The organism is Helicobacter fennelliae (assembly GCF_900451005.1).
Lineage (GTDB): Bacteria > Campylobacterota > Campylobacteria > Campylobacterales > Helicobacteraceae > Helicobacter_B > Helicobacter_B fennelliae.
In genome coordinates this window covers 57,672-140,065 of the sequence record NZ_UGIB01000002.1, presented here as the reverse complement: position 1 = coordinate 140,065, position 82,394 = coordinate 57,672, and the positions used below count along the sequence as shown (strand labels likewise).

Genomic DNA, 82,394 nt, shown 5'->3' with positions numbered 1-82,394 from the left:
AAATTACCATTATTCCAATATGTCAGAAAGCTTTATAGATTCTACCAACAAAAGCCATATAGCTATCCTAAGTGGCAACGATGATTTGAGCTATTGGAGTAAATCTCTACACGCATTACGAAAATCAGTAGTATGTGAGGAGTAATATATGAGCAATAAAGATACAAAACACATAGAGGAAATACGAGCTTATAATAACCAAACCATAGACTGTAAAGTCTTAGAATCTAAAGGCATAGATTCTATAAATTCCAAGCTATACTTTATGGGAGTAGAACTCACAGGCGGCACAGAATCTAATAAACCCTATAACGAATGCTTTTTTGGTGAGTTAGATTCTAAAGATAATAATCTAGGCTTAGATACTCTTAAGCCTATCTATCATTTACAAGCTAGCGATGAGATTATAGAATCTACAAGCAACAATAGAGATTCTAGCAATGCAGATTCTAACAATTCCCTAAGCACCTTAGATATTTTTTTAAATGGCTCTAGGCTTACTCTCCTAAACTACTCCCTTTTAGATTCTAGTCTTAACATCAAATTAGAATGCAATTCCTCCGAATCTAAGGCAATACAAGAGAGAGAAAAAGCACAGAGGGATAAAGATTCTTCACCTGTGGCTAGTAATGACAAAAGTCAATCCACCTCTATGCTTCACCCAATCCTAGAGGATACTGAAAAATTATGTTATGCTATCAATCTAGCAAGTTAAAAGGAATGCAATGTTGTTATATAAAAAATGTGAAGTGTGTGGGAATAATATTAATAAATTGCAGAGTATTTGGAATTTGTATGAAGTATCTGAAAAGAATAAATTCAGCATTGTATGCAAAAATTGTCAAACTCGACATAAACCCAAAGCAGTGTTTTATATGTTCTTAAGATTTTTACCAACGGATGTTATTCTTGGCAATGTATTTTGTGCATTGTTCGTATGGCTTGTTTTTCCGCCGATGCAATGGTGGCTCATTATTATAATCAGCATTGCTTTTTGGCATATCATAAATTTTGGCATTGTATGTATAATGCCATTTTATAAAGATAGTAAAAATTGAGAGGAGATAGAAAATGGCAGAAAACAATAAAGATTTTACAGACCATTTAAGTGATTTTGGCGAAGGGATTGCATCTTTTTGGGTTGCTGCCTATAATTTTGGAGATTTTCTAAGCAGAATCTCTGGATTGCGTGATTGGCAACATGGTAGTATCGTGATAAAAGATTATCATCAGCAAGAAGCCATTGAGGAAGTGAAATTATTTTGGAAAGGTATTAGAACTTTTTTGAATAACGAAGAAACTAGAATGGCAGCGAAAGAAATGTTAATACAAGATTTTAAAGAAAGACCATTGTATTACATTGGTTCTTTTGCGATTACATCTGGAATATCTTCCACAATAAAAGCAGGGAATAAGGTTACGGCAAAAATACAATCTCAACCATTAAGAATTATTGCGGAACAAAGTATAAATGCAGTTCCAAGAACATTATTTGCTTCGACAATTTTTTCCACCAAAGCCCTTAATACAATCCACGAATTTTACCCAAGCTTTAAAACCCTCCAAAACAATATCTGCTCACTATATAGCAATGATAAAAACTACACCAATCTTTTTAATCAAGATATGATAATGTGTAGTTTTTCACAAAATGAAAATCCAGAATCTAAAACACAATCTCTACAACAAGAAATGCAAAGGCTCTACCATAATATTCAAAAAACTAATACAGAATTTAATGCGTATAAGCCTATTCCTATTATTTCATTTACAAATCCAAAGGTAGCCTATATCCAAAAGCTTAATCCTAAAGATATACACTCCCTCACACCAAACTCTCCCTTACACCTCCTTAAAGCCCTCTTTTTCTGTGAGAATTATATACTTTTAGATTCTAATAAAGAGCCATTATTAAGAGAATCTAATTGGCGAGAGTTTTATAACTACAAATCTGACTTTTATACTATCTTTATTGCTGATAAACAAGCCCTAACCCAAGACTACATCAATGAGAGAATATCCCTCTATAACGCCATAATGCAAATAAGAAAGCAAATACAAGATAAAGAAATACAAGAGTTACAAAAACAGCAACAAGAGCTAGAGCAACAACTACAAGGATTAGATTCTAAAGAGAGAGAATCTAAACTCCAAGAATACCAAAGAGAGCAGGAAAGAAAACAAAGAGACAAAGAAAGACAAGCACAACGACAAGTAAGATTCTCTAAAGGTAATACTACAAGCACCACACAGAATCTAAACACAAACAACAATGCCTATATCACAAAAGACTCCTATCTCATCTTAGAATCTAATGATAGAGATACAAAAATTATATTCTTAGATTCTCTTAAAGACTCTCATATTCGCACTTTTAGTAATCCCCAAGCCAATGCTAATACTTCTACTAACTCCCTAGATTCTAACAACAGCTATCTTGCTAATACACCCCTTAGCTTTAACAATCTCATATTGCAATACAATAACAAAGTAAGCATCTTTGCTAGAGACAATAGTGTTATAGATTCTAAACAACAAGTTCCTTCTACTTGCACCAAAAACTTCGTTAATCGCTATGAATTAGTTCATCATATCCCAAATACTCTTAGCGGATTCTCTGCTACGATATTTTATGATATAAAAGAATCTAATACAACTACAAATACAAAAGAGTTTAAAAAACACTTTGAATATGTCATCGCCTTTAGGGACACAGAATCTACAAGGGAAATAGCGTGAGGATTAGTGCTATTTTAGGAATCTTTGGAATCTTAGCAATAATGTTTTTGTTGAGTGGTTGTTCGTTTAAATATTTTGACCCGCAGTGGTATAAGTTTTTATCATCAAAACAAGAAGCAAAACGCTATATTTACGATAAAAAATTGTATGAAGCATTTGTGCTTAATATTCATGATAATGAAGAATACTTAACTACAGACAAATTAATGCCAAATGGTTATAAGTTATTGTTAGATGGCGAGGTTGAAATTCTTGGCAAGAGATTAAAAAAAATAATGCGTAAATTTTATTACATAGATTCGCATAACAAAGAATGTCTAATTTCAAAATTAATTGCTTTTGAGTATATCTCTTATGGCTTATGGTTACAAGGTGATGAGGGTAGAGGATTTTGGATTGAGACAAAAGAAATATTAGATATACTTCCGCAAGAAAACATTTATGTATATGGAGAACGAAAATGACAAATAAAGAATTAATTGAACGAATGAAAGATATGGCAGATTGTGCCGACGCAGCGTATGCAAAGCTACATTGGGTATATGAAAATGAAACATTTTTTAATAAATGGGGCTTTGCTGATAATATTACAAAAGGCTATGATAACAATGGACAGCCAACAGCCTATGCTATGGCAATAGAAGCTAGATTCTGCCAAGATTTCATGATAGATAAGCCCATAATAAATGATGAAACTCTTAAAATTGAATATAAGTCAACAAAGATAAATAATGAGATTCAAAATTTTATTGCTAAAAATGAAAACAAGCAATATATTTTTCTTAACGATGAAAAATATATTGCTTATCCTAATCACTATACTATATCCCACCGCACTAAAAACTTCGTCAATCGCTATGAGTTAGTCTCTCATATCCCAAATACTCTTAGTGGATTCTCTGCTACGATATTTAGAGATTTAGGGGAACTAGATACAGCCACAAATGCAAGAAAGCTTGAAAATGACTTTTCATATATCATCGCCTTTAGAGGCACAGAATCTACAAAGGAAATAGTGTGAGAATGATTAATGCTATTTTAGCAATCTTTGGAATCTTGGTAGTAATATTTATGTTGAGTGGTTGCTCGTTTAAATATTTTGATCCGCAGTGGTATAAGTTTCTGGATTTAGTGGAGAAAGAAAGTGGGTTTTATATTTATGATAAAGATTTATTTCAAGAATATAATAAAAAAGGAGTCAAAAATATTTTATCAAATGGTTATGATGTAAAATATAACACCGATGAAACCATTAGGCAATTAGATAGTAGGCTTACTGAATATAAGAGATTTGAGGTTTATTATATAGATTCTAACGGAAAAGAACATATCATATCGTATATTAAAGGATTTACTTATACGCATTATGGTTTATGGTTAAAAGGCGATGAGGGCAGAGGATTTTATTGGGAAACAAAAGAGACGATAGACAGAGAAGCAACATCAAAAAATAAATTTTATATGGAGGAGAAAAATAATGACAAATAAAATAATGATTAATAGATTCAAAGATATGGCGGATTGTGCCGATGCGAGTTATGCTTTATTAGATGAAGTATATAAGATAGATGAATGGAATAAAATATTTGGCGACAATCTAACAAAAGGTCATATAGTATGTGATGATATAGAAATTATAAATTCAAAAAAAGAGCTTCTCACAATTATCAAAAAAGATTCCAACACCACCTACGCCCGAGCTATCGAAGCACGATTTTGCAATGAAATGATAATCAAAGATGATGATGGTAAAGACAAACAAATAAAATCTATCAAAGATATATCACTTCAGGCCACCCTCTCCCACCGCACTAAAAACTTTGTCAATCGTTATGAATTAATTCATCATATCCCAAATACACTTAGTGGATTCTCTGCTACAATATTTAGAGATTTAGGGGAACTAGATACAGCCACAAATGCAAGAAAGCTTGAAAATGACTTTTCATATATCATCGCCTTTAGAGGCACAGAGGCAGATAGCAAAGGTGTTTTGACTGACGTCTTAGGTGCTGATGTATTGCTTGCTACTACTGGTGTAGCTATCACCCAAGCAAAAGCACTAGAGCTACTCTCTAAAAGCATATTTAGAACTATCATAGCTCATCACAAACTATCTATTGAAAATGCAAATAGTTATGTTTATAATCACAATCTAGAATCTTTGCAAGATAACTATCAATCCTATCAAAGCATTAACAAATATTTCTCATCAAATAACATTAGAGTTACGACCACAGGACATTCATTAGGAGGGCACTTGGCACAAGTGTTTGTTATGGGCTATCCTGTTGTAGTAAAAGAGCTTTATACCTATAATGCTCCCGGACTTGGAGGCATTATCACTTCTGCTATGGTTATATTCTTACGAGTGCTTAGGGTGATATGGAAACTTCTTGTAAAGCTAGTAAGGAGTGTCGCCAAACTCTTTAACCCCAATGGCTTTACACGAAAAGTGCTTGATAAGTCTTTGCAAGCTTCGGGCTATGAGGGTGGTACCGATAATGCAATAAGACTTATGGAAACTCATAAAGATACAGAGATATTTGAGACATTGGGAGATAGTGCAAAAAAGGCGCAAAAAGGGAATAATCTTGGAGTAGCCATACATCATTTAGATTCTATTAGGGCAGCTATGAAAAACGATGATAGCCTAAGTTATGCTTGGCAGCAATTTTATGAGCCTACTACTTCTGTTATATCGGATTTAGGCATAAAGCTAGGATTAACACTAGGTGATAGGCTAGATTATAAAAATACAGAGGCGTTGCATTTAATCAATGTAGGAAAGCATTCACATTATCTCAAAGAATTTGTTGAATCTCTTTATCTTTATGCTTATATTCTCTCTTATGAGCCTAATGAAAATAGATGTAAGGATTTTAACATTGCCCAAACACTAGATTCTTTGAATGACTTTATCCAATGCCTCCTTTTTCAAAGCAAATTTTACAAACTCCATTTTAGTAAGCTTGAAAAAACTGCTTGGGGAAATGATAAAAAGAAAAAGTTTAATGCAGAGATAGGTCCTTTGGATTGTGTGCTGTATCCAATATGCTTACATACAAATGCCTTTGTCTCACATTTAGATACTCAATCATTTAAGAAAGACAATTTCATTGATTGCCTACTTGCATATCAAATCCAAGATACTTACCTACAAATCTTAGATACAAATGATATAGATACATTCACACTAGAATCTAGTATTGCCAAAATCTATGCGCTCTATCAGTGTCAGTTTTTTATTATGGTGCATAAAAATGGCGATGAATGTATAAAAGAGAAAGATATTTTAATAAAGACTCTAGGCTATAAGTCAAGCTTTGTTACTATGTTTTGTCTATCAAATGAGCATCTTACCCAAGATTATATAGATACGAGAAAAGAACTTTATAAGATTGCTCATAATCTAAGATATTATTATTGGCATTATCCATATGAGCTAGATAGCAATGGTAATATGATAGAAAATGACAAATTAGAGTATCTTATTTTTAGTAGGGCAGATTTACTACGCAACCTAGATGAAGCTATCATCGTGAAAAAACCAAAATATAATAGAAATGACACACAAGATATAATGAAAAATGTCAAAATAGAACTTGATGAAGTTTATGTAAAATCTAACAAAATAACCATTTTCGCCAAAGACAACAGCATTATAGATTCTAAAAGCTTGGAAAAAGATTTAGGTTTAGACTTTACTTTGCCCTGCGATGTGTATTTTTACTCTTTACTGCTTAGAGGTGGTAAAGAGGATATAGACAATCCTAGATTTTTCTATGGAGAAAAGGGAGAGGTATATATGAGTGATGAGAGTGATAATATAGAAATCTTTTATAATAATGCAAGAGTATCTATGACAAACTACTATTATCACGCATATAGCTAATGTATAAAAGAATCAAGGGAATACACAATGAATCTAAGAGAATGCAAGATAAGATTCTAATCATACATAAATACATAAAGGATTACTATGCCAACACATACAGATATACAAGAGATACAACCAATAGATACTCGTTTCGCTATCAATCTCTCTACCAAAACTCCCCCTACAAAACACACAGAGCAACAACACAGACAAGCCTTGCAACAAAAAGACCAAGATTCTAAAACCCAAGATTCTATTCAATCTACCGCTATGCTCCACCCAATACTAGAGGATACTGAAATCAAATGTCCTCATAATGGAGTAGTAAAACTAAAGAGTAATAAAGGTAAACCTTTTAAGTCTAAAGGCATACCTATGATTCTAGAATCTGATTTAATCAACTCTCACATTATAGGCTGCACTAATAATATCGCAGGTGTTCCTACTCCATGCACTCTTATTTCTGTAATACTCCCTAGTGCAAGAGGATTAAAAAAGTTTAATGATGATTATCCCATAATGCAAGATTTAGTCTCTAGTGGTGTAATAAGTGATAAAGGATTTCCTCTTATTTGCACACCTAAAGAAAATACTTTTAGGATAAACTCACCAAATCCTAGTAATGCTAATACACAAAGCAAAGAAGCATTACTTGCAACAATAAAACTTACTAAACCACTACTAAGATTGTATTATAAAATAAATACAAAGCAAAAAGACAATCTTCCCATATATAGAATAAAGTGTAATGGTGGGATTAGCAAGTATATTGTAGAATCTTATACAATCAAGATTAAAGAGATGGCGTGAATGACTAAAGAATCTATTATCTTAAAACTTAAGCAAACTTTTACAATCAAGAGAATCTTAATATCTCTAAATCTTTATTTTTTATATTATTTTTTATAGGTGGGTGTTCGACAATATTTATTGACCCTAGAAGCTATATTGCTTGGTTTTATTTATGCAAAAACGACAAACAAATACTTTATGATAAAAATTTATATGATAAATTAGAAATACAAGATTCTTACAAGGGAGTAGAACCTATACGGGAAATAACTGATTTGCAATCTCTTTTCGCCACAAAAATAAAAACAAAGGCTATTTCACAAAAAAAGATTTTAGGAGTTCGCAGGACTGAATACGAATGGTATATAGATAACACATTAGTTAGTAAAGGAATAGGTTATGACATGACTTTTTATCGTGTTAAGTTTCAAGGTGATGAAGCATCTGGTTGGAATTGGAATATACAAAAATCAAATGCGTGGTGCAAAACAAAAAGATATTTTATCGATATTAGCAAGGAAAATTAATGACAAGCAAAAAAAGAATCAACAAAATCAAGGATATGGCAGAGGTAGCTGATGCAGGTTATGCGATGTTGTATTATGTGTTTGAGGATGTACAATGAATGTCATTAAAAAATATCTCACACTGAAGAAAGTTCTTGTATTTTTTGCTGTGGCATTTTTAGTGTTGTTTTGTGCTGCTAACTTTTCGACAGCTTTTATGGATTGGCAGTATTATAAGGCAAAATATATAAATAATAAGTGTAGTGGAATTTATATTTATGATAAGGATTTATATGAAGAAGCCAAAGAATATGGCGATAAAATAGCAATTTTATCTAATGGCTTTCCCATTAAGAGAGAAACTCTTGAAGTAAATACGCAATATGGTAGGATTTGGATTCTAGGAAAGAATATTTTTTATATAGATGATAGCGGAAATAAACACACTATTTATCAAATAAGAGAATATATACAGAGGTATTTTAGAATTTATCTTAGTGGTGATGAGGCAGCAGGGTTGAGGCTTAATGCTCGGGATTTTCATTGGTTTCAAAGTAAAAACCATACTTTTTATATAGAAGAGTATAATAACACTCTTAAAGGAATTTGTGAATGAGTAACTCAAATAAAGAAATGATAAATAAATTCAAAGATTACGCAGATTGCGCAGATGCGAGTTATGCAAAGTTACATTATGTGTATGAGAATATAGATTCTATATTTGAATCTAGGAAGTGCGTATGAGAATGATATATGCAATCTTTGGAATCTTGGTAGTAATACCTATAGTAATACTTGTATTTAGCGGGGGTAATACACAATTTCTTGACCCACAATACTACAAGCTTAGAAAACTTGAAAACGATACAAGTGGATTATATGTGCTTGATGAAGAGTTGGATAGAGAGGCAAGGAGAATAGGAGTGGGCAAAATCCTACAAAATGGATATAAAGTAATTTATGAATATGAGGCTGATATAGATAAAATTGATAGCAGAATAAAAAGTGGGAAGCATTTAATATATTCTTATATTGATGGGAACGGACAAAAAAATACTATAAGTTATTATTTATGTTATAAGTATTATACCTATGGCTTATGGCTGATTGGTGATGAAGGCGCTGGATTTAGATTTAAAGGTGGCGATGAATCTGTATGGCTTTGTAATAGGGATAATGTATTTTACTACGATAAAGAAACAGATACTTTCATAAAAAAGGATAAAAATGACAAATAAAGAAATGATTACAAGATTCAAAGATATGGCGGATATAGCAGACGCTTCATATGCAATGCTTCATTATGTTTTTGAAAACATAGATTCTGTATTCAAATCTAAAAAATGGGAAGAAGCTGATAATATAACCAATAGGGATAAAACAATAGAAAACGATAAATATTTAAATGGTAATATTATACTACCAAATTCTAATACCGCCTATGCTCGTGCCATAGAATCTCGCTTTCAAAAAGATATAGTTATAGAAAAGGGAACATTTGTTGATGATAAATTAGGAGATAGTCCTAAAATGGCAGGATAATCAATGGATAAAAAAAAAGAGAATTAATAAACAGATTCAAAGATATGGCGGAATTTACCGATGCTTTATAAGAATATATTTACAATAATGAAGAGAATATTAATATCAATTAGCATAATAGTTGCAGGATTATTTTGCATTGCAGATTTTTCTACAGCATTGATGGATTGGCAGTTTTACAAGGCAGAATCTATGAGCGATAAGTGCAGTGGAAACTATATATTTGATGATAAATTATATGAAGAAGTAAAGGGTGAAGAGAGATACAAAAAAGATAAAGTATTGTCAAATGGTTTTTTGAGCCAAATAGAAAGCTTAAAAATACCAACAAAGTATAGTAGAATAGCTATTATTGGTGAAAATATTTTTTACATAGATAACAACAACATAAAACATACAATCTATCAAATAAGAGAATATAGACAAATATATTTTAAAATTGCATTAAAAGGTGATGAAGGTGGAGGTTTTGGAATTGATATATGGAGAATATATTATCTCCCAAATGCTAACAATAATTTCAATATAAAAGATTATAATAATTTATATAAAGGAATGTGTGAATGACAAATAGAGAAATGATTAATAAATTCAAAGACTATGTAGAGGTAGCTGATGCAAGCTATGCGATGCTAGACTTTGTGTATGAAAGTAGGAAATGATAATGCTAAAAGTTAAGCAAATATTTACACTAAAGAGAATCCTTATCTCCCTAATATCTTTGTGTGTGATGTTATTCTTTGTGGGCGGATGTTCATTTAGACTTATGGATTGGCAGTGGTATCAAGTTAAGAATTTGTGTAAAAATGAGAGTGGGATTTATATAGTCAATAAGGAATTATATGAAGATATGATTACACATAATCTACAAGATAACAAATACACACGCAAGATGGAGGAATTTAGTAAAACGGTGTATGAGCGTTATCAATCAATAAATAGTCGTATTTATAAACTTGATGACAGAAAATATTATTATTACGATATGACCAAAAATAAGAGTTATGTAGTTTCTTTTGAAAGAAACTTTGCATATAAGAATTATGGTATATTTTTGACAGGAGATGAAGGCAGAGGTTTTGAAATGAAAAGCTCTGAGATATTGGAATGCTTTAATAGAAACAATACATTCTTGGTGAAGGAGTAAAAATGGCAACAAATAGAGAACTAATAAAGAAATTTAGAGATATGGCTGATTGTGCTGATGCTTCATACGCGATGCTAGATTATGTGTTTGAGAATATAGATTCTATTTTTCCTTCTAAAGAATGGAAAGATTCTGATAAAGTTAGATTAGGTAACACAAGAAAAATAAAAATTGAGGGGCAAGAAAAAGAAATAAACACCACCTATGCTCGTGCCATAGAATCTCGCTTTCAAAAAGATATAGTTATAGAAAAGGGAACATTTGTTGATGATAAATTAGGGGATAGTCCTAAAATGGTATCAGTCGCAAGAGAACTTTCTCAAAGAACCAAAAACTTCGTCAATCGCTACGAACTCATAGAACACCAGCCCAATGCAGATTATGGATTTTCTGCCACTTTATTTAAAGACACAAAAGCTACTTCTAAAGATTCAGAATATATCTTAGCCATTCGTGGCACAGAGATAACCTTGAGGATTTATCCATTGATATAACCCTTGCTAGAAATGGTATCCCTATGCAGTGCTATGAGTTAGCAAGATTCTATGAGGAGCAAATTAAAAAGCATTTAGATTATAAACAAAAACTAATTATTGTAGGACATTCGCTAGGTGGGTATTTAGCTCAAAGCTTTTGCTTTATGTATCCTGATAGAGTAGCAGAACTCTACACATTTAACTCTCCCGGATTACTTGGAGCTTGGAATAAGGACTTTATCGATGATCTTTTGAGTGGTTTTGAGATTGCTACCTATGTTGTTGGTGGTGCAGGTATCGCAAGAAAAATAGGCTTTAAGCTTTTAACAAAATCGCCTACTACTTTAAAGGTTATGGCGGTTTTAGGGCTGCTATCTTTAACGATTAATATCAAGTATGCGACTTGGATACCAAAGGAACTACAAAAATATAGTGGCATTATTAAATACCTCATTAAAAATATAAAAGATTCAGAATCTAGAGAGGGCAAGTATATGCCCTATCCACTAGACAAAAACAACCACTATCACATAGAAGCCACAAATCTACTTGACTTTGAAAAACATATGAGTGATACAACCTTTTATGTGAATCTTATCCAGCATTTAGGCACAGATATAGCAGGGAATTATTATCCTATCTATCTTGGGAATGAGTTATCAAACTCACATTTCTTAGCCCCAATGCTAAATATCCTCTACTTCTACTCCTATCTTTTAGAATTAGATTCTAATTACGATAAAGTCAAAGATAAAAGCCTTAGTGAGTGTATAGAGTATTGCAATAAATTTATGAATGATATAAAGATTCATTTAGAAACTTTTGTAATAACAACAAACAAGAATAACAAAAGAAGTTTCGAGATAAAAAATGGACCATTTACACTATTTAGGGATTCTCCTAAAGAAATGGATTTTTTAGAAATATTTTTAAGCAGGGTTGCAGTGATTATTGGTAAAAGCAATCAGGAACTATCAATGCAAGGTAAATCGTATTATACAAGCTCTATGCAACCCACTATTCCCAAAGAATCTATAATAGACTTTGTCACTACACTTTCAAACGATGGATACTATATGAGTATCTTAGATAAAGAATACTTTGCTGAGATAAGAAAAAAATGTGATGATATCAATAATATAAATAATGTAGGATATAAAGCTTGTCTTGCAGAATATAGAAACTTTATCATCATAAATAAAAACAATCAAATAATAGAAAACAAAGACAATCTAGGTTCAATCTATGGATATAATTCAAGTGTATATAGAGCAGTGCATAATAAGTGGTGCGAAACCTCACTAGGAAGTCATTGCAAAATCATACAAGGCTTGTATTATGGTGGTAAAGCAACAATGATAGCAGTTAAGGGAGCATAAGGAAACAAGAATGTTAGAGAATAGTTTTTATATTTCAATACATAAAGAAAAACAAATAGTTCATATCAACCGCATAAACAATAATACAACCCTAGATTGCAAAACAATCCATAACATCATCTTTGAAAACCTACAAGAAAATGAAGCATACAGGGATATAAGCTTACAAGATGTATATAGCTATGAAGTATATGTGTTTTTAGAATCTATCCTTCTTGCAGGTGGTGATGAATCTAAGAGTTTAGGTTATGAATGCTTTTTTGGCACATTAGATTCTAAAGATAATAATCTAGGCTTAGATACTCTTAAGCCTATCTATCATTTACAAGCTAGCGATGAGATTATAGAATCTACAAGCAACAATAGAGATTCTAGCAATGCAGATTCTAACAATTCCCTAAGCACCTTAGATATTTTTTTAAATGGCTCTAGGCTTACTCTCCTAAACTACTCCCTTTTAGATTCTAGTCTTAACATCAAATTAGAATGCAATTCCTCCGAATCTAAGGCAATACAAGAGAGAGAAAAAGCACAGAGGGATAAAGATTCTTCACCTGTGGCTAGTAATGACAAAAGTCAATCCACCTCTATGCTCCACCCAATACTAGAGGATACTGAAATCAAATGTCCTCATAATGGAGTAGTAAAACTAAAGAGTAATATATGCTATACTATCAATCTAGCAAGTTAAAAGGAATGCAATGTCGTTATATAAAAAATGTGAAGTATGTGGGAATAATATTAATAAATTACAGAGTATTTGGAATTTGTATCTTATCGGCTATGGTCGTGTTATATCGTGTAAGAATTGCAACGCTAAATACAAAGCCAATGAGATTGTTTCTTTTCTTTATATGGTTTCTACGGATTTTATCCCTATACTTTTATTTTTTTTAATAATGCTAAATTTTTTTGAAAAACTTGGCTTTAGTAGCAATGTCGCACTGCTTTTTTCAATTATTATATATACTATTTTTAAATTGTGTGTTTTAGCTATTATGCCATTACATAGGATTAAGGAGTAAATTATGTCGGAAAAGAGTTCTATTGTAAAACATATTGATGATTTAGCCGATGGCGTTTGGGATTCTGTGGTGGTTACTGCGTATGGTTTTTCTGAATTTCTATACAAAGTTTCTGGTCTAAAAGATTTTATTTTTGATAGTGGTAATAAAGAGCAACAAGAGGCTATTGAGGAATTTAAGGTATTTGTCGATTCGCTAAAGCTTATAAAAGATAATTCTACCATTAGAGATATGGTTATCGACCAAATAATCCAAGACGCAAAGGATCGACCATTGTATTATGCTGGTTCTTTGATTGGACCTTCGGCAATCGCCTCTCTTATTAAGAATGCTGGAGCTAGAGTCGCATATTCTAGTGGAGTGTTCGTTCAAAAGGGCTTTAATGCTTCAAACAAATATATTTACCCTAATTACAAAACCCTCCAAAACAATATCTGCTCACTATATAGCAATGATAAAAACTACACCAATCTTTTTAATCAAGATATGATAATGTGTAGTTTTTCACAAAATGAAAATCCAGAATCTAAAACACAATCTCTACAACAAGAAATGCAAAGGCTCTACCATAATATTCAAAAAACTAATACAGAATTTAATGCGTATAAGCCTATTCCTATTATTTCATTTACAAATCCAAAGGTAGCCTATATCCAAAAGCTTAATCCTAAAGATATACACTCCCTCACACCAAACTCTCCCTTACACCTCCTTAAAGCCCTCTTTTTCTGTGAGAATTATATACTTTTAGATTCTAATAAAGAGCCATTATTAAGAGAATCTAATTGGCGAGAGTTTTATAACTACAAATCTGACTTTTATACTATCTTTATTGCTGATAAACAAGCCCTAACCCAAGACTACATCAATGAGAGAATATCCCTCTATAACGCCATAATGCAAATAAGAAAGCAAATACAAGATAAAGAAATACAAGAGTTACAAAAACAGCAACAAGAGCTAGAGCAACAACTACAAGGATTAGATTCTAAAGAGAGAGAATCTAAACTCCAAGAATACCAAAGAGAGCAGGAAAGAAAACAAAGAGACAAAGAAAGACAAGCACAACGACAAGTAAGATTCTCTAAAGGTAATACTACAAGCACCACACAGAATCTAAACACAAACAACAATGCCTATATCACAAAAGACTCCTATCTCATCTTAGAATCTAATGATAGAGATACAAAAATTATATTCTTAGATTCTCTTAAAGACTCTCATATTCGCACTTTTAGTAATCCCCAAGCCAATGCTAATACTTCTACTAACTCCCTAGATTCTAACAACAGCTATCTTGCTAATACCTCTCTTAGCTTTGCTAATCTTATATTCCAGCATAATAACAAAGTAAGCATCTTTGCTAGAGATAATAGCATTATAGATTCTAAACAAATAGAACAAGACTTTAGTATAGATGTGAGTAATATGCCTTGTGATGTATATTTTTATGCTTTATTGCTTAGAGGTGGTAAAGAGGATATAGACAATCCTAGATTTTTCTATGGAGAAAAGGGAGAGGTATATATGAGTGATGAGAGTGATAATATAGAAATCTTTTATAATAATGCAAGAGTATCTATGACAAACTACTATTATCACGCATATAGCTAATGTATAAAAGAATCAAGGGAATACACAATGAATCTAAGAGAATGCAAGATAAGATTCTAATCATACATAAATACATAAAGGATTACTATGCCAACACATACAGATATACAAGAGATACAACCAATAGACACTCGTTTCGCTATCAATCTCTCTACCAAAACTCCCCCTACAAAACACACAGAGCAACAACACAGACAAGCCTTGCAACAAAAAGACCAAGATTCTAAAACCCAAGATTCTATTCAATCTACCGCTATGCTCCACCCAATACTAGAGGATAATGAAATCAAATGTCCTCATAATGGAGTAGTAAAACTAAAAGCTAACAAAGGCAAACCCTTCACTTCTAAAGGTATTCCTTTAGTCTTAGAATCGGATTTGCTAAATGCTCAAATATTAGGTTATACTAATCCCATGCAATACAATAATACATCACTTAGGAATAACACATGCAAATCATACATCTCTTAATCCTTAGTCTTGTTTTGGTGCTTTGTGGTGGGTGTTATAATGGCGAACTGATACAAAAAGACTATAAAAAATATGATAAACTGCGAATGCAAATAGATGACGATACAAAAATCTATGATACTTCTGTGCCAAAACACTATTTTTATACATATTTTTTCGAAAAGGCTCTCAATACGACTGAAATAATAGAATATATTTTTAGCAAAGATACGCAACAATCAAATGTGTATCATAAAACTATTCTTGGTGATGAATTGATAAGATTTACTAAAGATTCTCACTATCAAGCATTTTTGAAACAAATAGTTATAGAATACACAGAAAAGAGGGTCGATAAAAAAACGATGATTACAAAACAAACTTTTACATTCAAGAATAAAAATACACAAAAGATTTTAGCTCAAGTGCATGATTACAGAAATTATGAGCAAAGATATAAAATTTATAAAGCAGGCTGGAGTGTTTTTCAGCGTTGGAGGACAATTGATGAGATGTGCGAAGATGGTAGTGCAATAGATGTAGTAGGCGAGGCATGCTCATGCAAAACAGGAGATTATCTTAAGGAAAGATTACGTCCAGAAACACGCCAACTCGTAGAAAAAAGTTGTGAAAATATGAGTATAAATGAAAGGCTTGAAAATTTTTGGTGTCTATGTTTAAAATCCTATAAAGACAATAGCCTTACGCCTGTATTGGGTGTGCCAATAGAGTGGTTAGAGAATATAGAGAATGGTAATTTCGTATGGTAAGGAGCATAAATGCCACATAATCAAATACCAAACAATCAAGATATAATGTTAGATTCAAATGCAAATCTCTTGCTATATGAAGCACATATAAGGCTTATGTATAGATATGCTATTTTGGCTTTGGCGGGGAATGTAAAACTCACATATTTTATGGAAGCAAGAAAAAGAAATGACTATACAGATGTCAAGAAAGATTTAGATATTCAAGGAAATAAAATACAATGCAAAATAGAAAAAATAGCAACTTGTCTATCATTACTAGATGAGTATAATAAAAGCATATTGCGAGGTTTGAGTGATTCTCAAAAAATGTTATTTTTAGCACTTGTTCGTTCAAACAAGGATATAGGCGATAAAATACCTGTTGGTGGTCTTAAGATATTTTACAAAATTCCTAAAACACAAGAAATTTATGTGGATAAAATAGCAATGACTATCGCCCTAAACTTTGCTAAAAATTATGAAGTGATAGACCACATCAATGAAAATGATAGAGAATCTAAAATGGGCTTTAGGGCTACGCTTTTTAGAGATATAAGAAATAATGAATATGTTTTGGGTATAGCAGGGACTGATGCCCCAAGCCCCAATCCTCTTACAGTTGATTGGAAAGATATAGGGACTGATGCTTCCTTGACATTGAGAAAACTCCCTAAAAAGCAGTATGATTCTATGATAAATTTTTACTTTAGGCTAAAGCAAAGCGGAAAGATAGCACATAACACACCAATAGTGGTAGTAGGACACTCACTAGGAGGGTATCTTGCACAGCTTTTTGCTCTCACATATCCGCATATCACACATGGGCTTTATACCTATCAGGCACCGGGCGCAAAGAGACTATGGAGAGGAATATTTAGCTTTTTGCAAAGCCTTAATATAAAAGCTAGAGATACACAAACAGATATGCGAGAGCATAGAAAACAAGCCTATAAGAATCTCTCAAGGGCTAATAGGCAAGAGGCAATGAATATCCTAAAAGACAAAACCTTTCATATCCATACCGATAAAGATTCTAATCTCAACAATAACCAATGGATATTATTAAATTTTGTCCAAGAGCTAGGCACAAAAACACCGGGCTATTTGTATTATATCAATGACAAAAACAATGACTTTCATCACCCAGCCCATTGTGTGCGTGCATTAGAAAGGCTAAATAGATTGCTAGATGTAATCCACCATAGCACAAAGACTCAAATGAACTTGCAAGATTTAAATCTTTTTCTACGCAATCTGTATCATTATTCTTTGTTGCATAAAAGGGGTGAGACTCTAAGCGAGGCGATAGATTGTGTATTAGATGATGTAGCGTATTATCAAAATCTCATAGAAATGAAAAGCATTGATTTTTTGCAAGATAGGGGCTTAGAGCCTTTTGCAGAAAATCAACAAATATACATTATGCCACTTAGAGCCAATGATTTCACAAATATCCCCTTAGATTCTCTCAATAAGCTTGATTTAGGCTACTTGCGTTCATTGGTAAAATCACAGGCTTATAGACTTATCGCACACGATACTATTAGCCTATTAAACTTCAAAAACATTTCTTATTTTTTAGGCTACAATGCAAGCACATACAAAATTTATCAAAATGGGCTAGATGATTTTAGTCTAAACGCCTATATTGATAGATTTCATCTCTGTATAGAGCAAGGTGAAACTCATAGGGTAGTATTTAAAGAAGAGCTACTCTCATAAGTCAAAGGAATCGCAATGAAACAAAATGTAAGCATACAATATTCTAGTAATGATTTTTTAATCTTAGAAGATAGAGCGATTTATTTTGCAAAAAATAATGATTGTATTGATTGTATGGAGATAGCAAAGATTGCTGATATAGAGAATATTTATATCTCTTGGTTTGGTATTTTACTCACAGGCTCATCTGAAGCTCCCAACAATCCTTTATTCTTTGGTGAGCTAGACAAAGAGGGCGTGTTTATAGAATCTAAGCCTGTGTATCACTTAATCGGTGAGATAGATTCTAGCTCTATAGAATCTACAAGCAACAATAGAGATTCTAACAATTCCCTAAGCACCCTCCACATATTCCTCAATGGCAATACCTTAACTCTCCTTAACTACTCCCTCTTAGACTCTAGCCTCAATATTAAACTCAAATGTAATTCCTCTGAATCTAAAGCAATACAAGAGAGAGAAAAAGCACAAAGAGAGCAAAAAGACCAAGATTCTAAAACCCAAGATTCTATTCAATCTACTTCTATGCTCCACCCAATACTAGAAGATGATGAAATAAAATGTCCTCATAATGGAGTAGTAAAGCTAAAGAGTAATAAGGGTAAGACCTTTACTTCTAAAGGCATTCCTATGGTATTAGAATCTGATTTATTAAATGCTCCAATCATAGGTTGCACTAATCCCATACTAAGTGGAGGACCTTGCACCTCTGTAGCTGTAATCTTACCTAGCTCTCGTGGATTAAAGAAGTTTAATGATGACTATCCTATCATGCAAGATTTAGTATCTAGTGGTTGTCTCACTGACAAAGGCTTCCCTCTAACTTGCACTCCTAAAGAAAATACCTTTAAAATAAACTCCCCTAAGCCAATAGATTCTAACACGCAAAATAAACAAAAGCTAGAGCCACAAATAAAGCTCTATAAACCAGCTCTAAGACTGCATTATAAAATCCACTCTTATCAAAAAGACAATCTCCCCATATATAGAATAAAGTGTAATGACACACTCATAGAATCTCACAATGACACTCCACTAGATTCTATCACTATTGATATAGCTAAAGATACTAAAGATTTACATGATATACATAACTTAGATAAAGCATTGCAAGATATACTCTCTATATTGCATTCCAATCTTAAACAATCTTTTATGAAAGAATATATGTATAAATATGTATCTTTACAGCTGGATTCTAATATGCTTTTACTTATACTCCTTATCCCACAAAAGATTCCAAAAATCTATAAAGAAGCCTATAAAGAATACCAAGATAAAGAGTATGGTGTTGGTAGATATACATATGTATATGAGTATTGCTATCATAAAGATTTGGACATAAAAGACTATGCAAAAATAGGATTAGATTCTAATCCTAGTAATGCTACTATCCTCACACTCCACACACCTTATAAGACACAAAAGCTAGAGATTGCATTAGCCAATGGATTAGATTCTCTCATAGAATCTAAGGATAGAGAACAAAACTTAGATTCTCTACTCACACTTAAGCTTATCAATGGAGGATATAAAGAGAAGTATTGGAGCTTTGGGGAGGGAGTGGAGGAAAAGGAAATAGAGGAAAAAATAGATATATCACAAGGCATTCTTATAGCGAGTAATGATGATAAGATAGCTTTTGAACTCTTGGCTACAAACCCCAAACATCAGTTTAATTGTCCTGATGTAGAAAGTGGCAGTTTTATTCAAAATCTAAGAGGTTTTAGTGGAATGTTAGATTTCTTAGAAAATGCTATATATAGCGCAAAGGCTACACTCGATTATGACAACCTCAAAGAGTATGAATCTTACAATACTGCCGAATATAAGAGTAACAATATCTATGCTAAAAATAAATGCTTAAGTGAGAGAATAAAGGCTATTTATGCAAAAGATTGGCTTTCTACTCTATCCAAAGATATACAAGAAGCTTATAATAGTGATATACATATCTTTATGGGACAATGGAAAGAAACATTACAAGAAAATCACCAAAATATCCAAAGCTTTGTTGCAAGTTTTTGCAAAAAAATGGGGTGTATAGGTCTTAAAATAAAGAGCATTAACTCAAGAGATAATGAAATGAATATATCAATTTCAGATGCTACGATAGAAATAAGAAGCTATAGTGCAGTGTCCTTGCATAATCAAAGAGTGCAAGATAGGCTATTATTTCTACTTAGACAATGGTATATAATCTTTCATTCTCAACATAATTCTTTTGATGTATTATTGCGAAAATATATGCGTTATATTGAAATAAACATTAGGTATTTTTATGTATATGATGAGTCTGATCAATATTTTTATACACAAATTTGCGTAAATGACCTACAAAGATTGAGGGAAGTCGTATAATGCGGTATTTTTTGATGATTTTTTGCATATTTTTTACAAGTCAAGCATTTGATTTTTCACAGCATAGATGTTTTGTAAATAGTTGTGCTCCAAATGATAAAGCTTGTCATCAAAAACGCAAACAAATACTGCAACGAGAGGACATACGAAATTTTAATGAAATCACGTATTGTTTCAGACTCAATCTTGTGGTGTCGGGGAGTATTTCAAATCTTGATATAGATACAGAGAATACATGCTCATGTAAGGCAAATAACCAAGTAACATACTGCCTCCCATACATAGAATCTCCACAAGATTCTAGCTATCCTTGTAGTCCAAAAATGCTTGAAATATATGAGCAGCAAAGGCAAGAAAAAGAAGCTATGTGTGAGCAGTTTAAAAAAGATTGGATTGCAAAGAAGTATCCTTGTGCCTTTGATAGCGACAAAGAGGCTGTGAGTAATTGCCAGCAGGAGCTTTATAAAAAGTATTGTCAATGATAGAATCTAAAGATAGACAAGCCAGAGAATCTAAAAACTCTCAAAACAACACAAAACAAATCATAGATTCTAAGCCCACCAGCAGTGTTAGGGAATCTAGAGAATCTAAGCCAATAGATTCAGATAGTGTATGTGCGCGAAGCGGAGGCAATGGGGGCTTAGCTCCCATTGACGATACCAATTTGCCACAGGCAAATTGCAATGAGATAATAGATTCTCTACTCACACTTAAACTTATCAATGGGGGATATAAAGATAAATTGTGGAGTTATGGGGAGGAGGTGGAAGAAGAGATAGAAGAGAAAATAGATATATCACAAGGCATTCTTATAGCGAGTAATGATGATGCAATAGCATATCAGGCATTAGAGGAAATGAATAAAAAAGAAAAATGGAAACAACTTAAAACATCATATCTTGCTATACATAATATTGCTCAGACAGATATAAAGATGTCAAGACAAAGAATAGGCGAAAAGAGATTATGGGATTGGATACATAGTGAAGACAATTATCTTGAGTATGGTGAGAATGAATTTATCAAAGCTGAAATACGTTATTATAAGATAGGTGGTCCCATATATGATGTATTTCTGAATACACCACATCAATATATTAATACTTGTGCTGCTAGAATCAGTAAAGCTCTTACGGATTTTGGAATAGTTATTAAAAAGCTACAAGGCATGAAAAATAATGCTTATGTGGCAAATGCTGGGACAAATACCAAGCCCTATAAAATTCTTGTAAGAGTTGAAGATATGATAGACTTTTTAAAACTTAATGATAGTTTGGGAGAGCCTATCGTTTTTAGACCAAAAGTAAATCAAACAAGTGATGCTTTTTGTAAGGAGGTTTTATCTAGCCTAAATGCTAACGGAATTATTGCCATGATAATTACTTTTAGAGATGCTGGTGGACATGTAACACTTTGGGATAATGATAAAGGAGAATTTTTAGACAATGTAGATAATTCAGATGGAGTAAACTATATGAACGGTAGATACAACATTAGAGAAGTATATTTTTGGGAGATTGCAAGATGAAATATATAGTTATATGTTTTTTGGGCATATCATTTGGTTTGGCTTTTTGCCTTGATGAAACAAAGGCGTATGCGGGAAAACAAATGTCAGCAGAAAATGAGTTTAGTAAAGAACCTACTACATATTATGTAAGATGGGCATTGATGTATTGCTTAGGTTATGTTTCTAATGAAAATAAAATGTATCAAATGCCCAAATGCAAAGCAAGAAAAGAAACAAAAAACCCACACCATATAGACAATATGGTGCAACTTTTTGGTAATCAAGCTTTTAAAGAAATAAAAGCCTATATTGACAAAAATCTAGAATATGAAACTTTTGATAAGGGGAGAGTTAATACGTGCTTTGAAAAAATCTATTACAACAACGAGATTCAAGAAAAATTTAAAGCAATAGTAGAGAAACACCGAAATGAAAAGAAATAATGGTTTTTATGAGTTACCAATTTCATATGACACTTATAGAATCTCATAATGATACTCCACTAGATTCACTAAGCATTGATATAGCAAAAGATACCAAAGAGCTAAGTGATACAAATAATCTTAGCTCTAACTTACAAGATGTGCTCTCTAGCATATATGCTAGCCTAAAGCAAACCTACACCAAAGGCTATAAATACCACTATCTATCCTTACAGTTAGATTCTAATGTCCTTATTCTCATACTTCTTATCCCACAAAAGATTCCAAAAATCTATAAAGAAGCCTATAAAGAATACCAAGATAAAGAGTATGGTGTTGGTAGATATACATATGTATATGAGTATTGCTATCATAAAGATTTAGACATAAAAGACTATGCAAAAATAGGATTAGATTCTAATCCTAGCAATGCTACTATCCTTACGCTACACACAGCCTATAAAGCACAAAAGCTAGAAGTAACACTTGCTAATGGATTAGATTCTATAATAGAATCTAGGGATAGACAAAGACAAGCTAAACTTGACAGAAAATCTCAAAACAGCACAAAACAACAAAGCATAGATTTCCTACTGACTATTACCCTTATAAATGGTGGTTATAAGGGTAAGTTATGGGGATTTAGGGAAAATAGCGAAGATGGTATAACTATACTTAATCCAAAAAAAGACTTTATGGGGGCAGAGACAATAAGGACAAGCATTCAAAAATCAACTCCACAAAGAAATAAACAAGTTCATCTTTTATTTTATGGTGGTGCAAGAAAAATTGGAGACAATGCGGCATTTTATTATGCTTCTATAAATGTTCTAAAAGATTATAAGCACTATTATCCTAATGATATTTTTATACATGAATTTGTGGATTCAGCAAAAACTATAGTAGATAAAATTAATGAACAAAATATAGAATCTATTGCTTCATTAGATCTATTTTTTCATGGTAGTAAATGGGGATTATATATGTATAAAGGTGCTTCAATGTATAAAGAATTGTTGAGTGAAGACATTAAAGAAAACAAATTAAATGCAAGTCTTTATGCCAGTAAAACCGCAGATTTACTGACTGCTTGGGACACTCATGAGGAAAAAAGGACAATATATGATGTAAAATTTGATCGATTTATTTCAAAAGGAGCAATCATTGAAATACATGGTTGTGAATCTGGCGGAGATCTTTATGTGATTGATAGTATTTCAAAAAATCTATCCGAAGAAATTCCACAAGGATATGTTGTGGGACACACCACAAAAACAAATCCAAATATTGATAACACGCAAGATAATGCAAAGCAAGATTATCGACATGGAGTAAGGGCTATTTGGCAAAATGGCAAGGTCATCAAAAAAACCACGCAAAAAAGGTGGATAAATTTTAACAAGGAAATGATATGAGACAATATGTATTGATTGCATTGTTGTTATTCTTTTGTGCGTGTAGTGTGGATAAGCCTATCACATTGTATGCGATAAATATGATGTATGCATGTGAGTGTCCAAGATATAGGGTGTTTAGGGTAGAAGATACAGAATCTAGACTTACAGATGGTGAAATTGATTTAGATAAAAACGCAAATCTTTCTAATGAAATATGGCATGTGATGAATTTGGAAGTTCCTCAAAATCTTATTGGTGTAGATTTGGAATTAGAGTTTGAAAGTGCCGAAAAAGAAAGGGAGTTTAGCAAAAATGAGGGTGTATCGCCTATCTGTAATATTTATTATTTTAACGGCACATTGCATCAAGGATTATTTGGCAAAGCAACTCTTTATGTTAAGGATTACACAATTATGCCAAAGAGTAAAAATTGTATCTCGCAGATAATTGAATAATGATTGTATAAAATTTACTATATATAAGGGATTTTTTATATGTAAAATGGGGGTTTGAAAAGCCATACAATCCAAAAGAAATGTATTCAAAAAATGATAATATAGCATTTAGACAAGAGTTGCAAAACTTTAAGAAAAATGGTATTGTGGTTATGCAAGTAAGTGGTTGGGGAAATGCAGGGGGACATACGACTCTATGGAATGGGAAAGGGTTTTTAGATGAGACAAATTATTTAGACTATTATAAAGAAGCTATATTTGTCCGAGAACTCTGTTTTTGGGAATTATTGTAAAGGGAGAGTTTATGTGATGAAAAAACTTTGTTTGTTTTTGTTTTTATGTATTAGTAGTGTATATGCAGATTCAAATACAGAGTGTTTGGGCGTAGATTTTCTATCAAGTCGCCCACTTAAAAAGGCTGATAGTGAATTCCATTATTTTGCAAAATCAAGAATGATAAAGACGGCAAAGGAATTTGGAGTGGGAATCTGTCTTGATTATTATGGATTGTCGCAAAAAATTGAAATAATGGAAATACAATGGTTTGATATATTTTTTCAACAAATAGAACAAGTGGGCAATACAGATAGTGGACGATGTTACACTACAAACAAGCGAAAGCAATTGCAAGAGGAAATAAAAACTTATGTGCTATCACAACCACAAGGAATCTCAAAGATACGAACCTGCCTAGAACTCTACGATTCCAAAGAATACCAAGCCGAAGTGGAACGCATTGTCAAAAAATACTGCAAGGATTGCAAGTGATTCTATGCAAAAAGTATTGTGGCAATGATGGCACAGATGGACTACGACATACTACTTTATGGAATGGAAATAATTTTGTGGATGTGCAAAATAAAACAAACTACAATTATCTGCTTGAGCTTATATGGAATGATAGCTTTGGTAATACGCATATCTATCATTCTAGCAATTTTCAATTTTGGGAATTAAAGGACTGATAATGAAAAAAATAAAAATTATTATATTATTTATGTTTGTATTGTGCGTTACTTTTAGCAGTGCTATTGAGGCTATTACTATTTTAAAAAAAGCTGATAACCTGCCTTATTCCTATGAAAAAAAGGTGAGTATGCTTAAAAAATTGGGATTTGAGTATTGTGTTGAGCAGGATAAGTTTAGCGAAAATAGTTTTTGGTTTTTTCACATTACGCATAAACTTCAACTGCGCAACAATAATCATTCGTTTTTCTACATTGAAAATAATGATGGTTTTATGCAGTTTAAAAATTTCATAAAAGCTCATACACAATCCAATTTTATGCCACGATTCTATACCTGTCTTGACCTCTACGATTCCAAAGAATACCACGATGAAATTGAACGCATTGTCAAAAAATACTGCAAGGATTGTCAATGAGTATCCCCCAATATCTCCCTAAACTCTTTAAAGAACCCTATAAAGACTATGAGCATAAAGATTATGGTATAGGACAATATAAACCACTCCTAAATTATTCTAAAGACATTAAAGAATACAGAGAATCTACTCATTCTAAAGATACTTCTTTACAATCTATAAGCATTACTCATACAAGAGTATTCCTTTCTCCTTTTAAAGCAAACAAACTTCACTTTACATTTGCATTAGGCTTAGATGATTACTTAGACAAAGACAACATTACAGAGCTCTAGAATGAGAATATAAAAAACAAAAGGAGGATAAGTGTTTAAAGAGAACAATGCCAAAAAGGAAAGACAGGCACAGCAAATAATTCCATTTGATGAAACAACTTTATCAACAGAATTAGAATGCTGCTACAATGAGTTTAAATATTATAAAGATAAAGCAAAGAATGAAATCGCAGCACTTGGGTTTGCAGTAAGTTATATTTTACAGTTCTTATGGCAGAATACCCCCAAAATTGACACAATTATAGATTTTACACAAATGATAAGACAAACAAAAATTATAAACTCGCAAGAGCAACAAAAATTGCAAGAAATACAAAGCCTATTAAGTGCTAAAGGTATAGAACCCCTAAAATTGTATTATACTCCTTATCCAAGAGATACAGAAGATTCAGAGGAAAAACTAAAAAGACAAAGAGCAGAAAAATATTCACGCCACCAAGACAATAAAAATAATATCATACGACAAAATAAACGCCCTATAAGATTCTATACGACACTTGATTGGGATAAATTTTATATGAATTTTCCTGTGATAAAAAGACTAAGTAAAGATTATTTAAACAATAAGCAAGGCATATATAGTAAAAATTTTACAGACCAAATGGAAGAAATGCTTACTCAAAATCAATATATTTTTAGCATATTGAAAAAACTCCCTCAAGGAGAACATATTTTTCACTTTGCCATAGATATAAGGGAAAATAGGAGTGATAAAAATGTGGATTCTTATATCATCATAAGAGAGGGCGATAAAGTGCCACAAGGATACAAGCTTGTATCACAATGCAAACCTTATGAGATAGATACTTTAAATTGCCAGAACCAAAGTTTTAGTGATGAAGAATTTATGAGACAAGCCATTACGAATTTGCTACTAAATATGACAGGACAATTTAGCACAGATATTTCAGTAGCATTACTTATTAGGCAAGCGGGCAAGAATGTTCCTATCGTAGGACAAGGAATATTGGCTTATGAAGCCTACAATGTGAGCAAAGAAATTAATCAGCAATCTTGGAATGACACAATGCAAGATTTATCACTTTATGCGTGCAGTGGAAAATTTAGCCTTAATTATGCTCCTACAAAGATAAGCATTAGAAAACGAATTAAAGGCAACACAAGTGCCATAGAGTATCGTATTGATGAGATGGTAGCTTATATCTATGATAGTTTTGATTTTTTAGACCAATATCACGAGTTTAATGATGATGGAGAAATTATTAAGTTAGGGCAACCTGTGGGAGCTTGGGATTTTGAGAAAAGAGCCTTTAGTATATGGGGTTCAATTAGACAAATGGCGACATATAAACCTGAGAAGTTTATATTAAGCAATATGATTAGTTTAAATATTGAAAATGTTTTATTAGGAAGAAAGCAACAATTCTATTATCTCTACAACCAAGATTATCAAGACTATCAAAATTTACACCCTATGGACTAGACTTTAGGCTATATAGCAAGGATATAATTAAAACTTTAGATTTTAAAGACTTTCCTTTTAAAACTTTATCTAGCACAATAGGACAAGATGATGATTGAAAGCATTTTGTTTAGTTTATTAGGAATTGTTCTAATTGTCGCCCCCGTAATACCAGCTTTTTTTATTGGCTTCTACACATCATTGACATTTAATGTATTGTTTCTTTATTCTCTTAATCACTTCTTATTTCCAAAAGTTATTTACTCAAATTATTTTTTAAAAGAGTATTTTTTAGGTATCTTGCTTGTAGTGATTGTGTTTGAAATGATTAGTTTTTTGATAGTGCTATCATTATATTTAAATATTATAAGGTATTTTATTGTAAAATAGCAATACTTAGGAGGATACTGTGATGAGAGGGATTGATTCATTTGCAGACAGATTAATAATGCTAACCGCACAAGATATAGATAACATCAATAAGGATTCTCATATCGCATACCTCAAAGCTCTTTATGATTGTCAAAATTTTGTTCTTGTAGATTTATCCCATACCCCAACCCTCAACAAAAAAACATTCATTCAAAACTTTGGCTACAAAGATGACTTTTACCTTTCCTTTCTCTCTAACCAAGATTCTATAACTGATGAATACTTACAAGCTAGAAAATCCCTCTATCATTCTATTTCTCAACTTAAACAAGAAAAGCAAAAGCAAGAATTACAAGAATTACAAAAGCAACAAGAAATCTTAGAACAATCCTTGCAAAACTTAGATTCTAAGCAAAAAGAAGCTAAAGAATTACAAAAGCAACAAGAAAAAGCATTAAGAGACAAACAAAGACAAGAGCAACAACAAGCAAGATTAAACAAACATTCCAATCTTATCTTAGAATCTCAAGACAAATCTATAACAATCATATTTTTAGATAAGCTAAACTCTAATGTTATTTCATCATCAAACAATGTTCAATTCTTTAACAACATCTCAATGTCTCACCTCCTCCATATCCATAACAATAAAATAGACATATTCACTAAAGATAAAACTTACATAGATATACAAGAATTAGAATCTCTACTGCAAGAATATGTGAATACAAATACAGAGAGCAATAATACAAAACAAGATTCACCTATAAGTTTAGATATTCTTAACTCTCCCTCTACTCAAATCTTTTTAGATTCCACTCTTCTCACAGGCTCATCTGAAATACAATCTAATCCCTTTTTTCTTTGGTCAATTAGATAAAGACAATACCATTAAACAAGATACACCAACTTATCACTTCTCCCCCAAAGATGAAGAAAATAATCTAGGCACACTTACTATCTTTTTAAACTCTTGCACTCTTACTCTTTTAAACTACTCTCTCTTAGATTCTAGTTTAAATATTAAACTCACATTAACAAACAAAGAATCTAAAGCCAAACAACAACAAGCTAAAGCCAAAACAAAACAACAAACACAACCTGAACAATTAAAACCTTTAAGCACTGCAATGCTTCACCCAATACTAGAAGATGATGAAATAAAATGTCCTCATAATGGAGTAGTGCAATTAAAATCTAATAAGGGTAAAAGTATTACAGATAAGAATATCCCTTTTATTTTAGAATCTGATTTATTATATAGCTCTATTGTAGGTTGTCCTAATCCTCATATAAGTGGAGGACCTTGCACACAAGTAGCATTCATACTTCCTAGTGCTAGAGGACTAAAGAAACATAATGATGATTATCCTATAATGCAAGATTTAATTATATAATTACAGAAAAGGAAAAGGACAAACAATGAAATACCTTATTTTAACTCTTATTGGTCTTGTGGTTTTATTGACTCTTGCTTCTTGTGGGTTGGTTACCATTAATACCACAATAGGCAATGAAGCAATAGCAGAGGAGTATGGCGGAATCTATGTTTTTGATAAAAAACTAAGAGATGAGATAATAGAGAGAGAAAAAAAGATAAAAGAAGTGCGCGAAGTGGTCCAAGAGGCTAGTTTCAAACTCCAAACAAGCTATTTCGGAGCATACCACAAAGAAAGAGAAAAGCTTTTAAGGAATTTTTTTACAGAAAAGGAAATACAAGATTATGAAGATATGATTGAAAGCAATAGAAAGCGTGGAGTTATAGTGAGCTACTCTTATCATCCTATTTATCAAAAATCGATTGAAATCTATGAAGAGTTAGTGAAAAAATATCCACGACCAGAACCCTTAACAGTATATGACCAATCAGATATTATTAATAAAACCTATCCTAGAATTCTCTCTAATGGTTGTCGATATATTGAAGCGGATGAGGATGACTATCCACTTATTTTAACTCCACCATCACCAAGAAAATTAGAGGATAAAGACATTGAATTAATAGAGAGAATCAGAGAATATATGGGAGAGGAAGCGTATGAGAAATATTTTGCGGGAGTTATCCATCAAAATATACCCGATTGCTTTTATGAAGAAGTTACATCGGAAACATACCGCGATTTTAATATTGATTTTGAAAAAATTTTTAGTACTGATTTTGAAAAAATCAAAGAATATATGGGAGAGGAAGTGTATGAGAAATATTTTGTGGGAGAGGATGATGTGCCCATACGGTTCCATTCTTTTAAAAGACGAACAACATTAGGATGGCTTTATGTTAAAGGGGGCAAACCAATAGTTATAAGTATGTCTGCTAGTGGATTAAAAAAGCTCAAGACTACTTATGGACCGCTTACAGGAGATGAAGGAGCAGGGTTTAAGTACGTTCATAAAGATTATTCTAAAAAGCTTTCTAATAATATCTTTTACCTAGAAAATGGTAAATTTGTAAAAAGTGATGAGACGAGAGGAGCATGGGATTGACTCCTAAGGACTTCATAGAGCAAGCTAAAGACTATGCAGATATAGCAGATGCAAGTTATGCTATGTTGCACTATGTAGATAAAAATGAGGAAATAGATTATTTCTTAGATGAGCTAAAAAGTAAGAATCCTAATGAAAGTGTAAAACCACCTGCAAGATGGGTATATGCAGATGGAATAAAATTAGGTTATGAAATAAAAGAGGAAAATATCAATAAATCTGTTTTAGCAAAACAATTATTTAATGATAAAAAAATCAAACTAGAACAACCCACTGCTTATGCTTTAGCCATAGAGGCTAGATTTAGTCAAAATATAGAAATAAAAACGCCCAAATATGATAATCTTAGCAAACTAGAATTAAAGCTAATAAATAATACAATACAGAATCTTATTTATAGAAATAAAAAAGATTCAAAAACTAAAAGGATAACTCTATGAAATACTTTATCTTAATTTTTATTAGTCTTATAACTTTAGTCATTATTACTTCTTGTGGGTTGATTCAAACAAGTTCAGCTGATAAAGAAAAAGTAAGAATAGCAGATGAATATGGCGGAATCTATGTCTTTGATAAAAAACTAAGAGATGAGATAAAACAAAGAGAAAAGGAAAGGGAGGAATATGAAAAAAGTCGCCTTGAAACGATAGAAATAGAAAAAGAAAAGCTTTTAAGGACTTTTTTTACAGAAAAGGAAATACAAGATTATAGGGATATGATTGAAAGAGATAAAAGGCGTAGAGGAGTTGTGATAAGTTACTCTTATCACCCTGTTTATAAAAAGGAACAAGAAATCTATAAAGAATTAAAAGAAAAATATCCATATTCTTTAATAGATAAAAAATTCCCCCAAATTCTCTCCAATGGTTGCAAATATTTTGCTAAAGGGCTTTCAGTGCAAGAATATGAAAGAACAGATTTAAGTCCTTATAAGGAAAAAATCAAAGAATATACGGGGGAAGAAGCATATAACATACTTCATAAAGGTTTATCTGTATCAAGTTATTATGTTGATAAAAATAATAAAGTAATACCTATAACATTCTATACCTACATCTATGATACCATAACCACTTATGGACTCTATGGTGATGAGGGAGCAGGGTTTAGGCTTACAAATCGTTATTCTGTTGGTATAGCAGGTGGTAATATCTTTTACCTAGAAAATGGTAAATTTATAAAAAGTGATGAGATAAGAAAAGGGGAACGAGAATGACGCCCAAAGACTTCATAGAGCATGCTAAAGACTATGCAGATGTAGCCGATGCTAGTTATGCAATGTTGCATTATGTAGATGAGAATGAAGTATTTGACCCAAGAGATGATGAGTTTAGAGCTAAAATCCCCGCATTTAAACCACCTGCAAGATGGATATATGCAGATGGTATAAAATTGGGTTATGAAATTACCAAAGAAAATACACAAGATAAAGAGAAGCAAAAATTAATAGAAAAAATTAAAAGAAACCTAGAACAACCCACTGCTTATGCTTTAGCCATAGAGGCTAGATTTAGTCAAAATATAGAAATAAAAACGCCCAAATATAATAATCTTAGCAAACTAGAATTAAAGCTAATAAATAATACAATACAGAATCTTATTTATAGAAATAAAAAAGATTCAAAAACTAAAAAGGTAACTCTATGAAATACTTTATCTTAATTTTTATTAGTCTTATAACTTTAGTCATTATTACTTCTTGTGGGTTGATTCGAACAAGTTCAGCTGATAAAGAAAAAGTAAGAATAGCAGAGGAATATGGCGGAATCTATGTCTTTGATAAAAAACTAAGAGATGAGATAATACAGAGGGAAAAGGAAAGGGAGGAAGCAAGACAAAAAGTAACATTAGGAGATACCTTTTGGGAACAAATAGAGGCTATTGATAAAAATCTCCCCCAAATTCTCTCCAATGGTTGCAAATATTTTGCTAAAGGGCTTTCAGTGCAAGAATATGAAAGAACAGATTTAAGTCCTTATAAGGAAAAAATCAAAGAATATACGGGGGAAGAAGCATATAACATACTTCATAAAGGTTTATCTGTATCAAGTTATTATGTTGATAAAAATAATAAAGTAATACCTATAACATTCTATACCTACATCTATGATACCATAACCACTTATGGACTCTATGGTGATGAGGGAGCAGGGTTTAGGCTTACAAATCGTTATTCTGTTGGTATAGCAGGTGGTAATATCTTTTACCTAGAAAATGGTAAATTTATAAAAAGTGATGAGATAAGAAAAGGGGAACGAGAATGACGCCCAAAGACTTCATAGAGCAGGCTAAAGACTATGCAGATGTAGCTGATGCTAGTTATGCAATGTTGCATTATATAGATAATAATGAAGAAATTGACCCAAGAGATGATGAGTTTAGAGCTAAAATCCCCGCATTTAAACCACCTGCAAGATGGATATATGCAGATGGAATAAAATTAGGGTATGAAATAAAAGAGGAAAATATCAATAAATCTGTTTTAGCAAAACAATTATTTAATGATAAAAAAATCAAACTAGGACAACCCACAGCTTATGCTTTAGCTATTGAAGCTAGATTTAGTCAGGATATAGAAATAAAAACGCCCAAATATGATAATCCCAGCGAATTAGAGCCAACATTGATTGACAATAGAATCCAAAACCTTATTTATAGAGATAAAAAGAGTGATAAACAAAAAATTGAAGTTTCAGTTAATAAAGAAAGAGCCATACAAGATAAAAATACCTACCACCTCTCCCCTCGCACTAAATATTTCACTTCTCGCTTTGAGATACTCCATCATCAACTTAATACTTCTATGAGTGGCTATTCTCATACGCTTTTTAAAGACCATTTAGCTAAAGATTCTAAAGACACTTATCTTTTAGCCTTTCGCGGCACAGAAATAAGAGGGGCAGAACTTTTTAAAGATATAGTTTTAACTGATGGCTCTATTGCTATTGGAGTTGCTATCCCTCAAATCATTTCTTTAGTAAAATTTAAAAAAGAAGTCTTAAAAACTATTGAAAAAGATATAAAGGATTCTATCTATAAGCTTAATGTAGTAGGGCATTCTTTAGGAGGACATCTTGCACAAGCCTTTTGTCTATGCCACAAAACAGAAGCTATCCATAAACTCTATACTTTTAATGCGCCGGGATTTGGAGGAATACTAGCTAGTCTTTTAAATATTGCCATAAGAGTTATAAGGCTTGTAGGCAAACTCATTGTCAAATGTGCAAAAAAACTTTTTAATCTTTTAGGCTTTACAAGAAAAATAATTGATAAATGTGTCCATACTTGTAATCCCAATGATACTTTAGAAAATTATACAGAATATGCAGATACACTTAAACAAGAAATAGGAGAAGAGGAGATTGAGAATCTTGCGATAAATGCAAAAGAACTCTCTAAAGCACAAACAAAAATAGAAGTGCATCATATAGAAACTATAAAAAATCCTCTACCTAAAGAAGAATCTTTTGCAAGAGAATGGAAACAAACCCTAGAACCCTCAATATCTGTGATTTCTGATTTAGGATATAAGTATGGATTAAATATTATAGATAAACTAGATTATAAAAACACACAAAGGCTACATTTACTCTATGTAGGAGAGCTAGAAACAAGTTATGTAGCGACAAGTCATTTCTTGGAAAGTATCTTACAAATATTGTATTTTTATAATTATCTCCTGCAATCCCCAAGTAATCAAGCCAAAATACAACTTAGCCAAAGTATAGAAAAAGCACTAGATTATCTTAACTCCTATTCTAAACTGCTTATGGAATTAATATATGGCAATAAGCTTATAACAAATGCAACAACTATTACAAAGACAAGCAAAAATGATAACTATCTTAGTGTGTATCAACAAGAAATTTTACATATTTTTGTTCATAATCCTAAAAAAATGGCACAAAGATATGAATACGATTTCAATGGAAAAAGTGAAGTGATACAAATGGAGGATATAAAAGAGAGAGTTATAAAGAAAGAGCTAAGCAAAAATGATACAATGAATACCTTTTTACTTTTACTTGCTCTTGAGATTTATACTAAAATTATAGATAAAAATGATATGAAATGTTTGCTAAAAGGAGCATAAATGAATAAATACAGAACGCTCTATAAAGCCTTACCTTTTTGCATAGAAGACAAAGAAAATCAAGATATATTAGAAAAAGAAAATATCTATAAAACTTATACTTATAAATCCAATTTTGCCAATATTGTCTTATCTGATGATAACGAAGAATTTTTCAATGCTAAAGAAAAACAAATAATTAATTTACTTTATGATGAAGAATGCAAAAGCTTGTATCTTGCTAATCAAAATAGTGAAATACAGGCTACATTTAACCCTATGAGCTCTACCATTTATATAGATACACAAACAAAAGAGTTATATCTCTTTGCCAACGATAAAGATTTCATTGATTGTGATACAATCTATGAACAAATCAAACAAGAATTAAATCTACAAGAAAGCATAGAGGAATTACAATCCTATAAGCCCTCTCTCTTTTTTTATTCCACCCTTCTCACAGGCTCATCTGAAATACAATCTAATCCCTTTTTCTTTGGCAAATTAGATTCTAAGTCTAACACAGGATTAGACGAATCTCTTCCTATCTATCACTTCTCCCCCAAAGATGAAGAAAATAATCTAGGCACACTTACTATCTTTTTAAACTCTTCTACTCTTACTCTTTTAAACTACTCTCTCTTAGATTCTACTCTAAATATTAAACTCACATTAACAAACAAAGAATCTAAAGCCAAACAACAACAAGCTAAAGCCAAAACAAAACAACAAAAACAACCTGAACAATTAAAACCTTTAAGCTTAGCTATGCTTCACCCTCTACTAGAAGATAATGAAATAAAATGTCCTCATAATGGAGTAGTAAAGCTAAAGAGTAATAAAGGCAAACCTTTTAAATCTAAAGGTATTCCTATGGTTTTAGAATCTGATTTATTACATAGCTCTATCATAGGTTGCACTAATCCTATACTTAGTGGAGGACCTTGCACTATGGTAGCTACTATACTCCCAAATGCAAGAGGATTAAAAAAGTTTAATGATGACTATCCTATTATGCAAGATTTAGTATCTAGTGGTTGTCTTAGTTAAAGTTAAACAAGAAATAAAAACTTATGGAGTGGATAAATGAAAACATTTTTAAAGTTTTTTATACTCATTGTTCTTACGATTCTTACTATTCACTATCACTATATCCTTACCTTTATTCCCTTTCCTTTTTTTGGTTGGATTACTCTTTTTATCCTTTCTTGTATATGGGTGTATCTCTTTTTACGATTCTGTGTATGGAGCTTTAATAGAATCTTTAAAAAGAATCTAAGAGTTAAAAAACTCTATCTAGCCCTGCCTTATCCACTTATTATGCTTTCTTGGTTTGGCTTCTCTTTTATCCCACTTGAGTGGCAGCCTAGCTTTAGGGAGTTTGAGAGGTTGTGTAGTGAAAGTGATTCGAAAAAAGTGATTTATGATACTGAGTTAAGAGAGAAATATAAACATTCTAATGAATATCCCAAAGAAAAAGAGAATGTTAAACGAATTAGTTATCGCTTGACTGAAGAAGAAGTATTTTGGTATGATAGGAATAGTGGTAAGCTATTTTTAAAGTTTCATATTTATAAGTGGTTAGATATAGGAATGTTTCATCAAAACTATGGTGGCAGTGGAAGAGTATGGTATTGCTCTGATATTGCTAAATATAAAGAATACAAAGCCAAACAAGAAGTTAAAAGACTTATGGGGTGGTAAATGAAATCACTAGAATATCCAAAAGAAAAAAGATTGGCATTTGCTAAATATGCTGAACTTGCTTGGGCTAGTTATAGCACAGGTTTTAATGAGGGAATGTATGGTGATAAAGAAAAGAAATGGGGCTTTAATGAGCAGAGAAAATATTTAACCAAACAAGAAGCACAAAAAATACATCAAAGTTCTTATAAAAGGGCTTTAACATCTAGCATATTTACTTTTTATAATGATGCAAGAGTGGATTTTGGGGACAAACAAGCAGAGGAGTTTATACATCGCTACGAAATACTAGCTTTTATCGATAAGGCAGATTCCGGATTTAGTGCTACTTTATTTAGAGATATACGCGATAATGAAAAGATTCTCGCCTTTCGTGGGCTTGATATTTTTAGATTAAATATTTTAGAGAATCCAAATATACAAGGATTGGGCAATAGTCTAAAAGCTGATGTATCTTTAAAAATTTGTGAGGATATGATAGATTTTTACAAAGTCAAAATACAACCATTGCAAGATACATGTATTGTTGTCGGGCATTCCTTTGGTGGCTATTTAGCCCAACTTTTTACCTTGATGTACCCAGAAATTATCAAAGAGACATATACTTTTAGCTCCATTGGCGTAGTCCCTGATTGGTCTAATAGCATTATGAGCTTTGTGTTAGATAGTTTTTCTCCTGATTCTGAAATGTATACGCCATTACAAATCACGCAAGAACACAAAGATTCTATCCGATTACAAAATAATCTTATCTATTTAACCAAACCAAATAAGGAGCTCGACAGCTTTTTACCCTATTATCTTAAAGCAAAAAGTCCTTATGCTTCTGATCACATAGATTCTTATGTGCAAAGTAATAGCCCATTACCAGTCAAATCAAGTATGCAAAAATTTGCAAGTAAGCTTTTTTATGAAATACAGACTAGGGATAATGATACATTTTTAGCTTGTAACTTGCAAACAAATGTATTGGGAAACCAACAAATGACTATGCGTGAGGAAAATGGTATTACCCCAATCTCTATAAAATATTTTGAACAAATCAAAACCCTTTCTCAACGCATAAAAATAGCTGATACTACACTACCTAGCCCACTTACACAATCCCAAATCCACCAAATCCAAACAAGTGTGGAAGCCATATATAGAATCAATATGGAAAAAGGCTATGTGTTTTTTGGTAAGCATATCCTCTCTACGACATATCCACATATACCGATAGATAAGGGGTTTAAGCCAACCGCTAATCCCTACAAAGCATATAAGGCATATAGAGTTTCTCAAAAAGATCTTACTAAAGACAGACAAGCTAAAAATGAACTTAAAAAAATTGTAAAAAGCACAATAAAAACCAACATAGCTACTTATATCCTAGTCATCGTAACCATAGAGGATATATATAATGCTCTTGCTATTTTAGCCCATATCGATGATACAGCGATGAGTAGTGCAGAGCTAATGCAGTTTTTAAGTCAATTATACCAGCCCAGCATTATGGAGACAAAATTATGGAATCTCTCATAGCTATACTTTTTATTCCTGCTTTGTTATTGGTAGCTGTGGTAGTTATTTATATTGTGAAATTAGTTTTTTATGATGTTTATATTAGTGATTTTTCTGATGTATGGAAAGATTATAAAAATAAAAAAATTAGCTTAAAAGTGATAGTGTTTCTTACCGCTTTGGGTATCTTTATAAACTTTATTTTGCCAAGACTTTAGAGGACAAAATTATGGAATCTCTCATAGCTATACTTTTTATTCCTGCTTTGTTATTGGTAGCTGTGGTAGTATTCTTTGTCATCAAATGGCTGTATTTTGATTAGCAATAAATTAAGGAGTAGTAATGCAAGATTTTTTATATGAGTTAGGGTATCATCACGACGAGGATTTGGATTGTGTCGCTGATAATATTATTTTCTTAAAGCAAAAGGATAATAACATAAACATCATAAGGCTTCAAGATTCCGATATAGATTCCCTCACAAAAGATTCCCCTATCCATTTGCTTAGAGCTTTATACACTTGCAAGAGTTTTGCTATTTGTAAAGAAAACGATGAAAGCTTTATCACAAAAGAAAATGTTAGTAAGATACTAGGCTATAAATCTGACTTTGCCAATATCTTTGTGTATGGGAAAGATTCTCTAAGCGACACATACCTACAAGCTAGAAAAGCTCTCTATAAAACCATAATGGATCTACGAGAGCAAAGAGAGCAAGAGCATAAAGAGGAGCAAGAGAGAATCTCTCAATTAAGTTACAAGGAATACAAAGAGGAGCAAAAAGAAAAAGAGAGACAAGAAAGATTTTCAAATAGAAATACAGCAAACAAAGATTCACATCTCATCTTAGAATCTAATGACAAAAACAATGTAATTATATTCTTAGATTCTGCTAATTCTTTATCTAACCTTATCCATATCCACAATGACAAGATAGATATTTTTACTAAAGATACAAGCACTATTGATATACAAAGATTAGAATCTCTTATCAAAGAATATCAACAAAGATATACAGAATCTAATAATCAAGAATCCCATATCGATTTTCATCAAGAATCTAAACTTACTTTAGATTCTCTAAACTCTAGCAACACACAAATCTTTTTGTATTCTCAATTATTACAAGGCTCATCTGAATCTCCTAGCAATCCCCTATTCTTTGGTGAGTTAGATTCTAAAGGTGAGTTTATAGAATCTAAGCCTATCTATCACTTAATCGGTGAAGTAGATTCTAGCTCCATAGAATCTACAAGCAACAATAGAGATTCTATCAACACAGAATCTAACAATTCCCTAAGCACCCTCCAAGTATTTTTGGGTAGCAATACCCTAACACTCTTAAACTACTCCCTCTTAGATTCTAGTCTTAACATCAAATTAGAATGTAACTCCTCTGAATCTCAAGCAATACAAGAAAAAGAGAAAGCACAAAGGGATAAAGATTCTTCGCCTTTGGCTCAGAATGACAAAAGTCAATCCACTGCACTACTTCACCCAATACTAGAAGATGATGAAATAAAATGTCCTCATAATGGAGTAGTAAAGCTAAAGAGTAATAAAGGCAAACCTTTTACTTCCAAAGGTATTCCTATGGTTTTAGAATCTGATTTATTAAACTCTAGCATTATAGGCTGCACTAATCCATTGCTAAGTGGAGGACCTTGCACTATGGTAGCTACTATACTTCCAAATGCAAGAGGATTAAAAAAGTTTAATGATGATTATCCTATTATGCAAGATTTAGTCTCTAGTGGTGTAATGAGTGATAAAGGCTTTCCTCTTATTTGCACACCTAAACCTAATAGTTATAAAATCAATGCTCCTAGTCCTACTCATACTAAGAATAGAGACAAAGTTGCTTTAAAGGCACAAATAGAATTTCATAAACCTATACTAAGACTACACTATAAAGAACACAAATCCCAACAAGACAATTTACCTATTACTCAATTCTATCTTTTTGATAATCTAAAAGAACAGACAAGTCCTTTTGAAAACCTTATTTTAGATTATCAAAGTGATGCACGAAATATAAGTGATAAAGACTTAGAAAAAGAGTTACTGCAAAGCTATTCCAATAAAGAATATCAACACAAACAAATCAATCTACAATTTGGAATCCATCAAATCCATCTTGTCTTTATTATCCCCCAATCTCTCCCTAAACTCTTTAAAGAATATTATAAAGACTATGAATATAAAGACTATGGCATAGGACAATATAAACCACTCCTAAATTATTCTAAAGACATTAAAGAATACAGAGAATCTACTCATTCTAAAGATACTTCTTTACAATCTATAAGCATTACTCATACAAGAGTATTCCTTTCTCCTTTTAAAGCGAACAAACTTCACTTTACATTTGCATTAGGCTTAGATGATTACTTAGACAAAGACAATACCACAGAGTTAAAGATAATTATTGGAGGGGTGTATGATGAAGGAGAGATAGAATCTGATCTAGTAGCAACTCTAGCAAGTAATGATGATAGATTAGAGTATGAAGCATTAGAAGAGACTAAGAAAGAAAAGCAAATCACAGAAATATATTTTTCTTATGGAGAGGATAAGATAAAACTCAATGACATCTCAAGACATTCACAAGATATAAATTTGCATATAAGAACACAAGGGTATGAGGAGGGGGAGAGATTGGATTTGACATTAGAATTTCAAGGAAAAGCTTACCAAACCACCGCAACTATAAGAGATAATCAAGCCATAATTCTTAATGTCTTTAATGCATTATCAAAGGAGCAATAATGTCAAATATATGCAAGGTAAAATGTGGAGACAAAGAGGCAACAATTAAGATTCAAAGACCAAGTTTTAAGAGCGTGGAAAAGGGGTATAGGGAGATAAATGCTCTGCCACAAGAACAAGAAAATGAAGCAAAAGATTTGATTTATAGCTTATTAATTACACAAAATTATACACAATTAGAATCTTTACAGATAGCAGATTATTACAAACAAGTAGCCGCTAGATATGTAAAAATTGGTGGAGGAGCTTATAATCAGTTTATAAATGATATGGATAAATATTATAATACTTGTGCTTTGCGTGTAAGTTATGCGCTGAATTATAGCACCCACCCTATAAATACTATGGATAGGCAAGTTATGGGGAGAGGCTATCAAGGGGACGATAAGCAAACTTATTACTTAGGTGTCTTTGATATTATTGAACTTTTAAAGTTAAACTGGAAAGAATTGACTTGGAAACAACCTACTTATACTCAAGTGAAAGAAAAGATAAAATGTGGTTGTTCTGAAGATTTTTATCACAATATGACTTCAAAAGATGAAAATCAACAATTTTTCAAAGAATTACAATCTATTCAAAGAAAAGGCATTGTGGCAATGATTGGCACAAGTGGGTTGCGACATACTACTTTATGGAATGGAAATGACTTTGTGGATGTGGATTTTGGTTATTATAATTTTTTGAAAGAAACAAATTATATTGTTAAAGATTTATACTTTTGGGATTTGATTGAGGGGGAATGATGAAAAAGATAGTGTTGGTGATGTTTGTTGTTATACATTCTTATGCTACGAGTGATACAATATTTGCTTTACAATCTACTTTTAAAAAAAATATAAATGAATATTATAAATTATGGGCTGTTGGATATTGTATGGGGCATTTTGAAGTGGAAAGAAATGTAAAATTTGAATTCCAAGAAATGCCTGCCAGATTTAGCATAGACGATTTAAAAATTAGTAAGATTGTATATCTTTTGGGAGTAGAACCTCTTAATGAAATAAAGGACTATATAGATAAAAACAATAGTTATTTTGAAAAAGACAAAGCAAATCATTGTTTAGAGTTATTGCTAAAGCCAAACTACAAACCAAAAAGTCATCATTCGCTTGATGATGAAGTCAAGCGCATTGTCAAAAAATACTGCAAGGATTGCAAGTGATTCTATGCAAAAAGTATTGTGGCAATGATGGCACAGATGGACTACGACATACTACTTTATGGAATGGAAATAATTTTGTGGATACAGACTTGAAAGTAAGCCCTAATTATCTTAATGAAACTCAATATATAATACGAGATTTATACTTTTGGGATTTGATTGATTAAAGGGATTGTATGAAATATTTTGTCTTATTGGTTTTGTTGTGTATATTTTGCATAAACACTAATGCTGATGATAGGTTTGATGTTAGAAAGAATCTTAAACATTATGGCTTTGGTTTTTGTTTGCAAAAAAGTTATGGTTATGTAGAAAAAGGAGGTGAAATGTCAACATTATCGTATCATTTGCATATATTCCAACGAGGGAGTATGAAATTTTCTGTAATGGCTGGACTTAAAAATGAAGAACAAGTTGCTAAAATCATACAATCTTATGTTTCTCAATTTATGTCAAGTCCTCAAAGGGAAGCTACTACAAAACAAGGATTCAGAGTATTGGTTCAAGATTGTATGCAACTCTACGATTCCAAAGAATACCAAGCCGAAGTTGAACGCATTGTCAAAAAATACTGCAAGGATTGTCAATGAGTATCCCCCAATCTCTCCCTAAACTCTTTAAAGAATATTATAAAGACTATGAATATAAAGACTATGGCATAGGACAATATAAACCACTCCTAAATTATTCTAAAGACATTAAAGAATACAGAGAATCTACTCATTCTAAAGATACTTCTTTACAATCTATAAGTATTACTCATACAAGAGTATTCCTTTCTCCTTTTAAAGCAAACAAACTTCACTTTACATTTGCATTAGGCTTAGATGATTACTTAGACAAAGACAACATTACAGAGTTAAAGATAATTATTGGAGGGGTGTATGATAAGGAAAGAGAAGTTGTTAAAATGCTACAAGATAAACTTTATACTCTAGATGATGCGAAAGAAGCTTTAAAAATTGTTTATAATAAATATGGAGAAGAAATGGCAAGAATTATTGAAAAAATGTATAGAAGCGAAACAGCACATTTTAGCTCTGGACAATATAAACATACAGGAACAGGTGGTATGGAAGTATTTGGCAATGCTCCATACTATGGTTGGGATAGTAAATTCTTTGAGCAAAATCCAAACTATAAACCAACAGGGGTATGGTCAGCTTTTGAAGGCAAAGGATTGAGCGAACAAGGAGGAAACGCTCAAGTTAAGGATAGAAAAAAGCAATTCGTAGTAATGCCTTCAGTCTTAGCAGGAATGGAATATAAAGCTTATTATATCAATAAGCATAATGGAAATTGGGCAAGATGGCATTCAACACAAACCCAAGCACAAGAAGCATATAAAAAAGCCATTGAACAGATTAAAGCCCGAATAGTTGATGAAATTGTAGGAAAAAAATGAAAAGAATCTTTATATTTTTTATATTATTTTCAAGTTTGACTTTTGCTCAAAATCCCCACAAAACAAGAATCTATTTTTCCCAAAACCTCACGCAACCCAACCCACAATGTGTAGAGGTTTTTGTTAAACTCGTAAAAGCAGGCAATTATGAATTTGAATCTTATAGAGGGGACAGAGATACGCAATGGGTCAAAGAACATATCTCGTTTGAATTTGATACTTGGGATAATGATAAGATTCTAGTAAAGCTATTTTTTGATTGGGTAGATAAAAACAGCAGAGAATTTCAAGGCACAGGCACTATTACTTGGCTTGAATATGATATAAATACAAAAACACTTAAAGATAATGTGCAAGAAAAAGAATTAATTGTCGATGTAAATCTAGCAAATCAATTCAATGATTGCTTGAGATATTGTAATTTTTCCCAAACTTTAGCCTTGCAAAGTCAATTTAAAGATGAAAATATTTTAATGCAAAATGAAATCATTGGCACACACGCAAAAGAGAGAGCGTATTTTTATTCTGCTCCCCATAAAAATTGCAAGATTGATGATTTGTTTTTAATTCCAAAAGATAAACTAAAACTCTTGCAAAATAAAGGAGAATTTAGTTTTGTTATTTATAGGAGACAAAACGGCGAATTTATTAAGCTATGGATTAAGAGTGATAAACTAAGGTAAGGAATATGAAAATATATACAAGTTGGCAGCTATGGTTAAAATAATATTTTTGAGCATTTTTATAACCCCACTTTTTGCAAATGATTTTACTCCGCAAGAGCAATGCAGTTATGAAAGTGAGAATTTTTGGATTAAGGTTTTATATCTTTGTCCAGAGGGTGATTTGGGTTGCAATAAGATGGTGTGTGTAAGCGTCAATAAAAATAGTGGAAACTATAGGAAAAACACTGCTTGATAGCAAACAAAATTTTAAGGGATATAGCTTTAAAAATGGCGTGTATGAATATAACATTTTTAGAAATAATATATTGCAAATTTCTAAAAATAATTCAATCTTACAAGAGATTAAATTGAGAGATTGTCAATGAGTATCCCCCAATATCTCCCTAAACTCTTTAAAGAATATTATAAAGACTATGAATATAAAGATTATGGTATAGGACAATATAAACCACTCCTAAATTATTCTAAAGACATTAAAGAATACAGAGAATCTACTCATTCTAAAGATACTTCTTTACAATCTATAAGCATTACTCATACAAGAGTATTCCTTTCTCCTTTTAAAGCGAACAAACTTCACTTTACATTTGCATTAGGCTTAGATGATTACTTAGACAAAGACAATACCACAGAGTTAAAGATAATTATTGGAGGGGTGTATGATGAAGGAGAGATAGAATCTGATCTAGTAGCAACTCTAGCAAGTAATGATGATAGATTAGAGTATGAAGCATTAGAAGAGACTAAGAAAGAAAAGCAAATCACAGAAATATATTTTTCTTATGGAGAGGATAAGATAAAACTCAATGACATCTCAAGACATTCACAAGATATAAATTTGCATATAAGAACACAAGGGTATGAGGAGGGGGAAATAATAAAGGTAAAATTAGAATCTTCTACCAATCAAACATTTATTGTTCGTGGCAGAATACAGAATAACGAAGCATTCATAATGAATGTTTTAAAAGAAATTGAGGAGGAAAGATAGAATGGGAATAACAATAACGGCAACCTGTGAAGGTAAATCTAAAAGTATAGAGTGCAGGAGACCGAGCTTTAAGGAAGTTAGAAAAGAATATGATAAAATCAATACCGCCAATCCAAATGATGAAAATTTGCAAGAAGCATTTAGACAAGGCATAGTAGATAATGGTATATGGAGAGGTAAAACAGAGAAAATATCAAAAAATACAGCAGAAAATATAATACAATCTATCAAAGATGGACAATATGATGATAATGTATGGCAGAGATACGCTTTGGTTGGAGGGAAACCTTTAAGCGAATATATTAATTACAAGGATTTCTTTAGATTTGGTTATGTGTATCAAGATTATAGCAACACTTGTGCTATGCAGGTAAGCTATGCGCTCAATTATGGAGGAATGCCGCTTCATACCGAAATTAAAGTAAAAGAATATAACTCTATGTATGGTAGAGGTGAGAAATATCTTTATATCTTAGGAGCTGATTATATAGGTAGGTATTTGAATGATAAATGGGGTAAAGCGGAAATATCTATAACAGCAACAGATAGTGGCAAAACTGCAGCACTAGAACAGATTAAAGATAAAAAGGGAATTGTCGTAATGAAAGGAAATTATTCTCACACAACCCTTTGGAATGGAAGTAAATTTGTAGATGTGGAAAATGGTATGGCTAGAAATTATTATTTGACTAATATAGGAACAGCCAAGCTTGAATTATGGGAGTTAAAGTGAAAATGAAAAAAATAATGTGGCTTTACTTTGTATCATTTGTATGTCTTAATGGCGGCGATATAAAATTTGACGAAGAGTTGGCGGGAAAAGTAGATAGGACAGCTTATTCCTATGAAAAAAAGGTAAGAATTATGAAAAGAATAGGCATAGAATATTGCATTAAAGGAAATGATTTTTATGAAACACGAACTGATATTCGGGTTTTGGGTCGCTATACTAATAGACTTGGGCTAGGGTATGGTGCAATCTTGCCACCGCTAGAGCTTAAATCATACATAGATGATAAAGCTACAATCAATAATGAAACCATATTAAATCACTATAAAAATTCAAATTTTAGTAGATTCTATACCTGCCTAGAACTCTACGATTCCAAAGAATACCATGATGAAGTAGAACGCATTGTCAAAAAATACTGCAAGGATTGTCAATGAGTATCCCCCAATATCTCCCTAAACTCTTTAAAGAACCCTATAAAGACTATGAGCATAAAGATTATGGTATAGGACAATATAAACCACTCCTAAATTATTCTAAAGACATTAAAGAATACAGAGAATCTACTCATTCTAAAGATACTTCTTTACAATCTATAAGCATTACTCATACAAGAGTATTCCTTTCTCCTTTTAAAGCGAACAAACTTCACTTTACATTTGCATTAGGCTTAGATGATTACTTAGACAAAGACAATACCACAGAGTTAAAGATAATTATTGGAGGGGTGTATGATGAAGGAGAATAATGTAAAAAGAATATTGTTTTTACATAATAGGAATGATTTATTAAGAGAAATTACTGCTTATACACAAAATGCCAAAAAAATTGCTCTATATTGCTCTAATTTTAAAGAAATAGATGCTAAATGTTTGATAAGAACAAAAGAGAGGTTATCTCTTGAAGATTGGCTTGTGCAGCATTTTTTTAGTTTAAGAGATAAAGAGGTAACAATAGAAGTCTATGACTACAATAGTATTAATCAAAAAAATATAGTTAAAAATAATCAGAAAAGGGATTGTGGAAATATTAAAATTTATAACAAGCAAAATGATACATCAAGCATCTTATTTAATTTTGTAAAGCAATTAAACGGTGGTAAAGATATTGATAATCTCTCAAAAGCTATTAGTAAGTTTATAAAGCAGAAGGACAGTTTTGAGAAATTGAAATCTTGTATTGAAAATAATTTGCAAAAACCCATCATTGAAAAATTATCAGATTTTAAAGAGACAGAATTTTTTGGTGGTCAAGGAAAATATAAAGAGAGTTTGCAGTTTGCTTTTGATAATCTAATACAAGATATTAGAAATATATATGAGGAGGGTAATGCCCAAACTTATAAAGAAATTGTAAATTTTTTCTTTAGTATTTTTAATATCTTTGATATTAAAAAGATTGCCTCTAAAGGTAATTTGGTTTTTTTAGCTATTGATACACTTTTTGAAGGGAGTAAGACTTTAGGAAATATTTTAGAATGGGCAGATTCTAAATATTCTTTTGCCATTTCAAATTCAATTATTAAACTTTTTGTGCAAGATATTGCCCCCATTATCTTTCTTTTTGAAAATCGTATTTTGAATTATACTCTCATTATAGATAATAAGATTCTTATAGAGTTATCAGGATTTAAACACGATATTGAAGAGAGCAGTGCCTATATAAAACAAAATTTAGCCCTGCTGATAGAGTTAAAACAAGAGAGTTTGACAAATGTGGAGGGAATAAATTTAAGTTGTGTCTGTGAGAATGAAAAATTGCAAATTTGCGGTAAAGACAGCATTACAAATCATCTTAGCGCACAAATGACTTCTAATAACAATAGACTTGTCTTTATAGAAAGCCGTTATTTTAACTCTAGCCAACTTGTGCAGCTTATGAAAAATGAGCAAAAAAGCGAGATAAAAGCTCCATCAGCACAAGGATATAACTATCTTATCATTAGCAATGCTCCCTATAAGCATAATGCAGGATTAAATCATAAATTGTTAGAGGAGTTAGGTAATACTATAAGCTATGGAGATGAAAATAAAAAGGAAGTCAAAAGTGATACTTTATTTACAAATCCTAAAAAAGATTATGATGAAACCATTGATTATAGTAAATATAAAATCACTATAAAAGATGAAATAAGCAAGCCTTATGTTGTTTCTCTAAGTCCTTTTGTCTTTGTCCCACAAAAGGAATACAATGATTATAAGAATACCAAAGAACATCTTGATAGTCTTAATTATGGCTTTTATCCTCAAGATAAGAATCAAATAGAAGATTATCACAAATTTGAAAGAGAAAATAGAGACAAAATACTCAATTTCAATTTTATAGAACATTTCTTTCAGCAAGAGAACAATAAAACATATTTTTTAGAGCAGGAGAAAAAATATTTTAAAGAAAGTATAGAATGTCTGCAAAGTTATATTGATAGCATTACTCAAGTCTTGGTAACTTATGAATATAATTATTATGATGGTTATGAAATCCCAATGCGAGAAACAAAACTTGAACCAAAAAAAAATTATTCTGTCTTAGAAGTGCTTTTGCTTGCTCTAACTTATTATGTGATTAAAAATTTCTATACTTCCATAAAAACAGATACACAAAAATGGTGGAATTTTATTTCTAAATATGAGTGCATAGAGATTGATAAAGAAAGTCTTAGAATATTGCCTTATGAAAGTTTTTTAGTGCTTGAAGATAGTAAAAGTAAAATACCCCTATGCTTTTCTAAGCAAAGAAAAAATGAGTTATTAAAGAATAATGAAGAAGTCTTTTGTATAGAAGAGTTTGTTGAGGAATTAGAAAATCAAAAGGATACAGATAAGATTAATGTAGATGAAATCTTAGAAGAGTTTTTTAATGAGGAGGATTCTGATTCTAAAAGTGAATTTGGAAGTTTAGATGAAACAAATCAAGGAAGTTTAGAAAATTTAAAGACCTTAGAAACCAAACTTTAAGATTTAGAAAAGGACTTACAAAAAGAGCAAACAAACACAAGACTCAAAGCAAGTGAATCTTTGCAGGTGATAATAGAGCATTTCATTGTCTCTTTTTTCCCTTTTGCCTCACTCTTTTTTAATCTAAGTCCTTTCAATATAAGCAAGGCACTTGTAAAACTCCTATTCTCCTATAAAATAAAACATTTAAGAGAAGTATTATTTGGGGAGTTGGGTTTAGCCTATTTAGCCTATATTCTCTATAATCACGATATGAAGATATACACTCAAACATATGAGAAAAATAGAACTTTAAAAAGGAGATTTGAACGATTAAAGAAAAAATCATTTGTTCAAGCAGTTAAACAAGTCCAAAACAGCATTGTAACTATCAGTCAAAAGGACCATATAAAAGATTTCAAACAGATAAAAGGACAAGATTTGAAATATTATAAAAATATTTTCTTGAAAGATTATACGAAAGACACTATTAAGAGTTTTTTCAAATCTCTCCCACAAGCTGTTGGTATGAATATCTTTAATCAACTTTTTATTACGCATTATGAGAAGAGCAAAAAAGAGTTTGAACGCTTAAAATTTACAAAATTTTCTTACAAATACCATCCCCCTTATGTGCTTAAAAGACAAAATGAGGGTGTATTCTACCCTATGCTTGTGAATAATACTTTTTTATCTTTTAATTTTATTAATATGATTATAGGAGGCAGACTTAGAACAGGAGCTTTTGGAGACATTGACTCTTTGTTTTATTGTTATGAGGATATAAAAACTACAAATACGAGAAATTATCTTTTAAACAAACTCCTTGCTTATCTGTGCCTTGATGAATTAAGGGGAATGAATGATACCCTCACTCCTTTAAATGATATAGAGTTTTTTAATACAAGAGCATATACACAAGATTTACCCACTCGCCCAAGACTTTTAAAGCTTCAACACAAGGAGGGTGAGTTTAAAGCCCCACCTAATGCGAGTGAGCAGATAAAAATAAACATAGCAGAGTTTAATCAAAAAATGCAAAGCATAAATAAAGATGAGAGGAGGAGGGCATTGTATGATGAGTATAAACAAAGGGAAATGAAGGGTTTAAAAGCTATAGACTCCTACCATATTGCAATGAATTATTTAGATGATGTTTATATGGATTGTTTCAATACCAATTTAAAAGACAATACTCCAAACTTAAAAAAACACAGAGAATTTTTAAGAGCTTTGAATATAATAGGAGAGAATAATATTAAAGCTATGTATGTGGGGGTGGGAGAGAAAAATAATGAAGAACAAAACCCTAATAGTAGTAGGGTAACCTCAAAGCGTAGAGAAAAAGCAAGCAAGAACATTGCCAATACTGAAAATGATGAGAACAAAAGACCCAAATTTATAGGTAGATTAGCTACTACTATAATAATGAAAGATGGATTACATATAGGATAGGAGGATAGGAATAATGAATATTGAAAACCAGATAGAGAGAATATTAAAAAAACAAGATTATATTGTTACTGCTAGTGGGTTAATTATTGATATAGATAAAGAGACAAAAGAATTTAAGTTTAATAATCGTTCAAAAGACAATGTCGGCAAATACACCAAAGAATACTCCAAAGCACTTTTAGACGCTTGGCACATTATGGAATCCTCCCCCTATAAATCCTATAAACCAATTTATTTAGACCCTACATTAAAAACAGGACAAAGCTCAAGTTATTTAGAATTTAAAGCTTGGCAAGATTTATATTTAAAAGAACCCATAAAAGGAGCTATAGCTCCTTGGACTAAAAAAGAAAAAGCTTATTATGAATCTTTAAAAACAAAAAGAGAAAGATATAAATACTTAGTAATAAGAAGTGGATTAAGAAGCTCTGTAATAGACATACCCTATGATGCTTATGCAGGAGTAGATGAAAATGGAAAGCTTATCAATAAAGACTATGCCTATCTCTATGAAAAAGTAGAGCAAAATAGGGGAAATGCCCATTTAAGCGATGGTTGGCTTTCTATGGCTGAATGGGAATTAACCGCTGGGATATTGGGAGATATAGAGGGGTTTAGAGGAGCATTACAGCTTTCTGCGACTGGCTTTAAAGCAAGAAATAGAGCGGTTAATTTTTTACTAATACAGCTAGGACACAAAAAGAGTTTTAAAACATTATATGATGGATATAAATACAGGGGTTTTGGAGCAGGTTTGCACGAAAATCCTATCAAAGCACAAATGCTAGAAAACTTTGCCAAGAATCCCCCTTATGATAGCTTTGGTATGCTCCCTTACTTAGATGAAATGATAGGAGTAGATTGGGTAATGGATTTTAATATGTTAGATGAGGGGTATTTCATAGATGAAAGGGGCAATGTTATAGAAGCTTTGAGAGATGATGTTAGACAAGGCAAACTCAAAGATCCTAGAGATAAAGATTCTACAAAGGAGAGTAGAGAGGAGTTTATATCCTTTTCTTATGGTAGTCTTGATTATAATCTAACAGCTTATGATTTAGATTTACGAAATGAATGGAGCGAAAAGTCTGCTAAACTATATATAGATACTATGCTTTTAGAAGCTAAGATTATGGCAGTTACTCCACCTCAAGGTTATCCTAATGCACCAACTTACTATATCCCTGAAGATTTAGAGAATATTTATAAAGACCACAAACTTGACAAAAAACAAAACCCCACTATACCAGCAATGTATAGAGAAAACTTCCCACAAGAATTGCGTGATAAGATAGAATGGTATGCTAAGAAACATAATATAAAGTAGAATATATTAGTATAAGATAAAGAATAATTAAATAATATGTGATTATATATAAACTTGCCCATAATTTGTTTGTATCATATCTTTAACCCAAGAGAAGTTTGAGTGTGTGATTGATTTGTAGAATCTTTTCTGTTTTGAGTAAGCTCATTATCTTTAGCTAAATCAATACCTTTATAATCTCCATACTCATTTCCTGTATGAAGAGTATAAGCTGTAGCATTACTTTGATTAAGAGGATAAAAAGCATCTTTACTTTCATAGAGTCTAAAGAATTGTGTTCCTTTATCTTCTTGTTGTGTGTTTTTCTGTATTATATTTTTTATAAAAACTAAAAATTGTTCTGCTAGATTTGATTCTTCTTTATCATTTACATTAATGTAATAAGTCTTTTCTTCTATTTGATTTTTATTTGCTTGTTGTGTATGAGCAGTGTTTGTGTGATGAGATATACCACTTTGAGCAACAAAGCTATGGGTTGGCTTTCCCCACTCTACTATATGAAGTTCTTTCCCATTAAATCTTAAAGAGAGGGGATATTCAAGTTTAAGCACTTGTTTGACTTTACTGCTCGGAACATTAATATAAGCAAAGATATGAAGATAAGTAGCTTTGTTTATATCAAAGTATTCTTTTTTTAAAGTAAGTGTGTAGTCTTCACCTATATAAGGACTATCACTTCTTTCTTGTGTAATCTTTCTGTAATCAAGTTTTTGAGGAAGAGTTTCATCTGTGCTTAAAATATATGCCCATTTCGTATTTGCTTTAGCTTCTTTGAGTTCTTCTTGTGAGAGCTTTGTATTATTATAGTGAGCTTGAAATGTAAGAGTATCATTGGCTTTATAATGTATATACTTCTTGTCTTTAAAACTTACACTTTGTACAAGAACTTTGCTCTTGTTTTGTAAGGGAGGCTTTTTTGTGCTCAGTTTTGCATCTGTAATGATATAGCGTTGAGAGAGTTTTGCTTGTCTGTTGATTTGAAAGTTTGGATTAGTTGTTGTGGTTTGGTGTATAGGAGAATAACTCATTTTAAAAGCCTTCACACTGAGAGCTTACCTGACTCTCGTGGATTACTCCATAGATTGCTTTACTTGTATCTTTTACTTCTGGTGGGATATAAGCTACTTTTAGCCATTTGGGATTGGTAGGGTCTTTGCCTAAATTTAAAATGAAACCCTTATCCTCTCCACATTTACCCTCTCTGCATTCACAAGGTTTTGGCATATCGGTTTTTTGAATCTGTTTGAGTATCTTACCATTTGGAGATTGGCGTAGATTGATATAGGGGTCTTTGGAGATAGGAAAAAGTAAATATTCATCCGAAAGAGCATATTTGCTAACATACCATTTTCTTAGATTCTTTGATATTTTCATAGAGTCTGTTTCGATACTTGCATAATAATATGTATCACTTTCGGTCTCTAAATGCTTCTCAATATAATAATTTTTTAAAGTGAGTGTTGCGCGTATTGCTATTCCGCCTAAAATATATTCATCTGCTTGACTTAATTTATCTTGTAAAACATTATAAATTTGCAAAAAACTATTTTTTTGGAATCCAATATCCTTTTTAAGTGTATCATTTAAAAATATTGCAAAAAACATTGGTTGATTATCATTTCCAAGAAGTCTAGGCAAAACATTTGGCATATCAGGGAAAAATACCAAACGCCAATAAAAATCTACTTCATCTGGATACATCTGCCATTCTAACACACCGCTTAGTGTTATCGTCCCATTGTAATATATCTTAGATTCTGTCTCTTTATCTTTATGTAGGGTGCTTGTATAAGAAGTTTGATTGGATAGCATATCTTGAAAATGTGGCACACTGCCATCAGCATACATAACATTAATAATAAAAAACATAAAGATTGTTAAACGCATTATTGCTCCTTAGGTGGATAGGATTCAATCCTATCGTTTTCTTTAATTTGAATAATAAATTTTTTAATTGTGCTTTTTGCCAAATTATTCGCACCAAGTGCATAATTTTAAATGCTTCTGTATCGTGTTGAATAAGAGCTATATACAATCTTGCAATGGCATTAATTGTGCTATCTCTATCTTTTGCTATCCACTTTTCTTTTGTCCATCTTAATTCATTTGCTGGTAAAAGACAACCTGTGCTCCATTCTCCCGTATCACCATAATGTATCAAAATTCCATCTCGATTTTTTCCTATTACGCTATTGTTTTTGCCTTTAAGCTTCAATTGTGGAACAATGTGAATATGCTTAGTTCCAAAAGTTTTCCTATCATCTTTATTATGTTTGCAGCTTACAATATTGCAAGATAATTGTTCTATAAATTTAATAGATATAATTTCTTTGGATTCGTTAGATTTGGCTTGATTTATAATAATAGATTTGCTTTTATCAAACGCAATATCAGGAATCTTATTTTCTATTGTTACACTGCCTTTATTTATATCATCGGCTGTAAGGGTTATCTTTTGAGAGGGAGAATTGTTTGCTTCTTTGCTATCTTTAAAAGGAATAAAGGATAGATTTACAAAGCAAGGATTTATTAGTCCTTGTTTTGCTTTATTGATGATAGATTCGCTCATTGTTGTCCTTATGGTTAGTGTGCCATTATCTAGTTTTGCCATAGTTGTTTGTTTGGAATGTTGATTATAGCAAAAAATAGGTGTATTTTTTATTATTGTGTTTTTGCTTTGAGATTGTAGCCCTTGTAAGTTTATATTGCATAGATGAATCTCAAAGTTGCCTTTGTTGCTAAAAGTATCTTGGATTTGATTAAGTTTTAGTTTGATTCCAAAGGTGGAGTAAGTTTTGTTTGGATAATTGTAATAAATCTCACGCTTGCATTTATGGCAAATCAAGTATGGGATATTTTTCACGAATTTGAGTTTTATTAAGTGGCGGAGAATCTTGCGAAAAGTCCGCTTCATAATGCCACCATTCGCTTTTAATTCCCCTAAATCCAGCCTCTTTCATTATCGCTTTTAGCCTCTCTCTATTAGCACATTTTTGAGAATCTGCTTTGGGGCATTTATAATCACTAAATGCCTTTTGGCTAAACTCATCAAACTCGCTAGGCATCGCTAAAATCTCACCATTTTCATTTGCCAATCCAACATCAAGTGCGATTGCTCGCGAATGATTTGAGCCATTTTTATACGGATTTGCCACAAATCGCTCATCACTTATCTTTTCCCACGCTTTTATTTGTGCGCTATGCGGACGAAAGCAGTCAAAAAATACGATTTTTACTCGCTCCCTGCTTGCAATCTCGCTAAGCATTTTTGCGCGCTCACTCAAATCATTATGTAAAAAGCATTTATCTAATCCAAAATGTTCGTAAAGATTCACGCCCATAAAATTATCTATCGTGCCATATCGTAAATCGTGGATAAAATTACTAGATTGCGCTTGAAATAGATTTGGGTAAATGGGATTGGCAAATATTTCACACACAAGCACACAGCAAATCACTACGATTCGCTTCATTTTATCTTTTGAGATTTTGTTTCTTTGCACTTTGCCTCACTTACACTCTTTGCAGTATTTTTTTATGATTCGCTCTACTTCGGCGTTGTATTCTTTGGAATCATAAATTTCTAGGCAAACATAAAACCTTGAAAAATTGCCGTTACTATAATGTGCAAATATTGTTTCATTGTCTATGCGTGATTTGTTATCTATATATGATTTAAGTTCTGGCAATATTTGATTTTCCAACCCTTTCCACATTAGCCCTATTTTGTAATTATATCGACCTAGTATGCTAATATTTGGTTGCACTTTACTAAAATCTTCTCCTGTTATACAATACTCTATACCTATCCTTTTTACAATTAGTATTTTTTTTTCATAAGAATAACTTGCCTTATTTATTTTCCCTGCAAGCTCTCCATTAAATTCTAAATCACCCGCATTAAGATATATCATCACTATCAAAAATAACCATATTGTCTTTTTCATCTGCATTTTTGCTTATTTTAGCTCCCAAAAATAGAATTTCTATATAGATTCACTCACATTCTTTGCAGTATTTTTTCACAATGCGCTCCACTTCGGCGTCAAATTCTTTATTTTCATACACCAAATCAAAGCAAGCATTTACATAACCCTTATGCGAAAATTCGACAATAACCTTATAATATTCATCTATATATGCTTTTACTTCATCTAATGCCTCACCTCCCAAAAGCCTTGTCATATTATCTATATGTCTTAGGTTTATTATATCTTGTGGCATTTTTTTACCACAGCCTGATGACATAGTTTTATCCACACTTGAAGTGTATTTTAAGCAATGGGCTAAAGCCCATCTTTTATAGTATTTGATTGGATTTTGTATAAAAGACTTTTCAGCAATGCTTTGCTCTGTGCTTCCACTTTTAGTGCAAGAGTAAGTGTCGGCTAATGTAGGGGGTTCAGCATTTGCGCTAAAAATAAGGCATAACAAAATAGTATAAAGCAATTTTTTCATTATGAAAACTCCCAAAAATAAAGTGTTTTTACAAAAACATACTCTCTTTTGTCGGGTAAAAATTCGCTTTCATCGACAAAATCATTATTTTCCCATAGTGTTATATGCCCAAAAGCATCACCCCAAGCCTCTATTTCTAAAGCTATAATGCCTTTTTTGCCGTTTAGATTTGTGTGAAATTTTTCATTATCTTGTCGTATTTCATCGACTCGTGTTTGATTAATATTTTTTTGTTTAACACTAATTTGTCATAGGATTCATCGTAAAATGTGTGATAAAAATTCGCACCATTAGTTGCTGAATATGTTTCTAACTCTCCAAAATGTTCGCTTTCTTTTAAAAATGTTACCATATCTTTAACTTTTATTAAAATCCTATCATCATTAGTGTTTTTCCCAGCGTATGCCAAATCGGCAGATTCCATACCTTTTAATCTTTTAATGGATATTCCATAGTCATATAGTGCTTTACTTAGTCTTGCGGTGCAAGTATTTATGCGTTGATATGGGCTATTCATAAACAAATCATAAATAGCCCCCTTGATTCTATAATATCTTATTTCAGCATCAATAAAATCCTTTTCTTCATATCTAAAAATATTATCTTTGCTTTTTACCCACCTATCTAACCTACCTTCTTCTTGCTCTATCCTATTTTTAGATTCTATTCTGTCGTTAGTGTTTATTTTGTGCATATTGAGATAATATTTCTTAAATTTTTCCCATTCTTGCCATTTTACAAAATCTCTAATTGCCATATCATCATTACTTGCATATCGTTGTGGTAGTGGTGTTAGTATTTCACTAGAATCTTCGCTAGATTCGCCTAAATCTGCATTAAATTCATTTGAATTATCGCTAATTTCATTCACAGATTCGGCTATATCCTCATCAATCTCAAATATATCCTTTGCTTTTGGCTCGTCTTGCAAGATAAGTGGTGAGCCTTTATCTGTGATGACTTGAGAGATTGCTTGGGCTAGGACTATTTTTTGATTATCAATTTCTAGCAATGTAGAGCAAATCGAATTTGGGATATTAACTAATTTCGTGCAAGGACTTGGGATTCCAGCAATATTATTAGCACAGCCTATAATGACAGCATTTGCTAAATCTTGCAAACTTATCAATCCAGCGTCATTATTATTAGAATCTTGCACACACATTAAATCTTTTGTGCTTGATTGAAGTAAGACTTTGCCTTTGTGGAGGCATTCTAAGATGTCTGATTCTAATAAGGGATTTGGCATTGTAGATTCTTTATTTGCACCCTTTGCAGTATTTTTTTACGATTCGTTCGATTTCGGCTTGGTATTTGGAGGATTCATAGATTTCTATGCAAGTGATTATATGGGTTAAACTGCCAAACACCATTTCTTTTTTTGCTTTTTTTACATAGTCAGAAAGCTCTCTTTGCGCGAGGTAAAATTTACCATCGCCAAAAATAGGGTAAAAGATTCTTGTATAATATCCAGTATCGTGCAAACTACTTATAGGTCTGCCATTGTCAAATTTTTCATCGTATAGACAAGAAATCATTCCGTCTTTTTTAAATGCAAGCACTCGCTCATCAAATGAATAGTTATTTTTATATCTATGCTTTGGCTCAAGCTCATATCCCACTAAATACACACAGAAAGCAAACGCTAACAATATAATCTTTTTCATACTTTGACTCCTTTATTTTAGCTCCCAAAAGAACAATTCTTTTGCTAAAAATTCTACACCATCATCTATGCCACCTAGATAGTTTATGTTTCTATTGTTTCGCACATCGACAAATTCATTTGTATCCCATAGTGTTGAATGCCAAAAACTTTTAAGATATTTTTTATCACGGAATCTCCCTCCACCAATGGTTACCAAACCTTTAGACTTTAAATCTTTTAATTTTTGCAAAAGTGTTTTATTGCGAGATAATAGGACATCATACGATTTTATTTCATATAAACTTTCTTTAAATTCTGGTTGCCTCCATTGTTGTAGCAAAAAATCTCTCATATCAATTACTCCCAATATGTAAAGCAATTCTTTTTGTTCTATTATAGCACCGCCAACAGAGCCAAATTCCCTTTTTTTGATTGTATTATGTAATGACATTCTACCAAAATTTAGAGCATAACTTATTTGTAAAGTGCAAGTATTTCTGTAATATTCTCTATTTCCCTTAAAATATCTTAAAGCTTCACCTCCCACCTTCTCATATCTTGCTTGTGATACTTTTGTTTTATTTGCAATTTCGTGTGCTTTTTGTCTTGCAATCCATTCTTGTTCGCCCTTTTTTATGAATTTATTTTTCTCGTCATTGAAAACAACTTCATATGCCTTGTCAATATCACTTTTGTCTATTTTATTGATTTCATCATACGCCCTTTTGACTTTGTCCCAGTTGGGTCTTTTGCATTTTATGCTTGCATTTTTTGTGCCACAAGTTGCCCTCCATTCTACTACTGCCATTATCTATCCTTAACTACATTTTTAACTATTACTTCATTGTTTTGTATTTTGCCACAAACAACAAACTTTTGATTATCGCTAGATTCTAACATAACTTTTACCTCTTCCCCATTCTCATACCCACTTGTAACGATATGTAAATTCATATCATTGCTATGTCTTGAATCATCGTCCCCTAATTTTATCATTTCTTTTCCATAACTAAAATACATTTCTAGGATTTCTTTTTGGGAATCTTGTGTGGATTGTGAATCTTTGCTTGATTTTGCGTTAGATTCGCTTGAATCTGCATTTGAATCTACGCTAGATTCTGCACTATCATTGTCATTTTGTGCATTATTAAATTCTACTATATCCTCATCAAGTTCTAATATATCCTTTGCCTTTGGTTCTCCTTGTAAGATTAAAGGTGAGCCTTTATCTGTGATGACTTGTGAGGTTGCTTGGGCTAAGACTATTTTTTGATTATCAATTTCTAGTAAGGTGGAACAAATAGAATTTGGGATATTAACTAATTTCGTGCAAGGATTTGGAATGCCAACTATATTATTAGTGCAGCCTATAATGACAGCATTTGCTAAATCTTGCAAACTTATCAATCCAGCGTCATTATTATTAGAATCTTGCACACACATTAAATCTTTTGTGCTTGATTGTAAGATAACTTTGCCTTTGTGGATACATTCTATTTTATCTGTTTCTAGTAGGGGGTTTAAAGGTGGCATTGTAGATTCACTCACATTCTTTGCAGTATTTTTTGATGATTCGCTCTATTACATATTCAAGTGTAATCAAACCATTGATTTTGCTTGAGGGTATTACTAAATTTAAACAGCGATTTACTTTGTCTTTTTCAAAATAGTCTTTTTTTGAATCTATGTAGCTTTTTAGTTCTTTTAGTGGTTCAATACCTTTAACATAGGCAATTTTATCAATATCTAACATCGTATCAAAAGTTATCATAGCATTATTTTCTACTTTGTAATATCCCAAACAATATCCAATAGTCCAAGCCTTGTAATAATACCGTGCATTCATCTTAAAAACTAGTAATTGACTAGACAATACATCGCTTGGATTATATGAATGCGAAAGATTATCTGCATTTGTATTTACAGCTAAAAAATAACTTACCAATATAATCATAATCATCTTTTTCATTTCATATCCCAAAAATAGCATTCTTTGATAATGTAATCTGCCGTCTCTTCCAGATAATTTTCGCTTATGCCAATATTTACATCGACAAAGTTATCTGTATCCCATAGCGTAGTATGTCTTAGCCCATTTGTGCCAATCATTGCTATAATTCCTTTTATTTGTAATGACTGCAATTCACTTAAAAAAGTTTCATTGTCTGCCTTTGTCGTCATATTTTTATAAAAATCCTCCGAACAACCACATTTGATTTTTTGTTTGACTTGATTAAAGGTAGGTTTCTGCCAAGTAAGTTTTTTCCAATTTTTGTTAAGCAAATCTACAATATCAAGAACACCTAAATAGTAAAGTTGTTTGTCGTCTCCCGTATAATTCCTGCCTATAAGCTGATTTGTCATAGATTTTATTGGAATATTGGTTTGATTTAGAGCATAACTTATGCGCAAAGCACAAGTATTATAGTAAGTATCCCAATCATTTATAAATTGCTGATAAGCTCCACCCCCAACATTAAAATACCTTATTTCTGGAGGTATGTATTTATTAAGTTTTTCGGTGTATTTAGCCATTTGCTCTTTAGATAATCGATTTTTGATTAGTGCATCATAAAGTCTATTCCTAGATTCTGTCATTTTACTGCCATCAATATTGTCCAATTTGCTTATTTTTTCATAAGCCTTTTTGCAAACATCAAAACTTGGTCTTTGTATTCTTATTATTGCTTCTTTATTGCCACACCTTACTTTACAAACCAACATTTTTTACTCCTTATTTTTTGTAAATACATTATATATCGCTATTTCGCCATTTTTATTTACTATGCCACTTGCATTGATTATCCTACCATCGTCAGATTCTAGTGTGATTGCTAGTGATTCGCCTAGATTGTATCCTTGTGTAAGGATATGCAGATTCACATCGCTTTCTATTTTGGAATCTGTTTTTATTTTCTTGCAATTCTCCCCATAGCTAAAATACATTTCTAGGATTTCTTTTTGTGAATCCTTGTTTGAATTTTTACTAGATTTTGCATTAGATTCGCTTGAATCTTCGCTAGATTCACTTGTGGATTTTGCGTTATTGTTTTGTGGATTTTGCTTTATGTTTCATTTGGGCGACTCACAATAGCGCGAAATTTAAGTGCTAAAATGCACAGAACTCCACAAAAAAAGCAAGCAAATCGTTACAAAAATGAGCGTGCAGATAAGTTTTTTGCGCTTAAAAAGTGTATAAAGTCCAGCCAAACTAAATGCCACAAAAAGCCCTGCTAGTGTGCGCCAAAGATAAATTTCATCATCATCAACATAAGTAGCTTTGTTGCGTGGCACTTCATCAAACAAACCCCAAACATTAGACACCGCAATGCCGACAAAAAAGCACACATAAGGATAAAAAAGCCAAAAATTTGGGAATTTTTTATGCAAAATAAGACTTGCCAAACCCACGATACAAAGTATTATCGCAAATGTAAGGGCAAAAAAGTCCTTTAAATTTATTCCTTTAAGTGGGGCAAGTAAAAATATCTCAACAAGCGCGTAAGCAAAAAGGCAAAGCCAAAAGCTCCAAAAAATAAAGAGCAAAACCCTTGCTCTACGCCCTTGCGAATAAAGTGTGTCCGCCCCTGCGACAACGAAAAATAATAAAAAAATTAAATCCAAAAATTCCATATTGATAAATTTTAATTAAAAATGCTCTCATCTAAATTTTCAAGCTCTTTTGGGCTTAATCTCTTTATAAAGCAGCTTGGATTGCTTGCCGAGCAAACATTATCATCGCCATCAATGCCACATTCATAATCATCAACACCACTATCACAATCCTTAGTAAAGTAGTGCTTTGCTTTTGCGTTATTTTGTTTTACTTCTTTATTGCTCACCACTTCGCCAAAAAGATAAATTTGCGCTAAACGCATACAACCCACGCCCAAAGCACACGCCTTATCATAATAATGCAAGGCTTGTTTTTGGTTGATAAGCTCAGGCATATTATAACTCACATAATACGACTCCCTATTATCATCATAGGCTTTGGCAAATTTATCGCACACCACGCCACTTTGCAAATCATCACAACCTGCCTTAAAATAATCAAGCATATATTGCTTTCGCTCCGCTTTGTCATCTTTATCATCACGCGTAGCTTCTATACGCGCCAAAGTAGCTAGATATTCAGCGTCTTTTATGTTAAGTTTGCCTTGAATTTTGGCATTTTTAAGCAATAAATACAGCTTTTTGCCAAAATCCCTTGCCACCGCATAATCTTGCTTTGGTTTATAAAAATAATAAAAAGCCGCTCCATTCATACAGCTGCGAGCGTCTCCTAGCTCGCAAGCCTTTTGCGCTACGGCTTGAAATTTAGGCGCATAGATTTTATGAACCTCTCCATCATAAGAGCGCAAAATTTCTATGTAGTCAATATCCCAACTCAACAACAAGCCGTAATAAAAAGAAGTCAGCATAGCACAGCTTTGAGTGTCATTTGCGTTGCAATCTTTTTCAAATTCAGCGATAATCTCATCGCGCGCCGATGAAGCCATTTGCAAGATTTTCGGATTTAAAGAACCTGTTTGGTGAGAGAGTAAATCCAACTTTTGAATGTAATAAGAGCCTTTTTCATCTTTTGGCAGTGCCAGCACGGCGCGGATATATCGCTGTGCTGTTTTGTCGCGCTCATCGCAAGCTTGGGGGACAATGTAGCTAAACCTATGACACATATCCCAAAAATCGTCCATAAAATCCCACAGCTGATAAGGCTTTGGCTCATTTAGCTCACTCAATTCTATCTTTTTTAGCTCAAAACAAGCGGGTTTGTCGTGTGATTCACATAAAGATTGTAACGATTCTTTGCTTTTTTGCGTTGTCGCTTTGTTATAACACGCACTACATACAATCGCCACGACTGCTAATCCTAACATTTTGCTTAATTTTTGCATTTTTCACGCTCCGTTTAAAATTTAAATTTTAAAAGGCACAATTTTAGCGAAAAATTGCCCTTTTTAGATTCGCGCACCCTTTTAGATTCGCACCAAATTCACGCGAATCTAAATTGCAAATTCGCGCTAGATTTAGGGCAAAATCATAATCTTTGTGCCGACTTTGACGCTCTCATATAGCTCTTTGATTTCATCATTTAGCACCGCGATACAGCCATCTGTCCAATCACCCGCAATGTAGCTTAACTTCCCCAAAAATCCAAGCCCATTACGCAATCCGTGAATCTTTATATCGCCTCCCGCACTCACGCCACGCGCCTTTGCCTGTGCTAAATCTGCACTATTTGGATAAGAAATGCCAAGATTAAGATAAAAGCGCGATTTTGGATTTTTGCTATCAATGAGATAAAGCCCCTCAGGCGTCTTGCTATCGCCATCTTGCGTTTTGTGTCCTTGAGGATTGCCACCTAGTGCGATATGATAGGTTTTGGCGACATAGATTTCGCCGTTTGTAGAATCTTTTGCCAACACTTTTAGCACTCTATCGCTTTTTTTGACAAGCAATGAATCGATTACATCGCCTTTAAGTGCGCCTTGCAATGAATGCAAATCGCTTTGATTTACATTTAAAATCTTCACGCTTATAACCGCACCAAAAGCCATAGCAACTGCCACGACAATTAAAATCGCTAAACTTAACTTTTTTATTTTTTGCACTCCCATTTTTTATGATTCATTCATCAAAATCAATCTGTGATTTATGGATAAATCCCGCTTTTGCGTCCTTTGTCTTGCGCGTATTTGGCGGGAAATAAATTACTTTATACCATTCTTTATCATATATATCAATCTTTTGATTTTGATTAAATCCTAGCAAACGCGTTTGTGGGACTTCTATCACTAAAATATCGCTAAAGTCTTTTTTGTAGATTCGTGCTATAATCGCACCATTTGGGGATTCTCGCAGATTTACAAAATCATCGTTTGTTTTAAGCTGAAATACCCTTAAAGCATTCGCGCTTATCATTTCTGCTTCTAAATATTGCTCTAATGTTTCGTATTTCTTTTCGCTTAATTTTTTGATAAATTTAATATTATCAGCTACAAGATAGCTTTCATAGCTTCCACTGCCACACGCAGAATAGTCTGCTATCAAAGCTATATCTTGCTGTTGATTGCTCCAAACATCGCTTATATATCCGCTCATATTTGCCACTTCAAACTCCACTTTATAGCTCACCTCCCCAGCAAATCCATCAAGCAGCCATTTGGGAATCTTTGCTAATACTTCTTTTTGATTGCGCGAAGTGGGCTTTATCTGCAAATTACTATATGTCAAAAATTCCATTTCAGTTAAGAATAAATCCTCATTTTTAAATGAAACATACATAGGCATATCATCGCAACCTTCAAAATATGTGTAGTTTGGCTTGATGGTAAGCGTGCCTTTTAGCTTAATGGGAGCTTTTAGGCGATAGGGACAAAATCTCTCGGCTTCATTGTTAAAGCAAGTCCATTTCGCGACTTTTTGCCCTTTGTTATTGGTGATGATTTCATACCACAAAGGCGTGAAGTGCTTTTTAGCAAAAGCGAGTCTTGCCAAAGCATCAGGTGAATCATCATAATAAAGAGCTTTGGCTAAAAATTGTAGCCAATATTCATTTTGCTCTTTTTTAATTTGCTCTAATCTCTCTAAACTAATAATATCCTCATCCTCTGCCACCGCTATATTTGCCAACAAGCAAAGGCATAGAATCATTAAAATTTTGCTTATATTTTGCATTACTCACACTCCATTATTTTTGATTTAGATTCGCGCCAATCTTGCAAATCTTGCTAAAATTCGCGCCTTCACGCCCTTTCATATTTTTCAATGATACATTTCAAAATGAGCGCGATGATTGAAAGTAGCGTTAGCACACTTGCCACAGCAAACGCCGCCGTGTAGAGATAATCATTGTAGAGAATCTCAATGTATAAAGGCATCGTGGTGGTTAGCCCTATGATTTTCCCGCTTACCACCGCCACCGCGCCAAATTCGCCGATTACCCGCGCATTTGTCAGCACGACACCATAGAAAAGCCCCCATTTGATATTTGGCAAAGTTACCTTAAAAAAGCTCTGCCAGCCGTTTGCGCCAAGACTTATGGCGGCTTCCTCTTCTTCTTTGCCCTGCTCTTGCATTAGGGCGATGAGTTCTTTGGCGACAAATGGAAAGGTTACAAACGCGCTTGCTAGGATTATCGCAGGGAGGGCGAAAATGATTTTTATATCCCACGCGTTTAAAATTTCCCCAAAAAACCCGCTATTGCCAAAGAGTAGCACAAAGCAAAGCCCCACAATCACGGGTGAAACGGCAAAGGGAATCTCAATAAGACTTGATAATATAAATTTGCCTTTAAACTCAAACTTTGCGATAGAGTATGCGATAAAAGTGCCAAAAATTGCATTAAGCGGGACAACAAACGCCACGCAGGTAAGCGTCAAAAGAATCGCTTTAATCGTGTATTCATCGCTTAACGCCTCCCAATACACAGCAATTCCCTCGCTAAATGCCTCCACAAAGACGATGATTAAAGGCAGTGCTACCATAATGCCTAAAAAAATAAAGCTAATGCCAATGCAAACATATTGCAATGCCTTTGGCTCGACATTTCTCATTTCTACCCCTTTTGAATTACTACAAATCACGCGCGTTTTTGCCACTGCCCTAGCAAATTTATAAGCAACAAAATCACAAACGCTACGGTTATCATAAATACGCCCACCGCGCTCCCACCTAGATAATCAAACGAATCCAGCTTTTTAACGATTAAAAGTGGCAGTATTTCGCTTTCAAATGGGATATTGTTTGAGACAAAAATCACTGAGCCATACTCGCCAAGCCCCCGCGCAAAGGCTAATGCGAATCCTATCAGCGCAGAGGGGATTAAAGATGGCAAAATCACAAAATAAAAGCTCTGATAAAAGTTCGCTCCCAAGCTCCCTGCTGCTTCTAAACTCTCTTTATCCAAATCCTTTATCACAGGCTCTAGCGTGCGAATCACAAAGGGAATCCCCACAAAGATAAGTGCCACGACAACCGCTACAAAACTGCGCCCCTCTAAATCCACGCCAATTAGCAAAAATGCCTTGCCGACTATGCCGTTGCTAGATAGCAAAAAAGCGATTGCGATTCCCGCTACGGCGGTGGGGAGTGCGAAAGGCAAGTCGATTAGGGCTTCTAAAAGCCGTTTGCCAAAAAAGTCATATCGCGCCAAGCTCCACGCCACGATAAATCCTAAAATGAGATTGATAGTCGCGGCAAAAAGCGCGGTTGAAAGCGAGAATTTTAACGCGCTTAACACTTGCGAATCGCTAATGATTTCTACAAATTTTGCCCATTCAAGCTTAAAGCTAAAGGCAAAAAGCGCGATTAGTGGGATAATCACAAGCAGACTAAAATATGTCATTCCAAGCCCAAAGCTAAGTCCAAAGCCCTGCAAAATCGATGGTTTTTTAGCAAAGGATTTGTTTGCAATGTAAGAAAGATTCATTTGCCCTGCTCCTCGCTAACCCTATAAAAAATTTTATTTTTTAGCACAATACCTTTAAGCGACACACAATCGCTTAAATTTCCACTGATTTTTAGTCTTTGTTCTTTATCGTTTTCATCTATGGGCTCATCTTGGATTCTAATCGACAAAGCGCATTTGCCTTTATCATAGCCCTCATTCCAAAATTCTACCGCGTCATAACCAACGCCATTTTCCGCAGTATCACTCTCACCGCCAAGATAGCTATTTGGATGGACATTTGCCCTGCCTTTGAGAAGCAATTTTCCATTGTGGATTATCTCAAAATCTATCACCCTAAACATAAAATAATCGCTCATTTCTGCAATCCACTTTTTTGTGCCTTGCAACTCTTGAATCTTGATTGTTATGCCATCATTTTGTTTGGATTTAAAAGTGTGAATCTGTGCTTGATTTGTGGCTAGATTCTCCGCACCAAACGCCACACTACACGTTAAAAATATAAATGCTAGTAGTTTTTTCATCTTGTTTTTTCTCCTTTGTTTATTGTATTGCTATTAAGCGTAGGTAATGTGTAGTTGGAATTATAGCAAATGAGAATCTAGGAATGGCTCTTTCCATAACTTGCGTTCCAGCTTCATAGCTTTTTTGAATAAGCCAATCTACACCGCCTTTATAATTTCCACTCACATTTTGTTGTAAATCTTGTGTAGCATTTGCAATTGCTTTGATAATGGCATTTGCGGGGTATTCTACAAGTGTGCTAAAGTAATTAATATAAGTTGATGGATTTTTAGCTACCCAATTAAAAAATCCTAGATACAGCAAAAAGACTATAAGTTGGGCTAGATTCTTCCAATTTAAAAAATCTCCCTCTTGGATCTTTTTCACACAATAAATTACAATCAAAGTAATACCAATAAAATTCAAAAGCTCTGTAAGGCGGAATAGACTTGCTAGATTTGGAATAATATTATTGACAAATTTATTGCTTATGCTTATAAATAAGTCCATAATGAAGTTATAAATATTAACCATTTAAGAATTCCTCTTTCCACAATGGGTTATTGCTAAGTTTGAGTTTTTTGATTCTTTGCACTGATTCTGAATTAGAGGAGAGGATTTTGAGATATTTGCCAAGTTTGGCAAGATTGACATCAATGATATTGCTTTGATTTTCAATTAGATTTTTAATCAACACTTTTCTTTCATTCTGCCCTGTATTAAGCAAGAAAGCTTGTTCGTTTTGAGTGAGGTGGATATTGTATTTATTGAATACTTCAATATCTTTGGTAGGAAATATAATAATATTGCCTAGATTGCGGATAAAAGAATCTGCATTTTTGACATTATCAAGTTGGTGCATATCTTGAAATGCCATTGCAAGCACACCATTTAGCTTTCGCGCTTGGGTAAGTGTAAGATTGATTCTTTCATTAAACACTTCATTTGAGAGATAGGATTTAAACTCATCAATAAAGATAAAGAAACCTTTATCGCTATTTTTAGCCCGATAGATCATTTTATGAAAAAGATATTGGGCAATCAGTCCTGCATTTTTCTCATCATCAACAATAAAGTCCATATTAAGTGTTGTGAATTTCTTATTAAATTGCAATGCGTCATAAGTTTTATTAAAAAGTGGATTAGCTAGATACCGCTCAAGCTGTATAGGGATATGAGAATCTCCTGTTTTAACAATAGAATCTTTAATATCTTTGAGTGAAAATTCTTTGTTTTGAGGAGTTAAGATTTCATACGCATGTCGCACAACCTTTTCAATCGCTTTAATCTTTTCTGATTCTTCGGCAGTTGTGGCATTAATATTAATGCCAATCATCATACATAACCAGATTGAGAAATGTGATATTTTCACTATCATAGGGTAAAGTGAAAGGATTAATGCAAAAATTATCACCTTGATTGTATTCACCATTTAAAAATTCAGCAACAGAATAAAGCCCATTAAGTCTATCAAGGGCTAAGATGTCAATATCATATTTAAAGAAATTGGCAATCAAAAAAGATACAAGTGTAGTCTTTCCAGCTCCTGTGCCTCCAACTATCATTATATGTCCTACAATGTTTTTTTCTTCATTGATATGAAAATTAAACAAAAATGGCGACATAGATTGATTTTTAATATTGTTACAGACGTATTGCCAAAGCTATTTGTTGTTTTTCCTATATATTCTTTTTCAAATAAAATCATTGATGAAATGGTCTTGCTTGTATGGATTCTTTTGCGCGCATTGAGAAATGATTTATTAGGAAATAAACTAAAAAATGTAGGCTGTAAATTCAATGTCTCATACACAGCAATGAGTCCAGCATTTTTTAATTCATTAATGATGATAGAAGAAGCTTCATTAAGCTCTTCTTTTGATTTGGCTTTGACTAAGATTGTATAAGAGAAGTTCTGCATATACAATCGATCAGAATCTATAAGCTCTTTTAGCTCTCTTAAATCACCTTTTGCTATATTTGGTGCATATTTGATTTTATTTTTGACAATGCTTTGTACTTTTTCTTTGGAGATAGAATCAATACTTAAATATATATCAAGCTCAAAGCTACTATGCAAGATAGATGAGATAGTGAGGCTTGTTATCTCTTCATTATCATAAGCTTTAATACCAATAAAGCGATTAAAGACTCTATTGTTATTAAAATCTTGTATAAAATAATCTTTATGAAATGAGATAGTGCTTGCAATATAAGAATCTGTCAAAAGCCCATTGCTTGGTGTAATTGGAATATAGACTCCATTGATATATTCAGCATACAATCGCAATATCTCAACAGAATCTAATTGCTTTGGTTCATACGCACTGAGTGTTTGTATAACGCGCTCAATCGTAGATTTAATGATAGCAAGCTTATTGGTATAGGTGATATTGTTTTGAGTGTCTTCTTTGATAGAAGTTATAAGCTCAAGCTTTTTCTTTTCAAAAAAGCCTTTTGCTCCTTTATTTTTGGTCTCAAATAAAATAAAGTAATGATTGACAAATACTTTTTCTTTTTTCTCACAGCTATTGATAATCTTCTCAGCATAAGGATTAGCAATATTATATTCTCTATTATAAGTTAATTGTCGGCGTTTCACCACAATACGCGCTTCAATATCATCGCTCAAAGCATTGAGGCATTAATACGCGAAAGCATAAGATCAAGCGTATCATTTTCTGTGATTGCATTATAATTTATGCCTTTGAGTGTAATCCCACCAACAAAATTCTCGGTCTTTGTGAGGACATAAGATTCATCAAATAGTCCTAGAATATTATTCTCCTCACAAATAGAGTATTGATTTGGTAATGAATCAAACAAAAAATTAAAAAGACTCTTTTTGATTTTTTCTGTGAAGTTCATAATAAGCCTTATGGATAATACACATTAATGCCTGTTTTTAATTGCAAGGTATTCATTGCAATATCCACAATGTCATCATCAAAGAATTCAATCACATAAAAAAATACAAGCAATACAAAAAAGAGCGCAAAGCTATAAAGTCCTAGTGAGGATTACTAATTAACCCGCACATTATAGAAATCACCCAAGACTTTATGTTAAGCCTTAAAAACTTCTCTTTTTTAGTCAGCTCTCGTATATTAGCAACGCGTGTTTCGCTTACAATAAGCATTCATTTTTTCTTTTGCTATGAGCTGAAAAGAAAATTTGAAATTGCCTGAGCATTCATAATGCCAAGAGTTGCTAGCACAATGCCTAAACACACAAGAAAAATCTCTTTCCATCGATCAAGATTTTTCATAAAGTAAATTGCTACTGCAATGATAATGATTGTCCCAATAGCTGTAAGGGCTGTTTGTATCCAACTTGATATTTTATTGACTATACTTGTCAAGTCTGCACTAAAAACTACACTTGGCAAGGCTAGGGCAAATATTTTAAGCAATTTTTTCATTACAACCCCCTTGCAAATCTTCTCTATAAGTGATTGCATTGAGCCCTTTTAGAATCTTTGATTTGATGATATTTTTATGAAATGGGTGAGAGAGCTTTGGTGGAATCTCATTAGTAAGATATGTATAAGGCATTCTAATAGTGCATTGAGAATCATTAACTTCTTCAAACTCAAGAAAGATGCCTTTATAATCTATAAATTTATTCTCACTAACCTTTAACTTCCACAATTTATCTTGAATGCTAAAAGTTCTGTTGAAATCTTTTGTGTCTTGTTTGATAATACGATTAACAATGCAATTCATATCTTTAAAGAATCGTGCTGGGAATTGACTAAAATCTTGTTTAGATTCTGTCTCTACTTCTTGACTCTTTGATTGAAAAATCTTTGATTGTTTGTAATCTAGCATACTCAAAAAGACAAGTTGATTCTTTCTAAAGTTATGTTTTATTAAATCTAATGATTGTAATTCTTTGAGCAAAAGATAAATTGTCTTTTCACACACATCAAAGCGATATGAGATGTATTGGATATTAAAAAAGATATTCTTTTGTTCTTTGATTAAAAATATCTCAACCAAATGCAGATAAAATAAAAAAATCTTTGGGTTTTTAAGAGTTTCAAAGTAAAATTGTAACTCTTCTTGGATTTGAAGCCTTTTGAGTTTCTTGTCTAAGTCTAAAGTAACTTGACTACCTAAGCTCTGTGTAGCAATAGCAACATAAGTTTTTCCTTTCCTATTCGAAAAACTTATGCAATACTTAAGAATTGGATTTTTGGCAAAATCTGGCTTTTTGTCGTAAAAAACAACAAAACAAAGTAATCCAAAACATTAACATTCTGTGATATACTTTGCTTTCATCTCAAATAAGGACTCACAATGAAAAAGTTACTTGCAATATTTATGGCGTGTGGTTTGGCTTCTAGCGCGTTTGCCATTGGTGTTGGCAAATTCAAAATCAATCCTGAAATCGGAGCAAGCTTTGGAACAGCAACAAATACAGATACATTTTTAGTCGGTGGTTTTGGTCGTGTCTGGCTTGGAGGAAGCGGAATCACAATCGCCCCACAATTCAAATACAACTACATAATGGGACAAAACGATCTCAAAGGATTTTCAAATATTCAAGTTGGAGGATTGCTAGGATACAAACTTTGGCGTTTCACGCCTTATATCGGTGGAAGCTGGTCAAACTTCGGTAATATCGCTCTAAATAACACAGCCGCCCTAAATTATGGCGTTACTTTTGATATTCCTATTTTGCCTCTAAGTATCGGGCTTGATGCTTCATGGCAAAACCCAAAAATCGCCGGCACAGATATTCGACAATCACAGCACCAAATAGCACTCACACTCGCACTTTATTTTTAGTTTAGCAACCTAAAATCTAGCTTTTCTTACAGCTAGATTCTAAAGAATGTCAAGTCCTGCCAGCTCCTGCTTGATATTTTGCATAAAATTCTTACTATATTCCATATCTTTTGGTAGATTCTCGCTCCATTTTTCCAAAATCCCAGCATAATCCTCAATACTTAATTCACCTTTTAAAATCGCGTATTTGAGATACACCCAATAGGTATTAAGCACATCGCTTTGGCAGTATTGATTGATTTTGTCAATATCATTGTCTTGATAATACAACCTATACACATCAGATCCGCTCACATCGTATTTGCCTACGATTCCAAGCATTTTGCAAACTCCATCGAGATTGAGATTGCGCACAGAGCCAAAATGCCCCAAACTATCGAGTAAATCCGTATGCCACTTCTCGCTATATCGCATTCTATAATTTTTCCATTTACTTTTTGTTTTGGCAGCATTTTCAGACTCATAATACCCAAACGCACACAGATTATACTTCATCGCCCTAAGCATAATCACAGGAATATCAAACCCTCTTCCATTAAAGCTCACCAATCGTGGTTCTTTGCGATTGATAAACCCCAAAAAATCCTCCAAAATCTCTTTTTCCCCGCCTTGTTTTCCAAAGTTTCCAACCTTGATAAAGTTTCCATAATCATCGCAAATCACGCTTGAAATCGCTACGATTTTATGCCAAAAAATAGGCAAAAACTCACTTCCGCTTTTTTCTAACTGCTCTTTGAATGCGATCTGGCAAATCTCAAGATTATTTTTAGATTCTAGATTCATCTTTGCTGCGATCTGCTCGACATCAGGCACACTTTCTACATCAAATACACAAATCATCTTTTCCTCCTTTTGTTTTGCTTTTAGATTCTAAGTTTTTGGGGTTTCCTCATACGAAAATATAGGCAATGAAAGTTTATAATAAATAGCCAAAAGTCGCAAAGTAAATCCCGCAACAATCACTATAATGCTTGCATTATACGCACTCAAATGTGCCAAATTAATCAAGCAATAATAAAGCAATCCGCTCACAATCGCCACTCCTGCATAAAGCTCTTTGCGAAAAACAAGCGGAACAATCCCGCAAAAAATATCGCGCAAAACCCCGCCAAACACAGCCGTGATAACTGCCGCACACACAACCAAAATCACTCCATATCCAGCATTAAGTGCCACTTCTGCACCGATGACTGCAAATACCACAAGCCCAAGCGCATCAAGCACCAAAAACAACTTCTCAAGTCTAGCGATGACTTTTGGTATGAGTGTCGTAAGAAGTGCGGCTATACAGACGACAATGATGTATTCGGGATGCTTGACCCAAGTGAGCGGATAATGCCCAAAAAGCACATCGCGTATAGACCCGCCGCCAATAGCTGCTGCAAGCGCGATAAAAAGCACACCCATTAAGTCCATTTTGTGCCTCCCTGCAATCAATGCCCCACTCATTCCCTCAGCCGTAATTCCGATGATATACAAAATCGTAAGAAACATTCCACCTCAATATATATTGATATAAGCAATTTTGTCGCAATATATCAAAAATTCGCTAAAATTTCACAACATTATCACCCACAAACAAAGGAAAACAAATGCCACCTGTAACGAGATTTGCACCTTCACCCACAGGATATTTACATATCGGCGGACTTCGCACCGCTCTTTTTAATTATCTCTATGCGCGCAAACACAATGGCAAATTTCTTATGCGTATCGAAGATACAGATCTCTTAAGAAACTCCAAAGACGCAGCCAAAGCCATTGTAGAGTCGTTTAAATGGGTAGGCTTAGAATATGATGGTGAGATCATCTACCAAAGCCAGCGATTTGATATTTACAAACAATACGCACAATCGCTTATCCAAAATGGCAAGGCATATTACTGCTATATGAGTAAAGAAGAGCTTGAGGCATTGCGAGAATCCCAACGAGCAAGCGGACAAACCCCAAAATATGACAATCGCTATCGTGATTTCACAGGAGAGCCACCAAGCGGAATACAGCCAGTGATAAGAATTAAAGCTCCGCTAGAAGGTGAGATAAGCTTTGTTGATGGTGTCAAAGGCAAAATCAGTGTGCAAGCAAAAGAGCTTGATGATTTTATCATTATGCGCAGTGATGGTAGCCCAACTTATAATTTTGTCGTAACAATCGATGATGCGCTTATGGGCGTAACTGATGTAATCCGCGGTGATGATCACACCTCAAACACACCCAAACAAATCATCATTTACAACGCGCTTGGCTTTGATATTCCTCGATTCTATCATATACCTATGATCCTCAATCCCGAGGGCAAAAAGCTTAGCAAGCGCGATGGCGCAATGGGCGTTATGGATTATAAATTAATGGGATATTTGCCTGAGGCGATTTTAAATTTTCTTGTGCGACTTGGGTGGAGCCATGAGGATAAAGAGATTTTCTCACTTCAAGAAATGATTGAACTTTTTGATTGCAATGCGCTTAATTCCTCTCCGAGTCGCTATAATCAAGAAAAATTCCTTTGGCTCAATCAGCACTATATCCAGCAATACCCAAATGATAAGCTTGAAGTGCTATTGCAGGATTTTGGTATAACCCCGCTCAAAGACAAACATAAAAGAGATATTTTATTTGCCGCACTCAAAGACAGAAGCAAAACCCTTGTCGAATTTGCCTCACAGCAAAAAGAAATCCTCTCACGCCCACAAAGCTATGATGAAAAAATGCGCGCCAAACTTGATACAAATACGATTATATGGCTTCAAAATCTACTACAACAATCAAGATTCTACGAAATAGAAGATGTCAAAGCAATGGAGGAATTTTTGCATAACTTTGCAGAATCTCATGATATAAAAATTGGCAAATTAATGCCGGCTTTGCGTTTGGCACTCTTAGGCAAAGGTGGAGGTATAGGGGTTTGCGAGGCAATTATTATCATAGGAGCAGATGAGACAAAGCAAAGGATTGAGTGTTTTATTGATGCGCGTTAGTCTAGATTCTAATTTCCAGAGAATCTAAATCCTCTCTTTTTTGCTATGCAACTCTAGGACTTTGCCCAAACGCTTTGCTTGAGAAGACATATTTCAGGGAGTTTGAATTTTTTAGCCCTGCGATGAACTTCGAGATTCTATCTTGTCTAAAAATTTCTACACAACCCCAAAATCTGCCTAAAAATAGAGGATTTTTTACACGCTCTTTTTGTGTTTGCATAGAATCTAGATTCTGCTTGCGCTTAAAATGACAATAAAACAACATAGATTCTACTTTGTATGGGGAGTGTCTAAAAACTCATAAGAAATATTTGTCCAATTAGCAGGATCAAAAATATTGCCCTTTACCTTCCATAAGCTTTCTAATATATAGTGTGTTGGCGCATGTCTATCGTGCTGAAAATATTTTGGATAAAAATGCACGACTTCACGATTTTGTGGGTAATGTGTCAATATATTATCTGGCACATTTGGGCAGCCACCTATAAAAGAACATATTATGCTTGCTGTGTCTGTATTACTCATAAGTCTGCTATCTGTGCGCAAATTACCGCGAGATTTTGGCTCTTTGACAAGCAATAATGTATCTGTATAGTAGCCGGGGAATTTATTACCTGCAATTTTTAGCTGTGGATAACTATCAGCACGTCCATGATCGCTTACAATAATAAATAATGTATTGTCATAAATATTTTTATTTTTAAGCCATAAAATCCATTTATCCACTTCTTTAAGGGCGCAGACTTCAGAGTTGTATTTGCCCCAAAATAGCTTTGGTATGAGGTCTCTGTATTGCTGTGGTAAATTTGGAGTTGGTCGTATTGAAGGTTTGCATAACTCATTAAAAGCAAAAGAATCATGAGAAATTCCGCTTGCTATAAGTTTTAGGGTTGGGGTAGTTGCACCAAGTGTTGAATTATCGACAATAGAAGTGAGCTGAGCGATATGAAATGTAGCTGCTTTGATTACTGTTGTGGAGCTTTTTTTCTCGCCTGTATGAAGCCTCCAGCTTGTATCCTCGACATTGAGGACTCTTACTCTAAACACATAAGGACTAAATTTAAATAATCCAAAAGAGATAAAATCAAGAAGTGAAATATCATCGCTGACTTCAGCGATTGCCTGCTCCAAACTGAAATTATAGTTTTTTTCATAAAGATTCAAATAATATGCTCCATCTTGACTTTTTGTGGCAATAAAGTGATTTTTATTGTGGGTTATTTTATCTGCTGGGTCAATACCATAAATATCCATACCTACTTGGTAATTGTGCGCTAAAAATGAATTTATAATATTAGGAAAAGCTCTCATACGCTCATCATCTAGGTTTTTAGGCATTCTTTTGTTGATTTCATACGCACTATAATATTCTCCACCAAATACAGAAGGCAAAGAAGTGTGAGTAAAAGAGGAAGCTGTGGTTGTATTATCAAAATACACAAAGCCATCAAGCTGATGGTAAAGATTTGGATTTTGTTCTAAAAGGATTTTTAAATGCGAACCTGTAAAAGCATCAAACATAAGCACAATAATATTGAGATTGTTTTTAGAAAATTTTGAGAGATAGGGGTTTGGATTGATTGAAGTTGCTTGTTTTGTTTGTTGGGCTGAATGGTTTTGCTGTGCTTTAAATGTCGAAGTGATATTGTAGATTTTACAAACATCAATACAAGCAACAATAACCAATACAAGTAATAGAATCTGCATGCATTTTAATAAAAAATGTAAAGAGAATCTTAAAATCACAAAAATCATACAACATGAAAGAACGCCGATAGCCAAATCAATATATTTATGAATGCGCTCAATCATAATTCCTGAAATATCTAAAAACATCATAGCTTCCATTGCGCCATAGCTTTGGGCTGTAACCACATTATAATCCAAGATAAAAGTATAAACTAATCCTATAAGTAAGATTACACTTACTGCAAAAGTCCCAAGCTTTAGTAATCTTGTATTATAAAAAAAGCTTGTGAGATATATACATACAAAGCTACTAAGCAAAAAGATTCCAAAAAGTGCAGAGAGTGTGGCACTTGTCTGTGTAGGGTCAAACTGACTCACATCAGAGCTATATACCGCAAAGGGTGAAAATACACAGATTAAAAAGGAGATATTTAAAATCGCAAAGATTGAGATATTTATGTAAAGTGATTTGTTTGTATTGTCATTGCTAGAATCTACATTAATAGATTTATGGCAACACACACCTTTTGTCATTGCGAGCTTCACTTGTGAAGCGTGGCAATCTATAGAATCCACTTTGTCATTGCGAGTGTGAGCGAAGAATCTAGTATTTGCGGATTCTTCAGTCATGCTTTGCACTCCTTCAGAATGACAAGTAGTTGGCTTATGGCAAGATGATGATTCTTTGCTTGAATCACAATGATGATGAATTACACTAAAGATTTTGCTTGTCTCTTGTGATTTATTTCTGCGCAATGACAATTTATAATTATTTATCACACTTTTTAGCAAATAAAAAAGTGTATTTATCGTCCAATACAGCACAAGCGCGCTAGGCATATTATAAAGTAGCACCAAAAATATTAGCGCAATAAGCGTGCCTTGGATCCTAGCAGCCCTCTCTTTACTAGAGATAAAGACATTTAGCAAAGTAAATATTGTCATTAAAAGCGGCAATATATGCAGATTTGCAAAAAGCACAGAATCTGGCTTGCTCAAATCATTTATCCAAAGAAAAGAGATACCCTCAAATACAGAGCTTTTACTAATGACTGCAGCAATCGCGATAAAAAATGGAATTTGCAGTGCTAGTCCCCCAAGTCCTCGCAATGCAAAAATAGGGTGATAGTGGTTTTGGCGGTAGAGTGTTTTAGTAAAAGCATGGAGCTTTGCGCCTTTATAGACACTCTTCCAGCCTTTGATACGAGAATCTAGCTTTTGCTTTATTGCTTTATCAGATTCTGCAAGCCTGTCGGTATAAACAAAAAGTTTAAATAAAAATAGATTTATCAAAATACTTATCGCAATAATGCTAAGTGCAGGACTATGCAAACACTTAATAAGAAATCCTAAGATAAAATCTAAGCTTTGCTCTAGTGGATAGATGAGGATAAAATACAAAATATCAAGCATTTATGCCTCCTTGTTTTTGTTGATTGCCTAAAATAGAGTTTATCTGCATTACTTTTGAGAGGATAGATGGGTTTAGCTCTTGTGCTAAAAGCTCTTGTTGCAGACTAAGAAGTGCTTTAGCGCAAACTTCTCCACCGTATCCTTCATATGTCCAAAGCGATGATTTGAGGGCTTTTATATTGGATTGAATCTGCTTAGATTCCTTAGAGTGCAAAATCTCATCAGCAATTTGTGCGATTTGGGGTATTTGCTCTGCTTTTATGTTTTTGCCTATAGTTTTAAGCACACCACACACCCAAGGTTCTTTGAAGCTTGTGTCTTCTAAGTCATAACCTACTACATTAAAATGTGTTTCTATTGTGATGATAGGCTTTTCAAAAAGACATATAAAATCAAAAATCACACCAGAGAAATCTCCTATCATAAGATCTGTTCTATCTAGCGCATAAATATTATCTGTGCGAGTATCCCAAGAGACATTAGGATAGCTTTGTGTGAGATTCTGCAAGGAAACAATAAGGCTAGATTCTGAAATAAAGCTTTGTGGATGTGGGCGAATGATGATCTCAAACCCAGCTTCTGCTAAAGGCGTGATAAGTTGCATACCATATTTACTTAGTAATGCTTCTCTTCCCCAAGAAGGTGAGATAAGGATAGTTTTTGAAGTTTTAGATTCTGTATTTGGTTTTTGTGTGTTTTGAAAAGCCTTTAGCTTTGCTTGCAATACATCAAGATAAGTGCAGCCAGAGAGGATAAGCTTTTTTTGCTTTAGTCCTCGCACAGCTTCAACTTCACGAATAAATGGCTCATGTATTGTGGAATTAACCAATACAGAATCAAAATAATCAAGTGCAAAAACTTCGTAATTATCAACACTTGCAGGAGAATGGATAATGTGGCAATAATGTTTTACACCTTTTGATCGGCGGATTTGTAGCACATCAAGTGCGGGCGTAGTCATCACTACAATATTTGCGGTAAGCGAATTGAGCTTTACCCATGCCTTGTTTGGATCACCGATAAACTCAAAGTGCGAATGGGTGCAACTTTTAGCACGAGTAAGCAGGGGATCATCAGGGCTTGAGGTGTAATAAATATATGGAAAATGAAGTAAATCAAAATAGTCTAAGATAGGGGAGAAAACATTGCTATACTGCTTACCTTCGCAATAAAAGACGATATTTGTAGAATCTAGGCTTGTAGGATCTAGTGCTATCTTTTTGCCTAAATAAGCTTTTGCTTGCCCCCCCCCATTTATTAAAAAGCTAATCTTATAAAATATACCTTTAAAGAAAAAAATACTAGAGATAAAAATCGCCACGACTGATGAGAGCAAGAGCGAGCCACTACCAGGATCCAGATAGGCAAAGCACACAGAGTGCAAGCAAGCCAAAAGTGCCAAAATACGAATACTAAAACTTCTCAATCCTCTCACTTTTTAGCTCCTTATGCTTTTTAATTCTCTTACTTTTATATTCGCTTTTACATTTTTCAATGTGATATGCCTTTTATGTAGTTTATCTTTTTATCATCTTTTATTTATTCTTTTAATTCTTTTATCTTGATTCTTTTATTTTGCTTGTTTGGGTAGATTCTAGTTGGCATTGTTTTGTTTGAAATAACAACAAAGTAGATTCTTATAAATTGCCACAACTTCTAACAAAAGTCTCACAATGACAAAAAACTAGATTCTAGAGACGAGATGTGATTGTAGCAATCCAAATCAAAAATTAACCTTAAAGAAATTAAACTTGAATGAACTTAATTAACCTTGAAATAAAATTAAATAACCTTAAATGAAAGCAAAATGAAAGTAATAAGAAGTTGGAGGGTTTGTGGTGGGGGAGTAGAATCTAGAATCTAAACGCCAAAAATTTACACAATTTTTACACAACTTAACTTCTCTTTTTACATCTGCGTTTTAAAATGCTTCCAAATATTTAAAACACAAATCACAATAAAGTAGGTCATGTGAAAACCCATAAAACAAATCATCTCAAGCTTCCACAGACAAAAAGCGCATATCTTGAATTTTGTATGTCAATAGTGTTTGGCTTATGTGCGCTATTATGTGTTTTTGCTGTCGGAATGATTTGTGTGTTTTTGTTTGTTAATGCCATTCCCACAATCGCTAAAATCGGATTCTCTGACTTTATCTTTGGCACTTCGTGGTCGCCACTTATTGGTGAATTTGGTATTTTTCCTATGATTGTAGGTAGCATTTATATCACCGCATTAGCGATTGTTTTTGGCGTGCCTATCGGGGTTTTGAGCGCGATTTATATGGCGTATTTTTGCCCAAAGCCACTTCTTAGATTTTTCACTCCATGCATTGAATTGCTCGCTGGTATCCCCTCGATTGTGTATGGATTTTTTGGGTTGATTGTGATTGTGCCAATTGTAGGCGAAGTGTTTGATACAAGTGGTAAGGGGCTTTTGAGCGCGTCAATCTTGCTTGCTATGATGATTTTGCCAACAATTATTTTGGTTTCAAAAACAAGCATTCAAGCTGTCAGCAAAAGCTATTTTGAAGGCGCATTAGCCCTCGGAGCGACACAAGAGCGCGCAGTATTTTTTGTAGTCATCAAAGATGCCAAATCCGGAATCTTAGCAAGCGTGATTCTAGGCATTGGCAGGGCTATTGGTGAAGCGATGGCAGTGATTGTCATCGCAGGTAATCAAGCCATAATACCAGAATCTATCAGCGATGGTGTGCGCACGCTAACGACAAATATCGTCTTAGAGCTAGGTTATGCAGAGGGGCTTCATCGAGATGTGCTTATCGCTTCAAGCGTGGTGTTGTTTGTGTTTATTTTGGGAATTAACCTCTGCTTCAATGCACTCAAAATGGAGAAGAAAAAATGAATGCCATAATGTCATATCTCAAGCCATACTTTAAACAATCCATCGGGCAATTTAGAGATAAAGATGCGCTCTCGATTATTCTTTCTCTCATCACCAAATTGGGTATATGTATAAGCCTTATGACTTTTGGGCTTGTGGTTGGATATATTTTAATTAAGGGCTTTCCGCATTTAGATTCTCGCCTTTTTGAGTGGCATTACTCTACACAAAATGCCTCCATGCTTCCAGCGATTATCAATACCTTTACAATGATTATTTTTGCACTTATCTTGGCTACGCCCATAGGGATTTTGGGTGCGATTTTTCTTGTGCAATACGCCAAAAGCGATAGTGTAATTGTCGCTATTATCAGCATTGCTGCTGAAACGCTTGTAGGAATTCCTTCGATTATTTATGGGCTTTTTGGATATTTGGCGTTTGTGATTTATTTTGGGTTTGGGCTAAGCATTATTTCAGGTGCATTAACTTTGGCAATTATGATTTTGCCGCTGATTTTGCGCAATACCCAAGAGTCGCTAAAGTCAGTTCCACAAACTTACAAAGAAGCAAGCTTCGCGCTTGGTGCTGGAAAATTACGCACGATTTTTCGCGTGATTTTGCCATGCGCGATAAGTGGGATTTTAGCGGGAGTGATTTTGGCTATCGGGCGGATTGTAGGCGAGAGTGCGGCATTGCTTTATACTTCAGGCACGGTTGCCAAAATCGCAAGCCTTAATGATTCTGGAAGGACATTAAGCGTGCATATGTATGCACTTCTAAGTGAGGGGCAATACCTCACGCAAGCCTACGCCACAGCTGTGGTGTTGCTTATTTTTGTCGTGATTATAAATTTCACTTCAAATTTCTTAGTCAAAAAACTAAGCCCACTACACATCAGCTAAGGAAAAACTTTAAGGAAGCATTATGGATACGACTTTTCATATCAAAAAAATGGATTTATATTATGGCGATTTTCACGCACTCAAAAATATAAATCTCTCACTCAAAAAAAATCAAGTCAGTGCGTTTATCGGTCCGAGTGGCTGTGGCAAAAGCACTTTGCTTAAAAGCCTCAATCGTATGAATGACTTGATTCCAAATTGTAAAATCACAGGCAAGATTCTACTTGATGGAAGAGATATTTATCATGATTATAATGTTAATGCGTTGCGTAAGCGCGTAGGTATGGTATTTCAAAAGCCAAATCCATTTCCAATGAGTATTTATGATAATATCACTTTCGGTCCCAAAACACACAATATCAAAGACAAACACACGCTCGATGAAATCGTAGAGACTTGCCTCAAAGGTGCTGCGCTATGGAATGAGCTCAAAGATAGACTCAAAAAATCAGCACTCAGCCTAAGTGGCGGACAGCAGCAAAGACTCTGTATCGCTCGAGCTTTGGCGGTTAATCCTGAAGTGATTTTGATGGACGAGCCTACGAGTGCGCTTGATCCTATCTCTACACTCAAAATAGAAGATCTCATCAACGAATTAAAACAAAAATATACCATTATTATCGTTACACACAATATGCAGCAAGCCACGAGAATCTCGGACAAAACGGCGTTTTTTCTACTTGGAGAGGTTATAGAATTTGATGAGACAAAAAAGCTCTTTAGCGCACCCAAAGAGAAAAAAACGCAAGACTACATTACAGGGAGGTTTGGATAATGAGAACAATCTATCAAGAGCAATTACAGAATCTACAAAAAGAACTTAACTTGATGTATGATTTGTGCGCGCAGGCAATTGCGCTCAACAAAGAGTCGCTACACAATCTCTACCAAAAAAAGCCCACCAAAAAAACAAGCAAAAAGCAAAGCGAACTGCTTGCAACAAGCTATAAAATCCTCTCCAAGCTCACTGAAAAAGAAAAAAGTATTTCAGAATCTTGCGAGCTTATACTTTTGCTCCAACAGCCTGTGGCGTATGATTTGGGGCAGATTACAACGACATTTAGAAGTGTGGTAGATATCAAAAGCATAGGCGAACTTGCCCAAAACAACATAAAAACTCTAGCCAAAATCTCAAAACAATACATACCCGAAGCACTTTTTACTATGGCGCAAGTCAGTTGCGAGATGTTTGCAATCCTCCAAAAAGAGCTCAAAACCCAAAACCATGCGAAAGAAAAATCTTATAAAGAAGATCTCTACAAAAAAGAAAAAAAGCTTGATCTTGCATTTGCGCAAACCCAAGAGCACATCGCCAAAAAACTCTCCAAAACGCGACAAAAAGCGCAGGTATGGCTTGATGTGCTGATTGTCGCCAAACAATACGAAAAAATCGGCGATTATATAGTGCATCTTGGTTGGTAATAAAAGAATACACTATAAAGAATCTAGAATCTAGCTTTTAAGTAATTTTGTGAAGCACTTTTGTGTTTGCGTAAAATCTAGATTCTATATAAGCACAAAAAAGGAACATTCTACATGATCTACATTCTCGAAGATGATCAAAGCATCTTAGATCTTGTGCTTTATGCACTCAAAAACCAAGATATGCAAGCAAAAGGCTTTGACAATCCCCAAAGTTTTTTTGAAGCACTCAATGTTGAGCTTCCGTCTTTGGTGGTGCTTGATATTATGCTTCCGGGTGAGAGTGGGCTTGATGTGCTTGCCAAGCTTCGTAGTAAAGCCAAAACAAAGCATATTGCTATCATTTGTCTTAGCGCGCTTGGAAGTGAGTATGACAAGATAAAGGGGCTTGAGCTTGGTGCTGATGATTACCTCACAAAGCCATTTAGTGCGCTTGAGCTTATCGCTAGGATAAAAGCCCTCCTTAGACGCATCACACAGCAAGCC

The 82,394-nt window shown here is 33.2% G+C and carries 96 protein-coding genes and 1 pseudogene (1 of these 97 only partly in view); 67 read left to right on the top strand and 30 right to left on the bottom strand.

Annotated elements, in window-relative coordinates; genetic code table 11:
• Positions 1-148 precede the first annotated feature (148 nt).
• The 60 genes from DY109_RS11090 (at position 149) to DY109_RS10785 (ending at position 50,847) form a co-directional block, all read left to right on the top strand.
• Positions 149-715: a hypothetical protein gene (locus tag DY109_RS11090; RefSeq protein ID WP_023947330.1), complete on the top strand. Its 567-nt coding sequence runs from the start codon at positions 149-151 to the stop codon at positions 713-715.
• Positions 716-725: 10 nt separating this feature from the next.
• Positions 726-1,058, top strand: a complete 333-nt coding sequence (locus tag DY109_RS11085) for a hypothetical protein (RefSeq protein WP_034548549.1) — start codon at positions 726-728, stop codon at positions 1,056-1,058.
• Between the two features lie 13 nt (positions 1,059-1,071).
• Entirely contained in the window at positions 1,072-2,739 is a 1,668-nt protein-coding gene (locus DY109_RS11080) for a hypothetical protein (protein ID WP_023947332.1), read from the top strand.
• Positions 2,736-3,203: a hypothetical protein gene (locus tag DY109_RS11075; RefSeq protein ID WP_023947334.1), complete on the top strand. Its 468-nt coding sequence runs from the start codon at positions 2,736-2,738 to the stop codon at positions 3,201-3,203. Before DY109_RS11080 ends, DY109_RS11075 begins: the two co-directional genes overlap by 4 nt.
• Positions 3,200-3,760, top strand: a complete 561-nt coding sequence (locus DY109_RS12245) for a hypothetical protein (protein ID WP_023947336.1) — start codon at positions 3,200-3,202, stop codon at positions 3,758-3,760. Before DY109_RS11075 ends, DY109_RS12245 begins: the two co-directional genes overlap by 4 nt.
• A gap of 2 nt (positions 3,761-3,762) precedes the next feature.
• Positions 3,763-4,227, top strand: a complete 465-nt coding sequence (locus tag DY109_RS11060) for a hypothetical protein (RefSeq protein ID WP_023947337.1) — start codon at positions 3,763-3,765, stop codon at positions 4,225-4,227.
• Entirely contained in the window at positions 4,217-6,634 is a 2,418-nt protein-coding gene (locus DY109_RS12240; RefSeq protein ID WP_015453700.1) for a hypothetical protein, read from the top strand. Before DY109_RS11060 ends, DY109_RS12240 begins: the two co-directional genes overlap by 11 nt.
• Before the next feature lie 87 nt (positions 6,635-6,721).
• Positions 6,722-7,429, top strand: coding sequence for a hypothetical protein (locus DY109_RS11050; RefSeq protein WP_023947339.1), 708 nt, complete (start codon positions 6,722-6,724; stop codon positions 7,427-7,429).
• Positions 7,430-8,032: 603 nt separating this feature from the next.
• Positions 8,033-8,533, top strand: a complete 501-nt coding sequence (locus DY109_RS11040) for a hypothetical protein (protein WP_023947343.1) — start codon at positions 8,033-8,035, stop codon at positions 8,531-8,533.
• Complete coding sequence (locus tag DY109_RS12420) at positions 8,530-8,661, top strand: hypothetical protein (protein ID WP_023947345.1); 132 nt, start codon at positions 8,530-8,532, stop codon at positions 8,659-8,661. Before DY109_RS11040 ends, DY109_RS12420 begins: the two co-directional genes overlap by 4 nt.
• Complete coding sequence (locus DY109_RS11035) at positions 8,658-9,155, top strand: hypothetical protein (RefSeq protein ID WP_014667648.1); 498 nt, start codon at positions 8,658-8,660, stop codon at positions 9,153-9,155. The genes DY109_RS12420 and DY109_RS11035 overlap by 4 nt, the downstream gene beginning before the upstream one ends.
• Positions 9,145-9,459, top strand: coding sequence for a hypothetical protein (locus DY109_RS11030; RefSeq protein ID WP_023947347.1), 315 nt, complete (start codon positions 9,145-9,147; stop codon positions 9,457-9,459). Before DY109_RS11035 ends, DY109_RS11030 begins: the two co-directional genes overlap by 11 nt.
• A 60-nt stretch (positions 9,460-9,519) precedes the next feature.
• The gene (locus DY109_RS11025) at positions 9,520-10,026 is read left to right on the top strand and encodes a hypothetical protein (protein ID WP_023947349.1); all 507 of its coding nucleotides are present in this window, start codon (positions 9,520-9,522) and stop codon (positions 10,024-10,026) included.
• Positions 10,027-10,123: 97 nt separating this feature from the next.
• A complete protein-coding gene (locus DY109_RS11015; protein WP_005219853.1) occupies positions 10,124-10,606 on the top strand; it encodes a hypothetical protein in 483 nt (160 codons plus the stop codon).
• A 2-nt stretch (positions 10,607-10,608) separates the two neighbouring features.
• Complete coding sequence (locus tag DY109_RS12235; RefSeq protein ID WP_023947351.1) at positions 10,609-11,100, top strand: hypothetical protein; 492 nt, start codon at positions 10,609-10,611, stop codon at positions 11,098-11,100.
• A gap of 23 nt (positions 11,101-11,123) precedes the next feature.
• Positions 11,124-12,461, top strand: a complete 1,338-nt coding sequence (locus tag DY109_RS11010) for an alpha/beta fold hydrolase (protein WP_023947353.1) — start codon at positions 11,124-11,126, stop codon at positions 12,459-12,461.
• A gap of 10 nt (positions 12,462-12,471) precedes the next feature.
• Complete coding sequence (locus tag DY109_RS11005; protein ID WP_023947355.1) at positions 12,472-13,152, top strand: hypothetical protein; 681 nt, start codon at positions 12,472-12,474, stop codon at positions 13,150-13,152.
• A gap of 10 nt (positions 13,153-13,162) precedes the next feature.
• A complete protein-coding gene (locus DY109_RS11000) occupies positions 13,163-13,486 on the top strand; it encodes a hypothetical protein (RefSeq protein WP_115737902.1) in 324 nt (107 codons plus the stop codon).
• Between the two features lie 3 nt (positions 13,487-13,489).
• The gene (locus DY109_RS10995) at positions 13,490-15,100 is read left to right on the top strand and encodes a hypothetical protein (protein ID WP_244916685.1); all 1,611 of its coding nucleotides are present in this window, start codon (positions 13,490-13,492) and stop codon (positions 15,098-15,100) included.
• A gap of 87 nt (positions 15,101-15,187) precedes the next feature.
• Complete coding sequence (locus tag DY109_RS10990; RefSeq protein ID WP_023947290.1) at positions 15,188-15,571, top strand: hypothetical protein; 384 nt, start codon at positions 15,188-15,190, stop codon at positions 15,569-15,571.
• On the top strand, positions 15,550-16,320 hold the full coding sequence (locus DY109_RS10985) for a hypothetical protein (protein WP_023947291.1): 771 nt from the start codon (positions 15,550-15,552) through the stop codon (positions 16,318-16,320). Before DY109_RS10990 ends, DY109_RS10985 begins: the two co-directional genes overlap by 22 nt.
• A 9-nt stretch (positions 16,321-16,329) precedes the next feature.
• Complete coding sequence (locus tag DY109_RS10980) at positions 16,330-18,024, top strand: S28 family serine protease (RefSeq protein ID WP_023947292.1); 1,695 nt, start codon at positions 16,330-16,332, stop codon at positions 18,022-18,024.
• Positions 18,025-18,039: 15 nt separating this feature from the next.
• A complete protein-coding gene (locus DY109_RS10975) occupies positions 18,040-20,385 on the top strand; it encodes a hypothetical protein (protein ID WP_023947293.1) in 2,346 nt (781 codons plus the stop codon).
• The gene (locus DY109_RS10970; RefSeq protein WP_015453698.1) at positions 20,385-20,867 is read left to right on the top strand and encodes a hypothetical protein; all 483 of its coding nucleotides are present in this window, start codon (positions 20,385-20,387) and stop codon (positions 20,865-20,867) included. The genes DY109_RS10975 and DY109_RS10970 overlap by 1 nt, the downstream gene beginning before the upstream one ends.
• A complete protein-coding gene (locus DY109_RS10965; protein WP_023947295.1) occupies positions 20,864-21,913 on the top strand; it encodes a T6SS effector amidase Tae4 family protein in 1,050 nt (349 codons plus the stop codon). Before DY109_RS10970 ends, DY109_RS10965 begins: the two co-directional genes overlap by 4 nt.
• The gene (locus tag DY109_RS10960; protein ID WP_005219845.1) at positions 21,910-22,338 is read left to right on the top strand and encodes a hypothetical protein; all 429 of its coding nucleotides are present in this window, start codon (positions 21,910-21,912) and stop codon (positions 22,336-22,338) included. The genes DY109_RS10965 and DY109_RS10960 overlap by 4 nt, the downstream gene beginning before the upstream one ends.
• A gap of 8 nt (positions 22,339-22,346) precedes the next feature.
• A complete protein-coding gene (locus DY109_RS10955) occupies positions 22,347-23,732 on the top strand; it encodes a hypothetical protein (protein ID WP_235148534.1) in 1,386 nt (461 codons plus the stop codon).
• Positions 23,729-24,169: a hypothetical protein gene (locus tag DY109_RS10950; protein ID WP_002957538.1), complete on the top strand. Its 441-nt coding sequence runs from the start codon at positions 23,729-23,731 to the stop codon at positions 24,167-24,169. The genes DY109_RS10955 and DY109_RS10950 overlap by 4 nt, the downstream gene beginning before the upstream one ends.
• 23 nt (positions 24,170-24,192) lie before the next feature.
• Positions 24,193-24,462, top strand: a complete 270-nt coding sequence (locus tag DY109_RS10945) for a T6SS effector amidase Tae4 family protein (RefSeq protein WP_081495252.1) — start codon at positions 24,193-24,195, stop codon at positions 24,460-24,462.
• Between the two features lie 16 nt (positions 24,463-24,478).
• Positions 24,479-24,937: a hypothetical protein gene (locus DY109_RS10940; protein WP_023947301.1), complete on the top strand. Its 459-nt coding sequence runs from the start codon at positions 24,479-24,481 to the stop codon at positions 24,935-24,937.
• The gene (locus DY109_RS10935; protein ID WP_023947302.1) at positions 24,934-25,134 is read left to right on the top strand and encodes a hypothetical protein; all 201 of its coding nucleotides are present in this window, start codon (positions 24,934-24,936) and stop codon (positions 25,132-25,134) included. Before DY109_RS10940 ends, DY109_RS10935 begins: the two co-directional genes overlap by 4 nt.
• Before the next feature lie 2 nt (positions 25,135-25,136).
• Positions 25,137-25,553, top strand: a complete 417-nt coding sequence (locus tag DY109_RS10930) for a hypothetical protein (RefSeq protein WP_023947304.1) — start codon at positions 25,137-25,139, stop codon at positions 25,551-25,553.
• Complete coding sequence (locus DY109_RS10925) at positions 25,550-25,828, top strand: hypothetical protein (protein ID WP_023947306.1); 279 nt, start codon at positions 25,550-25,552, stop codon at positions 25,826-25,828. The genes DY109_RS10930 and DY109_RS10925 overlap by 4 nt, the downstream gene beginning before the upstream one ends.
• Before the next feature lie 31 nt (positions 25,829-25,859).
• On the top strand, positions 25,860-27,272 hold the full coding sequence (locus tag DY109_RS10920; RefSeq protein WP_023947308.1) for a DUF6402 family protein: 1,413 nt from the start codon (positions 25,860-25,862) through the stop codon (positions 27,270-27,272).
• A gap of 391 nt (positions 27,273-27,663) precedes the next feature.
• Positions 27,664-28,503 carry a hypothetical protein gene (locus DY109_RS10910; RefSeq protein WP_023947312.1) on the top strand — a complete coding sequence of 280 codons (840 nt, stop codon included), beginning with the start codon at positions 27,664-27,666 and terminating at the stop codon, positions 28,501-28,503.
• A gap of 250 nt (positions 28,504-28,753) precedes the next feature.
• Positions 28,754-29,020, top strand: coding sequence for a hypothetical protein (locus tag DY109_RS10905; protein ID WP_244916684.1), 267 nt, complete (start codon positions 28,754-28,756; stop codon positions 29,018-29,020).
• A 25-nt stretch (positions 29,021-29,045) separates the two neighbouring features.
• Positions 29,046-30,107: a hypothetical protein gene (locus DY109_RS10900; RefSeq protein ID WP_023948285.1), complete on the top strand. Its 1,062-nt coding sequence runs from the start codon at positions 29,046-29,048 to the stop codon at positions 30,105-30,107.
• Positions 30,104-30,547 carry a hypothetical protein gene (locus DY109_RS10895; RefSeq protein WP_115737900.1) on the top strand — a complete coding sequence of 148 codons (444 nt, stop codon included), beginning with the start codon at positions 30,104-30,106 and terminating at the stop codon, positions 30,545-30,547. The genes DY109_RS10900 and DY109_RS10895 overlap by 4 nt, the downstream gene beginning before the upstream one ends.
• Positions 30,544-31,323, top strand: a complete 780-nt coding sequence (locus DY109_RS10890; protein ID WP_115737899.1) for a hypothetical protein — start codon at positions 30,544-30,546, stop codon at positions 31,321-31,323. Before DY109_RS10895 ends, DY109_RS10890 begins: the two co-directional genes overlap by 4 nt.
• Positions 31,320-31,754 carry a hypothetical protein gene (locus tag DY109_RS10885; protein ID WP_115737898.1) on the top strand — a complete coding sequence of 145 codons (435 nt, stop codon included), beginning with the start codon at positions 31,320-31,322 and terminating at the stop codon, positions 31,752-31,754. Before DY109_RS10890 ends, DY109_RS10885 begins: the two co-directional genes overlap by 4 nt.
• Positions 31,751-32,371 carry a hypothetical protein gene (locus DY109_RS10880; protein ID WP_115737897.1) on the top strand — a complete coding sequence of 207 codons (621 nt, stop codon included), beginning with the start codon at positions 31,751-31,753 and terminating at the stop codon, positions 32,369-32,371. The genes DY109_RS10885 and DY109_RS10880 overlap by 4 nt, the downstream gene beginning before the upstream one ends.
• On the top strand, positions 32,368-34,200 hold the full coding sequence (locus DY109_RS10875; protein ID WP_115737896.1) for an alpha/beta hydrolase family protein: 1,833 nt from the start codon (positions 32,368-32,370) through the stop codon (positions 34,198-34,200). Before DY109_RS10880 ends, DY109_RS10875 begins: the two co-directional genes overlap by 4 nt.
• Positions 34,201-35,229 (top strand): hypothetical protein, encoded by a 1,029-nt coding sequence (locus DY109_RS10870; protein WP_244916683.1) that lies wholly within the window; start codon positions 34,201-34,203, stop codon positions 35,227-35,229.
• Positions 35,230-35,265: 36 nt separating this feature from the next.
• A complete protein-coding gene (locus tag DY109_RS10865; protein ID WP_023950035.1) occupies positions 35,266-35,883 on the top strand; it encodes a hypothetical protein in 618 nt (205 codons plus the stop codon).
• Complete coding sequence (locus tag DY109_RS10860; protein ID WP_023950033.1) at positions 35,884-37,407, top strand: hypothetical protein; 1,524 nt, start codon at positions 35,884-35,886, stop codon at positions 37,405-37,407.
• On the top strand, positions 37,392-37,604 hold the full coding sequence (locus DY109_RS10855) for a hypothetical protein (protein ID WP_023950031.1): 213 nt from the start codon (positions 37,392-37,394) through the stop codon (positions 37,602-37,604). Before DY109_RS10860 ends, DY109_RS10855 begins: the two co-directional genes overlap by 16 nt.
• A 124-nt stretch (positions 37,605-37,728) precedes the next feature.
• A complete protein-coding gene (locus DY109_RS12230) occupies positions 37,729-40,155 on the top strand; it encodes a lipase (RefSeq protein WP_244916682.1) in 2,427 nt (808 codons plus the stop codon).
• A complete protein-coding gene (locus DY109_RS10840; RefSeq protein ID WP_023948763.1) occupies positions 40,155-40,901 on the top strand; it encodes a T6SS effector amidase Tae4 family protein in 747 nt (248 codons plus the stop codon). The genes DY109_RS12230 and DY109_RS10840 overlap by 1 nt, the downstream gene beginning before the upstream one ends.
• Positions 40,901-41,320, top strand: a complete 420-nt coding sequence (locus tag DY109_RS10835; RefSeq protein ID WP_034550010.1) for a hypothetical protein — start codon at positions 40,901-40,903, stop codon at positions 41,318-41,320. The genes DY109_RS10840 and DY109_RS10835 overlap by 1 nt, the downstream gene beginning before the upstream one ends.
• On the top strand, positions 41,317-41,487 hold the full coding sequence (locus tag DY109_RS11640; protein WP_014667051.1) for a hypothetical protein: 171 nt from the start codon (positions 41,317-41,319) through the stop codon (positions 41,485-41,487). Before DY109_RS10835 ends, DY109_RS11640 begins: the two co-directional genes overlap by 4 nt.
• Before the next feature lie 9 nt (positions 41,488-41,496).
• A complete protein-coding gene (locus DY109_RS10830; RefSeq protein ID WP_034550008.1) occupies positions 41,497-41,910 on the top strand; it encodes a hypothetical protein in 414 nt (137 codons plus the stop codon).
• The gene (locus tag DY109_RS12225; RefSeq protein ID WP_023948757.1) at positions 41,907-42,725 is read left to right on the top strand and encodes a hypothetical protein; all 819 of its coding nucleotides are present in this window, start codon (positions 41,907-41,909) and stop codon (positions 42,723-42,725) included. The genes DY109_RS10830 and DY109_RS12225 overlap by 4 nt, the downstream gene beginning before the upstream one ends.
• Complete coding sequence (locus DY109_RS10820) at positions 42,722-43,408, top strand: hypothetical protein (protein ID WP_002957553.1); 687 nt, start codon at positions 42,722-42,724, stop codon at positions 43,406-43,408. Before DY109_RS12225 ends, DY109_RS10820 begins: the two co-directional genes overlap by 4 nt.
• A 364-nt stretch (positions 43,409-43,772) precedes the next feature.
• Positions 43,773-44,402 (top strand): hypothetical protein, encoded by a 630-nt coding sequence (locus DY109_RS10810; RefSeq protein WP_115737895.1) that lies wholly within the window; start codon positions 43,773-43,775, stop codon positions 44,400-44,402.
• Position 44,403: 1 nt separating this feature from the next.
• Complete coding sequence (locus tag DY109_RS10805) at positions 44,404-45,135, top strand: type VI secretion system amidase effector protein Tae4 (RefSeq protein ID WP_023947277.1); 732 nt, start codon at positions 44,404-44,406, stop codon at positions 45,133-45,135.
• Entirely contained in the window at positions 45,132-45,569 is a 438-nt protein-coding gene (locus tag DY109_RS10800; protein WP_181894634.1) for a hypothetical protein, read from the top strand. Before DY109_RS10805 ends, DY109_RS10800 begins: the two co-directional genes overlap by 4 nt.
• Positions 45,566-45,880, top strand: coding sequence for a hypothetical protein (locus tag DY109_RS10795; RefSeq protein ID WP_015453688.1), 315 nt, complete (start codon positions 45,566-45,568; stop codon positions 45,878-45,880). The genes DY109_RS10800 and DY109_RS10795 overlap by 4 nt, the downstream gene beginning before the upstream one ends.
• A complete protein-coding gene (locus tag DY109_RS12220) occupies positions 45,864-48,086 on the top strand; it encodes a hypothetical protein (protein WP_244916681.1) in 2,223 nt (740 codons plus the stop codon). The genes DY109_RS10795 and DY109_RS12220 overlap by 17 nt, the downstream gene beginning before the upstream one ends.
• Positions 48,087-48,146: 60 nt before the next feature.
• Entirely contained in the window at positions 48,147-49,520 is a 1,374-nt protein-coding gene (locus DY109_RS12215) for a hypothetical protein (RefSeq protein ID WP_023947271.1), read from the top strand.
• A 13-nt stretch (positions 49,521-49,533) separates the two neighbouring features.
• Positions 49,534-50,847 (top strand): hypothetical protein, encoded by a 1,314-nt coding sequence (locus DY109_RS10785; protein WP_023947270.1) that lies wholly within the window; start codon positions 49,534-49,536, stop codon positions 50,845-50,847.
• A 74-nt stretch (positions 50,848-50,921) separates the two neighbouring features.
• Here the strand turns inward: DY109_RS10785 and DY109_RS12210 are convergent, their stop codons facing one another.
• The 25 genes and pseudogenes from DY109_RS12210 to DY109_RS10650 all read right to left on the bottom strand — a co-directional run bounded on the left by DY109_RS12210 (position 50,922) and on the right by DY109_RS10650 (position 69,706).
• The gene (locus DY109_RS12210) at positions 50,922-51,875 is read right to left on the bottom strand and encodes a hypothetical protein (protein WP_023947268.1); all 954 of its coding nucleotides are present in this window, start codon (positions 51,873-51,875) and stop codon (positions 50,922-50,924) included.
• Between the two features lies 1 nt (position 51,876).
• Positions 51,877-52,734 carry a hypothetical protein gene (locus DY109_RS12205; RefSeq protein ID WP_244916680.1) on the bottom strand — a complete coding sequence of 286 codons (858 nt, stop codon included), beginning with the start codon at positions 52,732-52,734 and terminating at the stop codon, positions 51,877-51,879.
• Complete coding sequence (locus DY109_RS11635; RefSeq protein WP_181811320.1) at positions 52,700-53,416, bottom strand: hypothetical protein; 717 nt, start codon at positions 53,414-53,416, stop codon at positions 52,700-52,702. The genes DY109_RS12205 and DY109_RS11635 overlap by 35 nt, the downstream gene beginning before the upstream one ends.
• 262 nt (positions 53,417-53,678) lie before the next feature.
• A complete protein-coding gene (locus DY109_RS10765; RefSeq protein WP_034549698.1) occupies positions 53,679-54,350 on the bottom strand; it encodes a M15 family metallopeptidase in 672 nt (223 codons plus the stop codon).
• Positions 54,351-54,356: 6 nt separating this feature from the next.
• Entirely contained in the window at positions 54,357-54,794 is a 438-nt protein-coding gene (locus DY109_RS10760) for a hypothetical protein (RefSeq protein WP_034549700.1), read from the bottom strand.
• Between the two features lie 49 nt (positions 54,795-54,843).
• On the bottom strand, positions 54,844-55,305 hold the full coding sequence (locus DY109_RS10755) for a hypothetical protein (RefSeq protein WP_014667037.1): 462 nt from the start codon (positions 55,303-55,305) through the stop codon (positions 54,844-54,846).
• Positions 55,305-55,451 (bottom strand): hypothetical protein, encoded by a 147-nt coding sequence (locus DY109_RS12415; protein ID WP_483401388.1) that lies wholly within the window; start codon positions 55,449-55,451, stop codon positions 55,305-55,307. Before DY109_RS12415 ends, DY109_RS10755 begins: the two co-directional genes overlap by 1 nt.
• Before the next feature lie 17 nt (positions 55,452-55,468).
• Positions 55,469-56,554: a T6SS effector amidase Tae4 family protein gene (locus DY109_RS10750; protein ID WP_244916679.1), complete on the bottom strand. Its 1,086-nt coding sequence runs from the start codon at positions 56,552-56,554 to the stop codon at positions 55,469-55,471.
• 10 nt (positions 56,555-56,564) lie between these two features.
• Complete coding sequence (locus tag DY109_RS10745) at positions 56,565-56,972, bottom strand: hypothetical protein (RefSeq protein ID WP_014667035.1); 408 nt, start codon at positions 56,970-56,972, stop codon at positions 56,565-56,567.
• Positions 56,973-56,984: 12 nt separating this feature from the next.
• Positions 56,985-57,761: a T6SS effector amidase Tae4 family protein gene (locus DY109_RS10740; RefSeq protein WP_014667034.1), complete on the bottom strand. Its 777-nt coding sequence runs from the start codon at positions 57,759-57,761 to the stop codon at positions 56,985-56,987.
• Entirely contained in the window at positions 57,761-58,486 is a 726-nt protein-coding gene (locus DY109_RS12200) for a hypothetical protein (protein WP_023948194.1), read from the bottom strand. The genes DY109_RS10740 and DY109_RS12200 overlap by 1 nt, the downstream gene beginning before the upstream one ends.
• Positions 58,487-58,493: 7 nt before the next feature.
• Positions 58,494-58,922 carry a hypothetical protein gene (locus DY109_RS10725; protein WP_034549702.1) on the bottom strand — a complete coding sequence of 143 codons (429 nt, stop codon included), beginning with the start codon at positions 58,920-58,922 and terminating at the stop codon, positions 58,494-58,496.
• Entirely contained in the window at positions 58,919-59,677 is a 759-nt protein-coding gene (locus tag DY109_RS10720) for a T6SS effector amidase Tae4 family protein (RefSeq protein ID WP_023948198.1), read from the bottom strand. The genes DY109_RS10725 and DY109_RS10720 overlap by 4 nt, the downstream gene beginning before the upstream one ends.
• 3 nt (positions 59,678-59,680) lie before the next feature.
• Complete coding sequence (locus DY109_RS10715) at positions 59,681-59,899, bottom strand: hypothetical protein (RefSeq protein WP_023948199.1); 219 nt, start codon at positions 59,897-59,899, stop codon at positions 59,681-59,683.
• A gap of 156 nt (positions 59,900-60,055) precedes the next feature.
• On the bottom strand, positions 60,056-60,577 hold the full coding sequence (locus tag DY109_RS10710; RefSeq protein ID WP_115737894.1) for a hypothetical protein: 522 nt from the start codon (positions 60,575-60,577) through the stop codon (positions 60,056-60,058).
• Positions 60,578-60,597: 20 nt separating this feature from the next.
• Positions 60,598-61,851: an SEL1-like repeat protein gene (locus DY109_RS10705; RefSeq protein ID WP_023948202.1), complete on the bottom strand. Its 1,254-nt coding sequence runs from the start codon at positions 61,849-61,851 to the stop codon at positions 60,598-60,600.
• A 132-nt stretch (positions 61,852-61,983) separates the two neighbouring features.
• Positions 61,984-62,574 carry a L,D-transpeptidase family protein gene (locus DY109_RS10700; RefSeq protein WP_023948203.1) on the bottom strand — a complete coding sequence of 197 codons (591 nt, stop codon included), beginning with the start codon at positions 62,572-62,574 and terminating at the stop codon, positions 61,984-61,986.
• A gap of 10 nt (positions 62,575-62,584) precedes the next feature.
• Complete coding sequence (locus DY109_RS12195) at positions 62,585-63,634, bottom strand: hypothetical protein (protein ID WP_023948204.1); 1,050 nt, start codon at positions 63,632-63,634, stop codon at positions 62,585-62,587.
• A gap of 68 nt (positions 63,635-63,702) precedes the next feature.
• Positions 63,703-64,512 carry a sulfate ABC transporter permease subunit CysW gene (cysW, locus tag DY109_RS10685; RefSeq protein ID WP_023948206.1) on the bottom strand — a complete coding sequence of 270 codons (810 nt, stop codon included), beginning with the start codon at positions 64,510-64,512 and terminating at the stop codon, positions 63,703-63,705.
• 26 nt (positions 64,513-64,538) lie between these two features.
• Positions 64,539-65,387, bottom strand: a complete 849-nt coding sequence (gene cysT / locus DY109_RS10680) for a sulfate ABC transporter permease subunit CysT (RefSeq protein WP_023948207.1) — start codon at positions 65,385-65,387, stop codon at positions 64,539-64,541.
• On the bottom strand, positions 65,384-65,890 hold the full coding sequence (locus DY109_RS10675; RefSeq protein WP_023948209.1) for a hypothetical protein: 507 nt from the start codon (positions 65,888-65,890) through the stop codon (positions 65,384-65,386). Before DY109_RS10675 ends, cysT begins: the two co-directional genes overlap by 4 nt.
• A gap of 19 nt (positions 65,891-65,909) precedes the next feature.
• Complete coding sequence (locus tag DY109_RS10670) at positions 65,910-66,404, bottom strand: hypothetical protein (RefSeq protein WP_023948211.1); 495 nt, start codon at positions 66,402-66,404, stop codon at positions 65,910-65,912.
• Positions 66,397-68,738, bottom strand: a pseudogene (locus DY109_RS10665) (VirB4 family type IV secretion/conjugal transfer ATPase). The gene DY109_RS10670 and the pseudogene DY109_RS10665 overlap by 8 nt, the downstream one beginning before the upstream one ends.
• A 286-nt stretch (positions 68,739-69,024) precedes the next feature.
• Positions 69,025-69,291 (bottom strand): hypothetical protein, encoded by a 267-nt coding sequence (locus DY109_RS10655; protein ID WP_023948221.1) that lies wholly within the window; start codon positions 69,289-69,291, stop codon positions 69,025-69,027.
• The gene (locus DY109_RS10650) at positions 69,275-69,706 is read right to left on the bottom strand and encodes a hypothetical protein (RefSeq protein ID WP_147277906.1); all 432 of its coding nucleotides are present in this window, start codon (positions 69,704-69,706) and stop codon (positions 69,275-69,277) included. Before DY109_RS10650 ends, DY109_RS10655 begins: the two co-directional genes overlap by 17 nt.
• 465 nt (positions 69,707-70,171) lie before the next feature.
• On the opposite strand from DY109_RS10650, the gene DY109_RS10645 reads away from it, so the two are divergent.
• Positions 70,172-70,663, top strand: coding sequence for a hypothetical protein (locus DY109_RS10645; protein WP_023948224.1), 492 nt, complete (start codon positions 70,172-70,174; stop codon positions 70,661-70,663).
• A 39-nt stretch (positions 70,664-70,702) separates the two neighbouring features.
• Here the strand turns inward: DY109_RS10645 and DY109_RS10640 are convergent, their stop codons facing one another.
• Positions 70,703-71,503, bottom strand: a complete 801-nt coding sequence (locus DY109_RS10640) for a 3'-5' exonuclease (RefSeq protein WP_023948226.1) — start codon at positions 71,501-71,503, stop codon at positions 70,703-70,705.
• A 30-nt stretch (positions 71,504-71,533) separates the two neighbouring features.
• Complete coding sequence (locus DY109_RS10635) at positions 71,534-72,157, bottom strand: trimeric intracellular cation channel family protein (protein WP_112058483.1); 624 nt, start codon at positions 72,155-72,157, stop codon at positions 71,534-71,536.
• Positions 72,158-72,255: 98 nt separating this feature from the next.
• Here DY109_RS10635 and gltX point away from each other — a divergent pair, with 98 nt between their 5' ends.
• Entirely contained in the window at positions 72,256-73,638 is a 1,383-nt protein-coding gene (gene gltX / locus DY109_RS10630; protein ID WP_023948229.1) for a glutamate--tRNA ligase, read from the top strand.
• A gap of 43 nt (positions 73,639-73,681) precedes the next feature.
• Here gltX and DY109_RS10625 read toward each other — a convergent pair whose 3' ends face one another.
• The 3 genes from DY109_RS10625 to DY109_RS10615 are packed head-to-tail and all read right to left on the bottom strand — an operon-like array spanning position 73,682 to position 78,175.
• Positions 73,682-73,903 (bottom strand): hypothetical protein, encoded by a 222-nt coding sequence (locus DY109_RS10625; RefSeq protein WP_023948230.1) that lies wholly within the window; start codon positions 73,901-73,903, stop codon positions 73,682-73,684.
• A gap of 5 nt (positions 73,904-73,908) precedes the next feature.
• A complete protein-coding gene (locus DY109_RS10620; RefSeq protein WP_023948231.1) occupies positions 73,909-76,740 on the bottom strand; it encodes a YidC/Oxa1 family membrane protein insertase in 2,832 nt (943 codons plus the stop codon).
• Complete coding sequence (locus DY109_RS10615) at positions 76,733-78,175, bottom strand: CDP-glycerol glycerophosphotransferase family protein (protein WP_023948232.1); 1,443 nt, start codon at positions 78,173-78,175, stop codon at positions 76,733-76,735. The genes DY109_RS10620 and DY109_RS10615 overlap by 8 nt, the downstream gene beginning before the upstream one ends.
• Before the next feature lie 602 nt (positions 78,176-78,777).
• Here DY109_RS10615 and pstC point away from each other — a divergent pair.
• The 5 genes from pstC to DY109_RS10590 all read left to right on the top strand — a co-directional run.
• A complete protein-coding gene (gene pstC, locus DY109_RS10610) occupies positions 78,778-79,605 on the top strand; it encodes a phosphate ABC transporter permease subunit PstC (protein WP_034549728.1) in 828 nt (275 codons plus the stop codon).
• Complete coding sequence (pstA, locus tag DY109_RS10605) at positions 79,602-80,486, top strand: phosphate ABC transporter permease PstA (RefSeq protein ID WP_023948236.1); 885 nt, start codon at positions 79,602-79,604, stop codon at positions 80,484-80,486. Before pstC ends, pstA begins: the two co-directional genes overlap by 4 nt.
• Positions 80,487-80,508: 22 nt before the next feature.
• On the top strand, positions 80,509-81,261 hold the full coding sequence (gene pstB / locus DY109_RS10600) for a phosphate ABC transporter ATP-binding protein PstB (RefSeq protein ID WP_023948238.1): 753 nt from the start codon (positions 80,509-80,511) through the stop codon (positions 81,259-81,261).
• Complete coding sequence (locus tag DY109_RS10595) at positions 81,261-81,908, top strand: PhoU domain-containing protein (protein WP_023948240.1); 648 nt, start codon at positions 81,261-81,263, stop codon at positions 81,906-81,908. The genes pstB and DY109_RS10595 overlap by 1 nt, the downstream gene beginning before the upstream one ends.
• Positions 81,909-82,022: 114 nt before the next feature.
• Positions 82,023-82,394, top strand: the 5' portion of a protein-coding gene (locus DY109_RS10590; protein WP_023948242.1) for a response regulator transcription factor. It continues 303 nt past the right edge of the window; 372 of the gene's 675 nt are visible here — the first part of the coding sequence; it begins with the start codon at positions 82,023-82,025; its stop codon lies beyond the right edge, outside the window.

Excerpts from the sequence above, each read along its gene's own strand:
- DY109_RS10930 (WP_023947304.1), top strand. The coding sequence starts at position 25,137 with ATGAAAAAAATAAAAATTATTATATTATTTATGTTTGTATTGTGCGTT.
- DY109_RS10625 (WP_023948230.1), bottom strand. The coding sequence starts at position 73,903 with ATGTTGTTTTATTGTCATTTTAAGCGCAAGCAGAATCTAGATTCTATG.
- DY109_RS10760 (WP_034549700.1), bottom strand. The coding sequence starts at position 54,794 with ATGAAAAAGACAATATGGTTATTTTTGATAGTGATGATATATCTTAAT.
- DY109_RS11635 (WP_181811320.1), bottom strand. The coding sequence starts at position 53,416 with ATGAGCGAATCTATCATCAATAAAGCAAAACAAGGACTAATAAATCCT.
- DY109_RS11085 (WP_034548549.1), top strand. The coding sequence starts at position 726 with ATGTTGTTATATAAAAAATGTGAAGTGTGTGGGAATAATATTAATAAA.
- pstA (WP_023948236.1), top strand. The coding sequence starts at position 79,602 with ATGAATGCCATAATGTCATATCTCAAGCCATACTTTAAACAATCCATC.
- DY109_RS10635 (WP_112058483.1), bottom strand. The coding sequence starts at position 72,157 with ATGTTTCTTACGATTTTGTATATCATCGGAATTACGGCTGAGGGAATG.
- DY109_RS10725 (WP_034549702.1), bottom strand. The coding sequence starts at position 58,922 with ATGAAAAAGATGATTATGATTATATTGGTAAGTTATTTTTTAGCTGTA.
- DY109_RS10975 (WP_023947293.1), top strand. The coding sequence starts at position 18,040 with ATGAAACAAAATGTAAGCATACAATATTCTAGTAATGATTTTTTAATC.
- DY109_RS10795 (WP_015453688.1), top strand. The coding sequence starts at position 45,566 with ATGAGTATCCCCCAATATCTCCCTAAACTCTTTAAAGAACCCTATAAA.
- DY109_RS10995 (WP_244916685.1), top strand. The coding sequence starts at position 13,490 with ATGTCGGAAAAGAGTTCTATTGTAAAACATATTGATGATTTAGCCGAT.
- DY109_RS10940 (WP_023947301.1), top strand. The coding sequence starts at position 24,479 with ATGAAAAAACTTTGTTTGTTTTTGTTTTTATGTATTAGTAGTGTATAT.
- DY109_RS10855 (WP_023950031.1), top strand. The coding sequence starts at position 37,392 with ATGGAATCTCTCATAGCTATACTTTTTATTCCTGCTTTGTTATTGGTA.
- DY109_RS10900 (WP_023948285.1), top strand. The coding sequence starts at position 29,046 with ATGAAATACCTTATTTTAACTCTTATTGGTCTTGTGGTTTTATTGACT.
- DY109_RS10745 (WP_014667035.1), bottom strand. The coding sequence starts at position 56,972 with ATGAAAAAGATTATATTGTTAGCGTTTGCTTTCTGTGTGTATTTAGTG.
- DY109_RS10755 (WP_014667037.1), bottom strand. The coding sequence starts at position 55,305 with ATGAAAAAATTGCTTTATACTATTTTGTTATGCCTTATTTTTAGCGCA.
- DY109_RS10950 (WP_002957538.1), top strand. The coding sequence starts at position 23,729 with ATGAGACAATATGTATTGATTGCATTGTTGTTATTCTTTTGTGCGTGT.
- DY109_RS10670 (WP_023948211.1), bottom strand. The coding sequence starts at position 66,404 with ATGGTTAATATTTATAACTTCATTATGGACTTATTTATAAGCATAAGC.
- DY109_RS12225 (WP_023948757.1), top strand. The coding sequence starts at position 41,907 with ATGAGTATCCCCCAATCTCTCCCTAAACTCTTTAAAGAATATTATAAA.
- gltX (WP_023948229.1), top strand. The coding sequence starts at position 72,256 with ATGCCACCTGTAACGAGATTTGCACCTTCACCCACAGGATATTTACAT.
- DY109_RS12235 (WP_023947351.1), top strand. The coding sequence starts at position 10,609 with ATGGCAACAAATAGAGAACTAATAAAGAAATTTAGAGATATGGCTGAT.
- DY109_RS10810 (WP_115737895.1), top strand. The coding sequence starts at position 43,773 with ATGAGTATCCCCCAATATCTCCCTAAACTCTTTAAAGAATATTATAAA.
- DY109_RS10595 (WP_023948240.1), top strand. The coding sequence starts at position 81,261 with ATGAGAACAATCTATCAAGAGCAATTACAGAATCTACAAAAAGAACTT.
- DY109_RS10835 (WP_034550010.1), top strand. The coding sequence starts at position 40,901 with ATGAAAAAGATAGTGTTGGTGATGTTTGTTGTTATACATTCTTATGCT.
- DY109_RS12220 (WP_244916681.1), top strand. The coding sequence starts at position 45,864 with ATGATGAAGGAGAATAATGTAAAAAGAATATTGTTTTTACATAATAGG.
- DY109_RS10985 (WP_023947291.1), top strand. The coding sequence starts at position 15,550 with ATGCAAATCATACATCTCTTAATCCTTAGTCTTGTTTTGGTGCTTTGT.
- DY109_RS10970 (WP_015453698.1), top strand. The coding sequence starts at position 20,385 with ATGCGGTATTTTTTGATGATTTTTTGCATATTTTTTACAAGTCAAGCA.
- DY109_RS11040 (WP_023947343.1), top strand. The coding sequence starts at position 8,033 with ATGAATGTCATTAAAAAATATCTCACACTGAAGAAAGTTCTTGTATTT.
- DY109_RS12200 (WP_023948194.1), bottom strand. The coding sequence starts at position 58,486 with ATGCCACCTTTAAACCCCCTACTAGAAACAGATAAAATAGAATGTATC.
- DY109_RS11025 (WP_023947349.1), top strand. The coding sequence starts at position 9,520 with ATGCTTTATAAGAATATATTTACAATAATGAAGAGAATATTAATATCA.
- DY109_RS10655 (WP_023948221.1), bottom strand. The coding sequence starts at position 69,291 with ATGAAAAAATTGCTTAAAATATTTGCCCTAGCCTTGCCAAGTGTAGTT.
- DY109_RS12210 (WP_023947268.1), bottom strand. The coding sequence starts at position 51,875 with ATGAGTTATTCTCCTATACACCAAACCACAACAACTAATCCAAACTTT.
- DY109_RS10785 (WP_023947270.1), top strand. The coding sequence starts at position 49,534 with ATGAATATTGAAAACCAGATAGAGAGAATATTAAAAAAACAAGATTAT.
- DY109_RS10965 (WP_023947295.1), top strand. The coding sequence starts at position 20,864 with ATGATAGAATCTAAAGATAGACAAGCCAGAGAATCTAAAAACTCTCAA.
- DY109_RS11090 (WP_023947330.1), top strand. The coding sequence starts at position 149 with ATGAGCAATAAAGATACAAAACACATAGAGGAAATACGAGCTTATAAT.
- DY109_RS10840 (WP_023948763.1), top strand. The coding sequence starts at position 40,155 with ATGTCAAATATATGCAAGGTAAAATGTGGAGACAAAGAGGCAACAATT.
- DY109_RS11060 (WP_023947337.1), top strand. The coding sequence starts at position 3,763 with ATGATTAATGCTATTTTAGCAATCTTTGGAATCTTGGTAGTAATATTT.
- DY109_RS10885 (WP_115737898.1), top strand. The coding sequence starts at position 31,320 with ATGACGCCCAAAGACTTCATAGAGCATGCTAAAGACTATGCAGATGTA.
- DY109_RS11005 (WP_023947355.1), top strand. The coding sequence starts at position 12,472 with ATGTTAGAGAATAGTTTTTATATTTCAATACATAAAGAAAAACAAATA.
- cysT (WP_023948207.1), bottom strand. The coding sequence starts at position 65,387 with ATGAATCTTTCTTACATTGCAAACAAATCCTTTGCTAAAAAACCATCG.
- DY109_RS11010 (WP_023947353.1), top strand. The coding sequence starts at position 11,124 with ATGCAGTGCTATGAGTTAGCAAGATTCTATGAGGAGCAAATTAAAAAG.
- DY109_RS12420 (WP_023947345.1), top strand. The coding sequence starts at position 8,530 with ATGAGTAACTCAAATAAAGAAATGATAAATAAATTCAAAGATTACGCA.
- DY109_RS10890 (WP_115737899.1), top strand. The coding sequence starts at position 30,544 with ATGAAATACTTTATCTTAATTTTTATTAGTCTTATAACTTTAGTCATT.
- DY109_RS10980 (WP_023947292.1), top strand. The coding sequence starts at position 16,330 with ATGCCACATAATCAAATACCAAACAATCAAGATATAATGTTAGATTCA.
- DY109_RS10960 (WP_005219845.1), top strand. The coding sequence starts at position 21,910 with ATGAAATATATAGTTATATGTTTTTTGGGCATATCATTTGGTTTGGCT.
- DY109_RS10830 (WP_034550008.1), top strand. The coding sequence starts at position 41,497 with ATGAAATATTTTGTCTTATTGGTTTTGTTGTGTATATTTTGCATAAAC.
- DY109_RS12205 (WP_244916680.1), bottom strand. The coding sequence starts at position 52,734 with ATGCGTTTAACAATCTTTATGTTTTTTATTATTAATGTTATGTATGCT.
- DY109_RS11050 (WP_023947339.1), top strand. The coding sequence starts at position 6,722 with ATGCCAACACATACAGATATACAAGAGATACAACCAATAGATACTCGT.
- DY109_RS10720 (WP_023948198.1), bottom strand. The coding sequence starts at position 59,677 with ATGTTGGTTTGTAAAGTAAGGTGTGGCAATAAAGAAGCAATAATAAGA.
- DY109_RS11000 (WP_115737902.1), top strand. The coding sequence starts at position 13,163 with ATGTCGTTATATAAAAAATGTGAAGTATGTGGGAATAATATTAATAAA.
- DY109_RS12230 (WP_244916682.1), top strand. The coding sequence starts at position 37,729 with ATGCAAGATTTTTTATATGAGTTAGGGTATCATCACGACGAGGATTTG.
- DY109_RS12240 (WP_015453700.1), top strand. The coding sequence starts at position 4,217 with ATGACAAATAAAATAATGATTAATAGATTCAAAGATATGGCGGATTGT.
- DY109_RS10700 (WP_023948203.1), bottom strand. The coding sequence starts at position 62,574 with ATGGGAGTGCAAAAAATAAAAAAGTTAAGTTTAGCGATTTTAATTGTC.
- cysW (WP_023948206.1), bottom strand. The coding sequence starts at position 64,512 with ATGAGAAATGTCGAGCCAAAGGCATTGCAATATGTTTGCATTGGCATT.
- DY109_RS10880 (WP_115737897.1), top strand. The coding sequence starts at position 31,751 with ATGAAATACTTTATCTTAATTTTTATTAGTCTTATAACTTTAGTCATT.
- DY109_RS11015 (WP_005219853.1), top strand. The coding sequence starts at position 10,124 with ATGCTAAAAGTTAAGCAAATATTTACACTAAAGAGAATCCTTATCTCC.
- DY109_RS10645 (WP_023948224.1), top strand. The coding sequence starts at position 70,172 with ATGAAAAAGTTACTTGCAATATTTATGGCGTGTGGTTTGGCTTCTAGC.
- DY109_RS10640 (WP_023948226.1), bottom strand. The coding sequence starts at position 71,503 with ATGATTTGTGTATTTGATGTAGAAAGTGTGCCTGATGTCGAGCAGATC.
- DY109_RS10620 (WP_023948231.1), bottom strand. The coding sequence starts at position 76,740 with ATGCTTGATATTTTGTATTTTATCCTCATCTATCCACTAGAGCAAAGC.
- DY109_RS10910 (WP_023947312.1), top strand. The coding sequence starts at position 27,664 with ATGAGAGGGATTGATTCATTTGCAGACAGATTAATAATGCTAACCGCA.
- DY109_RS10905 (WP_244916684.1), top strand. The coding sequence starts at position 28,754 with ATGCTTCACCCAATACTAGAAGATGATGAAATAAAATGTCCTCATAAT.
- DY109_RS12195 (WP_023948204.1), bottom strand. The coding sequence starts at position 63,634 with ATGCAAAATATAAGCAAAATTTTAATGATTCTATGCCTTTGCTTGTTG.
- DY109_RS10715 (WP_023948199.1), bottom strand. The coding sequence starts at position 59,899 with ATGTATTTTAGCTATGGGGAGAATTGCAAGAAAATAAAAACAGATTCC.
- DY109_RS11030 (WP_023947347.1), top strand. The coding sequence starts at position 9,145 with ATGACAAATAAAGAAATGATTACAAGATTCAAAGATATGGCGGATATA.
- DY109_RS10675 (WP_023948209.1), bottom strand. The coding sequence starts at position 65,890 with ATGAAAAAACTACTAGCATTTATATTTTTAACGTGTAGTGTGGCGTTT.
- DY109_RS10740 (WP_014667034.1), bottom strand. The coding sequence starts at position 57,761 with ATGGCAGTAGTAGAATGGAGGGCAACTTGTGGCACAAAAAATGCAAGC.
- pstC (WP_034549728.1), top strand. The coding sequence starts at position 78,778 with ATGTCAATAGTGTTTGGCTTATGTGCGCTATTATGTGTTTTTGCTGTC.
- DY109_RS10860 (WP_023950033.1), top strand. The coding sequence starts at position 35,884 with ATGAAATCACTAGAATATCCAAAAGAAAAAAGATTGGCATTTGCTAAA.
- DY109_RS10925 (WP_023947306.1), top strand. The coding sequence starts at position 25,550 with ATGAGTATCCCCCAATATCTCCCTAAACTCTTTAAAGAACCCTATAAA.
- DY109_RS11035 (WP_014667648.1), top strand. The coding sequence starts at position 8,658 with ATGAGAATGATATATGCAATCTTTGGAATCTTGGTAGTAATACCTATA.
- DY109_RS10955 (WP_235148534.1), top strand. The coding sequence starts at position 22,347 with ATGAGTTACCAATTTCATATGACACTTATAGAATCTCATAATGATACT.
- DY109_RS10875 (WP_115737896.1), top strand. The coding sequence starts at position 32,368 with ATGACGCCCAAAGACTTCATAGAGCAGGCTAAAGACTATGCAGATGTA.
- DY109_RS12245 (WP_023947336.1), top strand. The coding sequence starts at position 3,200 with ATGACAAATAAAGAATTAATTGAACGAATGAAAGATATGGCAGATTGT.
- DY109_RS10870 (WP_244916683.1), top strand. The coding sequence starts at position 34,201 with ATGAATAAATACAGAACGCTCTATAAAGCCTTACCTTTTTGCATAGAA.
- DY109_RS10705 (WP_023948202.1), bottom strand. The coding sequence starts at position 61,851 with ATGCAAAAATTAAGCAAAATGTTAGGATTAGCAGTCGTGGCGATTGTA.
- pstB (WP_023948238.1), top strand. The coding sequence starts at position 80,509 with ATGGATACGACTTTTCATATCAAAAAAATGGATTTATATTATGGCGAT.
- DY109_RS10805 (WP_023947277.1), top strand. The coding sequence starts at position 44,404 with ATGGGAATAACAATAACGGCAACCTGTGAAGGTAAATCTAAAAGTATA.
- DY109_RS10750 (WP_244916679.1), bottom strand. The coding sequence starts at position 56,554 with ATGCCAAATCCCTTATTAGAATCAGACATCTTAGAATGCCTCCACAAA.
- DY109_RS10820 (WP_002957553.1), top strand. The coding sequence starts at position 42,722 with ATGAAAAGAATCTTTATATTTTTTATATTATTTTCAAGTTTGACTTTT.
- DY109_RS10990 (WP_023947290.1), top strand. The coding sequence starts at position 15,188 with ATGCCAACACATACAGATATACAAGAGATACAACCAATAGACACTCGT.
- DY109_RS11080 (WP_023947332.1), top strand. The coding sequence starts at position 1,072 with ATGGCAGAAAACAATAAAGATTTTACAGACCATTTAAGTGATTTTGGC.
- DY109_RS10865 (WP_023950035.1), top strand. The coding sequence starts at position 35,266 with ATGAAAACATTTTTAAAGTTTTTTATACTCATTGTTCTTACGATTCTT.